At 62.1% G+C, this 115,343-nt stretch carries 101 protein-coding genes and 3 pseudogenes (2 of these 104 cut by a window edge); 62 read left to right on the top strand and 42 right to left on the bottom strand.

Going from position 1 to position 115,343, the window contains the following annotated elements:
- Nucleotides 1–26, top strand: partial view of a tripartite tricarboxylate transporter TctB family protein gene (locus H1B27_RS00270; RefSeq protein ID WP_246515072.1) — the 3' portion only. Its footprint begins 472 nt before the window's first position; the window shows 26 of its 498 coding nt (coding positions 473–498); its start codon lies off the left edge, out of view; it ends in the stop codon at nucleotides 24–26.
- A 16-nt stretch (nucleotides 27–42) separates the two neighbouring features.
- Here H1B27_RS00270 and H1B27_RS00275 read toward each other — a convergent pair whose 3' ends face one another.
- Nucleotides 43–216 carry a hypothetical protein gene (locus H1B27_RS00275; RefSeq protein ID WP_197964722.1) on the bottom strand — a complete coding sequence of 58 codons (174 nt, stop codon included), beginning with the start codon at nucleotides 214–216 and terminating at the stop codon, nucleotides 43–45.
- On the opposite strand from H1B27_RS00275, the gene H1B27_RS39885 reads away from it, so the two are divergent.
- From H1B27_RS39885 to H1B27_RS00320, 9 genes are all read left to right on the top strand, one after another.
- Nucleotides 149–1,537: a tripartite tricarboxylate transporter permease gene (locus H1B27_RS39885; protein WP_311976905.1), complete on the top strand. Its 1,389-nt coding sequence runs from the start codon at nucleotides 149–151 to the stop codon at nucleotides 1,535–1,537. The genes H1B27_RS00275 and H1B27_RS39885 overlap by 68 nt on opposite strands.
- Before the next feature lie 74 nt (nucleotides 1,538–1,611).
- A complete protein-coding gene (gene pimA, locus H1B27_RS00285) occupies nucleotides 1,612–3,264 on the top strand; it encodes a dicarboxylate--CoA ligase PimA (protein WP_197964534.1) in 1,653 nt (550 codons plus the stop codon).
- A gap of 15 nt (nucleotides 3,265–3,279) precedes the next feature.
- Nucleotides 3,280–4,464, top strand: coding sequence for an acetyl-CoA C-acyltransferase (locus tag H1B27_RS00290; protein ID WP_197964535.1), 1,185 nt, complete (start codon nucleotides 3,280–3,282; stop codon nucleotides 4,462–4,464).
- Between the two features lie 98 nt (nucleotides 4,465–4,562).
- On the top strand, nucleotides 4,563–6,659 hold the full coding sequence (locus H1B27_RS00295; RefSeq protein ID WP_197964536.1) for a 3-hydroxyacyl-CoA dehydrogenase NAD-binding domain-containing protein: 2,097 nt from the start codon (nucleotides 4,563–4,565) through the stop codon (nucleotides 6,657–6,659).
- A 219-nt stretch (nucleotides 6,660–6,878) separates the two neighbouring features.
- Nucleotides 6,879–7,955 (top strand): ABC transporter substrate-binding protein, encoded by a 1,077-nt coding sequence (locus H1B27_RS00300; protein WP_197964537.1) that lies wholly within the window; start codon nucleotides 6,879–6,881, stop codon nucleotides 7,953–7,955.
- 75 nt (nucleotides 7,956–8,030) lie between these two features.
- Nucleotides 8,031–8,861: an ABC transporter ATP-binding protein gene (locus tag H1B27_RS00305; protein ID WP_197964538.1), complete on the top strand. Its 831-nt coding sequence runs from the start codon at nucleotides 8,031–8,033 to the stop codon at nucleotides 8,859–8,861.
- Nucleotides 8,858–9,652, top strand: a complete 795-nt coding sequence (locus H1B27_RS00310) for an ABC transporter permease (protein WP_197964539.1) — start codon at nucleotides 8,858–8,860, stop codon at nucleotides 9,650–9,652. The genes H1B27_RS00305 and H1B27_RS00310 overlap by 4 nt, the downstream gene beginning before the upstream one ends.
- Before the next feature lie 114 nt (nucleotides 9,653–9,766).
- Complete coding sequence (gene pimC / locus H1B27_RS00315; protein ID WP_197964540.1) at nucleotides 9,767–10,951, top strand: pimeloyl-CoA dehydrogenase large subunit; 1,185 nt, start codon at nucleotides 9,767–9,769, stop codon at nucleotides 10,949–10,951.
- 154 nt (nucleotides 10,952–11,105) lie between these two features.
- Nucleotides 11,106–12,248, top strand: a complete 1,143-nt coding sequence (locus H1B27_RS00320) for an acyl-CoA dehydrogenase family protein (protein ID WP_197964541.1) — start codon at nucleotides 11,106–11,108, stop codon at nucleotides 12,246–12,248.
- 424 nt (nucleotides 12,249–12,672) lie between these two features.
- Here the strand turns inward: H1B27_RS00320 and H1B27_RS00325 are convergent, their stop codons facing one another.
- On the bottom strand, nucleotides 12,673–14,043 hold the full coding sequence (locus H1B27_RS00325) for a tyrosine-type recombinase/integrase (RefSeq protein WP_197964542.1): 1,371 nt from the start codon (nucleotides 14,041–14,043) through the stop codon (nucleotides 12,673–12,675).
- A 727-nt stretch (nucleotides 14,044–14,770) separates the two neighbouring features.
- Here H1B27_RS00325 and H1B27_RS41155 point away from each other — a divergent pair.
- Nucleotides 14,771–14,863: a filamentous haemagglutinin family protein gene (locus H1B27_RS41155; protein WP_197964702.1), complete on the top strand. Its 93-nt coding sequence runs from the start codon at nucleotides 14,771–14,773 to the stop codon at nucleotides 14,861–14,863.
- Between the two features lie 308 nt (nucleotides 14,864–15,171).
- Here H1B27_RS41155 and H1B27_RS00335 read toward each other — a convergent pair whose 3' ends face one another.
- Nucleotides 15,172–16,095: an AEC family transporter gene (locus H1B27_RS00335; RefSeq protein ID WP_197964543.1), complete on the bottom strand. Its 924-nt coding sequence runs from the start codon at nucleotides 16,093–16,095 to the stop codon at nucleotides 15,172–15,174.
- Nucleotides 16,095–17,264, bottom strand: a complete 1,170-nt coding sequence (locus tag H1B27_RS00340; protein ID WP_197964544.1) for an aminotransferase-like domain-containing protein — start codon at nucleotides 17,262–17,264, stop codon at nucleotides 16,095–16,097. Before H1B27_RS00340 ends, H1B27_RS00335 begins: the two co-directional genes overlap by 1 nt.
- An 84-nt stretch (nucleotides 17,265–17,348) precedes the next feature.
- On the opposite strand from H1B27_RS00340, the gene H1B27_RS00345 reads away from it, so the two are divergent.
- Nucleotides 17,349–18,245 carry a LysR family transcriptional regulator gene (locus H1B27_RS00345; protein WP_197964545.1) on the top strand — a complete coding sequence of 299 codons (897 nt, stop codon included), beginning with the start codon at nucleotides 17,349–17,351 and terminating at the stop codon, nucleotides 18,243–18,245.
- A 56-nt stretch (nucleotides 18,246–18,301) separates the two neighbouring features.
- On the opposite strand, the gene H1B27_RS00350 is transcribed toward H1B27_RS00345, so the two are convergent.
- Both H1B27_RS00350 and hutI read right to left on the bottom strand, forming a co-directional pair.
- Nucleotides 18,302–19,192, bottom strand: coding sequence for an MBL fold metallo-hydrolase (locus tag H1B27_RS00350; protein ID WP_197964546.1), 891 nt, complete (start codon nucleotides 19,190–19,192; stop codon nucleotides 18,302–18,304).
- Entirely contained in the window at nucleotides 19,189–20,514 is a 1,326-nt protein-coding gene (gene hutI / locus H1B27_RS00355; protein WP_197964547.1) for an imidazolonepropionase, read from the bottom strand. The genes H1B27_RS00350 and hutI overlap by 4 nt, the downstream gene beginning before the upstream one ends.
- Nucleotides 20,515–20,917: 403 nt before the next feature.
- On the opposite strand from hutI, the gene H1B27_RS00360 reads away from it, so the two are divergent.
- From H1B27_RS00360 to H1B27_RS00385, 6 genes are read left to right on the top strand one after another with little or no spacing between them, the layout of a single operon-like run.
- A complete protein-coding gene (locus H1B27_RS00360) occupies nucleotides 20,918–21,619 on the top strand; it encodes a TetR family transcriptional regulator (protein ID WP_197964548.1) in 702 nt (233 codons plus the stop codon).
- Nucleotides 21,616–22,383 carry an ABC transporter ATP-binding protein gene (locus tag H1B27_RS00365; protein WP_197964703.1) on the top strand — a complete coding sequence of 256 codons (768 nt, stop codon included), beginning with the start codon at nucleotides 21,616–21,618 and terminating at the stop codon, nucleotides 22,381–22,383. The genes H1B27_RS00360 and H1B27_RS00365 overlap by 4 nt, the downstream gene beginning before the upstream one ends.
- Nucleotides 22,380–23,090 (top strand): ABC transporter ATP-binding protein, encoded by a 711-nt coding sequence (locus H1B27_RS00370; protein WP_197964549.1) that lies wholly within the window; start codon nucleotides 22,380–22,382, stop codon nucleotides 23,088–23,090. Before H1B27_RS00365 ends, H1B27_RS00370 begins: the two co-directional genes overlap by 4 nt.
- Entirely contained in the window at nucleotides 23,087–23,947 is an 861-nt protein-coding gene (locus H1B27_RS00375; RefSeq protein WP_197964550.1) for a branched-chain amino acid ABC transporter permease, read from the top strand. Before H1B27_RS00370 ends, H1B27_RS00375 begins: the two co-directional genes overlap by 4 nt.
- A 5-nt stretch (nucleotides 23,948–23,952) precedes the next feature.
- Nucleotides 23,953–24,882, top strand: a complete 930-nt coding sequence (locus tag H1B27_RS00380; RefSeq protein ID WP_197964551.1) for a branched-chain amino acid ABC transporter permease — start codon at nucleotides 23,953–23,955, stop codon at nucleotides 24,880–24,882.
- 5 nt (nucleotides 24,883–24,887) lie between these two features.
- Nucleotides 24,888–26,111 (top strand): ABC transporter substrate-binding protein, encoded by a 1,224-nt coding sequence (locus H1B27_RS00385; protein ID WP_197964552.1) that lies wholly within the window; start codon nucleotides 24,888–24,890, stop codon nucleotides 26,109–26,111.
- A 537-nt stretch (nucleotides 26,112–26,648) separates the two neighbouring features.
- On the opposite strand, the gene H1B27_RS00390 is transcribed toward H1B27_RS00385, so the two are convergent.
- The gene (locus H1B27_RS00390) at nucleotides 26,649–27,587 is read right to left on the bottom strand and encodes a metal ABC transporter solute-binding protein, Zn/Mn family (RefSeq protein WP_197964553.1); all 939 of its coding nucleotides are present in this window, start codon (nucleotides 27,585–27,587) and stop codon (nucleotides 26,649–26,651) included.
- Between the two features lie 412 nt (nucleotides 27,588–27,999).
- Here H1B27_RS00390 and H1B27_RS00395 point away from each other — a divergent pair, with 412 nt between their 5' ends.
- Complete coding sequence (locus H1B27_RS00395) at nucleotides 28,000–30,273, top strand: TonB-dependent receptor (RefSeq protein ID WP_197964554.1); 2,274 nt, start codon at nucleotides 28,000–28,002, stop codon at nucleotides 30,271–30,273.
- Between the two features lie 2 nt (nucleotides 30,274–30,275).
- Complete coding sequence (locus H1B27_RS00400; protein WP_197964555.1) at nucleotides 30,276–31,718, top strand: PepSY domain-containing protein; 1,443 nt, start codon at nucleotides 30,276–30,278, stop codon at nucleotides 31,716–31,718.
- A 216-nt stretch (nucleotides 31,719–31,934) separates the two neighbouring features.
- Here the strand turns inward: H1B27_RS00400 and H1B27_RS00405 are convergent, their stop codons facing one another.
- The 4 genes from H1B27_RS00405 to H1B27_RS00420 form a co-directional block, all read right to left on the bottom strand.
- Entirely contained in the window at nucleotides 31,935–32,762 is an 828-nt protein-coding gene (locus H1B27_RS00405) for an energy transducer TonB family protein (RefSeq protein WP_197964556.1), read from the bottom strand.
- Nucleotides 32,759–33,220, bottom strand: coding sequence for a TonB system transport protein ExbD (gene exbD / locus H1B27_RS00410; protein WP_197964557.1), 462 nt, complete (start codon nucleotides 33,218–33,220; stop codon nucleotides 32,759–32,761). The genes H1B27_RS00405 and exbD overlap by 4 nt, the downstream gene beginning before the upstream one ends.
- Nucleotides 33,221–33,226: 6 nt before the next feature.
- The gene (gene exbB, locus H1B27_RS00415) at nucleotides 33,227–33,976 is read right to left on the bottom strand and encodes a tonB-system energizer ExbB (RefSeq protein ID WP_246515027.1); all 750 of its coding nucleotides are present in this window, start codon (nucleotides 33,974–33,976) and stop codon (nucleotides 33,227–33,229) included.
- A 102-nt stretch (nucleotides 33,977–34,078) separates the two neighbouring features.
- Nucleotides 34,079–36,190, bottom strand: a complete 2,112-nt coding sequence (locus tag H1B27_RS00420; RefSeq protein WP_197964558.1) for a TonB-dependent receptor — start codon at nucleotides 36,188–36,190, stop codon at nucleotides 34,079–34,081.
- A gap of 214 nt (nucleotides 36,191–36,404) precedes the next feature.
- Here H1B27_RS00420 and H1B27_RS00425 point away from each other — a divergent pair, with 214 nt between their 5' ends.
- A complete protein-coding gene (locus H1B27_RS00425) occupies nucleotides 36,405–36,734 on the top strand; it encodes a Fur family transcriptional regulator (protein ID WP_197964559.1) in 330 nt (109 codons plus the stop codon).
- A gap of 210 nt (nucleotides 36,735–36,944) precedes the next feature.
- Entirely contained in the window at nucleotides 36,945–37,208 is a 264-nt protein-coding gene (locus tag H1B27_RS00430) for a hypothetical protein (protein ID WP_197964560.1), read from the top strand.
- Between the two features lie 97 nt (nucleotides 37,209–37,305).
- On the opposite strand, the gene H1B27_RS00435 is transcribed toward H1B27_RS00430, so the two are convergent.
- Nucleotides 37,306–37,485 carry a hypothetical protein gene (locus tag H1B27_RS00435; RefSeq protein WP_197964561.1) on the bottom strand — a complete coding sequence of 60 codons (180 nt, stop codon included), beginning with the start codon at nucleotides 37,483–37,485 and terminating at the stop codon, nucleotides 37,306–37,308.
- 76 nt (nucleotides 37,486–37,561) lie between these two features.
- Here H1B27_RS00435 and H1B27_RS00440 point away from each other — a divergent pair, with 76 nt between their 5' ends.
- Both H1B27_RS00440 and H1B27_RS00445 read left to right on the top strand, forming a co-directional pair.
- On the top strand, nucleotides 37,562–38,068 hold the full coding sequence (locus tag H1B27_RS00440; RefSeq protein ID WP_197964562.1) for a Fur family transcriptional regulator: 507 nt from the start codon (nucleotides 37,562–37,564) through the stop codon (nucleotides 38,066–38,068).
- 104 nt (nucleotides 38,069–38,172) lie between these two features.
- Nucleotides 38,173–38,496, top strand: coding sequence for a hypothetical protein (locus tag H1B27_RS00445; protein WP_197964563.1), 324 nt, complete (start codon nucleotides 38,173–38,175; stop codon nucleotides 38,494–38,496).
- A gap of 22 nt (nucleotides 38,497–38,518) precedes the next feature.
- Here H1B27_RS00445 and mepA read toward each other — a convergent pair whose 3' ends face one another.
- Genes mepA through H1B27_RS00465 form a run of 4 tightly spaced genes read right to left on the bottom strand, consistent with a single transcriptional unit; the run spans nucleotide 38,519 to nucleotide 43,074 of the window.
- Entirely contained in the window at nucleotides 38,519–39,451 is a 933-nt protein-coding gene (mepA, locus tag H1B27_RS00450) for a penicillin-insensitive murein endopeptidase (protein ID WP_197964705.1), read from the bottom strand.
- 32 nt (nucleotides 39,452–39,483) lie between these two features.
- The gene (locus H1B27_RS00455; RefSeq protein WP_197964564.1) at nucleotides 39,484–40,962 is read right to left on the bottom strand and encodes a DUF3526 domain-containing protein; all 1,479 of its coding nucleotides are present in this window, start codon (nucleotides 40,960–40,962) and stop codon (nucleotides 39,484–39,486) included.
- A gap of 17 nt (nucleotides 40,963–40,979) precedes the next feature.
- Nucleotides 40,980–42,368 (bottom strand): ABC transporter permease subunit, encoded by a 1,389-nt coding sequence (locus tag H1B27_RS40940; RefSeq protein ID WP_197964565.1) that lies wholly within the window; start codon nucleotides 42,366–42,368, stop codon nucleotides 40,980–40,982.
- 1 nt (nucleotide 42,369) lies between these two features.
- Nucleotides 42,370–43,074, bottom strand: coding sequence for an ABC transporter ATP-binding protein (locus H1B27_RS00465; protein ID WP_197964566.1), 705 nt, complete (start codon nucleotides 43,072–43,074; stop codon nucleotides 42,370–42,372).
- 278 nt (nucleotides 43,075–43,352) lie between these two features.
- Here H1B27_RS00465 and H1B27_RS00470 point away from each other — a divergent pair, with 278 nt between their 5' ends.
- The 4 genes from H1B27_RS00470 (at nucleotide 43,353) to H1B27_RS00485 (ending at nucleotide 48,571) form a co-directional block, all read left to right on the top strand.
- On the top strand, nucleotides 43,353–45,689 hold the full coding sequence (locus H1B27_RS00470) for a TonB-dependent receptor (RefSeq protein WP_311976918.1): 2,337 nt from the start codon (nucleotides 43,353–43,355) through the stop codon (nucleotides 45,687–45,689).
- Between the two features lie 264 nt (nucleotides 45,690–45,953).
- Complete coding sequence (locus tag H1B27_RS00475) at nucleotides 45,954–47,180, top strand: CobW family GTP-binding protein (RefSeq protein ID WP_197964567.1); 1,227 nt, start codon at nucleotides 45,954–45,956, stop codon at nucleotides 47,178–47,180.
- Between the two features lie 11 nt (nucleotides 47,181–47,191).
- Entirely contained in the window at nucleotides 47,192–48,172 is a 981-nt protein-coding gene (locus H1B27_RS00480; protein ID WP_197964568.1) for a CobW family GTP-binding protein, read from the top strand.
- A gap of 105 nt (nucleotides 48,173–48,277) precedes the next feature.
- A complete protein-coding gene (locus H1B27_RS00485) occupies nucleotides 48,278–48,571 on the top strand; it encodes a nitrate reductase (protein ID WP_210343165.1) in 294 nt (97 codons plus the stop codon).
- A 1,010-nt stretch (nucleotides 48,572–49,581) separates the two neighbouring features.
- On the opposite strand, the gene H1B27_RS00490 is transcribed toward H1B27_RS00485, so the two are convergent.
- The 8 genes from H1B27_RS00490 to H1B27_RS00525 all read right to left on the bottom strand — a co-directional run bounded on the left by H1B27_RS00490 (nucleotide 49,582) and on the right by H1B27_RS00525 (nucleotide 60,576).
- The gene (locus tag H1B27_RS00490; protein WP_197964570.1) at nucleotides 49,582–50,253 is read right to left on the bottom strand and encodes a GntR family transcriptional regulator; all 672 of its coding nucleotides are present in this window, start codon (nucleotides 50,251–50,253) and stop codon (nucleotides 49,582–49,584) included.
- Between the two features lie 424 nt (nucleotides 50,254–50,677).
- Nucleotides 50,678–52,129 (bottom strand): type II and III secretion system protein family protein, encoded by a 1,452-nt coding sequence (locus H1B27_RS00495; protein ID WP_210343166.1) that lies wholly within the window; start codon nucleotides 52,127–52,129, stop codon nucleotides 50,678–50,680.
- 306 nt (nucleotides 52,130–52,435) lie between these two features.
- On the bottom strand, nucleotides 52,436–53,752 hold the full coding sequence (locus H1B27_RS00500) for an ATP-binding protein (protein WP_197964571.1): 1,317 nt from the start codon (nucleotides 53,750–53,752) through the stop codon (nucleotides 52,436–52,438).
- Nucleotides 53,749–54,462: a response regulator gene (locus H1B27_RS00505; RefSeq protein WP_197964572.1), complete on the bottom strand. Its 714-nt coding sequence runs from the start codon at nucleotides 54,460–54,462 to the stop codon at nucleotides 53,749–53,751. Before H1B27_RS00505 ends, H1B27_RS00500 begins: the two co-directional genes overlap by 4 nt.
- A gap of 91 nt (nucleotides 54,463–54,553) precedes the next feature.
- Nucleotides 54,554–56,515: a MacB family efflux pump subunit gene (locus H1B27_RS00510; RefSeq protein WP_197964573.1), complete on the bottom strand. Its 1,962-nt coding sequence runs from the start codon at nucleotides 56,513–56,515 to the stop codon at nucleotides 54,554–54,556.
- Nucleotide 56,516: 1 nt separating this feature from the next.
- A complete protein-coding gene (locus H1B27_RS00515) occupies nucleotides 56,517–57,749 on the bottom strand; it encodes an efflux RND transporter periplasmic adaptor subunit (protein WP_197964574.1) in 1,233 nt (410 codons plus the stop codon).
- On the bottom strand, nucleotides 57,746–59,305 hold the full coding sequence (locus H1B27_RS00520) for an efflux transporter outer membrane subunit (RefSeq protein WP_246515031.1): 1,560 nt from the start codon (nucleotides 59,303–59,305) through the stop codon (nucleotides 57,746–57,748). Before H1B27_RS00520 ends, H1B27_RS00515 begins: the two co-directional genes overlap by 4 nt.
- Nucleotides 59,306–60,207: 902 nt before the next feature.
- Nucleotides 60,208–60,576: a hypothetical protein gene (locus H1B27_RS00525; protein WP_061880508.1), complete on the bottom strand. Its 369-nt coding sequence runs from the start codon at nucleotides 60,574–60,576 to the stop codon at nucleotides 60,208–60,210.
- A gap of 293 nt (nucleotides 60,577–60,869) precedes the next feature.
- Between H1B27_RS00525 and bamA the strand changes: the two genes are divergently transcribed.
- Nucleotides 60,870–63,383, top strand: a complete 2,514-nt coding sequence (gene bamA / locus H1B27_RS00530; protein ID WP_197964575.1) for an outer membrane protein assembly factor BamA — start codon at nucleotides 60,870–60,872, stop codon at nucleotides 63,381–63,383.
- Nucleotides 63,384–63,505: 122 nt separating this feature from the next.
- On the opposite strand, the gene H1B27_RS00535 is transcribed toward bamA, so the two are convergent.
- From H1B27_RS00535 to H1B27_RS00545, 3 genes are all read right to left on the bottom strand, one after another.
- Nucleotides 63,506–64,042, bottom strand: coding sequence for a hypothetical protein (locus H1B27_RS00535; RefSeq protein ID WP_197964576.1), 537 nt, complete (start codon nucleotides 64,040–64,042; stop codon nucleotides 63,506–63,508).
- 13 nt (nucleotides 64,043–64,055) lie between these two features.
- Nucleotides 64,056–64,832 (bottom strand): hypothetical protein, encoded by a 777-nt coding sequence (locus H1B27_RS39895; RefSeq protein WP_246515033.1) that lies wholly within the window; start codon nucleotides 64,830–64,832, stop codon nucleotides 64,056–64,058.
- Nucleotides 64,833–65,421: 589 nt separating this feature from the next.
- A complete protein-coding gene (locus H1B27_RS00545; protein WP_311976907.1) occupies nucleotides 65,422–67,602 on the bottom strand; it encodes a hypothetical protein in 2,181 nt (726 codons plus the stop codon).
- A gap of 747 nt (nucleotides 67,603–68,349) precedes the next feature.
- On the opposite strand from H1B27_RS00545, the gene H1B27_RS00550 reads away from it, so the two are divergent.
- From H1B27_RS00550 to H1B27_RS00600, 11 genes are all read left to right on the top strand, one after another.
- A complete protein-coding gene (locus tag H1B27_RS00550) occupies nucleotides 68,350–69,048 on the top strand; it encodes an RNA polymerase sigma factor (protein WP_197964578.1) in 699 nt (232 codons plus the stop codon).
- Nucleotides 69,049–69,191: 143 nt separating this feature from the next.
- Nucleotides 69,192–70,016: a flagellin gene (locus H1B27_RS00555; RefSeq protein WP_061880515.1), complete on the top strand. Its 825-nt coding sequence runs from the start codon at nucleotides 69,192–69,194 to the stop codon at nucleotides 70,014–70,016.
- Nucleotides 70,017–70,078: 62 nt separating this feature from the next.
- Entirely contained in the window at nucleotides 70,079–71,752 is a 1,674-nt protein-coding gene (gene fliD / locus H1B27_RS00560) for a flagellar filament capping protein FliD (RefSeq protein WP_082822083.1), read from the top strand.
- A gap of 2 nt (nucleotides 71,753–71,754) precedes the next feature.
- Nucleotides 71,755–72,180: a flagellar export chaperone FliS gene (locus H1B27_RS00565; RefSeq protein ID WP_061880501.1), complete on the top strand. Its 426-nt coding sequence runs from the start codon at nucleotides 71,755–71,757 to the stop codon at nucleotides 72,178–72,180.
- Nucleotides 72,181–72,349: 169 nt separating this feature from the next.
- Nucleotides 72,350–72,622 carry a hypothetical protein gene (locus H1B27_RS00570; protein WP_197964579.1) on the top strand — a complete coding sequence of 91 codons (273 nt, stop codon included), beginning with the start codon at nucleotides 72,350–72,352 and terminating at the stop codon, nucleotides 72,620–72,622.
- A gap of 563 nt (nucleotides 72,623–73,185) precedes the next feature.
- Nucleotides 73,186–73,854, top strand: a complete 669-nt coding sequence (locus tag H1B27_RS00575) for a flagellar hook assembly protein FlgD (protein ID WP_197964580.1) — start codon at nucleotides 73,186–73,188, stop codon at nucleotides 73,852–73,854.
- Between the two features lie 31 nt (nucleotides 73,855–73,885).
- Complete coding sequence (gene flgE / locus H1B27_RS00580) at nucleotides 73,886–75,151, top strand: flagellar hook protein FlgE (RefSeq protein WP_197964581.1); 1,266 nt, start codon at nucleotides 73,886–73,888, stop codon at nucleotides 75,149–75,151.
- A gap of 3 nt (nucleotides 75,152–75,154) precedes the next feature.
- Entirely contained in the window at nucleotides 75,155–75,415 is a 261-nt protein-coding gene (locus tag H1B27_RS00585) for a hypothetical protein (RefSeq protein ID WP_061880498.1), read from the top strand.
- Nucleotides 75,416–75,430: 15 nt separating this feature from the next.
- Entirely contained in the window at nucleotides 75,431–75,889 is a 459-nt protein-coding gene (locus H1B27_RS00590; protein ID WP_376708961.1) for a flagellar protein FlgN, read from the top strand.
- 19 nt (nucleotides 75,890–75,908) lie between these two features.
- Complete coding sequence (gene flgK / locus H1B27_RS00595) at nucleotides 75,909–77,684, top strand: flagellar hook-associated protein FlgK (protein WP_197964583.1); 1,776 nt, start codon at nucleotides 75,909–75,911, stop codon at nucleotides 77,682–77,684.
- 12 nt (nucleotides 77,685–77,696) lie between these two features.
- On the top strand, nucleotides 77,697–78,608 hold the full coding sequence (locus H1B27_RS00600; protein WP_061880495.1) for a flagellin: 912 nt from the start codon (nucleotides 77,697–77,699) through the stop codon (nucleotides 78,606–78,608).
- Nucleotides 78,609–78,978: 370 nt separating this feature from the next.
- On the opposite strand, the pseudogene H1B27_RS41160 reads toward H1B27_RS00600, so the two are convergent.
- Nucleotides 78,979–79,467 (bottom strand): annotated as a pseudogene (locus tag H1B27_RS41160) (RidA family protein); the annotation flags it as partial.
- Nucleotides 79,468–79,759: 292 nt separating this feature from the next.
- Between H1B27_RS41160 and H1B27_RS00610 the strand changes: the two are divergent.
- The 4 genes from H1B27_RS00610 to H1B27_RS00625 all read left to right on the top strand — a co-directional run bounded on the left by H1B27_RS00610 (nucleotide 79,760) and on the right by H1B27_RS00625 (nucleotide 84,050).
- Nucleotides 79,760–80,800 (top strand): 2-keto-3-deoxygluconate permease, encoded by a 1,041-nt coding sequence (locus H1B27_RS00610; RefSeq protein ID WP_197964709.1) that lies wholly within the window; start codon nucleotides 79,760–79,762, stop codon nucleotides 80,798–80,800.
- Between the two features lie 56 nt (nucleotides 80,801–80,856).
- Nucleotides 80,857–82,137, top strand: a complete 1,281-nt coding sequence (locus tag H1B27_RS00615; RefSeq protein ID WP_311976908.1) for a four-carbon acid sugar kinase family protein — start codon at nucleotides 80,857–80,859, stop codon at nucleotides 82,135–82,137.
- Nucleotides 82,134–83,132 carry a 4-hydroxythreonine-4-phosphate dehydrogenase PdxA gene (gene pdxA / locus H1B27_RS00620; protein WP_061880492.1) on the top strand — a complete coding sequence of 333 codons (999 nt, stop codon included), beginning with the start codon at nucleotides 82,134–82,136 and terminating at the stop codon, nucleotides 83,130–83,132. Before H1B27_RS00615 ends, pdxA begins: the two co-directional genes overlap by 4 nt.
- A gap of 150 nt (nucleotides 83,133–83,282) precedes the next feature.
- Nucleotides 83,283–84,050, top strand: coding sequence for a DeoR/GlpR family DNA-binding transcription regulator (locus tag H1B27_RS00625; protein ID WP_197964585.1), 768 nt, complete (start codon nucleotides 83,283–83,285; stop codon nucleotides 84,048–84,050).
- 303 nt (nucleotides 84,051–84,353) lie between these two features.
- Here H1B27_RS00625 and H1B27_RS00630 read toward each other — a convergent pair whose 3' ends face one another.
- The 10 genes from H1B27_RS00630 to H1B27_RS00675 form a co-directional block, all read right to left on the bottom strand.
- Nucleotides 84,354–87,476: an efflux RND transporter permease subunit gene (locus H1B27_RS00630; RefSeq protein WP_197964586.1), complete on the bottom strand. Its 3,123-nt coding sequence runs from the start codon at nucleotides 87,474–87,476 to the stop codon at nucleotides 84,354–84,356.
- Nucleotides 87,473–88,714 carry an efflux RND transporter periplasmic adaptor subunit gene (locus H1B27_RS00635; RefSeq protein WP_197964587.1) on the bottom strand — a complete coding sequence of 414 codons (1,242 nt, stop codon included), beginning with the start codon at nucleotides 88,712–88,714 and terminating at the stop codon, nucleotides 87,473–87,475. Before H1B27_RS00635 ends, H1B27_RS00630 begins: the two co-directional genes overlap by 4 nt.
- A 54-nt stretch (nucleotides 88,715–88,768) precedes the next feature.
- Entirely contained in the window at nucleotides 88,769–89,194 is a 426-nt protein-coding gene (locus H1B27_RS39900; RefSeq protein ID WP_246515035.1) for a hypothetical protein, read from the bottom strand.
- A gap of 185 nt (nucleotides 89,195–89,379) precedes the next feature.
- A complete protein-coding gene (locus tag H1B27_RS00645; RefSeq protein ID WP_061880487.1) occupies nucleotides 89,380–89,937 on the bottom strand; it encodes an HdeD family acid-resistance protein in 558 nt (185 codons plus the stop codon).
- Between the two features lie 138 nt (nucleotides 89,938–90,075).
- Entirely contained in the window at nucleotides 90,076–90,555 is a 480-nt protein-coding gene (locus H1B27_RS00650) for a DUF992 domain-containing protein (protein WP_376708963.1), read from the bottom strand.
- Between the two features lie 6 nt (nucleotides 90,556–90,561).
- Nucleotides 90,562–91,155, bottom strand: a complete 594-nt coding sequence (locus tag H1B27_RS00655; protein ID WP_197964589.1) for a hypothetical protein — start codon at nucleotides 91,153–91,155, stop codon at nucleotides 90,562–90,564.
- Nucleotides 91,156–91,166: 11 nt separating this feature from the next.
- Nucleotides 91,167–92,288, bottom strand: coding sequence for an AI-2E family transporter (locus tag H1B27_RS00660; protein ID WP_197964590.1), 1,122 nt, complete (start codon nucleotides 92,286–92,288; stop codon nucleotides 91,167–91,169).
- 41 nt (nucleotides 92,289–92,329) lie between these two features.
- Nucleotides 92,330–92,572, bottom strand: a complete 243-nt coding sequence (locus H1B27_RS00665; protein WP_061880513.1) for a hypothetical protein — start codon at nucleotides 92,570–92,572, stop codon at nucleotides 92,330–92,332.
- 29 nt (nucleotides 92,573–92,601) lie between these two features.
- Entirely contained in the window at nucleotides 92,602–94,041 is a 1,440-nt protein-coding gene (locus H1B27_RS00670) for a basic amino acid/polyamine antiporter (protein ID WP_197964591.1), read from the bottom strand.
- Nucleotides 94,042–94,190: 149 nt separating this feature from the next.
- A complete protein-coding gene (locus H1B27_RS00675) occupies nucleotides 94,191–94,418 on the bottom strand; it encodes a DUF6894 family protein (RefSeq protein ID WP_197964724.1) in 228 nt (75 codons plus the stop codon).
- Between the two features lie 255 nt (nucleotides 94,419–94,673).
- Here H1B27_RS00675 and H1B27_RS00680 point away from each other — a divergent pair, with 255 nt between their 5' ends.
- Nucleotides 94,674–95,387, top strand: coding sequence for a Bax inhibitor-1/YccA family protein (locus H1B27_RS00680; protein WP_061880481.1), 714 nt, complete (start codon nucleotides 94,674–94,676; stop codon nucleotides 95,385–95,387).
- Nucleotides 95,388–95,406: 19 nt separating this feature from the next.
- Here H1B27_RS00680 and H1B27_RS00685 read toward each other — a convergent pair whose 3' ends face one another.
- Nucleotides 95,407–95,910, bottom strand: coding sequence for a DUF1269 domain-containing protein (locus H1B27_RS00685; protein ID WP_061880480.1), 504 nt, complete (start codon nucleotides 95,908–95,910; stop codon nucleotides 95,407–95,409).
- Nucleotides 95,911–96,264: 354 nt separating this feature from the next.
- Between H1B27_RS00685 and H1B27_RS00690 the strand changes: the two genes are divergently transcribed.
- From H1B27_RS00690 to H1B27_RS00725, 9 genes and pseudogenes are all read left to right on the top strand, one after another.
- Nucleotides 96,265–97,698: a basic amino acid/polyamine antiporter gene (locus tag H1B27_RS00690; RefSeq protein ID WP_197964592.1), complete on the top strand. Its 1,434-nt coding sequence runs from the start codon at nucleotides 96,265–96,267 to the stop codon at nucleotides 97,696–97,698.
- Between the two features lie 25 nt (nucleotides 97,699–97,723).
- Nucleotides 97,724–98,986, top strand: a complete 1,263-nt coding sequence (gene arcA / locus H1B27_RS00695; RefSeq protein WP_197964593.1) for an arginine deiminase — start codon at nucleotides 97,724–97,726, stop codon at nucleotides 98,984–98,986.
- 266 nt (nucleotides 98,987–99,252) lie between these two features.
- A complete protein-coding gene (locus tag H1B27_RS00700; RefSeq protein ID WP_061880477.1) occupies nucleotides 99,253–100,071 on the top strand; it encodes an outer membrane beta-barrel protein in 819 nt (272 codons plus the stop codon).
- Between the two features lie 777 nt (nucleotides 100,072–100,848).
- Nucleotides 100,849–101,844 (top strand): sensor histidine kinase, encoded by a 996-nt coding sequence (locus H1B27_RS00705; RefSeq protein WP_245312069.1) that lies wholly within the window; start codon nucleotides 100,849–100,851, stop codon nucleotides 101,842–101,844.
- 105 nt (nucleotides 101,845–101,949) lie between these two features.
- Entirely contained in the window at nucleotides 101,950–102,579 is a 630-nt protein-coding gene (locus H1B27_RS00710) for a response regulator (RefSeq protein WP_061880476.1), read from the top strand.
- Between the two features lie 163 nt (nucleotides 102,580–102,742).
- Nucleotides 102,743–103,378: a response regulator gene (locus H1B27_RS00715; RefSeq protein ID WP_197964594.1), complete on the top strand. Its 636-nt coding sequence runs from the start codon at nucleotides 102,743–102,745 to the stop codon at nucleotides 103,376–103,378.
- Nucleotides 103,379–103,566: 188 nt separating this feature from the next.
- On the top strand, nucleotides 103,567–103,830 hold the full coding sequence (locus H1B27_RS00720; RefSeq protein ID WP_061883626.1) for a PepSY domain-containing protein: 264 nt from the start codon (nucleotides 103,567–103,569) through the stop codon (nucleotides 103,828–103,830).
- A gap of 7 nt (nucleotides 103,831–103,837) precedes the next feature.
- A pseudogene (locus H1B27_RS39905) lies at nucleotides 103,838–104,023 on the top strand (amidohydrolase family protein); the annotation flags it as partial.
- 163 nt (nucleotides 104,024–104,186) lie between these two features.
- Nucleotides 104,187–104,675, top strand: a pseudogene (locus tag H1B27_RS00725) (helix-turn-helix domain-containing protein); the annotation flags it as partial.
- A 181-nt stretch (nucleotides 104,676–104,856) separates the two neighbouring features.
- On the opposite strand, the gene H1B27_RS00730 reads toward H1B27_RS00725, so the two are convergent.
- Nucleotides 104,857–105,372, bottom strand: coding sequence for a winged helix-turn-helix transcriptional regulator (locus H1B27_RS00730; protein ID WP_060735362.1), 516 nt, complete (start codon nucleotides 105,370–105,372; stop codon nucleotides 104,857–104,859).
- Nucleotides 105,373–105,613: 241 nt separating this feature from the next.
- Here H1B27_RS00730 and H1B27_RS00735 point away from each other — a divergent pair, with 241 nt between their 5' ends.
- Together H1B27_RS00735 and H1B27_RS00740 are read left to right on the top strand one after the other, a co-directional pair.
- Complete coding sequence (locus H1B27_RS00735; RefSeq protein WP_197964595.1) at nucleotides 105,614–106,246, top strand: 2-hydroxychromene-2-carboxylate isomerase; 633 nt, start codon at nucleotides 105,614–105,616, stop codon at nucleotides 106,244–106,246.
- Nucleotides 106,247–106,347: 101 nt separating this feature from the next.
- Nucleotides 106,348–107,547, top strand: a complete 1,200-nt coding sequence (locus H1B27_RS00740; RefSeq protein ID WP_061883624.1) for a CaiB/BaiF CoA transferase family protein — start codon at nucleotides 106,348–106,350, stop codon at nucleotides 107,545–107,547.
- Nucleotides 107,548–107,572: 25 nt separating this feature from the next.
- Here the strand turns inward: H1B27_RS00740 and H1B27_RS00745 are convergent, their stop codons facing one another.
- Nucleotides 107,573–108,250 carry a glutathione S-transferase family protein gene (locus H1B27_RS00745; RefSeq protein ID WP_197964596.1) on the bottom strand — a complete coding sequence of 226 codons (678 nt, stop codon included), beginning with the start codon at nucleotides 108,248–108,250 and terminating at the stop codon, nucleotides 107,573–107,575.
- 1 nt (nucleotide 108,251) lies between these two features.
- Nucleotides 108,252–108,995 (bottom strand): SDR family NAD(P)-dependent oxidoreductase, encoded by a 744-nt coding sequence (locus H1B27_RS00750; protein ID WP_197964597.1) that lies wholly within the window; start codon nucleotides 108,993–108,995, stop codon nucleotides 108,252–108,254.
- A 235-nt stretch (nucleotides 108,996–109,230) separates the two neighbouring features.
- On the opposite strand from H1B27_RS00750, the gene H1B27_RS00755 reads away from it, so the two are divergent.
- The 6 genes in view from H1B27_RS00755 to H1B27_RS00780 are tightly spaced (at most 22 nt apart) and all read left to right on the top strand, a layout consistent with a single transcriptional unit that may run on beyond the window.
- Nucleotides 109,231–110,835 (top strand): class I adenylate-forming enzyme family protein, encoded by a 1,605-nt coding sequence (locus H1B27_RS00755; RefSeq protein ID WP_061883621.1) that lies wholly within the window; start codon nucleotides 109,231–109,233, stop codon nucleotides 110,833–110,835.
- A gap of 18 nt (nucleotides 110,836–110,853) precedes the next feature.
- Nucleotides 110,854–111,591: an SDR family oxidoreductase gene (locus H1B27_RS00760; protein WP_061883620.1), complete on the top strand. Its 738-nt coding sequence runs from the start codon at nucleotides 110,854–110,856 to the stop codon at nucleotides 111,589–111,591.
- 14 nt (nucleotides 111,592–111,605) lie between these two features.
- Nucleotides 111,606–112,787: an acyl-CoA dehydrogenase family protein gene (locus H1B27_RS00765; protein ID WP_197964598.1), complete on the top strand. Its 1,182-nt coding sequence runs from the start codon at nucleotides 111,606–111,608 to the stop codon at nucleotides 112,785–112,787.
- A gap of 22 nt (nucleotides 112,788–112,809) precedes the next feature.
- Nucleotides 112,810–113,946 (top strand): acyl-CoA dehydrogenase family protein, encoded by a 1,137-nt coding sequence (locus H1B27_RS00770; RefSeq protein ID WP_197964599.1) that lies wholly within the window; start codon nucleotides 112,810–112,812, stop codon nucleotides 113,944–113,946.
- A gap of 14 nt (nucleotides 113,947–113,960) precedes the next feature.
- Nucleotides 113,961–115,148, top strand: coding sequence for an acetyl-CoA C-acyltransferase (locus H1B27_RS00775; RefSeq protein ID WP_197964600.1), 1,188 nt, complete (start codon nucleotides 113,961–113,963; stop codon nucleotides 115,146–115,148).
- Between the two features lie 22 nt (nucleotides 115,149–115,170).
- Nucleotides 115,171–115,343: the beginning of an NAD(P)H-dependent flavin oxidoreductase gene (locus H1B27_RS00780; protein WP_061883616.1), read on the top strand. The gene runs 841 nt beyond the window's last position; 173 of the gene's 1,014 nt are visible here — the first part of the coding sequence; it begins with the start codon at nucleotides 115,171–115,173; its stop codon lies beyond the right edge, outside the window.

Genomic DNA, 115,343 nt, shown 5'->3' on the forward strand with positions numbered 1-115,343 from the left:
TTCTCGCTGCGGTTCTCGGGAGCTGATGATGGATTTGCTTGGTCAAATGGTCGGCGGGTTTGCCGTCGCCTTGCAGCCGGTCAACATCGGCGCGGCATTGCTGGGCGCGTTGGTCGGCACCGCGACTGGCGTGTTGCCCGGTCTCGGCGTGCTCGGCGCGATGGCGATTCTGATGCCGATCACCATCCATTTCTCGGCGGTCACAGGTCTCATCATGCTGGCCGGCATCTACTACGGCGCAATGTATGGCGGCTCGACGACGGCAATCCTGCTCAGGATTCCAGGTGAAGGCGGCTCGATCGTCACCACGATCGATGGCTACGAGTTCGCGCGAAAGGGGAGAGCCGGTGCTGCGTTGATGATTTGTGCAGTCGGATCGTTCATCGCCGGCACGATCAGCATCGTCGGGCTGAGCTTTTTCACCACCATCCTCGCGGATGTGGCGTTGCGGTTCTCGTCGCCTGAATTTTGCCTGCTGGCGCTTCTCGGAGCTCTGACGCTGGTCCGGATCACGGGGAACGACCCGGCGCAGAACACGCTGATGCTGCTGGTCGGCGTTGCCTTGGCGACGATTGGTGTCGATGCGGTGAGTGGCGATACACGCTTCACGTTCGACACCAATTTCCTCGGATTAGGCTTCGATCTCGTGCCGATAACGCTTGGGCTGTACGGCCTGAGCGAGCTGTTTCATCTCCTCGCATCGCATACCGGATTCCCGCGTGCCGATACGGTACGCCTGCGTGACATGATTCCGACACGCTCCGAATGGTCGCGCGCGTGGCCTGCGATCGTCCGAGGGTCGGGCATCGGCTTTCTCATCGGACTACTGCCGGGGCCCGGCTCGCTCACATCGACATTCGCTTCATACGGTGTCGAGAAGGCGATCGCCCGCACCCATCGTGATGAGTTCGGCAAGGGCGCCGTGGAGGGCTTTGCCGGTCCGGAAGCGGCGAACAATGCGGTGGCGACCTCTGCGCTGGTACCTGTTCTCAGTCTGGGCATTCCGTTCACGCCAAACGTGGCGTTGATGCTGGGCGCGCTTATCGTACAAGGCATCCAACCTGGACCGCTGCTGCTGTCGCAACATCCCGACGTTGTATGGGGGCTCCTGGCCTCGATGTATATCGGAAACGTCGCGCTGCTCGCGTTGAACCTGCCGCTGGTCGGGTTATGGGTAAGGCTCCTGAGGGTACCGCAATATGCGCTGATCGGCTTCATTTTCGCCATCAGCTTTATTGGCGTCTACACGATGCGGAGCAGCTATTGGGACCTCTGCGTCCTGGTCGGCTTTGGGGCGATCGGTGCGATCCTGCGCCAGATCGGATTCGACCTTGCGCCGCTCGTGCTCGGATTGGTGATCGGCCCGATCTTCGAGAAAGCGCTTCGGGAGACGCTCTTTCTCAGCGGCGGCGATCTGTCGATCTTCGTGACCCGGCCGATCAGCGCGACATTGTCCGCACTGTGTGTCGTGGCGGTGGTTGGCCCAACCCTTGCCACGCTGTGGCGAAGAAGAGCCGCCGTTACAAAACAGGTGTAGCGCGACATTCCCATTCCATCACTCGGCATTTTTTCACTCGGCATTGCCGGGGTGACGCTCCACGGAGAACATCAGTGCAATATGCAGGCGAGAAATTCTATCCAGAGGGTGTCCGCTGGGACGAACCGATCGCAGTCGGTCTCGTGCCGGCGTTGCTGGAGGAATCGGCGCGCAAATTCGGCGATCGCGCGGCGATTGAATTTCGCGATCGTCAGATCAGCTATCGGGAGCTGAACGCAAAGGTCGCACAGGCTGCAGCCGCTTATCTGCGAGACGGCCTCGCGCGCGGCACCAGCATCGGGCTCTTTCTCGGCAACACGCCCGATCATCCGGTCAACTTCTTCGGTGCGCTCAAGGCCGGCGCACGCATTGTGCATCTCAGTCCGCTCGACGGCGAGATCACGCTGAAGCACAAGCTGACCGATAGCGGCGCCCGTGTGGTCGTGACCAGCAACCTGTCGTCGATTTTCCCCCGAGCGCTCGAATTGCTCGACGCCGGCATCATCGACCGCATCATCGTCTGCGAAGATGAGGCGTGGGGCGAGGCGGAGAATAAGCTGGCGTCCTACGACAAGCGGCCTGCGATCGTCACCTACGCCGAATTCAACGCGGAGGCTCGGCTTCCCGCGGCCTGGCCGGCCGTTGAACTGGATGACGTGGCGCTGCTGCAGTATACCGGGGGGACGACCGGCTTGCCTAAAGGCGCGATGCTTACGCATCGCAATCTGACCGCCGCGGTCTCGATCCGGGAAGTCTGGACGCGATCATTCCGGGCGAAGCGGAATGTTGCCGAGCGCGTCATCTGTGCGCTTCCACTGTTCCATATCTATGCCTTGACGCTCATCCTGATGAAGCGGCTGCGTTACGGCGATCTGATTTCCCTGCATCAGCGTTTCGATCTCGAGGGAATCATGCGGGATATCGAGGTCAAGCGTGCGACGGTGTTTCCGGGCGTGCCGACCATGTGGATCGCCATCACCAGCCTGCCTGATCTGGACCGCCGCGATCTGTCGTCGCTGGCCTATTGCAGTTCGGGCGGGGCGCCGCTTCCGGTCGAGGTCGGCGCGATCTTCGAGCGTAAGACCGGCCTCCGGCTGCGGAGCGGCTGGGGCATGACGGAAACCGCGTCGCCCGGCACGACGCATCCGTCGAACGGGCCGGACAAGCCCGGCTCGATCGGGCTGATGCTGCCCGGCATCGAGATCGACATCGTGGCGCATGACGACCCGCATCGCGTCTTGCCGGCTGGTGAGGTGGGCGAACTGCGCATCCGCGGGCCAAACGTAACGCGTGGCTATTGGAACCGGGACGAAGGGCGGTCCGAATGGTTCATCGGCGATCGCTTCCTCACCGGTGACATCGGCTACATGGATGCGGATGGTTGGTTCTATCTCGTCGATCGCAAGAAGGATCTCATCATCTCGGGTGGGTTCAACGTCTATCCGCAGCTGATCGAACAGGCGATCTACACCCACCCCGACGTCAAGGAGGTGCTGGTCGTCGGTATTCCCGATGAATATCGCGGAGAGGCTGCCAAGGCCTATATCACGCTCCGGCCGGACGCTGCGCGCTTCAGCATCGACCACCTGCGCGCCTTCCTGACCGGCAAGATCGGCAAGCACGAACTGCCGGCGGAGCTCGAGTTCATCGACGAACTGCCCCGCACCAATGTAGGCAAGCTGTCTCGGCAAGCGCTGCGCGATCAACTCTCATCTCGTCCTGCCTAAACTGGGAATCATTCTATGGCTGATGCTGTTATCGTATCCACTGCGCGTACCCCGATCGGGAAGGCCTATCGCGGCGCGCTCAACAACACCGACGGTGCCACCCTGCTCGGTGAGGCGATCAAGGCGGCAGTGGCGCGGGCCGAGGTCGATCCTGGCGACATCGAAGACGTTGTCATGGGAGCCGCGATGCAGCAGGGCACGACCGGCGGCAATATCGCTCGCAAGGCGCTGTTGCGCGCAGGTCTGCCGGTATCGGTGTCGGGCACGACGGTCGATCGCCTGTGTGCATCGGGACTGCAGGCCATCGCCATCGCCGCACGGTCGGTGATCCATGACGGTGTCCAGATCGCCGTCGGGGGTGGGGGCCAATCGATCAGCCTGGTGCAGAACGAGCACGCCAATACCTATCGTGCCGTCGATCCCGTGCTGATGGAGCTGAAGCCTGACGTCTATATGCCGATGCTCGACACCGCCGAGGTGGTTGCAAAACGTTATGCGATCTCGCGAGATCGTCAGGACGAATATTCCTTCGATAGCCAAATGCGGACCGCATCGGCCCAGACGAGCGGAAAGTTTGACGACGAGATCGTGCCGCTGTCGGTCACGATGTCGGTCAGCAACAAAGAGACAAAGGAAACCAGCCTGAAGGACGTCACGCTCGTTCAGGATGAGGGACCTCGTCCGGATACGACGCTGGAGGGGCTCGCCAAGCTGAGGCCTGTGCGCGACAGCGGCAGCATCACGGCCGGCAATGCCAGCCAGCTCTCGGACGGCGCGAGCGCGATGGTGATCATGAGCGACAAGGAAGCCGGCAAGCGTGGCTTGAAGCCGCTCGGCATTTTCCGGGGTTTCGTGTCGGCCGGCTGCGAGCCGGACGAAATGGGGATCGGTCCCATTTACGCCGTGCCGCGGCTCCTCGCGCGTCACGGTCTGCGCATCGACGACATCGACTTGTGGGAGCTGAACGAAGCCTTCGCCGTTCAGGTGCTTTACTGCCGGGACAAGCTCGGAATTGATCCTGCCAGGCTGAACGTCAATGGTGGCGCCATTTCCATGGGCCATCCTTACGGGATGAGTGGCGCGCGGCTGGCCGGTCATCTTCTCATCGAGGGACGTCGCCGCAAGATCAAATATGGCGTCGCCACCATGTGCGTTGGTGGCGGCATGGGAACCGCCGGCTTGTTCGAGATCATCCACTGATCCGAGCGCTGAGAAAATCGTGGCGGAGCGTGACCCGGTCGCCAGGACCGGGCTCCGATGCTTGCGCCTGTTGAGATTGTTCTGATGGGAGACTTGAATTGAGCGACGCCGTCAAACTCGCGCTGGTCGATTATTGCGCGTTGATTATCATCGATGCGCCACCGGTGAACGCTCTGAGCGTGGCCGTACGCCGCGGCATCTTCGAGAGCGTCCAGGCCGCGAATGCGGATGCCGCGGTTCGGACCATCGTGATGACCTGCGCTGGCCGCACCTTCATTGCCGGTGCGGATATCACCGAATTCGGCAAGCCGCCGCAGCCGCCGGCCCTCAATGAGGTGATCACGGCTATTGAAAGCTGCAGCAAGCCGGTGATCGCGGCGATCCACGGCACAGCGCTTGGCGGCGGCCTTGAGCTCGCGCTCGGCTGTCACTTCCGCGTTGCCGTCAAGGATGCCAAGCTCGGCTTGCCCGAGGTCAAACTCGGCCTGCTGCCGGGCGCGGGCGGAACGCAGCGCCTGCCGCGGGCGGTCGGCCCGGAGTTCGGCGTCAGGATGATCGTCACCGGGGAGCCGATCGGCGCGCCTGAAGCGCTCGATCATGGCCTCATCGACGAGATCGTCGAGAGCCAGGCGGACGGCGCGATCGCATTCGCGAGGAAGCTCGTGGCGGAACAGCGCCCGCTGCTGCTGCTACGCAACGATGATTCCAAGCTCGTGGCGGCCAAGGCGGATCGTTCGCTTTTTGCCGCCGCTGCTGCAGCGGCCACCAAGAAGAACCGTGGCCTGAATGCGCCGCTGGCCTGCGCGGAGGCGGTGAGCTGGACGCTGGATACGCCTTTTGACGAGGCGCTGAAGAAAGAGCGCGAGGCCTTTTTGAAGCTGGTCGCCGACGATCAGGCGAAGGCACAGCGCCATGCCTTCTTCGCTGAGCGGGAAGCGGTCAAGGTTCGAGACGTGGCGGACGGCGTGAAGCCGCGTCCGGTCGGGCGCGTCGCCATCATCGGCGCCGGCACCATGGGCGGTGGCATCGCTATGTCCTTCGCTAATGCGGGCATTCCGGTGACCCTGATCGAAACCGGGGAAGAACAACTGACACGCGGCCTCGGCACGATGCGGAAGAACTGGGACGCCACGGCGGCGCGCGGCGGCATCCCGGCGGATGAGCCGGCGAAGCGGATGGCGCTGATCGACGGCAAGGTCGGCCTCGAGAACGTCAGGGATGCCGACCTCGTCATCGAGGCCGTGTTCGAGACCATGGCGATCAAGAAAGCGGTCTTCACCGCCATCGACGCCAACGCTAGGCCCGGCGCGGTGCTGGCCACCAACACCTCCTATCTCGACATCAACGAGATCGCTGCGGTCACCCGCCGGCCGCAGGACGTGTTGGGCATGCATTTCTTCTCGCCGGCCAACATCATGAAGCTGTGCGAGGTCGTGCGCGCCAAACAAACCGCGCCCGATGCGCTGTTGACCGCAACGACGCTGGCCAAGCGCATCGGCAAGACGCCGGTCGTCGTCGGCGTCTGCCATGGCTTCGTGGGTAACCGTATGCTGGCCGTCCGCGGCCTGCAGGGAGAGGCCCTGCTCAAGAGCGGCGCGCTTCCGGAAGAGGTGGACGCGGTGCTTACGCGGTTCGGCTTTTCGATGGGGCCGTTCGCCATGGGCGATCTCGCAGGTCTCGATATCGGCTGGCGTTCGCGTCAGGACCGCGGCATTCGCTGGGACATTGCCGATGCCATCTGCGAGGCCGGCCGTCTTGGGCAGAAGACTTCGAAGGGCTATTATCGATACGAGCCGGGGTCGCGTGCGCCGATTCCGGACCCCAAGGTCGAACAATTGATCGACGCGACGTGTAAGCGCCTCGGTCTGACCCGTCGCACCATCGGCGATCAGGAAATTCTGGAGCGCATGATCTATCCGATGATCAATGAAGGCGCGCGCATCCTCGAAGAGAAGATCGCCGCGCGCCCGGGCGACATCGATGTGATCTGGCTGTACGGCTATGGTTGGCCGATCCATCGCGGCGGGCCAATGTTCTATGCGGATCTCGTTGGCCTCAGGACCATCGTCGAACGGCTCGAATTCTATGCGCGGAGCCTGAACGAGCCGGCCTTGAAGCCCACCGCGCTGCTCGGGCGCCTTGCGGACGAGGGCGCAACCTTTGCCTCGCTCAATACCGAGAAGACCCGCGGCTGACGCAACCCTTGCGGTAAGCGCTTGCGCCGCTCCATGTCCTGTCGGCGCGCGATGCTGCGCGAGCCGACACATTCGCAGCATTGCTGCGACTGCACAATATCTCCCTCCGCTATGGGCAAAGCTTAATCACTCGCAAGCAAGCATAGAGCTTGTACACGAGTGATATACCGATTACCGTCCTGCCAAGTGCCAATCATCCGCCCCCAAGGATTTAAGAACATGCATCAGCTTCTTGCGATCTTACTCACGCTTTGCACCCTCATCGCGGCTGAGCAAGCCGCGGCTGCTGAAAAGATCAATGTTCTACTGCCGCAGCGAAACGCCAATGAAGCGATTGCGCCTTTCATCGCGGCGAAATATCTCGGCTATCTCGATCAGGAGGGAATTGAGGCTTCCTACCTGCTCGCTGCGGGTTCGAACGAGGTGGCGATCCAGGTTGCGACCGGAAACGCACCGATCGGCTGGGCCAGCCCAGCGCAGGCGGTGATCGGTATGCAGGATGGCGACGCGCAGCTGGATCTGCGTTATTTTTCTGCAGTCGAATATCGCAATATCTGGTCGATTTCGGTGCCGGTCGACAGCCCTGTCAGTTCGGTGGCCGAACTGAAGGGCAAGCGCATCGGCGTGACAGCGCTGGGCAGCGCCGGCATGAATTACGGAAAGGCGTATCTGCGGGCGGCCGGTCTCAATCCCGATCGGGATGTCACCTTCATCCCCATCGGGGCGGGCGGTCAGGCGATCACCGCCATGAAGCAGAAGGTGGTGGACGCCATCGTGTTCTGGGAAACTGCGAACATCACGTTCGGCATCGCCGGATCGCCGGTCCGGCAGCTGCCGATCGAACAGAAGCTCACGACATTGCCCGACGTGTCGCTGCTGGCCAGGAACGAAACCATCAAGAAGAATCCCAAGCTCCTCGTCGGCTTCGCCCGCGCATTGGCGAAAGGCCTGGATTTCTGCCTCGCCAATCGTCCGGCCTGCGTATTGATGACCTGGAAAATCTATCCCGAGAGCAAGCCCGCGGAAGGCACTCCAGAGCAGAAGCTCGAGCGCGGTCTGAAAATGACGACGACGTGGGACGGCTGGACTGATGCCCAACTGGGCGACAGGCGCGGTGAATTCATCGAATCCCGTTGGAACGATCTCAGCGAATTCCTGCTGCAGGGCGGGCAGATCGCGAAGCCGGTACCCGCATCGCGTATGTTTACCAATGAGTTCGTCGGCGAGATCAACAATTACGACCGTGCAGCGATCATGAAGCAGGCGAAAGAGTTCGATCTGAAGTCGCTGCAGTGAACCGCGCTTCGAGCGCTGCTCCGGTCGAAACAACAGCGTGCAGACCATCAATCAGTGAACGAGATTCATTCATTTATGTTGACTTCGCCCCTTAGCGCGTCCGATGAGACGGTGCAGAGCCGCAGCCGGACGCTCATCACGATCGAGAACGTCGAAAAAAAGTTCGTCACGCATTCCGGTGACGTCGTGACGGCATTGGCCAGGGTCAGCCTCGACATCAGGGAAAACGAGTTCGTCTCGGTTGTCGGACCGAGCGGGTGCGGCAAGACGACGTTGCTTCGCATCCTCGCCGGCCTATCGTCGGTCACCTCGGGCGAAGTGAGATTCGATGGCGATCGCCTTCGCGGTCCCCGATCCGATGTCGGCATCGTCTTCCAACAGGCGCTGCTGCTGCCCTGGAATACGGTGCTCGACAATGTTCTACTGTCGCCTCACTTGAGGAATGATCGTTCCGAGAAGACGCGGCGCCGGGCGGAAGAACTGCTGACCTTCATGGGGCTCGCCGAGTTCGCCAGGAAGTATCCGTTCGAATTGTCCGGTGGCATGCAGCAGCGCGTTGCGATCTGCCGCGCGCTGATGCGCGAACCGAAAGTTCTGCTGATGGACGAGCCCTTCGGCGCGCTCGATGCCATGACGCGCGAATCGCTCAATGTCGAACTGATGCGTGTCTGCTCCGAGGAGAAGAAGACGGTTCTCTTCATCACGCACAGCATTCCCGAGGCAGTGCTGCTCGGAGACCGCGTGGTCGTCATGTCGCCCCGGCCCGGCCGAATCTCCGAGATCATCGACGTCGATATCGCGCGGCCGCGAAGCCTGAAGACAATGGCAAACAAGCGGTTCGGTGAAATCTGCGACCAGATCCGGACCATTTTCGGTTCTGAAGCTCCGATGGTGACCTCGCTATGAAGAACGCACGTCTGAATCTGATGTCCCCCAGCTATCAGGTGTTTGGCCTCGCGGTGGTTCTGCTCGCGGTCTGGGAAAGCATTTGTCGCTACGGGCACGTCTCGCCGTTGGTGCTGCCGGCACCGAGCGGCATTGTGGTTCGCTTGTACGTAATGTTCGCCGAAGGAGCGGTGTGGCCGCACCTCATGGTTACCCTGACCGAAGTTCTGATCGGGTTTGGTATCGGCATCGCGTCCGGGCTCGTGGTGGGGGCGCTGGTGTCGCTGGTGCCGGCGGTCGAGAAGCTCGTGTATCCCTATCTCGTGGCGTTGCAGACGGTCCCGAAAGTGGCGGTCGCGCCGCTTCTGGTCATCTGGTTCGGATACGGCCTGACCTCGAAAGTCGTCATCACTGCCTTGATCTGCTTCTTTCCGATCCTTGTGAGCGTGATCTCCGGTTTTCATGCCACCGATCGGGATCAATTGGACATGATGAAGGCATACGGGGCGACGACGCTGCAGACCTTGGTGCGCCTGCGGATTCCATCCGCGTTGGTGCTGATCTTCGCCGGTCTTGAGATCGCCTCAGTGCTGGCGGTGATTGGCACCATCGTCGGCGAGTTTGTCGGCGCGCAGGCGGGTCTCGGTTACCTGATCATGACCTATAATTTCAATCTGGACGTCACCGGCGTATTCGCCGTTCTGATCATCCTTTCGGCGATCGGTATGACGCTGCACAGCGTCACCCGCTTCGCGGGCCGGCGATACATCTTCTGGATCCGGCGGGAGCCAGTGGCGGTGATGCCGCACTAGGACTGTCATCGCGCACCGACAAGAGGCGCAGAGCCTCGCTCCCGCTTCGCCGGGATGGCGCAGGTGCGGCGATGCGGCCAAATATTCGTTTGCCTGATCTGGAGTCGTTTCACAATGGACTTGAGCTTTTCACCCGAGGAAGTCGCGTTTCGGGACGATGTGCGTGCCTTCTTCAGGGACAATGTCGATGCTGCGGTGCGCCAGAAGCTGTTCGAAACCCGGCACATCACAAAGGATGAGCAGGTGAGCTGGCAGCGAACGCTCCATAAAAAGGGCTGGGGCGTACCGCATTGGCCGGTGGAATATGGCGGCACCGGCTGGAGTGCGGTGAAGCAGTATATCTTCCTCGAGGAGCTGCAGAGATATCCCGCGCCGGCGCCGCTGCCGTTCGGCGTCAACATGGTCGGCCCCGTCATCTACACGTTCGGAAACGAAACCCAGAAGAAGTATTATCTGCCGCGCATCGCCAACATGGATGATTGGTGGTGCCAAGGCTTTTCCGAACCCGGGGCCGGCTCGGACCTGGCTTCACTGAAGACGTCGGCAAACAGGAAGGGCGACACCTATATCGTCAACGGCCAGAAGACGTGGACCACGCTGGCGCAGCATGCCGACTGGATCTTCTGCCTCTGCCGCACCGATCCGACCGCCAGGAAGCAGTCGGGCATTTCCTTCATCCTCATCGACATGAAGACGAAGGGCATTACGGTGCGCCCAATCCAGATGATTGATGGTGGGGTAGAGATCAACGAGGTCTTCTTCGATGACGTGGTGGTGCCTGTCGAGAACCTCGTCGGTGAGGAGAACAAGGGCTGGGATTACGCCAAATTCCTGCTCGGCCACGAACGTGTCAACATCGCCCGCGTCGGCATCTCCAAGGCGCGGATCGGCCGCATCAAGGAACTGGCGGCCCGGACCATGGCCGGCGGCAGACCACTGATCGAAGATCCACTGTTCCGGCAAAAGCTCGCCTCCACGGAGATCGAGCTGAAGGCGCTGGAGCTGACGCAGATGCGAGTGGTCGCTGCCGAGGGCAAGCATGGCAAGGGCAAGCCCGACCCGGCCTCGTCGATCCTGAAGATCAAGGGCTCGGAAATCCAGCAGACGTTGACCGAGTTGCTGCTTGAGGTCACCGGTCCGTTCGCGCTGCCATTCCTGCAAGACGATGCGCGCAACACAAATGACGACTGGGCGTCGCCGATTGCGCCGACCTATTTCAACTACCGCAAGGTGTCGATCTATGGCGGCTCCAACGAGATCCAGCGCAACATCATCGCGAAAGCGGTGTTGGGACTCTGATCTGCCGAAAGCACGTCATTGCTAGCACCGGAGCAACAAAGCAATTCCGAGGCCACGAGCAAGCCTGGATTGATTCGGCGCAAGAGCGCCTCGCAATGACGGCGACTTCAAACATTCACCACGCCGCGTCGCGCGCGATCCGAGAGAAAAGAGAATGGATTTTGATCTTTCCGAGGAGCAGCGCCTCCTCAAGGATAGCATCGACGGGCTGCTGAAATCGTCCTACGATTTCGACGCTCGCAAGAAATATCTCGCCGAGAGGGATGGCTACAGCAGAGCGATCTGGGACAAGTTCGCTGAACAGGGCCTGCTGGGCCTGCCATTCTCGGAGGACGACGGAGGCTTTGGCGCCGGTCCGGTCGAGACCATGATCGTGATGGAGGCGCTCGGCCGCAATCTGGTGATCGAGCCTTATCTCGACACGGTGGTGCTTGGCGGCGGATTCCTGCGCCGTGCGTCACGCGAGCAGCGCGCAGCCTATCTGCCGGGCATCATTGACGGGTCCAAGACCCTGGCCTTCGCCCAGCTGGAGCTCGACTCGCGCTACGATCTCGGCGATGTCGCCACATCGGCGAAGAAGAACGGCTCGGGCTATGTGCTCAACGGCGAGAAAGTTGTCGCCGGTCATGGTGACACCGCCGGCACCATTATCATCACCGCCCGCACCGCCGGCGGCCAGCGCGACGCCAAGGGCGTCGGCGTGTTCCTGGTGCCCGCCGATGCCAAGGGCGTCGATATCCGCGGCTACGAGACCCAGGACGGCAGCCGCGCCGCCGATATCAAGCTCGCCAATGTCGAGGTCGGCGCCGATGCGGTGATCGGCGATGTCGAGGACGGTCTGCTCATCGTCAACCAGGTGGTCGACGACGCCCGCATCGCGCTGTGCGCCGAGGCAGTCGGCGCGATGGAGGAGGCTGTCAAGATCTCTGTCGAATATATCAAGGAGCGCAAGCAGTTCGGTGTTGCCATCGGCTCGTTCCAGGCACTGCAGCACCGCGCCGCCGACATGTTCACCGCGCTGGAGACCGCGCGCAGCATGTCTTACCTGGCCTCGATGGCGTCGAACTTCACCGATCTCAACGAGCGCGCCAAGACGGTCGCAGCGGCCAAGGTGCAGATCGGCCGCTCCGCGCGCTTCGTAGGCCAGAGCGGTGTTCATCTACATGGTGGCATCGGGGTTACCATGGAATATCGCATCGGCCACTATTTTAAGCGGCTGACTATGATCGATCACCAGTTCGGCGATGCCGATTTTCACTTGGCCCGCATCGCTGCAACGGGCGGCATCATCCGGTGATTAATGCCGCGTGGCGCCTTGGCAGCCTCCGCAACGATCGCGAGGTCATCGACGAGCTCGCAACCCCGGCGGAAGTCGCCAGCGATCATCAGGCGCTTGAGTTCGGATCGAGTTCTTCGCGTGGGCGAGCAGGGCGGTGGCACGGTGCAGGTGAAGGTGGCCTTCTCCCGCAAGCCCCGTTCTCGTCTGGGACGCCGCAACGAATTCGCAACGAATTGGGTGAAACGACCGTGAACAGAACGCGACCAATGCGGTCCCCACATCAAGAAAGATCAATAACTTAGAAGATGCTCACTGCGTTCGGGACGCAATGGCCTGGTTAGGCGACAGCCTGAAAAAGCAATTGAGATGGTTGCATGTCCCCGCGACCACCGATTCTTGCGATATCGGCGCAGGCGACCCGGAAGTGTCGCCTTTAGGTGACTTAGGCAAGCGCTCCTCCCTTGATCGGCATCACCTTCTTGGGATCGAGCCAGTGGTCGATCCGATCAGCCCAATGCTGCATCAGCTTCGTGCGCGAGCCGATCAGCGCGAGCGGTCCGTGCCTTTTGTACAAACCTTCCACAGTCGAATTATCGAGATGCGCAAGCTGTAGCTCGACGACATCGCCATCCCACGCCTTGGCGTCCTTGATCTCTTCGTGGTGAGACAGGGTCGAGAAGGTTGTCCGGAATCCGTGGGCACAATGCTTGGTCTTGGTGTCAATGCCAAGCAGCCGCAAGCGCTTGTTGAGCGTGTTGTTCGATAACGGCGCGTCCTTCGAGCAAGAAAACGCGTAGCGGCGATGGCCGGTCAGCTCCTGGACGCTGCGCAGGATTGCGAGTGCTTGCCGTGACAAAGGTACGACATGGTCCCAGCCGGTCTTCATCTTGGCTGCTGGAATAGTCCAGCGTTCGGCATCCCAGTCGACCTCGCCCCACTCCATTTCATTGACCATGCCGGGGCGAGGAATGGTCAGCGCATCGAAGCGCAACGCAAGGCCAACAACGTCACCAAACCTCGCTCTCGTCCACGGTGCGGCGATGAGTGTGAAGACGCGCGTCACGTCACGTGGTTCGGTGACGCCTGGACGCGGCGTCGAAATGTTGGCAATCATCTGCCCATTCAGGTTACGGAACGGATTGTAGCCGTCGCCTTCGACGTCGGCATAGTCGCAGATTTGCTCACAGATGCTGCGCACGCGGTCTCGGGTTTCCAGCTTTCCCTCGGCTTCGTATGAACGCATGAAAGCGAGCACGTCCGGACGCTTGATGTCCTGCCTGCTGAGCTTGCCGAAGCGCGCCTTGACGTAGCCGACGCGCAGCTCGAGCACCTCGATCGTCTTGGGGGCGCGCGCCGCGACGATCCTGCCGCGTTTGACTTTCTCGACCTTCTTCTTCGCGAGCCATTCGTCGGCCCATTGCCCGAAAGACCGGGCGGCCGCCTGCCTGTGCTTGTCCAGCTGCTTCTCGGTGCTCGGATCTTTTCCTTCCTTAAGCTGCTCTTTGGCCTTGTCGCGCTCGCGCCGCGCGTCAGCAAGAGAGAACGAGCCATCACTGCCGTTGCCGTAAGGGCCAATGGAGTAGGTTTTCTGACGGCCGTGGAAGCGGTAGCTCATCCGCCAGAGCTTGGAAGCAGCGTGCCCGGGCCTGCTAGCGTCGGGCGTGACGAATAGATAGAGGCCGCCGCCGGTCACGTCGGAAATCTTGGCCGGGCTCCACGCGCCGCCGCCGAATTTTGGTCGGGCGGCGCGGCAGTCGACGTCGCTCCTGATCCGCTTGGGGGTTGCGTGCGCGCCGTCGTTCTTGCGAGCCATCTGCTCAATTCCATAGTTCGGAATAGCGGAAGTTGCCGTGAACGTCTGTTCTCCCGATACCAACAAAAATACCAACAAATCGCGCGGCTGGGGTCGGAATAAGAACAAACGGTGACGAACACCGACTTATGCAGAATAGCTTATTTTTCAAGGCGTTGGAGCACTGTGCGGACGGCTGCGGACGCTTGCGAACGGGCCCGAACAACCTAGTTGGTGCCCCTGGCCGGAACCGAACCGAGACGACGTAGGCGGCATTCGAATGGATGACGCCGACGGTCAGATCGTGACTTGAAGCGAATGTCGGTATCGGGGGGTGCGCCTCCAGGATTTGAACCTGCTCGGCGATCATTTCAGGTGGCGATGGATCGCGCACGAACGGCGGCTTTGGGCGGACTACTAGGGCGCGACGTTTCGAACTAAGCTGCTCTCCGGTAAGAAAGCAGGGCCTCCGAAATAGTGGGTCTAGCGCCGTAACGGACCCCCGCTACCACGGCTACGATTTCCCACGCCAGACTACGATCTTTTACGATATTGCACTCCTGACGGTAGCGGTCCGCGTCTCTGGCGCAAATGTTGCTACGATAAAGAGCGGTGAAGGTCGCCGGCCGGCGAGCGGGCGGATATTTCCGGTAGGGGCATCGGCACGATCATCGGTTTTGCTGGCGTGGTTCAGGGCGATGTCGACTTCGTTGCGCCTGACGGCACGGTGAATGCGTGAGACGCGGGCATCCGGGTTGCGGGCGATCTCAATCTCGCGGCGCTGCATGTCCTGAACGCCGCCAATATCGAAGTCGGCGGCCAGTCCAAAGGCTGCCGGTGATCGAGCCGCCCAATATCGGTGGACCGACGGAAGCCGGAAACACGGCCGGGGGCGCGGCCCAGCAGGCGGGGCCACCGCAGCCGCGGGCCAACGAACAACACTCGTCATTATCGTCGGATTCGGCGGCGGCGATGGCGAGGAAGAACGTGCCCGCAAACGCGAGCAGCGCTCACAAAACCCCGATAGTGCGGTGCAGATCGTCGGCGCGGGTGATCTTGGTCCAGGCGCGCTGCAACGACTGACGGTGGAAGAACGCAAGCGGGTCGTGCCGGCGAGTAGCGACGACGGACGTTCCCACTGAGCTGCCGTCACAACCGGGCATTCAGGAGCAACAACGCCGCAGGCACGGCAACGATGGCAACGACCGTCTGAAATGCAACGATGCCGGCCATCAATTCAGCGTCGCCACCAAGCTGCCGCGCCATCACGTAGGATGACGATGCCGTAGGCAACGCCTGGAACAGCACTGCGACGATGACCGCTTCGCGGTCGAGGTCGAGCCAGAAGCAGATCAAGGCCGTCGCGAGTGGCATCAAAATGAATTTAACGCCGGACGCGAAGATCGTAGGCTTCAGCCCGCGACCAAGTGTCTTCCAGTCGAGCGCCGCGCCGACGCAAAGCAGACCGAGCGGCAGTGACGCCTGCCCGAGCGCCTTGACGCAACCTTCAATGCCCGGCGGCAGACCGATATGCGTGACCTGCAACGCGATGCCGATGATACAACCGACCACCAGCGGATTCAGCGCAATGCCACGCAACACCCCGCGTAACGTTGGTTTGGCTGTTCCGTAATGCGCGAACACGATCACGCAAAGCACGTTAACCGTGGGCACCACCGCGGCATTGGCAACCGCCGCCAGCGGCACTGCATGTGTGCCGATCAGCCCCACTGCGGCGGTGATGCCGACGTAGTTGTTGAAGCGAATGCCGCCCTGGAACACGGAGGTGTATGCGGGGCCGTCTGTTGTCACGAAGCGACCGAACATCAGAAGAATCGCCGCGGCGAACACCGTCGAACCGATGAGTGCCGCCACAAGCCCCCAAATCGGGATACCGTCGAGATTTGCCGTGGCGAGGCCATGCACGAACAGCGCCGGCAGCAGCACGAAATAACTCAGCCGCTCTGCCTGCATCCAGAAGCTGTCGGCAAGAAACGCGCGACGCTTCATGGCGTGTCCGAGACCGATCAGCAGCACGATCGGAATCAACGCGAGGACAATCGGCCCGATCATCAGGTCCTCACTGCCGCAACGAGCCGCTGCGCCGCCAGAACGATATCCTGCTTGGCGAGGCCGGCAAAACACAGGCGTATGCGGTCGGCAAACATGCCGCTGCCGGCTTGCGCACAAAATGCAGAGCCCGGAGCGAACAGCACATTCTGCGCGACAGCGCGTTCGAAAAGATCGCTGTTTCTCCTGTCCACGGGCAGAACGGGAAAGAGGAACATGCCGCCCTCGACCTTGGGGACCATGAATCCCGCCTCGGTGAGCACGTCCACGAGCGCGTCGTGGCGTTCGGCATAAAGCGCGCGGACGCGGGCGACATGGTCGGTCAAACGGCCGAGCTGCAGGTAATGATAGGCCACGCGCTGGGCCAGCGAATTCGGCTGCAGGTCGCTGGCCTGACGCGCTTCCTGCATGGCCGCCGCGATGCTCTCCGGTGCAATCAGCCAGCCGACTCGCAATCCCGGTGACATGATCTTCGACAGGCTGCCGAGATAGATCACGGTCGCACCATCGACCTGTGGCGCAAGTTCCAGCAGGCTGGGCGGCGGCGATGCACGAAACCACAGCTCGCTATAGGGAGCGTCCTCGATCACCGGCACGTCGTGCTTTGCGCAGAGCGCGAGCAACCGCATTCGCTGCTCGAGGGTCAGCGTATCACCGGTCGGATTACCGAAGGTTGGGAGCGCATACAGCGCGCGCACATCCCCGGCGGTCGCGAGCGCGGCCTCGAGCCCTGAAAGATCGGTGTCGCCCGGCGCAATCTGGTAGCCGACAGATGTGACGCCAACGGCCGCGCATGTCGAAAGCACGGCGGGATAGACGGGCTCTGGCACCAGCATCTTGGTGCCGGGGGACGCAAAGGTCCGGATCGCGAGATCGATCCCCTGCTGGGCACCCGACGTCACGAGGAGACGCCGGCCCGGCGGCACCATCGCGACGGTCTCGGCTAGCAACCCGATCAGCGCGGGATCGCCGGCGCTGGAGCCATAGGTCCATGCCGAGAAATCCAGGCTGGCGCGGCTCGCCGCCTCGGCGAGGCCTTCAAGGTCATAGGCGTCCTTGGAGGGATGGCCGCTGGCGAGATTCAGCATTCCCGGCCGCGCTCCATACGGAAACAGCGCGCGCAGCGGATTGGTGGGAATGGCTGCGATGAAGGGATTGATCGAGACAGTCACGCGATGCCCGTGCTTTGTGATGACGACGGGACAATTCTCAATCAGAATGAAATGGAATGATCCAATAATCGGAGGTTATATCTCGTGAGCGACCCGTTCAAGGGAATCCCGCCGCTGGCGCTGCGCCTGCTGCCGCTGCTGGAGCAGTCCGGCAATTTTTCCGAGGCAGCACGTGCGCTGAACGTCAGCCAGCCGGCCGCCAGCAAGGCGATCGCGCGCGCCGAGGAGACATGCGGGCTCTCCCTCGTCATTCGTGGCCGGCGCCCAGCGGCTTTGACCGCCGAGGGCCGGATTCTCGCAGAGCACGCCATACGCCAGGACGAACTGGCGCAGCACACCGCGCGGCGCCTGCGCGACAGTCGGGCACATGGAAGCGGTCTCGTTCGCATTGGCTCTTTCGGCGCATCGGCGTCGACCCACATTCTTCCGGGCCTCGTCGCCGCCGTGGCACGACGACGGTCGGGCGTTCTCATCGAAATCACCGAGCGCACCGACCAGCCTGCCCTGCAGGCGCTACGTGACGGACTGGTGGATTTCGCCCTCGTCGTCGAGAACGACGATGCGGATCTCGACCTGATGCCGCTGGCGCGTGACCGCCTGGTGGCACTGATCCGCACGAAGGACCCGTTGGCACAGCGCGCCACGCTCGATGCGAAAGCCCTGTCCGCGCCTCCCTTCATTCTGTCAAAGGGTGGCAGCGAGCCGTTGATACGCGCATGGTTCGCGCGCAGCGGCCACGAACCGTCGATCCACCATTCGATCCAGCAGATCACGTCGATCCTTGCCATGGTTCGTGCCGGAATGGGCGTCGCCATCATCGCGGAGATGGCCGTTCCGGAGACCCATGCAGGGGTCGTCGTGGTACCGCTATCGCCGGGCTTTCCGCGCACCATCTGCCTCGCGCGCCGGGCCGGTGGCTTTGCTTCCCACGCCGCCGAAATCGTCTGGCATACGGCCGCCGAACGTGCGCTGGCGTCATAAGGTCGGCCGCGCAACGGTCCCCGTCGCACGGCGACGCTTCGAGCATGAGCGCGCGATTACGCGCCCTTGCCTCGCGGAATGGGCTTTTCGAATGCGACGTGTTCGCCGAAGCAGAGCACCCGATTATTCTGCTGCTTGACGAAGGTCGGGGTCAGACGAACCGATCCGCTGTCCGCCCAGATGGAATCCTTGCGCCCATTCACCCATGCGTCCGGCGGAAGCAAGGTCGAACCTCGCGTGGTGAGATCCCAGATACCATAGTGATGCGGCACGATCAGCCGCGCCTTGAGCCGCTCGGCAACTTCGTCGACCTGGGTATCGCTCAGCACATGCTGCGACCCGTCGATCGGCAGAAGGGCAACGTCGACCTCGCCGACCTTGTCCCAGACGCTCTGCGGTGGATTGGGACGATTGTCGCCCCAATGCAGGATGCGGAGTCCGCCGACCTCGATCAGCAACATGCAGTTGTCGAACGAGCGGCAGTTGTCCGGCGGATTGGTCTTCATCGGCGTAAGCCGACGCGTCATCTCCGCCCAGTCATAGGCGTTGTGGGTGCTGTCCGACACGTGCTTGTCGGCAATGCCGGTGATCTTCACGTCGGCGAACTGATACGTGCCGATCAGACGATCGAGAACGACGTTGCTACTGAGCTGATGCACTGCATCGTGATCGAAATGCGCATGCGTGGACAGCGCGATATCCACTTCGACCTTCGGGAACTCGTACAGATACCAGTTCCAGGTGCCCCATGGCGGATTGCGCCAAGGATCGATCATCATGGTGAGCCCCGCCGGCGATGTGATGCGGAACGCCGAGCCGCCGAAAAAGGCAAGCTCGACCTCGGCTTCACCGGCTGATGCAGGCAAGCCGTTCTGCAGATCGATCATGTGGTTGTGGTTCTCGGTCTGGCGCCACGCCCACAGGCCTTCGTCTATTCTGTCCTTCATCGCCGCTTCCGATCGTTGTTGGAGGTTGAGCCTTCCGCGTGAGCGCGTCCGTCCACGAGGATCTTTCCCTTCTTGATGACCCATCGGGCCGAGTTTGCGCCGAACCGGAACGCTAGCTGCCGATAATCCGGCACGTCGAACACGACGAGATCGGCCTGCTTGCCGGGCGCGATCGATCCGATCCGATCGTCGCGCCGAATTGCCTTGGCTGCGTTGAGCGTCACGCCGAGCAGTGCCTGCTCTGCCGTCAAACCGGACAACCGGCATGCGAAGCCCATGCTCATCTGCTGCGAGAGGTGCCAGCAGACCGGGCACAGATCCGTTGCGATAGCGACGTCGACACCGGAGCACACCAGACGCCGCCCATCAACGGGGCGCGGATGATTGACGGTCCAATCGAAGCCCGGGAAGAAAGCCACACTGGTGCCTGCATCCGCCAGAATGCGCAGGTCATCGTCGCTCAGCATGTTGCCGTGATCGACGGAGGCCGCGCGCATTTCGGCGGCAAGGCGCGCTCCCCCAATATTGATGCGCGCATCGGTATGCAACTTTGCGCCGAGACCAACATCGGCGGCAGCGGCCAGCACGCGACTGCATTCGGGCAGCGTGAACACGTCGGGATCGACATAGACATCGCAGAAATCGGCGAGGCGCTTTTCCGCGATTGCCGGAATTGTCTCGCGGATCATCGCATCGAGGTAACGATCGGCGCGCTCCGTCGGTCGTGCGTGAGCACCGAGATAGGTGCCGACGATCTCGATTCCGGTACGCTCGGCGATCCGTTTTGCAGCCAGAAGCGAGGCGATGTCGCTCGTGTGATCGAGACCGTAACCGGATTTCGTCTCGAGAGTCGTCGTTCCGCAGCTCAACATCGTGCGCGCGCGCGAGATCGACGCGTCGACGAGATCGTCGACCGAAAGACCCGCATTACGCGCCTTCGAGGCCGGCACTCCCCAGGTGACTCCGGCCGCCGTCAATCCGCGGTCATCCAGCCCTTCGGTGCGCTTGAAGTATTCATGCGAGCGATCGCCCGCGAAAATGAGATGCGTATGGCAATCGACAAGGCCCGGCGTCACGACTCCGCCATCGGCATCCACAACCTGCGTGACCTCGCCGTAGAACGGGGTCAGTTCCTTCGGCGTACCGATGGCAGCGATCGTGTCACCACACACGGCAACACAGGCATTCTCGATCACGCCGATCCCGTCGGCCTTCGTCGGGTCACATGCGACAACTTGGCGAGCGCCAACAATGATGAGTTCTGCGGGTGTATCGCTGAAAGATTGATCCGAATGCCGGATGCTCAACTTCGGGGTGAGCAATGAACGTCCCCAATTCCTGGATGTTGCAATCATGCGCGACCGACAATCGGTCAGCACGAGGTGTCTTGCTTACATCCCGCCGCACGTCGCGCGCAAACCCGTGGAGATCTCCTGTCCGCGCGTTGAATCAAGCTTAGCTGAGCAGCGCACCGAGTAATCGAGCGGCATCTGCCGTGCGGCGCATCCGCATTCTAAGGTAATAACGACCAATGTCTACTTAGATGAACAAATGTTAGACGGCGCGAAAGCGCTGCAGGCGATGCCGAATATAATAGTTTCCAAGATTTTGCGCTTCCGATCAACTTCGCGAATGCTTGTGCGCAAAACTCCCGCGTAAAAAACAAGCAAGCACGCCTGCTTTTTTTGCTCTCCTCCGCCGACGGCTCTGTGGCAGGTTTCAGGCATGAAAAGCGCTGCCTCCCTCACAGAAGCACCGGAAGCCACCGACGGCCGCGAAGTCAAAGGTGCGATCATGCGTGCGCGGTTGCGCGCGGCGACCGAACAACTGATTGCCGAAGTCGGCGTCGACGCCGCATCCGCGGCGGCAATTGCGTTACGCTGCGGCGTCTCGCGCGGCGCGATGCTGCATCACTATCCGACCCGCAATGAACTCATCATCGACACGGCGGCGCACTTCTGGCAGCGGGCGCGCGACATTGTCGCCGGCCTCGCCGACGATGTGGGCAATGGCCGCACGGATGTCGCGACCTTCGTCGGACGCCTCTATGAGGAGGTCTTCCGCGCCAACGCGCTGGTCACGATGCTCGATCTCATGGTGTCGGGCCGATCGGAGACCAAGATCGGCGAAGCCGTCAACGGCATCCTGAGCGACCTGTTCACCTCCTACGAGGATCTGGGCGCGCAGGCGTTTGAGGCGTCCGGCCTGCCTCGGGAGCGCATTCACGTCATCATCACCCTGATCGTGTCGACGTTGCGCGGACTGCGCATCCAGGACAACATTCATCCGGACGAAGCGCGCGTTCGCGCCGTCCTAGCGACATTGGTCGAGGCCGTGGAAGCGCTGCTGCAGAAAGGCGATCGCACTGCCCCCCGGCGCGTCAGCAAGAAGCCAAAGGCGGCAACGACGCGGAGCCGCAAGCGATGACGCCACGCCTCATGGCCGATGGCCTCACCAAGCGTTTCAGCGGAACGACGGTCGTCGACAACGTCTCCTTCTATGTCGATCCCGGTCAGATCGTCGGCCTCACCGGTCCGAACGGCGCGGGAAAGACCACCTTGTTCAATCTCCTGTCCGGCGTCCTCAAGCCCGATGCCGGCACGCTGACCGTGAACGGCGTGGATGCGACCAACCTGCCGCCCTACCGCCTCGCACGACTGGGACTTGTCCGCACCTTCCAGCTGGCGCGCGAACTCGATCGGCTGAGCGTTCTGGAGAACGTGCAACTGGCTGCCCGCAACAATGTCGGCGAGTCCCTGACGGGCGCGCTGTTCCGACCCGCCGCCACGCGTCAGGCCGAACAGGCGATCACGCAGCGGGCGCGCGAGGTTCTTTCACTTGTTTCCCTGTCCGCCCATGAGTCCAAGCCTGCCGCCGCGCTCTCCGGTGGACAGAAAAAGCTGCTTGAACTGGCGCGTTGCCTGATGGCGGAAGCCGACATCATCCTGCTCGACGAGATCGCCGCAGGCGTCGCACCCCATCTTGTCGAGGAGATTGCCGTGCTTATCCGGCGCCTCAATCGCGAGCACGGCAAGACCTTCGTGATCATCGAGCACAATATCGGCTTCATCCGCAACCTCGCCTCGCGCGTCGTCGTCATGGCCTCGGGCAAGGTTCTAGCGGAGGGCAGTTTCGATCACGTCGCGGCCGACCCTGCCGTCGTCGCTTCTTATCTGGGGCAGGCTGCATGACGCTTCTCGTCCTGAAAGACCTTCGCGCGGGTTATGGCGCCAGCGATATCGTTCACGGCGTCAACCTGGAGCTCGTCCCCGGCAAGATGATCGCTCTCGTCGGCCCGAACGGCGCCGGCAAGTCGACACTGCTCAAGTCGATCGCTGGCGTGGCGAACGTGACCGGTGGCGTTCTCGAACTCGACGGCAAGAACCTGATCCCGCTGCAGCCCTCTGGTCGCGCACAAGCGGGCGCCGTGTTCATGCCGCAGGAACGCAATGTGTTTCGCACGCTGTCCGTATCCGAGAATCTCGCGGTCAGCGCATGGGGCTGCCGGGACATCGCAGCGCGCCGCGACGAGGTGCTGACGCTGCTTCCGACCATTCGCGACTACCTGCGCAAACGGGCCGGCGGACTCTCGGGCGGTCAACGCCAGATGGTGGGTCTGGGCATGGCGCTGATGTCGCGCCCCCGTGTGCTGTTGGTGGATGAACCGACCGCTGGCCTCTCTCCGCTTCTCGTCGGCGAGATGCTCGATACGCTCAGGCAACTCGCCGCATCGGCCAATCTTGGAATCCTGATCGTCGAGCAAAACGCACGCGCGGCACTGCAGCGTGCCGATCGCGCGCTGGTTCTCGTCGATGGACGGGTCGTGCGCCAGGGCGATGCTGCGGCGCTGGCCGACGAACCCGACTTTGGCGCGCTCTTTTTCGGCGAAGCCGCATGATACAGATGATCATCAATACGCTGGCGAGCGCAGCCATCGTCGCGCCCGCCGCCGTGGCATTCACGCTGGTCTTTACCCTGTTCCGCTATGCAAACTTCGCGGTCGGGGGCTTTGTCACCGTTGGCGCCTTCGCCGCCTGGACCATCAACGTCCCCCTCGGATGTCCGCTCTGGGTCGCCGGCCTTGGCGCGATGGTCGTTTGCGCGAGCGCCTTCGCGCTCAGCGACCGCCTGGTGTTTCGCGCCTTGCGCGGTCGCAGCGGCGGCACGCTGCTGCTGGTCTCGATCGCACTCTCGTTCGTTCTCGAAAACATCATGCGTTTCATCTATGGCGCGCAGATGAAGGGGTTCGATCTGCCATTGACCGGGCCCATCACGATCTGGGACGTGCGAATCACGCGGGAGACCGTGGCGGTCGTATCGGTCTCGCTGCTGGCTATCCTGGTGGTCGGTGCGATCCTCATTCTGACGCCGATCGGTCGCGCGCTCAGGGCCGTGGCGGACAATCCATCTCTCGCCAGCGTTCGCGGCCTGCCGGTGCCATCCGTCGAGGTGTTCGGCATTGCCGTGGCCGGCGCGATGCTCGGGCTGTCCGGCACGCTGGTCGGCGTGGACCTCTCGATCGATCCCAATCTGAACTGGGCCGTTACCATTCCGATCATCGCCGCAGCCATTGTCGGCGGCTTGGGCTCGCCCATTGGCGCGGCTGCCGGCGCCATCCTGATCGGCGCCGCGGAAGAACTCACCGTTGCGTTCCTGGCGCCGACCTACAAGGGCGCGGTCGGCTTCGCGGTGATCGCGCTCGTCCTGATCCTGCGGCCACAGGGCCTGCTGGGTGACAAGGTAGACCGGAAGTAATCGCCATGGACAGCTATCTCGTCGCCATTCTCACCGTCGCGGGGATCTATTTGATCCTCGCTCTGGCTCTCAATCTTCAGTTCGGCCTCACCGGCCTGATCAATTTCGGCGTCGTCGGCTTTTATGGTCTCGGCGCCTATGCCAGCGGCATCGCCACCGAAACCTTTCATGCGCCATTCCTCGCAGGATTGCTGGCCGCGCTGATCATCGGGGCCATCGCCGGCGCATTGGTCGCGCTTCTCTCCTTGCGACTATCCGGCGACTTTCTCGCCATCGTGACCCTCGGCTTTGCCGAGACGATCCGTCTCGTCTTCAACAACGAAGACTGGCTGACCCACGGGCCGAGCGGATTCATCATAGTGACCCGGCCCGTCATTGCCGGATTGAGCCGCACGGCGACCTCCTGGATGGTCCTTGGCGTCATTCTTCTGGCGGCGCTGTTGGTGCTGTTGCTCATGATGCGCCTTGCCGACACGCCCTATGGCCGCGTCCTGCGCGCCGTTCGTGAGGACGATCTGGTCCCGGCAACGCTCGGCAAAAACATCTTCATGTATCGGCTGCAGGCCTTCGTCCTCGGCAGCGCCATCATGGCCGGTACGGGCTCGCTCTATGCGCACTACGTTCAGACCATCACGCCGGACAATTTTACCACGCCGGTGGCCATCCTGGTCTGGATGTCGGTGATCGTCGGTGGCGCCGGCAACATGAAGGGCACCGTATTGGGCGCACTGGCTGTCGTGTTCATCTACGAAGGAACCCGCTTCATCGGTCCCTGGCTGACCATGCTCGACGCCGAACAGATATCGGCGCTTCGCTTCATCATCATCGGCGTCGCGCTGATCCTGATGATCCGCTTTCGACCGGAGGGACTCTTGCCTGAGGCATATCAGCGGCCAGCAGAAGCCGCATCCCGTATCACCCCATCGAAAGGATAGCATCGATGAATATTACACGACGGCTGTTTGTAACGGGTTCGACGATTGCCCTTGCGACGCCTGCATTGCTCCGCCATGGACTGGCGCAATCCGGACCGATCAAGATCGGCAGCCTGACGCCCCTGACGGGCGGCGGCGCCCCCTACGGACCGGAGAAGGCCAAGGCGCATCGCGCTGTCGTGGACCTGGTGAATGCGAATGGCGGTGTTCTCGGCCGCAAGATCGAAGTGATCGCCGAAGACTCGCAGACCAACCCCGAAGCCGCCGTGCGCGCGGCGCGCAAGATGATCGACGCCGATCAGGTGTCGGCGATCATCGGAACATGGGCCTCGTCCGAGACCATCGGCATCATGCCGCTGTGCCAGGACGCCAATGTGGTCCAGCTCTTCAGCGGATCATCGGACAACCTCCCCGACGGCGACAAGAAGCGCCTCTGCTTCAACCTGCAGCCCCTCAACAAAGCGTGGTGCGTCGCATTGGCCGACCTCGCCGCCAAGCGCGGCTATCTCAAGGTTGGCTTCGCAGGCCCGAAGAACGACTTCGCGGCGTCGATGGGCGCCTCGTTCGGGAAATCCCTGCAAGCAGTCGGCGGCCAGATCGTCGGTGAGCCGCTGTATTACAACCCCACCCAGGTCTCATATCGTGCCGAGGCCGAGAAGCTGATCGCCAGCAAGGCGCCGGCGCTTTTCCTGGCAGGCTATGTCACCGACTTCACCGCCCTCTACCGCGAGCTCGTTCGCGGCGGCTACACTGGCAAGGTCTTTGCGCTGTCGTTCGCCGTCGGACCGGACTTCAAGAAGGCCGTCGGCTCTGCCGCCGAAGGCATACTGCACGGCTCGCCGGTGCCGCCCGTCGGCAAGGACAGCTACGACGCGTATCTGCGTCTTGTCGGTGTCAAGCCGAACGGCCAGATCCAGTTCCCCTATGGCTGCGCCGCATATGACGAGATCAACCTGCTCCTTCTCGGCATGGCGAGCGCCAAATCGACCGAAGCCCGCGCCTTGTCTGACAACATCATGAAGGTGGCCAATGGCCCCGGCGAGCGGGTCACCACCTTCGCGGAAGGCGCCAAGCTTCTCGCCGAAGGCAAGTCGATCAACTACGACGGCGCCAGCTCATCGGCGGACTTCCTGCCGAACGGCATGCTCAAGAGCCGCGATTTTGCGCTCTATGAGATCAAGGGTGGCGAGGATGTCTCGATCCTGACCACCACCAGCACCGCCGAGTAAGCTGAGGGGCGATACTATCAGCGATCGGTCATGGAGGCTTGTTCTCCATGACCACTAATCACAAGGCCTGGCACCTTGTCCGCTTTTTAGGGAAATCAATGCTGCCAGCATGTCTCTTAATCAGCGGGTCCCAGGTTCGAGCCCTGGTGCGCCCACCACTCTTAAGAGACTGGCCCGCAAGGGCTCATTTAAAATCTGCGGCAGATAAACCGGGGCTCGTGCGGCGCTTTTGATAGTCGTACGTCGCAAGCCGCACGGCAAGTCGGATGGGAGCGAAGCCCCCTTGGTAAAGACATCAGCCGTGATCGCATGGTCTTATTATCAATCGCGGTGGCCAAGTCTGCGCCTCTCTGCACGGCAAGGACAGTCCGTCCAGTCGTACTGCGGTAGAGACGAGTCGGCGCTCTGGTCACGAAGGTCCAAGCAGCGCTGGTGAAGGCGAGCGTCGGCAGAACAACGGTTACCGCTAGCGTATACTCTCATCATTGGTCGTTCCTCTCAAGTCAGCATTCGCGATCCGATCATAGGTGCGCTCGATCAGGGGACATCAGGCACGATGGCTTTCCGGATTGTCGAGGCGTTGTGCTTCATCATGTCGACATAGGTGGCCGCCGGCCCGTCCGGTCCGGACAGAGCATCGGAGTAGAGTTCTCCGGCCATCTTCGCACCTGTTTCCGTAGCAATGCGCTGGACAAGACGGGGATCGGTGATGTTCTCCACGAACACCGCGGAGACGTTATCCTGCTTGATTTGCCGGATGAGACTGGCGATGCCGGACGCCGACGCTTCAGTGTCTGTTGACAGGCCTTCTGGCGCCAGAAATGTCAAACCGTATTCGTGAGCGAAGTAGCCGAATGCCTCATGCGCTGTCATGACAACGCGTTTGTGTGGCGGGATTGATGCGATAGTCGCTCTGATTTCAGCATCAAGCGCGGTGAGACTCGCATCAAAGACTTTGGCATTTGTCTCGTACGTCTTGCAGCTGGACGGGTCGACCGAGCAGAACGCCTTTGCGATATTCTTGACGTAGACCCGCGCATTCGGAACCGCTTGCCAAGCATGGGGATCGTAATCGCCGTGATGATGGTGATGGCCGGGCTGCCCTTGGCTGTGCGCTTGCTCCCTGCTCCTGAGCAGCTGGATACCTTTTGTGAGCTCGACAACAGGGGCCTTTGTTCGGCTCGCCTCGATAAGGCGTCTCAAGAACCCTTCGAATTGAAGGCCGTTAACGAGCACGATGTCGGCGGCGGCAATGGTTCGGACGTCTCCAGGCCTGGGTTCGTAAACATGAGGATCGCCGTTCGCCCCCACCAGCGACCTGAGATCGATACGGTCTCCGCCGACATGACGTGCAAAGTCGCCAATAATGGAGAAGCTGGCGACCACATTGAGCTTCTTGGCGGATGCGGCGCCAGCAGCAAGCGGCGATAGGAAGACAAGTCCAGCAAGCGCGATCGTTCTTAACCTAGTAAACATGAGCTGGCCTATTATCGTTGTTCCAGTTGTCTGATGTTGGTGGCACCGGGCGGCTCTTCCTGGCGGTGATCAAGCACTGCAGTTACCGATGAAGCGGCCTTGCCGTAACCGTTTTGCTTGACGAATGTAATGTTATAACATTACACAGCTTCTGTGAAGCCTCGATGTGAGGTGAGAAGTGGTCGCGGGGGTAGGCGTGCGTCATCTGTTGGATCCGGTTTTTCTTTCGATTCTATTGAGAGCGGCAGACGTTCTGCCTCTTGGCTCTGCGCAAGCTCAGACGGCTTCGCCGCCACGCGACCAGGCGGCTAGCTGGGTGCCTCCTACCGCCAAGGCGCCGCAGCGGCGACAAACGGCGGGAGTGGCCGATCCGTCGGCTTCGCAACGAGCTCGGAGTTCCCGCACGCTGTGGATGAGCTTCGGTACGATTGTCTCCCCGCCGCGTCGCCGCGCGTTGCTCCGTTCAGTTGCATTCTCCTGTCTCGTGCTGTCGAGCGACGGCTGGGCACAGTCCGCGGGGCCGGTCCAGTCGCTCGACCCCGTGGTGGTGCAGCCGCCCGAGAGGCAGCCGAATGCCCGTAGCAATCGAAGCAGGGATGCAATGCGCGCTGTGCGCTCACGCCAGCAACGCAGCACGGCCATCGACGCACGGGCTCCGACTGCGAACCCGGCAGGTCCCGCATTCGCCGCACCGACGCTCAACCTCACCGGAGCAAGCACCGCCGGCAGCCGGCTCGGGCTGACGCGCCTACAGACGCCGGCCAGCGTGGAGGTGATTTCGGCTGAAACCATCGCCGAACGTGGCCAGCAGAACGTCCTGGACGCGGTGACGCAAAACGCCACCGGCTTCACGGCGAGCCCGGCGCCGGGCAACGGCGGCGTCTCGTTCAATACCCGCGGCTTCACGGGCCTTGCCTCGGTGATGACGCTCTATGACGGCACTCAGCTTTATATCGGCGCCGGCACGGTGACCTTTCCGTTCGACACGTGGTCGACCGAGCGCATCGAGGTGCTGCGAGGGCCTGCATCGGTGATGTATGGCGCGGGAGCGGTCGGCGGCGCCATCAACATCGTTTCGAAACTGCCGTCGTGGATTCCGCGCAACCAGGCCGAGATCTCGCTGGACAGCAACATGACACGGCGAATTGCCGTCGACAGCGGCGGTCCGATCAGCAAGGACGTCGCCTATCGCCTCACCGCCACCGGCAACATGTCGGACGGCTGGGTCGATCGTGACAACACCTCGAACGTCGCGCTTCATGCCGTGGTCCAGGTCAAACAGAACGAAGACGTCACCTGGACACTGTCCACGGACTACGGCGACCGCAACCCGTCGCGCTACTTCGGCACGCCGCTGATCAACGGCACGTTCCAGGAGTCGCTACGCTTCAAGAACTACAATGTCAGCGACAGCCACATCCGCTACCAGGACAGCTGGAATCAAGTGAAGACCGATTGGCAGGTCGCCGATGGAATTTCGATCCACAACACGCTGTACTACTTGAACTCCAAGCGGCACTGGAAGGACGTCGAAAGCTACGCCTACAATCCCGCTACCGGCCTCATCAACCGAACCAGCTATATCGAGATCTTTCACGACCAGCAGCAGGTCGGCAACCGCATGGACGCGAAATTCCGCGGGCATGTTCTTGGGATGGCCAACGAGTTCCTGACGGGCTTCGACGTCAACAGCATCAACTTCACCCACACCAACAATTCACCTTATGGCGGCTCGTCGTCCGTCAACCCCTACAGCTTCGATCCAGGGGTGTTCAACAGCCCGAACCCCACCATTCCCGGTTACGGCAGCGTGACCAATCAATACGCTCTGTTCGCTGAGAACCGGCTCTCGGTCACCGAGCAGCTATCCTTCATCGCTGGCGTTCGACAGGATGAACCGACGATCACGCGCACCGACTATGTCACGCCCGCGAACAGCTTCGAAAAATCGTTCTCCTCGACGACCTGGCGCGCCGGTGCGGTCTATACACCCGTCAAGGACCTCGCCTTCTATGGCCAGTATGCCACGGCGGTCGATCCGGTCGGGGGGCTGATCTCACTGTCGTCCGCCAACAAGAACTTCGACCTTGCCACCGGCAGACAGATCGAGATCGGCGTGAAGCAATCCTTCTGGGGCGGCCGCGGCGAATGGACCTTGGCCGGCTACGAGATCCTGAAGAACAATTTGCTGGCCCGCGATCCCAACATTCCCTCGCTGACGGTCCAGGTCGGCCAGCAATCATCGCGCGGCGTCGAAGCGTCGCTTGGTTTTCTGCTCGACTATGGCTGGCGGATCGATGCCAACACCGCGTTCCTGCGCGCAAGGTATGACGACTTCGTGCAGTCGGTCGGCGGCGTCGCGGTGAATTTTGCCGGCAATGTCCCGGTCAACGTCCCGCAGACCGTCTCCAACATCTGGGCGACCTGGGCCTTTGCGCCGAACTGGTCGGTCAATGCCGGCGTGCAGATCGTCGGCAAGACCTACGCGGACAATGCCAACACGATGACTCGCCCAGCCTACAACATCGTCAATGCCGGTGTGCAGTGGAAGCCCGATCTCAACACCACCGTGGCGTTCCGCGTGTACAATCTGTTCGATGAGGTCTACACCACGTCGGGCGGCACGACCCAGTGGCTGCTCGGCATGCCGCGCACGGCGCGAGTCGCAGTCAACGTGAAGTTCTGACCGTGTCGCGCGTGAAACGCACACTCCGGCGGTGGCTGTATATCGGCCACCGCTGGGTCGGAATCGTCACCTGCCTGTTCTTCGCCATGTGGTTCATCTCCGGCGTGGTGATGATGTACGTCGCGTTTCCAGGCCTTTCCGAAAAGGAGAGGCTGACCGCGCTCCCTGTTATTCAGTGGACGAAAGTGACGCTGTCGCCGGACGACGCGATGAAGGCGGCGGGCGCGACGCACTATCCGCGCGACCTCCGGTTGTCCATGCTGGCGGACGAACCCGTGTATCGGATCACCGGCTGGGACGGCAGGCGGCAGGCGATCTCCGCCGCCGACGGCCGCATCATTACGGGTGTTTCCGAACAGCAGGCGCTCGCGGTTGCGCAGCATCATCCCGCGAGCAGATCGCCGCACCTCGAAGAAATGGTCGACCGCGACCAATGGAGCGTAACGGCGCGTTACGATCCGCTGCGCCCGCTCTACCTCATCGGGCTCGGCGACGATGCCGGCACCAGGCTCTATGTGTCCTCGCGCTCCGGCGAGATCGCGCTCGACACCAACCACACCGAACGCGTCTGGAACTGGCTCGGCTCGATCCCGCACTGGATCTACCCAACCGTGCTGCGCAAGGATGGCCCGTTGTGGCGGCTCGTTGTACTCTGGATCTCCGGCATCTGCCTCATCGTCGGCGTCACCGGCATCTGGATCGGCATCCTGCGCGTGCGGCTGAAGCGGCGCTATGCGAACGGCCGGATCACGCCCTACCGTGGCTGGATGGCGTGGCACCACGTCACGGGCCTGATCGCGGGCGCCTTTGTGCTGACCTGGATGTTCTCCGGCTGGCTTTCGCTCAATCCCGGCGACTATTTCACGGGTCGCAACACGGGCCGCGAGGTGCTGCAACGCTATGCCGCCCATGATGCGCCGACAATTGCGACGAAGCTGCCGACGCCGCAATTCCCCGTGGTCGAAGCGCGCTTCGTCTGGCTCGATGGCAGCCCTATGATGATCGCTGCATCGCGTGACGGCACGCAGAGGCCGCTGGATGTGACGTCGGGCCAGACGACCGCAATTCCTCAGGATCGCCTCTGGACCGCCGCAGCGAAGCTGCTGCCGCAAGCCCGCGTGGCGGAACGGATGGTGCTCGAGGAATACGACTCTCACTGGTACGCGCATCATCACGACCGCGAGTTGCCGGTGCTGCGCGCCGTGTTTGATGACGACACGAAAACATGGTTTCACATCAGCCCTGTCACCGGCGACATCCTTGGCCGCACGGACAGCAGCCGTCGAACATATCGCTGGTTGTTCAACGCGCTGCACAGTTTGGATTTCCGCCTGCTGCTGATGTATCGCCCGGCCTGGGACATCGTGGTGTGGCTGTTGTCGATCCTCGGCACCATCGTCTCGATGAGCGGTGTCGTCGTCGGCTGGCGCTATCTGCGCAACTAACGCGAATTGGTCATTGAAATAGGGTTCGGGCCAGCGGGCTAAACCGCTCGCGCGGTAGGGGACGACGGCAGGCAGCTGGCGTCTCGTCCCATCGCTCGGCCATCAGTTGCGCTCGCAGCAGCTATCGGCCGCGGCAAGCGCGGCCAGCAAGGGTGCGCGGTTCGTTACTACGATGCAGTCCAGCACTGTCACCGCGATTCCGTCCATACCGTTCGGTTAGCTACGATCAAACCTGATCGGGACGGAAATCGTCAGCGTGTCTCCGCCGTGACCGCCAGGAGGCGCCGGCACCGGACTTGCGCGTCGCGCGAGGGCGACAGCCTCGCTGTCGAGAGCGCTGTCACCTGACGAGCGCAAAAGACGCGCCGACACGACACGGCCGCCCCGGTCGATCGTGAATATGACCGATGCAACCCCCTGGCCGGCGCCCGGGGGATAGCGCTTGTGTCGATTGAGATGCGCGGCAAGGGCGCTTTGCCAGCTTGCGGCAGATGCAGCCGGGGCGCGCGCTGCGCTAGGCGCCGGGGCGGCGAAGCTGTCCGCACGCTGTTGCGTCCTGACGCTGGGTGCAGTCGTCTGCGGGGCGGCGCGTTTCGACGCTGGCCTCTTGGGCTGTGGTTCAGGTGGTTTCGGCGGTGTCAGCACGGCATCCGCACGCTCCGTCTCCGGCAGCTTGGGAATTTCGACTTCGAGATTCCGGGGGACGGACGGCTCGATGGGTGGGGGCGTCTCTTTAGCTTCTTCCGGCGGCTTCTCCTGCGGGGCAGGAATTGGATCAGGCGGGATTTCCGTCACCTGCGGTCCGGGAGCGACGTCAGCCGTCGTCGGTTCCGGCGCCGCGGTGAGCGGCGCGAGCTCGATCATGATGGCCTCCGGCGGCCCGCCCGGCATCGCCGGCGGTGCCGGCCAGTTCATGCTGAGCCACACGCCCGCCGCATGCAGCACGACCACGGCAAGGCCTGCCGCAGTCCAGCGCAACGCCGAGGGCAGCGACACCTCGCCGCCGATCCTGCCGTCGGGGTCGCGCCAGTCGACCGCCGTCATGGCTGCGTCGCGGCGCCCGGGACCGGGATCGTCGCCTGCCCGGTATCTTCGAGCCCGACCAGCGCGATCTTGAGGTAACCCGCCTGCCGCAGCAGATTCATCACATTCATCAGCTCGCGATAGGCGACGACGCCATCGGCACGCAGGAACACGCGCTGCTCGCGGTCACGGCCGGTATGTTGATCCAGAATTGCCTGCAAGGCGCTGCGCGGCACGTCGTCGTTGCCGAGCGCCAGGCTCAGATCCTGCTTGACGGTGAGGAACAGCGGCTTGTCCGGGCGCGGCTGGGGCTGCGCATTGGACACCGGCAGATCGACTGCGACATCGACCGTCGACAGCGGTGCAGCCACCATGAAGATGATGAGCAGCACCAGGATCACATCGATGAAGGGCGTAACGTTGATCTCGCTCAGTTCATCAATGCCGCCGTCCTGCGGGTCCTTCAGTGATACGGCCATGGCAGCTCACTCCGCAGCGGCGCGGCCGCGCTCCAGCGCCACCACCGATGAGAGCAGCCCGCGGTCCTGCCGCTCCAGATCGCGCGAGATGTGCTGAATGATCTCGCCGGACGCATCCGACAACAGTGCCCGATAGCTGGCGAGCGCGCGAGCGAACACGTTGTAGATGACGACGGCCGGAATGGCCGCCACCAGTCCGAGTGCGGTCGCCAGCAGCGCCTCGGCAATGCCCGGCGCGACCACCGCAAGGTTGGTGGTCTTGGACTGCGAGATGCCGATGAACGAGTTCATGATGCCCCACACGGTGCCGAACAGGCCGACGAAGGGAGCAGTCGCTCCGATCGTCGCCAGCAATCCGGTGCCGCGGGCGATGTCGCGGCCGGCCCTGGCCTCGATGCGCGAAAGCGCAATCGCAAGTCGTTCCTTGATGCCGTCGGCCGACAGGTTCGCCGAGCGACGGCATTCGCGCTCGGCGGCTTCCATCAGATCGGCGATGACGCCCTTGCCGGTCCAGCCGGCCTCGATCTCCTCGCGCGCCGCTTCCAGATTTCCGGCGCGGACGAGTTTGCGCACGCAACTGCGTGCCCGCCGCCGGGCGGCCATCAATTCCAGGCCCTTGGCAAGCCAGACCGTCCAGGTCACCAGCGAGGCGAAAGCCAGCCCAATCATCACCGCCTTCACGACGATGTCGGCCTGCATGAACATTCCCCACGGCGACAAGTCGTGGGGCAGCGTGGCCGCAGCATCACCCAACATAACCCAAGTCCTTCCTCATCGCGCGAGCGATGTCCGCAGTGGCAATGACTGCCGGACATCGCTCGACCGGTCTTCGATCGTTTAACGGCAGATCCGAGCCGCTCAGAATTTCACGGAGGAGAACACCCGGATATTGCGCCCCGGCTGCAGAACCTCGTCCTTCTTGTACGATTGGTGGAAGCGGATGTCGTCGTCGAGCAGGTTCTCGCCCTTCAGGCCCAGGCTCACTTCCATCGGCAGGGATCCCGTCGGCACTGTGGTCGTGTAGCTCAGCTCCGCGTTGAGCAGATTGTATCCCGGGGTCGGCGTCTCGAACGCTCCGAGATTGTGTTGCGCGAAGGCATGCAGCAGATTGATCCGCGCGGTCCAGTTCGGATCCCGATAGAAGATTCCGCCGCCCAGCCGGTGAGGCGGGATCTTGGGAACGAAGCTGCCATCGGCGAACGTGGCGCGGACGAAGTCGTACTGTGCCTCGACGCCCCATACGCCGTTCCAGACCTTGGCGACGTCATGCTCGACCTGAAGCTCGCCGCCCACGAACTTGGCGTCGCGCTGCGAGTAGATGATCTGGTCGAACGTCGCGCCGGGCGTGCCGCAGGAGGCGAAGTCGTCGCCGCACCTGACGCCGGTGAAGTTCTTGAAGATGAAGTTGTCGAACTTCGTGTAGAAAACCGACGCATCGAACCTTGTGTCGCCGCGGCCGCGCTTCAGTCCGAGCTCGAGAGAATTGGCTTTCTCGAGCGTCATGGTGGGGTCGCCGATCTCGAACGTCCGCGGCGTATCGTGCGGTCCCTTGTAGAACAACTCGATCGGATCGGGAGCACGCTCGACATGCTGTCCCGTAACCCGGGCGACCATCTCATAGGGGAGGTCGTACAACAGTCCGGCGCTGGCGCTGACCGGCACGAAATTGCGGCTGACCGGGAACGTCGTCGGATCGTTGGGCGGCGGCAGAAACGAGGCCGGGAAGCGCGCGCCGGTGCCGTTGATGTCCGTGCGCTCGGCGCGGACGGCGCCTTGGGCGCGGAGCGCGGATGTGACCTGCAGTTCCTCGAACACGAAGGCCGCGACGTTCTGCGCGCGGGCAGGGGCCAGCAGCTGTTCTTCCGCGCCTCCGACCGACAGGTCGCGCCGGCCCCATTGCAGGCCGACGGCGCCTCTGAGTTCGCCCAGTGCGGTGTTGACGGGCAGATGCGAGACTTCCGCACGCGACTCGAATTCCCGGTTCCTGAACGTCGAGCCGACTTCGGCTGCGGCGCCCAGCCCGTCGATTTCCAGATGCTTGTAGGCGGTATAGCCCAGCCAATACTTAATCGTGTCGATTCCCCCTTCGCGAAGCCGCCACTCGCCGCGGCTGCTCCACTTCGATTGGCGGAGGTCGATATGGTTCTTCACCCGGGCGGACTCGATACCCGGAATGAAATAGGTCATCGCCATGCTCTGGTAGGACAGTCCGACGAAGCCATCCTTGAAAATGTAGGAACCGCCGACGCTTTGCCCCTGGGAAGAGTAGCTCGAGTTTTCCTGAACTCCGCCCGGAATGCGGTAGTCGCCGGCGCTTCGTTTGAACGCATCGAGGTGGAGCGCGAAGTTTCCGCCGCCCGCGTCGAGCAAGACGGCTCCATCCTTGCCGTTGCTGACGCTGTTCAGGCCGCCCCGCGCCTGAAACGCGATGCCGTTTGCCGGGACAAAGGTCGGAATACGCCCATTGTTGGCGCTCACGACCCCGCCGATGGCCTGCGAGCCATAGCGCAGAGTACCGGGTCCGCGAATGACCTCGATCTGGCCGCTCATGAGCGGATCGATCGTCACCGCATGGTCCTCGCCCAGGTTCGCCATGTCGCCGGAGCCGATGCCGTCTTCCTGCGTGCGGACGCGGAAGCCGCCGAGACCGCGGATCACCGGACGACTTGCGACCGGGGAGAACGATGTCGATGAAACGCCGGGTGTCGTGCTCAGGGTGTCGCCGAGAGACGCTGCCCCGCGGCTCAGGGCCTGCTGAGGGGTGACCACCGACACCGAGCTGAACGACGGCGCCACCGGTATCGATTGAGAGGTGGCCCACCAGGGGACATTGTCGGCGGTCGTCTGGCCCGATTGGGCGATCGGGCTGGGCGACGTGACCACGATCTCGTCGAGTTGGACCGTCTGGGCATGCACACCCGCCGACGAGGCAAGCGCACTCACCCCCAGAGCCCATCGATACAACCGCATGCCAGCCGCCTCTTATTGCGAGGTATTCGCAACAACGGAATTGCATGCCTGTTCCTGGATGTCAACTTATTGCAACTAAGTCGCATAAGCAGAAGTGACCTCTGGATGCAGCCTGATAGGGAATGTGGAAACTGCGGGAACTGCGGGAAATGGGGTAGGAAGGTCACGTGCTCGTCGCAGGCAAGCTGTGCCGGCGCCACCGGACAGGGCGCTGATGAAATCAAAGCTGAATGAAGAGTTTGAGCGGCTGTGCCGTGAGAAAGGCTTGCGCTTGACCGGGCCGCGCCGCGTCATTCTCGATGTGCTGGCGACGGCATCCGATCACCCGGATGCGATCGACGTGCACAGGCGCGCGATGTCGATCGATCCGAGCATCGCCATTGCGACCGTTTATCGCACCGTGCGACTGCTCCAGGATTCGGGGATTCTGGAAAGAGACGTCCCGGCCGGTCTTGTAGATTGCGCCGCTACGCCCGCTGACGGCGCCGAGCCCCGAGAGCGCCGCCGCGAAGCCTGCGAACGGGCGAGGGCGAACGCGTCCTGAAGCGGGATTGCGGCCGGCACCGAACTATGTTCGGTTACAGTCAGGACTGTCACCGAACACCGTCGCGCATGCTGGCGAACACCATTGACACAAGGAAAGGACGTCGAATGACCACTTGCAATCTTCCGCATCATGCCAATCACGATCACACGCACGGACCGCAATGCGGCCACGTCGCGATTCGGCATGGCGACCATGTGGACTATCTCCATGATGGTCATCTTCACCATCCGCACGCCGATCACGTCGACGAACATCGCATTGAGGTCAACGACAAGAACCCGGATCGTTGCACGCCCGGCCATCGCTGCTCCGGGCATGACGCCGCTCACGTTCACGGCCCCGGCTGCGGCCACGAAGCGGTCCCGCACGGCGATCACGTCGACTATCTCGTCGATGGCCATTTGCATCATCCTCACGACGGTCACTGCGATGATCATGGCGCCGTTGAGGTCGTTCGAAACTAGGACATGACTGCATTGGCCTCAAAACGGGAAGGGCGATGAAACCGCGCTTCCCCGTTTGGGTTTCGTGAACGCTCGGACCATCGCGAAAGTCGAGCGCAACGACCCTAAATCTCGGTGTAGTCTAGATTGGTGTGTTCTCCAGACCAGATCTTGTCCGCGTCGTAGACCCGCTCGCGCCGTCTGGACCTGAAGTTTACGCCGAGAACGACGACGCCGGCGTTCACGGCCTCGCAAACGCGTTTGTCAGGACCGCTGCGATCTTCCGCGATTTGAGGCTTGGTCATTGACACTCCAGGGTGTAATATTATAACAAACGTCCCGTTATAATGTTACATTGCCTGTCGTCAAGGCGAGATTTGAATGGCTCGTGATCCAAAGCAGAATCCCAGGGGCGGCCACGCAGATTTACATGCTCATGCGATCGACGCCGATGCCGTGCAGGGACGCGCGCGCGCTTATGCGGCATCGAAGGGAATCCCGTTCACCCAAATGCGTCAGCGCGTGCTGGCCTTGCTTGCCGCGTCCGGAAAACCCATGGCCGCCTACGAGATCGCCGAGAAGCTGAGCGATGCACGCAGGGTGCAGGCGGTTCAGGTCTACCGCGCGCTCGAATTCCTCCAAGAGGCTGGATGTGTCCATCGGCTGGCATCTCAGTCGTCATATTTTGCTTGCGATCACCAGCATGGGAGCGGCGAGACCGTGGTGTTCATGGTCTGCAGCCAATGCGGCGCGGTTCAGGAAGCGGCCTCGAATCTGGTCGCACGCGGCTTGCTCGGCGTGGCGAAGACGTCAGGTTTCAAGCCATTACATCCCATCGTCGAATTGGAGGGGGAGTGCGCGAGCTGCAATAGCCAGCCCGCACGTTAGACGTGGACCAATTAACGCGCTTGTAGCGGATAGCTGCAACGCCCCGGGCCTCTTGGCGCGTCGGCTTGAGAGGGGCAGTGATAGCCATGGGAGGTCAGTGTCTCGTGTCTCAGACCTTAAACAGAGACATTGATCCGGAAAAAGCCGACGAGAGATCAATTGCCCCACAAGCTCAGCTGGCGGCATCAGGCTGGGTCGTCGTCGTGACGATCACTGTCGATACGAAAACGGACGCTGTTTTCTTCGCCGTGGCCGCACAGTCAGCAGACGAGGCCGAGAAGGCAATACTTCGCTATCCAGGCATATTGCCCAGCGATGCTCGATCCGCTTTACGTCAGCTTTCTTCATCGGAAATATCCCATCTGAAGTTGAAGCCTGGAGGCACACGGCCTTATGACCGGCGAACTGGCTCGCCGGAATCATCCTAGGCGTACACTTCGCTCGCCTGCTCTAGGGAGCAACGAGGATCTGCCGGCAAGCAGCCGGGAGTTCAGCGAGCGTCCGCCCCCGTCGAGGCTTCACCAAGGCTGTTGGGAGCTTTGGACGCAGTACCGGCTCGCTGAACCAGTAGGTGAGATCGCCCGCGCTGCAGCCTTCATTATCTGATGGCGGCGGTTGTGGCTGGCACTCGCTGTTGCCCGCCGGGCATTTGATCCGGATATGGAAATGATAGTCGTGCCCGTACATCGGACGCACCTTGGAAAGCCAGCTTCGGTCGCCCTTGGCCTCGCGGCAGAGCGCCTTCTTGATCGCCGCGTTGACGAAAATGCGCTCGACCGCGGGCTCCTGTGCTGCCGCGCGGACCACGAGCAAATGGCTCGGAGTCCAGGCTTTCGCATCAACGTCGAGACGATCCGGCCGCACCATCATGACCGCCGACATTTCCTCGCGCTCTTTGCGGGACAGTTCCCGGTCCGGCATCGGCGTTAGCCAGATATCGGCGTCGAGCCCAACCTGGTGACTGGCGTGTCCGGTCAGCATGGGACCACCGCGCGGCTGCGAGAGATCGCCGACCAGCAATCCCGGCCAGCCGGCAACTGCGTGCACCGTGTCGGACAGTCGCTCCAACAGCGCGATCATGTCTGGATGTGCCCAATTGCGGTTGCGCGACAACCGCATGACCTGCCAGGTCCTGCCATTGATCGGAAGCGCCTGCGCGCCGGCAAGGCAACCCTTGGCATAGAAGCCGATAGAGCGAACGGCCAATGGCGCCGGCAACATCTTTCGCCCGAAAAGTTCCTTTGCGCCCAGATGAGGATCGTTGGGATTGGTCAGCGGCGGCAGCGGCTTGGAATCCAGCGTGCCCTTATCCTGAGCGTGTGCAGGATTTGTCCACAGGACGACAGCAGACAGCAGGATCATCAAGAGGGCTCGACCGTTCATCGATGGCGATATCCACCTAACTCTCGCTCCGCTCAAAATCCGGCCGAACCGCGGGACGAACGCGCAAGCGCGAGGCCGCCGATCGCGGATGCGAGCACCAGCATCAATGCAGTTCTCCACCAGACGATCCACCTGGTTTCGCTCGCCTGCATTTCAATCCAATGCCATCGAGGCAGGGATGACAGATCTTCCAGGGTCATGGCGCGGCTCTCCAGGATTCGAGGAGAGAAATACTGCCGCCATGTGTTGTGAAAGGCCTCTGTCTGGTCCTTGAAGGCGAGGAATCGCCGTGCGTCGGTGCCGGCAATGGAAGTCAGCGCTTCATTGACGAGGATCGCGGGCGACAGCAAGCTCAGGCGGTCGACCAATTTCTGCTGCTGCAGCAGTTGTTCGTCGAAGCGCTTCAGGACTGGCTCGACTTGCTCGTCGACTTTTTGCTTGGACAGAAAGAATGCACGCATGCGCGAGGGCACTTCGATGCGCTCATCCTTGACCAGCAGGGCTTCGGGATCGGAGGCATAGCGATAATCCGCGCTGTAGAGGTCCTCAAATTCTCGCAATGATTCCGCCGTTGCGACACGCGTGCGGCTCGCCAACTCCGTGCGGGAGGGGGCCGGGCTGATCAGACCCACGACAAGGTTCATTGTCACCGGCAGAATGAGCACAAAAAAAGTCCATGTTGCGACCATGATCAGCGCATTGGTCGAAGAGGAGAGACCGATGGCGTTGATAAGGGCCGCGACCGCGAACCAGAACAAGACATAAGCCGCGACGAGTGCCGACCACGACAGCATCAAAACCAATTGCTCGGTGCCCCGGGCCCCGGGATGGATCAAGAGAAGGACAATGAGCGGCAAGGGGATGACGACTGCCATCAGCGCAAGCGCGCGCACGATGATTTTCCCGCTCAACAATGTCGCCATGGAAAGCGGCTGCGAACACAGCATGCGCAAGGTGCCATGCTCGCGCTCTGCCGACAGCAGATTATAGCTCAGCGTGGTCACCAGCAGCGGCAGTACGAATACGATGACGAACGCAAGGTCGAAGTGCCCGCTAAGCAGATTCCAGGGGTTTTCGATCTCCGTGTCGTACATGAACTGGACTTTGCTCATGTAACTGATGCGATAATAATTGGGCATCATGTCGGACTGGCCGATCGCCAGGGCCGCGAGCGGTGCGTTGGCCATTGTGGCATAGCGCCCGGACAACGTGCCCGCCATGGCAGCGGGGTTCGCCGGATTGGAGAATGGTATCAGCGCCGTTTTCCCTGCGAGAACGGTTCGCAGTGTGCTGGCGTTCGCCGCTTGGGTTTCCTGTTCGTGTTTGAGAACCTGATCGACCATTCGGTCGCGGAGCGTTGCTTGCGACAGTCCCACGAACAGTCCGTAACCCACCATGAGCGCCAGCACGCAACACACCAACGGCAGCGTGCGATCGCGAACAAGGATGCGGGTTTCGTGCAAGACGATCAGCGAAAGGGTCGAGAGCGGACGAGGCTTGGCTTTGTTCATTCGACGTGCCTAGCGCATCAACGGCGGGAGAGCGCGTATTGCGCAAGTGCGGCGGACAAGCAGAACATGACGGCGAGCAGCGCCAGGCTCGTCCAATGATGGGAAAGGGCAAACGATACAGGCGGAGGTTCGTAATTGAACCGCGGTACTCTTGCCCACAGCTCGGGACCGGCCTTGTAGGTGAAATGCGCATTGTTCAGGCGATCGGCGTGTTCGATGAGATCTTCACTGACTATGTCCTGAATCTTCCGGCGTTGGAGTTCGGCAGCGGTTGAAAAGTCCCGATGCTGGGAAAAATCGGTTCCCGCCATGCCCATCGAGAAGCCGCGGAGTGCAACAACCGGAGCAACGAGGCCGACCCATTCCTGCGCGCGTTGTTGACGCTCGAAAGTGTCCCACAGCCTGCCGAAGTTTTCATCGAGCGCGCCGTACCCCGCCTCGTCGTCGACCTTCAGCGCCGCACCCCACTTGCTGAGCGGAATCGATGGATCCCAGGGCGTTTGCGTGCCGAAATGCGCGGACCACGCCTTGCGGCCCGCATCGGCCAGGTCGCGCGTGAGATGATTGTCGAAGTCGAGCCGGGAGGGTGTGGGATAGAGCAAATTTGTCGCCTCGGAGGCCGTGCGCGGCGCGATCAGCGTTGCTGCAACCCAGAAGCCCAGGAGCAAGACGAGCGCGGCCCGTGACGAACGCACGAGGGCGGACACCGCAAGCGTCAGAAACATGAAAATGCCGAGGTAGAAGCCATATCCTGCCACGAGCCAGGCGATCCGATAGACCACGTCGAAACGCTCCGCAGCGGGGAGGCGAGCCACGACGAGCACCGCGAAGGCAAGGCCGACCGGTGCAATCAGAAGACCGACGCAGCTCGCCAGTGCAGCCGCCTTGCCCAACAGAAGGCTTCGCGCGGGCACCCCTAGGCTGAGAAGCTGGCGCAACGTTCCACGTTCGCGCTCGCCGCTCACCGAGTTGAAGCCGATGACGATAATGAGCAGGGGAAGCAAGACCTGAAGAAGCCAGGCTGGCGATAACTCGCCGAAACGCTGCAAGCCGGTTGCATCCTGGGCAGGTCGGAACTTCACTTCGCTCTGGCGATGCGCCTGCAGCCACACGGTCGAGCCGACGAATGGCCCGATGCCCGGATCGAAGACGGAGAGCGGGGGTTCAGGCTTGAACACGTGCATGCCCTGTTCCGCCGCATCGTGCGGATGCCGATGTCCCTGGTGAAGCCAGGCGTCATAATCGAGGGCCTGCCCGGCCATGCGCTCGCTGTTGAGCTGCACCTGCCTGTTCCATCCGGCAGCAAGTGCGACCAGCATGAGGATGACGATGAGCCCGCCGGCCCAAAGCAGGCGCCCGTCGCGAGCCAATTCGCGCAGGTCTTTAGCGGCAATGATCGCGAACACGTCAGTTCTTCATATGCTTGAGGTACAGCGCCTGAAGATCGGCAAGGCTGACGTCCTCGCTCCGGAGATCTTCCACCAGCCTGCCTTGCTTCATGATGCCGATGCGGGTCCCGGTCTGCTTCGCATGGAAGAGGTCGTGCGTCGTCGTCAACACGGCCACGCCCTCATTGCTGGCCTTGACGAGAAGCTCCGAAAACTCATTGGCCGCGGACGGATCGAGTCCCGAAGTTGGCTCGTCGAGCAGGAGGGCTTTGGCATTCTTGGCCAGTGCGATGGCAATCCCCACTTTCTGACGCATGCCTTTCGAATAGGTCGCGACCCGCTCATCTGCTGCTTGGCGAGGCAGGTCTGCCGCCTGGAGCAATTCAAGCAACCGCTCGCGCGACAAACGCTCGCCCGTTGCGAGTGAGGAAAAGAACGCCAGGTTCTCCAAGCCCGAGAGCACGCCATAGAGCGTGATCTGTTCAGGAACGTACGCGAGCAATTTCTTGGTCTCCAGCGATTGGTTCATAACGTCGAGCTTGCCGATCTGCAGGCTGCCGGATGTGGGCTGGAGAAAATTCAGGAACAGATTGACCAGCGTCGTCTTGCCCGCGCCATTGGCCCCAAGCAGACAATAGATTTCGCCGGGTAAGACGCAGAGCGAGACATTGTCCAAAGCACGCTTGGCACCGAACTGCTTCGTCACTTCAATCGCATCGAGCATGAATTTTCGTAAACCTTCACTGCGCCACGTTGCCGAGCCGCTTTCACGCCCCGCAATTAGCAATTTTGAGCTCGTCAAACAGCGCCGCGCGATCAACGGAGGATCAAAGGGTTCTGCTGTCGTGACGTAGGACCGCGTCTTGACGAATGTAATATTATAACATTACATCGCTCTTGTGAAGCCATGACGTGGGGTACATGGCTGCCGCGGGGTAGGGGGCCAGTGTGCGTTACCTATTGTGTTCTGTTTCTCTGTCGAGTCTGTTGATAACGGTCGGCGTGCTGCCATTTGGGGCGGCCCATGGGCAATCCCAGGCGCCTTCGTCGGCGCCTGATCGGGCGGCGACTTCACTTCCGCCTGTCACTGTCGAGGCGCCGCAACGGCGACAAACCGCGAGATCGACGGCGGCTTCGAATTCCAAACGAGGCCGCGTGTCCCAGACAAGCAGAACTGCGCGCCCCTCGACCACCGTTGAGGCCTCGTCGCAATCGCAAGGGCAACAGCAGCTGCCGGCGACGCCACTCAACACCAATGTCGTTACGCCAAGTGCGAGTCGGCTCGGATTGACTCCGCGAGAAATTCCCGCCTCCGTCGAAGTCGTCGGCGCGCAAACGATCCGCGAGCAGGGCTACAATACCATGATCGACACGGTGAAGGGCGCGACCGGCGTGACCGCCGGCGATGCGCCGAGTGACGTGTCGTTCTCCATGCGGGGCTTCCAGAGCGACCAGGTCAACGTGACCTACAACGGCATCAATCTCGGTCCGACCAGCTTCACGTCGCTGAACGCGGAGACGTTCAATCTCGATCGCGTCGAATTTCTCAAAGGGCCGTCATCCCTGATGTCCGGGCAGGGTGCGGTTGGCGGCGCCATCAACTACGTCACCAAGATGCCGCATACCGGCCCGATCACGAATGAAGCATTCATCGGATTCGATTCGTTCGGCAGTATCCGAAGTGGGTACGGCTCTGGCGGCAGCACCAACATCAAAGGCCTCGACTATCGGTTCGACATAAGCGGCGCCAAGCAGAATGGGTTCATCGACGATACCTACGCGAAAAATCTGCACTTTTCCGGGCAACTGGATTATCGCCTGACTAACGCTTTCAAGGTTTTCGGTGCCGCCGAGTACAAGGACTACAACGCGCGCGTCTACGAAGGCACGCCCCTTGTTCCCATCGCCTTCAGTGGCCCCTTCGCAACCTCCGGCATCGTATCAGGGACGAAAGTGTCCAATTACAACGGCACGAACCTCGGCGCAGTCACCATCGACAGCCGGTCCCTGACGACGAACTACAACGTGCTCGACAACCACAAAACGATCAAGGAGTCATGGGCGCGGGGAGGCTTCGAGTGGAACCTGACGAACGATGTCACGCTCCGAAGTCAGGTTTATAACTACAATGCGAGCCGTGATTGGTACAACAACGAGGTGAGCGCCTTCAATGCCGCCACCAACCTGGTCGATCGTGAACGGTTCTTTGTTCATCACAACCAGAATCTGGTCGGCAACAACACGGATCTGACGTGGAATTCGTATCTGTTCGGCATGGAGAACCGGCTTGTCACTGCATTCGAATTCTATCATCTGGATTTTTCGCGACCCGGCGCAGCCAATTATCCCGCCGATCAGGTCACCCTGGTCGATCCCGTTCGTGGCTATTACGGACTGCTGTCGACTCAACGGCAGACGGCGACTATCGATAGCTTCGCAATCAACCTCGAAGACCGGCTGAAGATTACGCAGAATTTCGCTTTGATTGGCGGTCTTCGTTACAACCCCTTCGAACTCGATCGCACATCAACCGATGTCAGCGGCGTGAGCAAGGCCGGGTTTCCTTATTCTGCAAGCTTTCAGCCTGTGACAGGCCGTATTGGCTATACGTGGGAAGCGCTTCCAGGGCTGACGTTCTATAGTCAATACGCGACCGCGAGCGACCTGTCGGCGGGCAGCATTTTCTTACTCGAACCGACCCAGCCGTTGACCTTGACGTCGGCGCGAAGCTACGAGACCGGCGTCAAGAACCTGCTGTGGAATGGCCTCGCCGAATGGACCTTTTCGGCTTTCGATATCGAACGCAGCAATGTGTATTCGGCGCAAGCCGGTCAGACGCTCAATCTCGCCGGAAAGGTCAAATCACAGGGCGTGGAGTTCGCCGCGGCGGCGCGGCCGATCCCGGAGGTCAAGCTCTGGGGCAACGTTGCGTATCTCCATACGCGTTATGCCGACTACGACTTCGCAGGTGGATCATTCTCCGGCAACACACCGCCGAACATACCGGCTGTGATCGTGAACGGCGGGGCTTCCTATCGTTTTCTCAACCCGGGCTGGTTCCCGGTTGAACTCGGTGTGTCAGTCCGCCACGTCGGCGACCGCTTCAGCACCGATGCCAACACGGTGACCATGCTAGCCTACACAACGGCGGACGCCTTTGCGTTTGTCGACATTCCGAAGTCATCGATATTCCCGACTGTAACCGACACGCGCGTCACCTTTCGGGTGCGTAACTTCACCGACGCCAAGTACGCGGCATGGAGCAATCCCTTCTATCCAGACCAGATTCTGCTCGGAGCACCACGCAGCTACGAGGTCGGCGCGTCCTTCAGATTCTGATGCGCGGGGCTCGTTGCGGGCCCTTGTCCGCCGCTGATGAGCATCGCGGCGAGCACGCTCTGAGTTCATACGGGTCCGTCTGTGGCAGGCGCAGCTCGACGCGCAGCATCGGACCTTATCGCTGGTCCTGCCGCGATTGAAATTGCCCTCCTGCTCAGGCGCAGCAAAGGCAGCGACCACAACCAATCGTGATCGACTGCTGGGGCGGTTGCGTGCACAAATGTTATGTTATAACATTACGTATCGACGATTGATTGCGCAGCAATGAAGCTAGACCAGCCGATTCCGGTGACCATCCTCACGGGCTTCCTGGGCTCGGGGAAATCCACGCTGCTCAATGAGCTCCTGGCGAACGAGGCCTTCGCCGACACCGCCGTCATCATCAACGAGTTCGGCGATATATCCATCGACCATGACCTCGTTCGTGTGAACAAGCGCGAACTGATGGTCACAACGACGGGCTGCCTCTGCTGCACAGCTGCCAGCGACATCAGATCTTCCCTGTTCGACCTTTACGACGCCCTGGAGGGCAAGGCTGTCCCGCCCTTCAAGCGTGTGATCGTTGAGACGACCGGACTTGCCGATCCCGCTCCGATCATCAACCAGATCACATCGGGTGGCCTTCCGGCGGTCGGCTATCGGGACCATGTCGTGGCGAGATGTTTTCGATTGTCCGGCGTCGTCTGCACAGTCGACGTGACAATGATCGAAGAGACGATGGAGCGGCACTTCGAATGCATGAAGCAAGTGGCGTTTGCCGATCGTGTCGTCCTGACCAAGACGGATGTTGATGCGGAGGCCGCCGCGGCCCCCGCTCTCTCCCGCTTGTTGTCGAAGATGCGCCAGATCAACGCTGCCGCATCTGTCGTGGACCGCCACGGCAAAGAATTCGATCTGGCAGCCCTCTTTGCTTCACGCCGCTACGTTCCTTCCGAGCAGGGCGGCGATGTGGAGGGATGGTTGGCGCTGGAGGCAGCCTTGGCCCAGCAAGGGCAAGTCCACGGCAATTCCGCAGGTGTCAGCAGCCGCCATGCGGCGGCTGGCATCCAGAGTATGGCATTGCTCGAAAGCCGACCGGTCTCGCCACGAAATCTCGCAACATTCGTTGATCTGCTCAAGGCCGTAGGCGGTCCGCAATTGCTCCGCCTGAAGGGCATCGTCGCGCTGGATGACGATCCCGAGCGGCCACTCGTGGTGCATGGCGTTCAGCATGCGATCCAACAGTACCGGCTTGCGACCTGGCCGTCGGAGGATCGCCGCACCCGGATGGTCGTCATCGCTCATGGGCTCGATGAGGCGGTCGTGAGAACTCTGTTCACGGCGATAACGGGCGTCTCAACGCGCCAGAAGGCCGAATTGATACTGACCGCCGGAGCTGTGAGCGTTCTCGGCTTTGCGCTTGTCGGTGGGCTATTGCTGTTTCTCGGGCACGCCACTGCCGAGATACAACCTCAGCCTGCCATTCCAAACGCAGCGCGACTTCAACACTGAAAGGATCGAGCATGAACGATGTGTCGTTGCAAACCCCGGTCACGGTTCTCACCGGATATCTCGGCGCAGGGAAGACGACTTTGCTGAACCGTATCCTGACCGAGACCCACGGCAAGCGTTATGCGGTGATTGTGAACGAGTTCGGCGAGGTTGGAATCGACAATGATCTGATCGTCAATGCGGACGAAGAAATATTCGAGATGAACAATGGGTGCATCTGCTGCACGGTGAGAGGTGACCTGATCAGGATTCTCGAAGGACTCATGAAACGTCGTGGCAAGTTCGATGGGATCATCGTGGAGACCACCGGGCTTGCCGATCCGGCACCCGTGGCGCAGACCTTTCTCGTAGATGACGACGTTCGTCGCAACACGAAACTCGATGCCATCGTCACGGTCATCGACGCAAAGCACCTCCTGGGAGAGATCGACCAGGCGCACGAAGCGCAAGAGCAGATCGCATTCGCCGACGTCGTCTTGCTCAACAAGACCGACCTGGTCTCGGAGACTGACCTCAAACTCGTCGAGGCAAGGATTCGTTCGATCAATCCCTATGCGATGATCCATCGCACCGAACGTTGCGCGCTCGAGCTCGAGAAAGTGCTGGATAGGAATGCGTTCGATCTCAACAGGGTTCTTGAATTCGAACCTGGCTTCCTCAGTGAAGTTCACGACCATGAGCACGATAGCCACGTGAAGAGTCTGTCGTTGACGACCCAGACACCCCTCATTCCCGAGAAGTTTCTGGCCTGGATGCAGGAGACCGTTCGACAGTTCGGGACGGATATTCTGCGGCTGAAGGGCATTATCCAATTCCAGGACGATCCCGACCGCTTCGTCATTCAGGGAGTGCACATGTTGCTCGAAGGAGATCATCAACGCCCTTGGAAGCCTGATGAGCCCAGAACAAGCCGTCTGGTCTTCATCGGACGCGACCTGCCGGAGGACGTCTTGAAGGCAGGCTTTGAGCGGTGTCAGGGCTCAAGTCACTGATGCAGTCACGGGTGGATGTACTAGAATTACAGCATGGCAGCGGAGTACGCCCGCTGCCATGCCGAGGCCGACGGCCCCGCGCAAGATCCATTCGGACGCAAAAGCATGGCAAAGATTGCCTTACCTATGGCACGGCGGGTCCAAAGAGCCGGCTATCCTCAGGCAGTTCAGGAACTGAAGCTGCAAACGCAGAAGCTGTTGGGCTTGTCGGATGATGTAACTATCTCGGTTAGTGAGCTGAGCTGTCGAGAGCCAGGATGTCCCGACGTCGAAACCATCGTCGCGATCTTGAGAGATGGGGAAAAGCCAACAATTGCACGAGTCCACAAATCCATTCCCGAGGTCACTCTTGATGAACTGAAAGCAGCGTTTGATCTGCGGCGGCTGCCAACCCATTGATCGTGACGGCATTCTGCGCTTCGTCCAGGTACGCTCTGAAAATGGTCGAATGACGAGCTGATTTTGATAGCTTTCTTGTTCGCGGCGGAGCATTCAAGTGTTGATTGACGGCGCGCTCACGGAAGGTGGATTTGAAACCGAGTTTTGTTGCCTCAGGAGAGGCCGCAATCAAATCGCAACGAGTTGGGGAAACGACCGTACTCCGGCGAAGCCAACGGCCGAATCTGTCGTGGGAGCGGTTCAACGCGATCTTGAAGGTCTTCCCGATACCGATCGGGCATGTACACGCCTGGCGTCACCAAATGGCCTGATCAAGTTACTCGTCAGAGGAGCCGGATGCGGGAAAGCTGCACGTCCGGCTCTGTGAGGGGGGCGTCGAGCGATCGACGCCTCTACTCGACCATACTACGATCATCATGCCGGCGACGGATTGCGCCCGATCGGCGGCTTTTGGCGGACTATTAGGGCGTGGCGTGCCAAGTTAGGTTGCTCTCCAGTAAGAAAATGATGCCTCCGAAATAGTGGATTTCGCGATGTTGCGGACCGGTGACTCGAACCCCCGATATTTCGAAATATGCCATCTGCCAACCACAACGAACTTTGCAGTTGGATTTCTCATTGTAAGCCTTTGATCTCTAATGATCGGATTTTGGCTCAGTTGGCAAAAAAATCTTGTAAAATCAACGATCGTATCGTGTCTCTTAATCAGCGGGTCCCAGGTTCGAGCCCTGGTGCGCCCACCACCCTCAAGGGATTGGCCCGCAAGGGCTTTTTTTAATTCCTCGGCAGAACAGAACGGGTCTCGTGCGACGCTTTTGATGGTCGTACGCCGTGCGACGAGTCGGACAATTTGGGCGCGTGCCACCAGGCACAGCGATCGTCAATGGCGGGCCTTTGCGGTGACCGTCATCGCATCCGAAAAATCCGCGGAATCTTTAGTTGGCTGCCGCGAGCAAGTCTATGAATGTTTGAACGATACGGTGCATCGCGAAAGCGGTGTGTGCTGGGTTCTACCGCACCAGGGATGGCAATGCTTTTGCGGCACGCTTCTTTTTGTTAGTGCGGAGCTCGCGAGCCACTTTCGAAGAAGGCGCCACGTCAAGAAGAGTTTTTGTGGTGGCTCGTATGTGTCGAACCAGAATCTTGCAGGCCTTGTCGGCGTTACGCTCCTCGACTGCGGCACGATGCACGTGCCTCTTATCTACTTCGCCACGCATCTTCGAGTAGTTGGGCGATGGAAGTCGGTACCTTTCTGCGCGCTCAAACAGCATGCCCCCCAGGCGGAGCAGCCACAGGGATCCGCAGGGTTCGAACAAGGCTCCGTGATAATCAGCATGAAGGCTATGTCGCCTCTGATCGTTTCGGTGCGTTTCCTTCTCGTACTCCAGAAGCGCCGTGAGCGCATCGCTCACTTTCTTCTTCCAGGTGTCGTCGCCACGCGCAATGGCTCGGCGCAAAGCGAGACTCTCCAGATCGATGCGCGTCTGGGTCAGGTCAATCAGATCGTCCGCCGAAATAGATGCGACGCGATAGCCACGGTGGTCCTCCCAGTCCAACAGGCCTTCCGCAGCTAGCCGCGCGAGCGCTTCACGCACGGCGCTCAAGGATACGTTGTATTGGGCGGCAAGTTCAACACGTTTCGCTCTTCTGAAAATCACGTCGTCGGCAATCAGCAGATCCAAAGCTGCCCGGGTCAACCGTCCCAGCTTTGCTACCTGAACTTGACCGCAGCGGGTTTGGCGCTAACGCCGGTCAAGGACACAAGCGGAAATCAAATTGCGAACTGGCTCGCGGGCGGCGATAGCACATATGCTGGCACCTCTCTCGGGTCGCAATTTGTGAACGGCGGGCCTTACGCATTGCTGGCGGAACGATGCCGAGAATGATTAACAGCGTTCTCATTCGTACGGGGCTGATTCCGACGAGGGCGAGGCAGGCCGCACCAAAGCCCATGCGCAAGACCAAGAATTCAAAGAGCATTTCGCCAATCCTGATCCGTAAAGCCTCGGTCCGTTCCTATGCCCGAACAACGGCGGGATATCGCCGAGCATGTTTATGGAGGTTGCAGAGATTACCTGAACGTTGCCGGCGCGCGGCGGGAATGCATCAATCGGTGATGAAGCCGATATCACCGCGACGGGCTCCTGTTGATCCTGTTCGGCCATAAAGGCGATTGATGTTGCCGATGAGAGTGGCTTGCGGGTCGCTCGGCCCGACAAAGCCGTCGTCCGGCCGCGACAGTTCTCTCGGACTCACGGCGCGAACGAGGTAAGGCGTCACGAGGACGACGAGTTCGGTCTGGTTGTTGACGAAGTCCTGACTCCTGAAGAGCGCACCCAACAGCGGCACCTGCATCAGCCCGGGCATTCCATTCACGGCTCGCTTTGTCTGGTCTTGAATCAGGCCGGCGATTGCCATGGACCCGCCCGACGGGATCTCGAGCGTGCTCTCGGCTCGCCGCGTCTTGATGGATGGAACCGTCAGAGAGTTGGTCGTGTTGTCGCTCACCGCCTGGGACAAGGTGATCGAATTCTCGTTCGAGAGGTCCGACACCTCGGTCATCAAGTGCAAGCTGATGCGGCCTTCCGCCAGCACAACCGGCGTGAAGCTCAACGACATTCCGAACTTCTTGAAGCTGATTTGGGTCGTGCACACATGGGTTGTGGGGTCGCAAGAATACCCCGCCGGAACAGGAAACTCCCCACCGGAAACAAAGGTGGCGGCCTCTCCCGATATCGCCATCAGCGTAGGTTCCGCCAACGTGCGTACGATACCCGCCTTCTCCATTGCCCTCAACGTGGCCGTCGTTCCACCGGCTGACAGAGCCACGCTGTTGCCATCGACAAGATTCTTGCCGTAAGCTGTGAATGGATTCGAGTACGTCAGGCTCACAACCGATGTGCCTGAGCTGAGGCTCGTGCTGAGATCCACGCCAAGCTGCTTTACGATCTCGCGTGAAATCTCGGCGACCGTCACCTTCAACATGACCTGGTCGCGGCCCCGGACCGCGATCGAGTTGACGACCTTGTCGGCCGCTCCCGTGAGGCGTGCAGCAATATCGTTGGCCTGCTGGGCTTCGAGGGGTGTGGCGACGGTGCCGGTCAGGATTACGCCATCGCCGACGCCGTCGATCTGGATTTTGGCGGTGGGAAGCGCCTGCTTCAATGCGGCACGAACACCGTTCAGGTCGCGCTTGACGGCGATGTCGCAGGCGACGATCGACTGGCCGACAGTATCAAAGAACACGACGTTGGTTTGCCCAACAGCGGCGCCGATGATGTAGGCGCGCTGTGTCGATCGCAGCACCACGTTTGCTATCTTGGGATCCGCGACCAGCACGTCCTTTACATCACGTGGAAGGTCGATGACGATCGATTTACCTATGCCGAGGGACACAAACCGCGCATCGAACTGGCCGATCGGGTCTCCTTGTCTTGCGGATCTGCGGTCCGATGCGTCCGCTCCCGACGAGGGTCCAAAGGCAACAACTGCCAGAAAGAGGAGAACTGGAAGCCGGTGCCTGGAAGCACGCAACGATGGTCTGATGTCGCCCTGCATAACGATTATCCTTGACATCTCATCCTCGGAGGGCATCACGGGTTCCTCGCAGGAGCACGTGACGACCAACGCGGATTGAACGCTGCAGGTCAGGCGGTCAGGCGCCTCCAACTCAATTGAAACAAAATTGAAATCAGCGACATACGAGGAAAAAGAACGCTAACGTTCCCCTCGCGGCAGGCATCGAACCGATGACTCGTAATGCCAGCGTGGCTTTGCTTGACGCATCCGCTTCCGCACCAATACGCAACATAGCCAGGCTTCGCCTATTGCCATGGTTTCCGAAGGAGAGGGGCCACCTCTGCTTCAATCGTGGCTACGGCCCGCATTGGAAAGCAGCAGGCGGACGCGAAGACCCCTCGGTTCGTTGTCGAGCAGCAGCAGCGTTCCGTCATGCGCGGTCACGATCGCCTGCGTGATCGAGAGGCCGAGGCCAAATCCCGCCGTTTCGTCCATGGTGCGGGCTTCCTCTCCTCGCACGAAGGGTTCCAGCATCGCCGCCTTCCTCTCATCGGGTATTCCAGGGCCGTCGTCGACGACGTCGATGACGATCTGGTTGCCGGAGATCAGGAGCTCGACGCCGACTTCGGTTCCGAAGCGCGTGGCGTTTTCGACCAGGTTTGTGACCGCGCGGATGATCTCGTCCGGCCGGACGATGAACGCGGCTCTGTCCGGACCAAGATAGTGCACCGCGTAGCCGCTATCGGAGAACTGGTCGCAAACCATCTGGAGCAGCGCGGCAACGTCGACCAGTGTCGGTCTGGCAGCGCTTTCACTGCGCAGCAGCGAGAGCACCGACTCCAGCATCGACTGCATCTGATCGAGGTCGCGTACGGTCTGGGTGCGCTGTGCCGGATCCTCGATGTACTCCGAGCGCAGCCGCAGGCGCGTGATCGGGGTGCGCAGGTCGTGGCTGATGGCGGCCAGCATTCGAGTTCTATCGTTCATCAGTGCGGTAACGCGTTCGCGCATCCGGTTGAGCGCTCTCGCCGCGGATCGGATTTCCTCCGGACCGTTTTCAGGCAACGGCTCGGACGAGCGATTCAAGCTGAAGTCCTCCGCCGCGCGCGCGAAGGCCGACAGGGGTGAACTGAGCGCGCGGCCGGCCCAGATGCCGAGCAGCGTCACGCTTGCCACCAGGAACAGGAGCGTGCTCGTCCAGAGGCCGCTCACGAAGTCAGGCATCTTGAATGTCCCGATCGTCGCCTCGAGCACGTCGCCGTTTGCCAGATAGAACCAGAGGCGATTGTCTTCCGGTGTGGAACCGCGAATGAGATCGACCGGGCCTCCGATAGTCGAGGGGGTGGCCATGCGCGTCCGCTCCGGCAATGGAGCGGTGGAGGCGGAAACATCCCTTCTCAACTGCAGCTTCAGCGCCGGAAAGGTCCGGCTGGCGTTCTCGAGAACGACATCTCGCTCTCCCTGCGGCGTATTGACGATGATCCTCGCAATCAGCTCGAACTGCTTCAGGGGGCTGTCCGTCAGAACGTTCGGCCGGTTGAGCAGAAAATATCCGGCAATCAGCAAATGGATCAGGATCAGTGATCCTAGAACCAAGGCCGCGATCTGGCCGCTGATTCGCCTGAAGCTGAACAGCGCGACGATGTCGGCGGCGCGTCTCATGCTTCCTCCACCACCGGCGTGAAGATGTAGCCGCCGGTGCGGACGGTCTTGATCACGGACGTGTCTTGGGTGCGGTCGAGCTTGCGGCGCAACCGGCTGACCAGCACGTCGATGCTGCGGCCGAAGCTGCCGCCGGGCCGGCCGCGCGTCATGCTCAGGAGATTGTCGCGGGTGAGGATGCGTCCGGCCCGTTCGCAGAAAGCCTGCAGCAGATCGAACTCGGCGCTGGTCAGCGGCACCTGCGCGCCCTCGGGATCGCGCAACTCCCGCAAACGAAGATCGATGATCCAGCCCAGGAATTTCAGGCGTGTCGCCGCGCCGGCGGCGGCACGGCCGCTCGCCTGGCGGCGCAGCACAGCGTTGATCCTGGCGAGAAGCTCGCGCGGGTTGAACGGCTTCGGCAGATAGTCGTCAGCCCCCATCTCGAGACCGAGGATCCGGTCGAGATCCTCGCCCTTCGCGGTGAGGATGATGATCGGCGTCATGGATTCCATGCGCACGCGGCGGCAGAGGCTCAGACCGTCCTCGCCCGGCAGCATCAGGTCGAGCACGATCAGGTCCACCCGGTTTTGCGAGAGATGCCGGTCCATCTCCCTGCCGTTCGTGACCAGGTGGACCTCGAACGAATGCTCCCGCAGATAGCGCGCGATGAGGTCGCGGGTCTGCCGGTCATCCTCGACGATCAGGATGTTCTGGGTGCCGTTGGTCATGTTTGAGATCGCATCGGGGCTGCCGATCGTTGATCGATTTGCGGACGATTGTCTCGCCCGAAGAACTACGGTCATGTCTGCAATCCTACGGTCAGTCACGGCTCAACGCCACCACGGGGTCCAGGAAGGCGGCGCGGCGGGCGGGGAAGAAACCGAAGGCCACCCCGATCCCGGTCGAGGTCAGGAATGCCGCGCCGATCGAGAACAGCGAATAGCTGACCTGGAATCCGGGCATCGCCATGTTGACCAGCGTCCCGAGCAGGATCGCGACGAGGATGCCGGCGATGCCGCCGATGGACGAGATCAAGGTCGCCTCCACCAGGAACTGCTGGAGGATGTCGCTGCGTCTGGCGCCGACCGCCATGCGCACGCCGATCTCGTTGATTCGCTCGGAGACGGACACCAGCATGATGTTCATCACGCCGATGCCGCCGACGACCAGCGAGATCACCGCGATCGCCGCCACGAGGAACGCCAGGGTCTGCGTCGTGCTGGTGATGGTGCGGCGGATGTCGTCGGTATTGAGGATGACGAAATCCTTGACGTTGTGCCGCTGCGTCAGCAGCGTGGTGACCGCGTCCTGGGCCAGCGTGGTCGAAATCTCGTCGCTGATCCGGAGCAGGATGCTGCGAAGCGAGCGGTCGCCCGTGAACTGCGCCTGCACCGTGGTGTAGGGAAGATAGACCGAAAGGTTCTGGTTCGAGCCGAAGCCGCCCTGCTGCTGGGCGATGACGCCGACGATGCGACAGGGCACCTTGCCGAGCCAGATGACGCGGCCGATCCCCGAGGTCTGGTCGTCGGCGAAGAAGGTCTTGCGGGTGTTGTCGTCGATGACGGCTTGCCGCTCGATGTTGCGCACCGCGTCGGAGTCGAACAGGCGGCCTTTCGCCAGCTTGGCGCCCTTGACCTGGAAATAGCTCTCGCCGACACCGTTGACCAGCACGTTCGATTCGTTGCCGCGGTAGCGCACCGTCGTGCTGGTCGAGACCGTCGGTGTGACCCCGGCAATGAAGCTCTGCTGGCCGAGCGCGCGGGCATCGCCGAGGACGAGCGTCTTGATCTTGCCGGCGCGCGCGTCGCCAAAGTCCTTGCCCGGAAACACCTCGATCGTGTTGGTGCCGAGGCTCGAAATGTCCGACAGCACCTTGCGCTGTGAGGCGTTGCCCAGCGCAACAACGGAGGACACTGCCGCGATGCCGATGATGATTCCGAGCATGGTCAGGAAGGCGCGCAGCCGGTGCGCGGCCATCGCCACCAGCGCCATCCGCGTGGCTTCCCGCAGGCGCCGCAGCGCGCGGGGCCAGCCGGGGCCGCTATCCCAAGGGGCCCGAGCCGCCGCGACAGGCGGTGCCGATACGCCTGCGGTCTCGGTGCGGCGATCGGAAACGATCCTGCCGTCGCGCAGCTCGATGATGCGCTCGGCCCGCGCGGCGACGTCGGCATCGTGGGTAACGATGATGATCGTCCGTCCCTCGCCGTGCAGCTCCTTCAGGATCTTCAGGACCTCCTCGCCGCTGCGCCGGTCGAGCGCGCCGGTCGGCTCGTCCGCCAGGATGACTTCGGCGCCGTTGATCAGTGCCCGTGCGATCGAGACGCGCTGCTGCTGGCCGCCCGACAGCTGGTTCGGGCGGTGGCCGCGCCGGTCGTCCACACCAAGCCTTGCGAGCAGCTGCTCTGCGCGCGTGCGGCGCTCCCGCGCCTTCATCCCGGCATAGATCGCCGGGATCTCGACGTTCTCGGCGGCGGAGAGGTCGCCGAGCAAATGATAGCGCTGGAAGATGAAGCCGAAATGCTCGCGCCGCAGCGCCGCCAGCTCGTCTGCGTCGAGTTCGGAGGCGTTCTTGCCGGCGACACGATAGGTGCCGGAGGTCGGGCGATCGAGGCAGCCAAGAATGTTGAGCAGCGTCGATTTGCCGGATCCGGACGAGCCGATGATCGCCACCATCTCGCCAGGCTGGATACTCAGCGACAGATCGTCGAGCGCAACCACGCGCGTGTCACCGGCCGCAAATTCCCGCCTGACGTTCTCGAGGGCGATGATCGGATCGGCCATCTCAGGGACCTCCCGGCGGGCCGCCGGGCATGCTGGGCGATGCGGTCTGCTCGCTGGCTTCTCCGGTGACGACCCGGTCGCCCTCGTCGAGGCCGGACCTGATCTCGACCGTGGTGCGGTCATTGAGGCCGGTCTTGACCTCGCGCTCGCGCACGTCACCCGACGCATCGAGGGTGCGGACGGTGCTGCGGCCGTCGGATTTTCGCATCAGCGCGAGCGCGGGGATGACCTTCACGCGCTTGGCCTCACCGGTAATGATGTGCACCTCGGCGGTCATGTAGGTCCGCAGCGAAAGATCCCTGTTGGGGACGTTGAAGACGCCGATGTAGTAGATGGCGGTGCTGGTGGAGCTCGACGAACTCGAACTCGTGCTCGAGCTCGAGGTGGTGGTCGAAGAGAAGCTGGCGTCGCTCTTGATCGATTCGGGCGCCGGCTCGATCTGCTCCAGCCTGGCCTCGTAGCGATGGTCCTGGTCGCCGAGGATGGTGAAATACAGCGCCTGGCCCGGCCTGACCTTGACGATGTCGGCCTCGGAAATCTCCGCCCGCACCGTCATGGTTTCGAGCTGGCCGAGCACGACGATGGTCGGGGCGGACTGCACCGCGTTGACCGTCTGTCCCTCCTGCACCACGGTGGCGAGCACCGTGCCGTCGATGGGCGCGGTGATCCTGGTGTAGTCGAGGTTGACTCGCGCCGTCTCGACGCTGGCTTCGGCTCCCACGATCAGAGCTTCGAGCGCGGCAATCTGGGCGCGGGTCTGCCGCACCGTCGAATCCGCGCTGTCGAAATCGCTGCGCGAGGTGGCACGCTGCGCCAGTGTCGCCTGCTGTCGCGCGAGGTTGGCTTCCGCCAGCACCAACGCGGCTTCCTTCTCGAGTTTCTGAGCGCGGTAGTTCTTGAGCGAAGCTTCCGAACTGCGCAGATCGTTCTGCTTGGTGACGGGGTCGATCTGGGCGATGACGTCGCCGGCCTTGACCGAGTCGCCGACGCGGACATTGAGGGCGGTGATCCGGCCCGACACCTGCGCGCCGACGGCAGTCAGGCGTGCCGGCTTGAGCGTGCCGCTGGCGAGCACCTCCTCGCGCAGATCGCTGACGGTGACCGGCGCAGTGATATAGGACTGTGCCTTGCTCGAGGTCCCCGGAGAGCGCATGGCGGCCACCACCCCGGTTGCCACGACGGCAACCACCGCGGCGGCAATCTTCACGCGCTTGGCGGTGATGATATCAGTCACTTCGCCGTCTCCCGGAAGTGTGGTCCTGTATTGGTGTCCGCGATGATCGGCGTCGACGTATCGACCGGATCGGACCAGCCGCCACCGAGCGCCTTCGCGAGCGAAATGTAATCCTTGGCCGCGGACACCTTGCTCTGGATCAGCGAATCCTCAGCCGAGTAGAGCGAGCGTTCGGCGTCCAGCACGTCGATGAAGCTGGCGCTGCCGGTCTCGAACAGCGATCGCGACAGCCGGGCGGCCTCCCGGTAGTTCTTTGCTGCCTCGGCCAGCTTGACCCCGCGGACGCGCTCCTGCGAAATCGACACCAGCGCGTTCTCGACGTCTTCAAGGGCGGTGAGCAGGGTCGAATGGAACGTCGCGAACGCCTGGTCGCGTTGCGCCTCGGCGATCTTGACGGTCGCCAGGCGCTTGCCCGCGTCGAACACCGGCACCGTGACCGAGGGGCCCACCGACCAGCTCACGTTGGAATATTTTGCGAGATCGCCGGCGCGCAGCGCGGAGGTGCCGACCGAGCCGGTCAGCGACACCGCAGGATAGCGGTCGGCCTCGGCCGCGCCGATCTTGGCGGTTGCCTGGGCGAGCTTGCGCTCGGCGCTGGCGACGTCGGGGCGGCCCATGAGGAGATCGGCGGGCAAGCCCGTGGGCAACGGCATGCGCGGTGCAGGCACGGGCGCGGACCGTGCCATCAGCGAAGCGACGCTGTCGGGCGGTCGCCCGAGCAGGATGCCGAGCCGGTGAATGTCGGCCGCAAGCGCCGCCTGATAGGTCGGAACGTTCGCCTCCGTGCTCGCCGCTTGTGCAGTCGCCTTGGCGAGATCGACGGCGTTGCCGCTGCCGGCTTCGTATTTGCTGCGGGTGAGCTCTTCGGTGTCGCGCATCGAGACCGATGTTCGCTGCGCCAGCGCGATCCGCGCCTGGTAGCCGCGCGCCTCCACATAATAGGCGGCAACGTCGCCGATCAGCGTGACGAGGCTGTCGCGCAGATCCTCCTCGGCCGATTGCTGCCCACGCACCGCTGCCTCGATGCTCCGTTGCGTGCCGCCGAACAGGTCGAGCTCCCAGCTCGAATCGAAACTCGCCTGGTGCAGCTTGTAGGGTGCTGTGTCGACGACGGCCGAGGCGGAGCCCGCGCTGGTCTTGTTGTTGGTCACCGAGGCCGAGCCGCTGACGGAGGGAAACAGGCCGGCGCCGGTCTGTTGCACCGTTGCGCGCGCCTCGCGCACGACCGCCTTCGCCTTGGCGACATCGGGGTTGGCATCGACCGCCTGTTCGATCAGCCGGTTGAGCAGGGGGTCGCGCAGCCGCTGCCACCAGCGATCCAGCGTGCCGGCTTGTCGCCGGGACGTAGGTCGCGCGCTCCAATGCGACGGCATGTCCAGCCCGGGCGGCCCCGCATAATCCGGCCCGACGGCGCAGCCAACCAATGTAGCACCCAGCATCAGCGCGACGCAGGCCGATCCGGCGCGCGACAGGCCGGCGCGCAGTGGGGGCGGCGTCGGGTGATGGTTCTCCTCTGTGGATGGCGTGAGAACTGCGGCGAACAAGTGTGACGGCATCAAATCGGTTGAGATCCATGGGCCTTGCCGCGGGACGTGCGGTGCCCATGGCCTTCGGAAGGGTACGACGAACAGGGCCCACTAGCCGCGCGATCGTGGCCTTTCGGCAGCCGGAATATTGCTGGATGTAAACAGATGTTGCGGGGCATCTCGGGCCCCGCCGCACGGTGCCTGCCAGGCCGGACGTCGACCCTGTTTTGCCGCTGCGTCAAGCCCTCGTTGCGAAAATATTCCACTTTACCGAAATTCGGATTTGTCGTATGTGTCGTCCATCCCGGCTCATTCTTGAGGGGCGATCGTGAGGTCGTCATTGTCGCGAGCCGGGCTTGCGGTGGACGCGGCAGCGTCGGGCACGAAAGGTGCGGGCAGGGAGGGTAGTCCCCGGTGAGCCCGTGGCCGCGCGCGGACGAACGGCGCTGCTAGGCTTCGTCTCGCCTGTAAGTTTCCGGCTCCGTCGACAGGGCTGGGAAAACTGCGGCGAAATGGCGGGCCGCGCGTACGGCAAAACCGTGTGGTCCTGGCCGTCGTTGCTACGGTCAAGCTCTTGCGGAGGCGGCAGTCGCGTCAACCGGCGCGGAGGTCGGTGAATTTCGCGAGGGTGAGGGAGGCCAGAACGAACTCGGCTCCCGGGAGAGCGCGGCATAAGCCGTCCGACCATCGCGCAGGGAAGGCCGAGTGATTGGCACCACCTGTATGCTGCTGTGCGGTCTCTTTGCGCTCCATTTTCGCGCAGCGGACCGCGGGTGCGAGGTCAGCACCCGGTCTTCCCTGTGCCCTCTCGGCTCGAGAGGGTGAGCGACGAAGCAGAACTCGGGCGAATTCGGCCGCGAGAACGCGAAGATGTGTCTGGTCAGTGCGAGTTGAGAAGCGTTGCGCCGCGTCGGGGACAGAAAGGAGCCCACTCACCAGGAGATCGGGATTCGCTGCGCAAATCCACCCAGGTCCGAATCCGGGCTCAGGGGCTGACGGTCGAGCGGCCGGTTGTTGTTCTCGCGTGCGAACGACGTGCCGGGCGGCAAGGCGTAGTCGGTGAACTTGCGATCGCCGGGAAGCACTTCGGTCCCGCCATCCAGCCACGACCGCTTGCTTACATAGATGCGCGTATGCGGACCGGACTGGTAGGACCGATTGGGCCCGTGCGGACCATACTCATAGACGACATCATGCATTGCTTGCTGTCGATCGCGCTTGCGCGTGGCTGCGGCATGAGCGGTGAGGGTCGAGGTGAGGAGGACGACCAGCACCGTTCTGGTCATGACAAGCGCGTTCATCGGCAAATGCCCCGTGCGAATTCCTGATGCCGTCGCCTCTCGCACCGACTTCAGAGGCTGTAAAGAATTCAGGCGTTGCGGGATGTTGCTGCGCGCTTGCCTGGTCGGCCCGTACGAGACCGTCCGCACGTCGGCCGCTGGCCGCGGAAGGCTCACGCGGTCGTCAGGGCGCCGTATTCGCGCGACCGACCCGCCAATCAATTTCAACGACCGGAAACAGTACAGCAATCTCAAAGCCACATCGCGGCCACAGCCGTTTCGTTTCAGAGCAACAGGTGCTCTTGAGGTGTGGAATGTCGGTGTTGCGGGGCTTGCTGATCGCGGTGGCGATGAGTGGTGTATCGATTGCGAGTTCAATTCCCGTCGTGCTGTTGCCGCAACCGGCGGCTGCGCAGGGCGTGGAGACGATCGTAGTCGAGGGCAATCGCCGGGTGGAGGCCGAGACGGTCCGCTCGTATTTCAGGCCCGGCCCCGGCGGTCGCCTCGATCAATCCGCCCTCGATGACGGACTCAAGGCGTTGATCGGGACAGGCCTGTTCCAGGACGTGAAGATCAGTCAGTCCGGCGGCCGCCTCGTGGTCTCCGTGGTGGAAAATGCCGTGATCGGCCGCGTTGCCTTCGAGGGCAACAAGAAGATCAAGGACGAGCAACTCTCGGCCGAAGTCCAGTCCAAGGCGCGCGGCACCTTCTCCCGCGCCATGGTGCAGTCCGACACGCTGCGAATCGCCGAAATCTATCGCCGCTCCGGCCGCTACGACGTGCGCGTCACGCCCGAGGTCATCGAGCAGCCGAATAATCGCGTCGATCTCATCTTCACGGTCGAGGAGGGTGCCAAGACTCCGGTCAAGTCCGTCGAGTTCATCGGCAACAACGCCTTCTCGGCCTCGCGACTGCGCGACGTCATCAAGACCCATGAAAGCAATCTGCTCAGCTTTCTCGGCAGCAACGACATCTATGATCCCGACCGCGTCGAGGCCGACCGCGACCTGATCCGTCGCTTCTACCTCAAGAATGGTTTTGCCGACGTCCAGGTCGTCGCCGCGCTCACTGAATACGATCCCGAGAAAAAGGGCTTTCTCGTCACCTTCAAGATCGAGGAGGGGGCGCAGTACCGTGTCGGCGCAGTCGACTTCCGCTCCAGCATTCCGAACTTCGATCCATCCTCGCTGCGCGTCTATTCGCGAGTCCATGTCGGTTCGCTCTACAACGTCGAATCGGTCGAGAAGTCGACCGAAGACATGCAGATCGAGGCCTCGCGCCGCGGCTATGCCTTTGCCCTGGTCCGTCCCGGAGGCGACCGCAATTTCGAGGCGCGCACCGTCTCCGTCGTGTTCAATGTCGACGAAGGCCCGCGAACCTATATCGAGCGCATCACCCTGCGCGGCAATACCCGCACGCGCGATTACGTGATCCGCCGCGAATTCGATCTCTCGGAGGGGGACGCCTACAACCGCGCGCTGGTCGATCGCGCCGAGCGGCGCCTGAAGAACCTCGACTATTTCAAGAGCGTGAAGATCACGGCCGAGCCGGGCTCGTCGAGTGACCGCGTCATCCTGATCGTCGACATGGAAGAGAAATCGACCGGCGACTTCTCGATCTCGGGCGGCTACTCCACCACCGACGGCGCTCTGGCCGAAGTGTCGGTCTCCGAGCGCAACCTGCTCGGTCGCGGTCTGTACGGCAAGGTCTCGGTCAGCTACGGTCAATACTCCCGCGGAATATCGCTGTCCCTCGTCGAGCCTTATCTGCTCGACTACCGGCTGGCGCTCGGAATCGACACCTATTGGCGCCAGCAATTGTCGAACAGCTACACGAGCTACGGCGTGACGACGCTGGGCTTCTCTCCACGCCTGGGCTTTGCATTGCGCGAGGACCTCTCACTCCAGCTCCGCTATTCGCTCTATCAGCAGAGCATCACGCTCGCCAGCGCCTATAACAATTGCAACAACAACGCATCGAACGCGTCGCTGGCCTTCAATCCGACGCCGGCCTATATCAGGAGTGTTCTGGGCGGCGTGGACCCGACCAATTCCACGGATTCGGGCGTTTACGGATACGGCTGCTATGGCGACGGTGAGTCGAGCCTGCCGGTCCGGCGGGAACTGGCGAACGGCGCGACTTGGACGTCGGCGCTCGGCTACACGCTGAACTACAACACGCTCGACAACACCAAGAACCCCACGGACGGGTTGCTGGTCGACTTCAAGCAGGATTTCGCGGGTGTCGGCGGTGACGTCACCTATCTGAAGACGGCGTTGGATACCAAATACTACACGTCGCTCGTGTCCGACATCGTCAGTGTGATCCATCTCCAGGGCGGTCTCCTCAGCAAGCTCGGGAGCCAGGACCTGCGCATGCTGGATCACTTCCAGATGGGGCCGAACCTCGTGCGCGGCTTCGCGTCAAACGGTATCGGTCCGCGCGACATCACCTATTGGAGCCTGGGCTCGAGCGGCGATGCGCTCGGCGGCACGAAATACTGGGGCGCGTCGATGGAGTTGCAGATGCCGTTCTGGTTCCTGCCCAAGGAAGTTGGCCTGAAGGGCGCGGTCTACGCCGATGCCGGATCGCTCTGGGGCTACCAGGGGCCGACCTCATGGTCGGCCACCGGCGAAGTCAACACCAACGCGTGCCCGACCTGCGGATTGCAATATGACGACGGCAGTACGGTGCGATCGTCCGTCGGCGTCGGCCTGATCTGGGCCTCGCCGTTCGGGCCACTGCGCTTCGACTACGCCGTGCCGCTGACGAAGGGCAAATACGACACGGTTCAGGAGTTCAGGTTTGGGGGTGGCACTTCGTTCTAGTTGGGCGCCCACCGCTGTGCGCGGCTGCGGCCTTGCCGCGCGGGCGCGCCGGACGATCGCGATCGCGGCGCCGGAGCACCGCCAGTCGCTCTCCGCGCAGCTCCGCACCGCGCTGGCGGCCCTTAGTTCATCATCGCGAGCGCTGGACGCCGGTTTTCACTGGACTCCATGATGCCGGGGAGATCGGTGGCCTCGCCGGCGATCATGCCCGACATCTGCCAGAACAGGTACGCAAGGCGAGATAACACCATCCGCTCGCGGTCGGCAGCAACGGTGCCGTCCGGAATCGTCACGGTCTCCAGGCCGACCACCTTCTTGAAATCCGGCCAGATCATCATCGATTGCGCGATCACGGAATAGCAACGCGGATCGTCGTCGCTCTCGTCGGGCGCCGGTGGCAAGCCCGGATATTGCACCGGAGCGGCGTAGAACTTGTAGGTGCCATAGCCGAGCTGGAGCAGGAGCTTTTCGGGAACTGCGACATCGGCCGCAAAGGATATCAGCCGTGCTTCGTTCAGCATGTCAGGCTCGATCGCGCTGAGGTCCGATGCGCGGAGCGCCGAGCAGAAGGAGAGATCGCGATTGTGCTCGCGGAGCAGATTGGCCAGCGGCTGCTGTCGTTGCACGGTGTCGGTGAGCAGGATGATGGTCTTGATCATCGTGAGGTGTCCGTCAGGGGAGGAGGTGGCGAGCGGTCATGAGCGCTTCGTCGGAAGCGTGGGCAGCGAAGAAGTCGTTGGCGATGCGCTGTCCCGGCGCGATCTCCAGGATGCGGTAGCGCGCCTGGGCGGCGGCTTCGCGCGCGGCACCGACGTCGTCCTGCCAGGCGCAGAGCGACAGCTCGAGCCGGCTGTACCCGCCGCAATCGGCGGCATAGGCGCCGGTCACGGCCTCCACAGCCGCGGCCACCGCGCCGGCATCGCTGGCCGAGACGTTGCGCAGGATCACGGCGATGCCGTTGCCGGTCTCGGCTTTCGAGGTCATCACCATGAAGGCGTCGCGCGCGCCGGTGCGGCCGGCGCGACGGGCGGCGCGCACCATGCGCGCAAAGCCGGGATCGGGACCGAGCTCCAGCGTCGTCGTCTGCTGGTCATGCAGGATCGTGGCGCGCGAGGCGCCGAGGTCGCCTTTCAGTGCGTGATAGGATCGCGGCAGCCATACGGTGTCGAGCGGCACCTGCGACGACGTCAGGCTCCAGGCCTGATCGATCAGATAGCCCTCCCAGATCGCAGGATAGGACGCGGCGAGTTGCTGCCATGTGCGCAGCATCATCTCCGCAGCCTTGGTGCGGCCGAGATAGAGCGTGCGCGCCGACATCTCCCAGCGATTCCACTTGTGCAAGGCCACGTCGCAGCCGAGGAAGGACGGCAGCAGCGGCGCCTCGCGCACCACCGCGCCGGCTTCGACGAATAGCAGCGGCTCGCGATATTTGTTCCACATCCGCATCATGAACTTGGCCTTCTCGAAGGAGGATGCGGTCGCCGAGCTGGGTGTCGATCGGCTCGATGTGGCAGGCGAGGTCAAACCGTTCGAGCGAATGCCGGAGCGCGAAGGCCGCGGTTGCGTCGCAGCCGCGCGGGTAGCAGGAGACGATCCGCGGACGGACGGTGGGTGAATCGGCGGCGGCGAGGAATTTCGACCATCCGATCCCGCCCCACCACATTTCATGCGGGCCGTCCGCGCCGCAGGGGCCGACAGTGCCGAACTCGGTCAGCTTGGACTTGAGAAAGTCGAAGCCGGGGTTCTCGCTTCCGGGAATGACGACGGCGCAGGCGGGCGTCAGCGAGCGGCAGAACAGCTCGGCGGCCGCACCGCTTGGCGGCTCCTTGAGGATGATGACGCCGCTCCGCCGGCACTCGCTGAAATCGTCGCGCGGCGCGCCATACTGCTTGAACAGCCAGTCCAGGCGGTCGCGCTGGGTCCGGCCGAGCCTCACGCCGCCGGACTGCAACAGCCGATCAAGGTCTTCGTCCGTCAATTCCGTACCCCCCGGTCTCAGCCCTGGACTTCAACGGTCGAGGCGATGCGATCAGGCGGGCTATTTGGGATGGGCGCCAAGCGGCGTAATTGCCACGGAGTAGATCGCGATATCCTCGGTCATGGGGGCGACCGGGATCAGCAGGCAGCCATCCTCGCTTTGGGCGCGATAATGGTCGCCGTTCCGCTCTATCCCGGCGAAGACCAGGCTCTCAGCCGCGATGCCGACCACGCTCTGGCTTTCCGCGGCGTCGCGGACATCGGCGGCGCTCTGGATCGTCACGCCATGCAGCAGACCTTCGGCGGCGAATTTGGGCAGCGGCAGGACGATCGTGGCGATACCCATCGCACGCGAGACCGGAATACGGACGCGCAGCTCGCCGAGGCCGTTGCGGTGAAGCGTCACCGTCTCCAGCGTCGCTTCGCCGTTCCCGCGAAACAGTCCGACCTGGACCTGGCCGCAGGGCCTGTCCTCGAAGACGTCGGCCGGCAGGCGGTTGGCACCGAACAGCGTGTAGAGATAGGAGTGAGACGCCGACAGGCGCGCAAAGCAACCCGCAAGCCACATCGGCGGTGCCGATGTCGTGCAGGCGGCTGAGAGACCGCGGGCGGTGATCTGCCGACGGATGTAGTCGCCGTCGATCATTGGCGCCAGCGCATGGGTGCCGAGATTGACGTCATGCTTCAGTTCGCCCAGCAGCGCCAGCTCGTCCTCATCAGGCAGCAGCAGAAGCCGGGCCAAGGTCGCCGCGCACCACCGCGCGGCGACGTCGGGCGCGGCATAGGGGCTCAGACGAAAATCCACCGCGACCTGTTCGGCGCATTCCGCAAAGGCCAGCGTGCCGGCCTGGATGTCTGCCGCCAGCGTGATCTGGCTGGTGGGTCGCGGATTGATCTCCCGCAGCACCGTGCCGCCGTCATAGTCCCGGACCGAACCGTCGGCCGAACAGCAGACCTGCTCCAGCAGCGCAATGTTGCGGATCAGCATGCGCTTGACATGGGGCGTGACGACGAGGTCGGAGATGAAGCCCGTGGCGCTGTCCTCCTCGGCGACGTCGTCGAAGGCGTCATCGAGCGAGATCAGATAGGCGCCGTGGAGGCGTATGTCGAGGCCTTCCAGCTTGAAGATCCGACGCAGCGCCTTCTGCACGCTCCCGGAATAGCCGAGATCGGCGAGCACGAGATCGGTGCAGTCGTCGAAGCCAGGGATCACGTGGCGCAGATGGGAAAGCAACCTCGCGCGCAGGCCGGCCGCGAGCTCGCCGATCTCATCCGCTCCCATCAGCCCCGGCAGCGCCTCGGCAATCTCGAGGCCCGTCACGATGCCGTCGGGCGACTTCGCAAAGAACGCGGTGACCTTCGGCGGCAGGATCTTCATCATGTCGCGAAAGGTTGGAGCGTCGATCTTCAGGATCTTGCCCAGAAGATCGATGATCGGCTGCATCGTGTCGGCGGAGGCGATCAGGCTGACGCGGCGGTTGATCTCGACATAGGCCGAAGTCATGCCGTGCAACTGCTGCCAGATCCGGTGCGGCAGAAAGCCGTCGCGGCCGAGGAAGCCGAGGGCGACCTTTCGGCCGGGACCTGCGACCTCTTCGCAGCGCCGTGCAACAAAGGCATCGAATGCCTTCATCACCGGGCCGAGCACCGTCACTCCCAAATGGAAGGCCGGCGACCTCTCGGCGCTTCGCGCGACGACCATGCGCCGCAAAGTGCGTGCGCCGTGATCGAGCCGAGACGGCGCACCCGTGCACAACAGCTCGAACAGCGCGGTCTCGCGCTGAAACCTCGCCGCAAGCTGGGCGGTGGCCTGCGGATAGTAGCGCGGGCGAATGCCGTGGCGCTTCGCGGCCCTGATGTCGGCCTTTTCATTGTCGCCGACGTGAAAGGAGGCGCTGGCGTCGATGCTCTGCTCCGACAGATACGTCGCGAACAGCGACTCGCTCTTGCTGCTGCCGTGGTCGCAGGATGCGTAGAGAAAGTCCCAGCTCAGGCCGGGATGACAAGCCCGCAGCAATCGCGCCAGCCGGTCGGCATCCCAATAGGTGTCGGAGATGAATCCGACGCGGTGGCCCGCTCGCTTCATGTCCTGATATTGCCAAAGCATGTCCGGATTGGCGCGGCAGAGCTCGATCTCCGCCGCAAACTCCGATTCGACCAGATCTGTCAGGTCGCCGCGCGCCAGACCGAAGAGCCTGAACGGAAAATAGGAATAGATCTCGTCGATGTGCACTTCGCCCACGCCGCGTTTCTCCTTCGCGGTCCGGCGTGCACGCGCTTCGGCCTGGATACGATGCTGAACGAAACTCGTGGAAACATTCGGACAAGATCGTGAAATGCCCGAAAGCTCGTAAGTCCTTTCAAATACGCCATCCGGCGTCGCGCAGGCGCGAAGCAGAAATGTATCGAAAACATCGAATGACCAAGCAGAAACAATTTGCGTGCGGCGCTCCGTGCCACTCGTTGCGATCTTCATGCTGCAATTCCCCGTCACCAGGACGATTAACGTGCGCATGTGTCGAGTCAGGCGCCACGTATACGAAAAAAGTTCACGCGCGATTCGAAATCGCGTTCGTCGCGACTGACAGATTCAAAAAAATCGCTAGGTTCGAAAATGGTGATTCGGAAAAAATTGCCGGGTGCAGAAGTCGTCTCGCGTTCATTCACACTCGGAAACAATTGTCTCTTCATGCACCAGTCGCGTGTCGCGTCTGATCACCTAGTGCCGCGTAATGTCAGCGTTTTCTCTCGACGACATCTGCTCAGGATGAACGATCCGCCATGGCGCGAGACGATGTGATGATTGCAGGTACGACGCGCAAGATGATCGCGCGACCGGCAATTATTGCCCGATACTCGGCAAAAAATGACCAGGTAACATATTGAAAAACAAAGGAAATTCACCGCTTGGATTGCTGTCGTCCCGCGTTCAACGCTTGGAAGCCGTGTGGCATGGGCGCCGCGGGCATTGCGGGTTGGAGGTTGCGGGATGAGTTACGCTGCTGATGTCTGGGCTCCCGCCGAGGCCGAGATCGCGACGACGGTGCCGGCCGAAGAGACGGTGCCTATGATGCCGTCCGCGCCGCTCGCGCCGGGCGGGCAGCCTGATGCCGCCGATGTCGTCTACGACGAGGACAGCGAACTCCTGGACAAGCTCGCCACCGGCGACGAAGTCGCATTCCGCATGCTGGTCGAGCGTCACATCGATCGCGCCTATGCCATTGCGCTGCGCATCGTCGGCAACGCCGCGGACGCCGAGGACGTGGTGCAGGATTCTATGCTCAAGATCTGGAGCCATCGCGGACGCTGGCAGCACGGCCGCGCCAAATTCTCGACCTGGCTCTACCGTGTCATCTCCAACCGCTGCATCGATCTGCGTCGCAAGCCGCGCACCGAGAACGTCGAGGCCGTGCCGGAAGTCGCCGACAATCAGCCCGGCGCCGTCGAGCTCATCGAGCGCAACGAGCTGAACGACATGCTGGAGCTCGCGATGCAGCGCCTGCCCGAGCAGCAGCGCGTCGCGGTGATCCTGTCCTACCACGAAAACATGAGCAACGGCGAGATTGCCCAGGTGATGGATACAACCGTCGCCGCCGTCGAGTCGCTGCTCAAGCGCGGCCGCCAGCAGCTTCGCCAGCTCCTGCGCAAGCACGAGCGCGACATCCGCACCGCGTTTACCGACTGCTAACCATAAAAATCACCTCACGAAGATTTTCGCGCCTGATCTCCTCGCGCTCCGCCGTTTGAGCGAACGGACGGGGCTGCGGTCCGCGTCGTCGTAAGTCGATTCCCACGAAGCGGCACGCCGTGCCCATCAAACAGGAGCTTCAGATGCCCGCAATCAACACCAACACTGCCGCCAATGCGGCAGTCCGCTATCTCAACATCAACGCTGCGCAGGAGAGCAGCTCGCTCTCGAAGCTGTCGAGCGGATCGCGCATCACTTCGGCATCCGACGACGCCGCGGGCCTTGCGATCTCCACGCGCATCTCCTCGGACGTCACCACGCTTCAGCAGGCTGCGACCAACGCCTCGCAGGCGACTGCGATTCTCCAGACCGCCGACGGCGGCGCGTCGAACATCTCGGACATTCTCGCCCGCATGAAGTCGCTGGCGTCCGAATCCGCGTCGGGCACCGTGACCGACTCCAGTCGCGCCTATATCCAATCGGAATTCTCGCAGCTCAACGCCCAAATCGACTCGATCGCGACCGGCACCCGCTATTCCGGCCAGAGCTTGCTCGATGGATCCAGCGTGTTCTCGTCCGGTGTGTCCGTGCTGGTCGGCTCGGACGGCTCCGACACGATCGACATCCAGTTGACCAGCCTGACCGCGTCCTCTCTCGCTGTCTCCACGCTCGACGTCAGCACTCAGTCCGGCGCGACATCGGCGCTCGATGCCATCGATACTGCGATCGACACCGTTTCTGCCGCGCGCGCCTCGATCGGCGCTCAGGAATCGCGGTTCAACTTCTCGTCGGATTCGATCTCGACCCAGACGCAGAACCTCCAGGCGGCAAACTCCGCGATCGAGGACGTGGATATCGCGTCCGAGCAATCCAAGCTGTCTTCGGCCGAAGTGAAGACACAGGCTGCCGTGTCGGCGCTCGCCGCGGCGAACCAGATGCCCCAGTACTTGCTCCAGCTGCTGAACTGATGACGATCCAAGCGGGCCGGCATGAGGCCGGCCCGCTCACTACCAGGGAATAGGCAACCAAAGTGGCCAGCGTCAGCTCAACCAGCAGCGCAAGCTCGGGTGTCACCGTCACCACGAGCGGGTCGACCAATTCGAGCAGTATCGACTGGTCAGCGCTGATACAGTCCGCCGTGGACGCGAAGACCGCGCAGGCGGATACGATCTCGACCACGATCACGAACAACGAGGCCAAGATCTCTGCCTATCAGACGCTTCAGAGCGATCTGCAGACGCTGTATTCCGGCTTGTCGTCACTATCCACGGCGGTGGTCAATTCGCTCTCCACCAGCGCATTCGCGACGCGCGCGGCGAGCATCAGCTCGACCGGAGACGTGAGTGCCTCCTCGGCGCTTTCCATGACGATCAAGAACGGGGCGGCGATCGGCGACCATACATTGACGATCAGTCAGCTCGCGGCCGCACAGAAGGTGGTCGGCACCTCGCAATCGAGCCAGACCGACGAGCTCGGCTATTCCGGCACGTTCTCCATCGGTTTGGACGGCGGGGCTACGTCCGATATCACCATCACCAGCACGATGTCGCTTCAGGACGTCGTCGATGCCATCAATGCCCAGACCTCGGCGACCAACGTCCAGGCCTCAATCGTGCAGGTCTCCAGCACGTCCTTCCAGATGGTGCTGACAGGCACGGAGGATGCCGCCGACATCACTTATTCGAGCACGTCCGGCGACGATATCCTGAACAAGCTCGGCGTGACCAACAGCTCTGGCAGCTTCACCAACGTCATCCAGGAGGCGCAGTCGGCCGAATTCACGCTGGACGGCATCTCGATGACCCGCGACACCAACGACATCACCGACGTTCTGAGCGGGGTCACCTTCAGCCTGCTCCAGGCGACGCCGGACGGAACCTCGCTGAACATCAGTATCGAGACCGACACCAGCCAGATCCAATCGGCGCTGGAGATCTTCGTCACCAACTACAATGCCTTTCGCGACGAGGTCATCGCCCAGCAGGCGACCACGACCGACGGCACCGCAGACTCGAGTGCGGTCCTGTTCGGCGACGGAACCATGCGCAACATCATGGACGCGCTCCAGAACGCATTGAACAGTACCGTGGGCGGCATGACGATGGCCGATCTCGGTCTGTCCTTCAACGAGAAGAACGAGCTGGAGCTCGATACCAGCACGCTGTCGGAGATCCTGAGCACCAACCTGAGCGGCGTGACCAAGCTGCTGTCGGCGCAAACCACGACGTCGTCGAGCCAGCTCAGCGTCGTCAACACCGGGACGTCGCCGCAATCCTTCACCCTGGAGCTGACCGTCGATTCCGACGGCAACCTGTCCTCGGCCTCGGTCGGCGGCGACTCCTCGCTGTTTACGGTCAGCGGCACCACGATCATCGGTGCGTCCGGCTCGATCTATGCCGGCATGGCCTTCACCTATACCGGCTCGACTTCGCAGTCGATCGCGGTCAACTCGAGCACCGGGATTGCATCGCAGATCTACCAGCTTGCGAAGGACTATTCGTCATCGACTGGCGCGCTGCAAACGCAGATCACCAGTCTGACGACGCGCGACGAGGAGCTCCAGAAAAAGGTCGATGACATCAACAGCGCCGCGGCGACGCTGCAGTCGCAGCTGCAGACGCAATACGCGAAATACCAAGCCGCGATCGAGAGTGCGAACAGCACGCTCGATTATCTCAAGGCCCTGCTCAACTCGAGTGATTGACGATGCATAATCCGATGGCGTACATGGCCAACCAGGCCTATCGGGGAACGGCAACGACCGTGCCGCCGCTCAAGGCGGTCTCGATGCTGCTCGGCGGCACGATCATCTCTCTCCAGAGATCGCTCGCCGCCCAGGAGGCAAGGCGTTTCGAGGAAGGGCACGAGCACCTGATGAAGGCGACCGCGATCCTGCGTGGGCTCAGCCACAATCTCGATTTCGCCAAAGGCGGTGACGTGGCGGAGCGTCTGTTCCAGACCTACAACGCGATGATCCTGGCGAGCCACCGGGCCTTTGGCCGTCCGCACGCCCGGCAAAATTTCGGCCGCATCATCGCCGGGCTGACCGAACTGCGGGAGGCCTGGGAGTTCGTCGACACGACCGTGCGGAGCAGCAAGCCTGGACCGACCGATTCGGCCCGCAGGGGCTGAGCTGCCTGCTCCTCCGCGAGGCGGGGGAGGGCGGGCGCCGGAACGGTCGCCGTTTCCACGGCTTTCCGTAGTGCTGCGGGCATATTTGGCGCGCGATGCCGCTCAAATCCGGTTTTCGGAGCGCTTGCAATGCTCTATGACAGCCTGACCGAGGCGGGATCGGCGGGCGATGGACGTCACCGAGTTTGAGGAACTGATCGATCGGCTGGGCGAGGATCTCTCCCTCTGGCCCGACGATCGGCGCTTGCCCGCCGAAGAGCTGCTGTCGCGATCGTCCGCCGCGCAAGCCCTGCTGGAAGAGGCGCGCGCCCTGCGCCTCGCGCTCGCGGCACCGCCGGTGCGCGCGCCGGCAGGCCTCGCCGACCGCATTGTCGCTGCGGCCGCGAGAATGAATGATGACGCCGCCGAGCCGCGCACCGAAGGCGAGACGGCGGGGAGCTGAGCGGCTCTGCTCTGAATCGTCGCTTCCTTCACTTGGTCCCGCTTGGGGTAGGGCAATCGCATTTGGGAGTTTCTTCCCGCGGCCATCCTTCGAGACGCCCGCTTTGGGCGGGCTCTTCAGGATCAGGGCGGAGTGCGCGGCAGCAGTTTCAACGAGTACTGATGCTGATTAGCCTCATCCTGAGTCCCCAGCGCCGAAAGCGGGCGCTGCACACGGGACCATGAACCACCCGCCAGACGTCGTCAGACAGGTGGTTCATGGAGAGGAGGCGCGTAAGCGTCGTCTCGAAGGACGAGGCGTGCGCGCAGGCGGCCGCCACAAGTTATATGCGATTGCCCTGCCGCGAGCGGGGCGAGGCAGTGCACTGCCACCGCCGCGCCAAATCAACTCGAACTCACCGCTCGTTTAAGACGCACACGGCAGATTTTGCCGTGTCGAATGCCGTTCCCGCGCGCGTGAATCGCCGCCTGAATCCGCACGCCCACCCGTTTCATCAGCACACAGATTTCAAGCGCCGCGAGCCGACATCCGCTCGCCGGCAGCGAATGACGCCGGAGTCTCCGATGACCGTTTCCGCCGTGAGTTCTGCAACGACCGCGACCACCACGACATCGTCGTCGTCGAGCACGTCGTCCAACTCGACGCTGACATCCGACGATTTTCTGAGCATTCTGGTCAGCGAGCTGCAGAACCAGAATCCGCTGGATGCGACCTCGACCACCGACCTCGTCAATCAGCTCACCTCCTACGCCAATTTCACCTCGCAGCAGTCGATCAACTCCAACTTGTCGTCGCTCGCGAGTTCGTTCTCGAGCCTCGTGACGCTGAACTCGGTGAACTACATCGGCCACACTGTCGAGGCGAAGTCCGATACGGCGACCTTGAGCAACGGTTCGGCGACCTATGGCTACTCGCTGTCGTCGACCGCTTCGGACGTCTCGATCAGCATCTCGGATTCCTCCGGCAACGTCGTCTACACCGGCACCGGCACCGGCAACTCCGGCTCCAACAGCTTCACCTGGGACGGCAAGGACTCCAACGGCAACCAGCTCTCCGACGGCGGCAAGTACAGCATCTCGGTGACGGCGACGGATACCGCCGGCAACTCGGTGCTCAATTACACGACCGTCACCGGCACGGTGACCGGCATCGACACTTCGACGTCCACGCCCTCGCTCACGGTGAACGGCGTCGCGGTCAGCGCCGCTAACATCCTCGGCGTCACATCCTGATCTCAAGTCCTGATTTTCTCGGAGCTTCATCATGAGTCTCACCGGCGCATTGTCATCGGCGATCTCGGCGCTCAGCGCCCAGAGCCAGTCCCTGTCGATGATCAGCGACAACATCGCCAATTCCGACACGACGGCCTACAAGACGACGTCGGGAATGTTCGACGCGCTGGTGACGGCGGCGAGCAACACGACCTCCTACGCCTCGGGCGGCGTCACCGTCTCCGGTCGCGCCAACATCACCCAGCAGGGCCTGCTCGCCGCGACCTCCAACGCCACCGACGTCGCGATCCAGGGCTCGGGTTTCTTCGTGGTGACCGACGCCAAGTCGGGCGGCACGGCCGCCTACACCCGTAACGGCGCCTTCACCACCGACAATGCCGGCTATCTCCAGAACAACGGCTACTATCTCGAGGGATGGCGCACCGATGCCGATGGCAATGTCGTCGGCAGCGAGTCGGCGAGCAATCTGGAGGCCATCAACACCCAGGTCGCCTCAACCAGCGGCAGCGCGACCACAAAGACCACCATCGCGGCGAACCTGCCGTCGGATGCCGCGACCGGCGCCACCTACACCAGCTCGATGACGGTCTACGATTCGCTCGGCGCCTCGAATTCGATGCAGGTCACCTGGACCAAGACGGGCACCAACACCTGGAGCGCGAGCTTCGCCAATCCGACCTCGACCTCGGACACCACGACCGCAACAGGCACGGCCTCAGGCACGATCGACATCACCTTCAACAGCGACGGTTCGCTCGCCAGTACCAGCCCGAATCCGGCCACCGTCTCTATCACCGGCTGGACCGATGGTGCGGCGAACAGCACCATCACCATGAATCTCGGAACCGCCGGCAAGACCGACGGCCTCACGCAATATGCGTCGGGCGAAACCACGCCGTCGGTCAATGTCACCAGCATCGACTCGGACGGTCTGTCCTATGGCAATCTGTCGAGCGTCTCGATCGGTGATGACGGCCTCGTCAACGCGACCTATTCCAACGGCCAGACCATCGCGATCTACAAGATCGCGGTGGCGACCTTCGCCGATCCCAACGGGCTCGCCGCCTCCAGCAACGGCATCTATTCGGCGACCGTGACGTCGGGCAATGCCTCCTTGCAGGGCTCCGGCGAGAACGGAGCGGGCACGATTTACGGCAGCGAGCTGGAATCATCGACCACCGACACCTCCAGCCAGTTCTCGGACATGATCTCGGCGCAGCAGGCCTATTCCGCTGCGTCCCAAATCATCTCCACCGTCAACGAGATGTACGACACCCTGATCTCGGCGATGAGGTGAGCGATGCGCGGTGAGCAGGCGAACGCCGTTGGGGAGGCGCTGCTGCGCCGGCTCAAGCGGCTGATGGCACGGGCCGCAACCGTCAAGGGCGGCGACCGCAAGCAGTTGCTCGTGCTGCTCGACGACGTGGAAACGATACGGCGTGGCCTCGTGCGGGAAGCCGCGGAGATCGACGGTGAGATGAGGCAGACGGCTGCCAGGACGGCCGCGATCGGCGCTTACCTGCGAAACTCGCAAGGCGGCCGCGGCAAACGGAATAACTAGAAGAAGGCGATGACCATGACTGTAGCCCAAGCCACAAGGACGAGTGCCGTGAACGGCGATAACAGGATCAAGTCGCTGATCACGCTGATCGACACCCTGACTGCACTGATCGCGGAGGAGAACGCGGAGCTTGCCAAGGGCCTGCCGGCCTCGCGCCTGAAGCAGGTCGACGAGAAGAACAAGCTGGCGGAGATCTTCGAGCGAACCGTTGCCAAGTGCGCGGCAGGCACGACCAGCCTGACGGTGCGGGACCGGATCCTGCGCGAGCAGCTGCTGGAGCGGATCCTGAGGCTGCGGGCGGAGATGGACGAGAATCTGGTGCGTCTGCGCGCTGCGATCGAGGCCAGCAACCGCCGGATCGAGGCCGTCATGCAGGCGATCCGCGAGCAGATCGTCGCCGTTTCGCCCTACGGTGCATCCGGCCGCGTCGCTGCCGCCCGTGCAGTGTCCAGCGGCACCAGCCGCAGCGCCTGACGGAACGGGGGAGGCCGCCGTGTCGCTCGATATCGCTCGATCGGTCGCTTTCAGCGGGCTGTCTGCGACGTCCGTGCAGATCAGCGTGACGTCGTCAAACATCTCGAACGCCGACACGACGGGCTATACCAGGAAGTCCGCGACCCAGTCGAACAGCGTCACCAACGGCGTCGGCACCGGCGTCACGGTGACCGGCATCACCTCGACCGTCGACAAGCTGCTGTTGAAGTCGCTGGTCAGCGCGGATTCCGAGCTCGGCGCGGCCGACACCGCCAACACCTACCTGACGTCGCTCCAGCAGCTCTACGGTTCGATCAGCAGCAGCGATGATTCCTCGTCCGGGACCTCGCTCGCCAACAGCATCGCCTCGCTGGAATCGGCGCTGTCGTCGCTGGCGAGCACGCCCGGCAGCGCCTCGCTGCAATCCAACGTCGTCAGCGCGCTCGACGACGTCGCGAGCCAGTTGCGGGAGACCTCCAGCGGGATCCAGAAGCTCCGGTCCGACGCCGATCAGGACATCGCGTCCTCGATCGACGACGTCAACGCGGACCTGCAGCAGATCGCGGATCTGAATACCCAAATCAAGCAGACGGCCGCCTCCGGCCAGTCCACCGCCGACCTCGAGGACCAGCGCAACACCGCGCTCCAGGACCTCGCCTCGAAGATGAACATCAATTACTTCACCGCTTCGAACGGCGACATACAGATCTACACCAAATCAGGCCAGGCACTGGTCGACAGTTCCGCGCATACGATCAACTATACGGCTGCGTCCAGTGTGACGGCGTCAACGACGTACACCGCCGGCTTCTCGTCGAGCGGCTTCAGCGCGATCACCGTGAACGGGGTGGACATCACCTCCCAGATCACCGGGGGGGATATCGGCGCACTCATCACGCTCCGTGACGACACTCTGCCGGACGCGCAGTCCCAGCTCGACCAGCTCGCGCAGCAGCTTGCGTCCGTGATGAACAACGTCTCGAACAGCGCCTCTTCGGTGCCGGCGCCGACCAGCCTGACAGGGACGACGGCCGTCACCAGCAGTTCTGCCCTGTCCGCCTCTGGCTCGGTGCGTATCGCGGCCACCGACCAGAGCGGCAACCTGGTCTCCTACGCCGATCTCGACCTGTCATCCTATGCGACGGTCGGCGATCTCGTCACCGCCATCAACGGCATCTCCGGCTTGTCCGCCTCGATCGATTCGGATGGCCATCTCTCGATCACGGCGACCGGATCTGGCAACGGCGTCGCCATCAACGAGATGACGAGCTCGGTCGGAAGCTCCAGCGAGGGAATCTCCGAATATTTCGGCCTCAACGATCTGGTGACGGGAACGAGCGCTTCGGACATCGCAGTCAACAGCAAGATTCTGTCCGGCACGAACGAGCTCCAGCTGACGACGCTGGACTCGTCGTCGAGCCTGACTGTCGGAAGTTCGGTGCTGTCGTCCGGCTCCGCCACCGTGATCAATGCCTTCTACGATGCGTTGACGGCCTCGCAGACGTTTGCATCGACGGGCGGGCTTGCCGCCAGCACCGGGTCGCTCGCCGACTACGCCTCGGTCATCGTCTCCGACGTATCGAGCAAGGCTTCGCAGGCCTCCACGGATTACACCGCCAAGGAGACCGCGCAGTCGACCTATGCGAATTCCCTGTCGTCGCAGTCCGGCGTCAATCTGGACGAGGAATCGGCCAATCTGAGCACGCTCCAGAACAAATATTCGGCAGCGTCGGCGCTGATCCAGGCCATCAACTCCATGTATTCGGCGCTGCTCACCGCCGTGCAGTCGACGTAAGGGGGTACGATTATGGTCGCGATGCGTGTGGCCACCTTCGCCCAGTCGAACAGAATGATCGCCGACGCCATGCGCGTGGAGTCGGTCATGGCCACCAAGCAGATCCAGGAATCGACGGGCGTCGTCTCGACGGATTTCGGCGGCTATGGCGCGGACGCGCAGCACGTCATCAACCTTCAGGTCTCGGTGACGCGCGCGCAATCCTATATCGACGCGGCTACGCTCGCCGGCAGCAAGGTCCAGGTGATGTATTCAGCGGTCGGCTCGGTGACCGACATCCTCACGCAGCTGCGCTCCCAGCTCAGCGCCGCCTCGACCGGGAGCTCGATCGAGGTGAACTCGGCGATCAGCTCAGCCCAGCAGATGCTGGAGCAGATGGGCTCGCTGATGAACACACAGTATGACGGCCAATACGTGTTTGCCGGCGGCAAGACCGACACGGCTCCGGTCGATCTCACGAGCTTTTCGTCTGGTACTGGTTCGACCACGACTGCGGACACCAGCTACTACAATGGCGACAGCGAGATCGCCTCGGTACGGGTTGCCGCCAATGAAACCGTGTCCTACGGCGTCACCGCGGATAATTCGGCGTTCGAGGAGGTGATGCGCGTCCTGAAGTTTGTGGCCAACAGCACGACGCTGTCGTCTGCGGATATCACCAGCGCGCTGGATCTCGCCAGCACGGCGCTCGACGACACCGCCGCCGTGCAGGCAAAGCTGTCCGGCGCCGCGTCCTCGATCGAGACCGCGAGCGCTCGCCAGGCCGACTACAAGAGTTACGCGGAGACCTTGTCGAACGACCTGACCAGCGTCGACGTCGCCGCCATTACGGCGCAGCTTTCGACTTATGAGACGCAACTCACGGCGTCCTATTCTGCTCTCGGGAAGATATTGAGCCTGAATCTTGCGAGTTATCTGAAGTGAAACAAGGGCTGGGTTCGTTCGGTAATGGAGGGAGTCGCCGGGGCTTGACCGGATGGTGCCCTTCCAGGGTGACGACGAGATGGAGCGCGACGGTCGAGGCCAGCACCAGCGCGGCGATCTGCCCGCCGATGCCCTTGAGGTGGAGGAACGAGAACGGCTTCATCGTCTGGCCGAAGGATTTCATTCAATTGTTTCGCCCGAGGCTGTACAATCTTTGCGCGTTCAGCAAGTTTTACACACGAGGGGCGCTTACAATGCTTAGCCGACGAAGCTCTTTGCAGCTATCCTTCTTGGGTTTGTCAGTTGTTACTTTCGGTAGAGCGATCGCTCAGCAAGATAGCAACTTTGCTGGATTGCTGGCTGAAGTCGCTCAGGACCCTTCCTTCTCGCTTGCAAATGGTCGGTCGAAGGACGAGGGGTTGAGGCAGAGCGGTCCGAGTGTTGCCGACCTACGCGGAAATACTTCTCGCCCCCGGCGTTGGGTCTCGGACATTCGAGGCGTCGAACCCCATGTATTGGAATCGCCGAACACCAAGATGCGCTTGCTCTTTGCGAATGCTGCATCTGGAGAGAGGTGAACCAAAAGAATAGCGAGAAGGCCGATCAACCTAAACAGTCGCGTCACGTCGTATCCTCCGATGTTGCGTCTCCACGCGTGCTCAGTCGCTTCAACGCGGGGTAATGCCACGATTGCTTCCACCTCAAACAAAGCCGCATCGGCGGCCAGCCGGGAAACCTCTACGGTCGTGCTCGCAGGAGGGGCGGCGGTGTTGACAAAGGAGCCGCGTACCTCGCGCAAGATCGGCAATTGTGCCCGAATGTCGGTCAAATAGTGATTGACCTTGATAACGTCGGCAAAAGTTGCACCACCGGAGGCTTCGGTGGGTGTTGCCCCAAGTAAGCGTTTCGAGCATCTGCGCGATGAGCACCATGCCTAACCTCTCATGACCCGATTCCCTGGCATTCTCCCGCTAGCAAAATCAATCACGTCTGACGGGGCGAATGATCGGGTCAATTTGCGCAAAATGCGCAATAAATCTTGAATATTGCGCGGTATGAGCGTATACGGCCAGAGAATTGCTCGTTTTTATAGCAAAACGCGCAAAATGATGGGAAGTGTGCGGTGTGCGGTGTGCGGGAGGACAATAGAGATGCAGGTTCCAATTAAGCGGGCGATCGAGAGCGTGCCTGGCGGGATGATGGTGGTCCCTCTGTTGGTCGGGGCGCTTATTGCCACCTTCTTTCCCGATACCCCGAAGTTTTTTGGCTCCTTCACCGGCGCACTGTTCTCGGGAGCGCTGACGATTCTCGCCGTGTTCTACGTTTGCATGGGCGCGAGCATCGACTTCCGCGCGACCCCCTACATTGTGAAGAAGGGCGGCACCCTGCTGATCGTGAAGGTTGGCGCGGCCATTGTCCTCGGCCTGATCTTCGGCCGCATTTTGGGAGAGACGCCGGTCGCAGCTGGCATGTTCGCGGGTGTCTCGACGCTCGCGGTCGTCGCCGCCATGAACGACACCAATGGCGGTCTCTATATGGCGTTGATGGGCCAATATGGACGTCCGCGTGACGTCGGCGCATATACCGTCATGTCGCTGGAGAGCGGTCCATTCCTCACCATGATCACTTTGGGCGTCGCCGGCCTCTCGGCATTTCCATGGCAGACCCTCGTGGGCGCTATCCTGCCTCTGGTGGTGGGTATGATCATCGGCAATCTCGACAGAGAGATGCGCGACTTCCTGAGCCGCGCGGTACCTGTGATGATCCCGTTCTTCGCCTTCGCGCTCGGCGCCGGCCTCGATCTGTCGAAGGTTTGGCAGGCCGGCTTGCTCGGCCTCGGCATGGGAGTGGCCGTGGTGGTTGTGACCGGCATCCCGCTGTTCCTCGCCGATCGCATCACTGGCGGGAATGGTGTCGCGGGTGTTGCGGCGGCCTCGACGGCCGGTAATGCGGCGGCCGTCCCGGCGATTGTCGCCGCGGCGAATCCGGCCTATGCGGACGCGGCGCGGCCTGCGACTATCCTCGTCGCGGCGTGCGTCGTGGTTACCGCAATCCTCGTGCCGATCGTCACCGCCTGGACAGCCCGCGTTGTTGGTCGCGACGTCGAGGAGCCTGCGGAAGAGAACAACGTGGCTTCTGCCGGCAAGATGACCCCCGCGGCGCGCTCGGTTGTCACTGAGGCAAGTCACTGACACAAATTCACCGAAGCAGGTCGCTGAGGATGGCCCCTAAAGCGTTTTCGAGCGAAGTGGATGCCGGTTCGCGTCAGGAAAACGCATCAAGCCAAAGCTGGCTGATCGTCGCTGACGATCTCACCGGTGCCGCGGACTGTGCGATCGCCTTCGGCAGAAGGGGGCGTGCGGCTGCGGTGACGTGGGGTGAGATGACCGACGCATCGGGCTACCAGCTGCCCGTCCTGGCCTACGATGCCGCGAGTCGAGGCCTTTCGGCCGGGGCCGCTGCAGCCCGCCATGCCGATGTGCTGGCGCGCCTGTGCGAAGGCGGACGTATTCTCTTCAAGAAGCTTGACTCGACGCTGCGGGGGCAACCTGCAGCAGAGATTGCAGCCGCGCTTGCGCATCTCAAGTCACGGTCGGGTCCGGCCTTCGGCGTGTTCGCGCCGGCCTTTCCGGCCACCGGCCGCACCACCATCGACGGGCGTATCCTGGTCAAAGGCCACCCCCTCGAGGAGGCCGAGGTCTGGCGCCGCGACCACACCTACCCGAACGCCGATCTTGTCGACGTTCTCGCGACCGCGGGCGTCCGCGGTGAGAAGGTCAAGCTCGCTGCCGTCCGCGGTGGCGATCTCAAAGCCACGTTCGCGAGGCTCGCCCGGGAGGGCGACGTGGTCGCGGCCTGCGACGCCGAGACTGACCACGATCTGCGTTTGATCGCGGGGGCGAGCCTGCATGCATCGCCCGCAACCTTCTTCATCGGCAGCGCCGGCCTCGCGCACGCCTTGGCCGGCCTCGAAGCCAGCCATGCCATCGAGCCATTGCGCATTCCGACAAGCGCTTCCGGCACCCTGATCGTGGTGGGCTCGCTCGCCGGCGCATCTCGCGCCGCCGCGCGCGAGCTGGAGGCGACCGGCACCGTGGCGCATTTTCCGGTCGCGCCGGCGACGCTGCTGAACGATGGTGCCGGCCGGGCGGCGCTCGCCGCGGACGTGATGAAACGACTTGCCGGCGGCGGCGATACACTGGTTGAGATCATGATGGATGATCACCCCGACATGTCACTCGGCCCGCAGCTCGCCAAGGGGCTCGCCGACGCTCTTGAGGCCGTCGCACCCTCGATCGGCGCCTTCGCTGCGACCGGCGGCGAAACCGCCGCGGCAATGCTGTCGCGCTTCGGCGTCAACGGCATCCGTCTTGCCGACGAAATCGAGCCGGGCGTGTCGCTCGGCCTGACTCTTGGCCGATTGTCTGTTCCGATCGCCACCAAAGCGGGCGCGTTCGGTGACGAGACCAGCCTCATCCGCATCAGCGAGCGGCTTCGCGCCGTCCGAACCAGAGGAAGTTTCACATGACCCGTCCGACCATTGCGATCACCATGGGAGATCCGGCCGGTATCGGGCCCGAGGTGATCATGAAGGCGCTGGCGCAGCCGCAGGTGCAGGCGATCTGCAATGCGCTGATGATCGGCGACTCCAACCGTCTGCGCAAAGCCGGTCAGATCGTCGGCGTGCCGCTTGAGGTCGATGCGTTGAGCGACGCGAAGCAGGCGAATTTTGCGTCGAAGGCCGTGCAGTGCGTTGACCTGAAGCTTGTGCCGGACGATCTGCCGTTCGGCAAGGTGTCGGCGACGGCAGGTGAGGCGGCCTATCGCTATATCGAGAAAGCCGTGCAGGTGGTGCAGGCAGGGCTCGCGCAGGGCATCTGCACCGCGCCGCTTTCGAAGGAAGCGCTCCATGCGGCCGGCCACAAATATCCGGGCCATACCGAGCTCCTGGCGCATCTGACCGGCACGCCGGAAGTGTCGATGATGCTGGTGTCGCCGAAACTCCGCGTCATTCACGTGACCACGCATATCGGCCTGCTCGATGCGATCGAGAAGATCGAGCCCGGCCTCGTCGGGCGTGTCATCGCACGCGGACATGACGTGCTGGTGCGCGCCGGCGTCGCCAATCCGAAGATCGGCGTCTGCGCCATCAATCCGCATGCCGGCGAGAATGGGTTGTTCGGTCGCGGCGAGGAAGCCGCGAAGATCGCGCCGGCCGTGGAAGCCTGTCAGCGCAAGGGCTGGGACGTGCGCGGCCCCCTGCCTGCCGACACGCTGTTCTTCCTGGCCGGCCGCGGCGACTACGACATGGTGGTCGCGATGTATCACGATCAGGGCCATGGACCCATCAAGGTGCTGGGGCTGGAAGCCGGTGTGAACATCACTGTTGGTCTGCCGGTGATCCGCACCTCGGTCGATCACGGGACCGCCTTCGACATCGCAGGCAAAGGCATCGCCGACGAGCGCAGCCTGATCGAGGCGTTGCGGCAGGCGGTCGATCTTGCGCCGAAGCAGGCGGTTTGAGAGGGCTGCGCGGGCTCCTCAGGATGAGGAGCGAGATGCGCGTTAAACGCTGACATTGCGGGGCCGATGCATCGTGGTATCCATCGGCCGTGCCGCGAAGCCGATACGTCGAGTTCGGCTGACGGCAGTGAATCCGGGGGCTGAGGTTCGATGTCGATGCGCAGCAAGGAGCGTCACGCTCGTCTGTTGGAAGCACTGAACGCGGGAGAGATCGATGTCGATGATCTCGCGCGGCGCTTTGTCGTCTCCGCTTCCACCGTGCGGCGCGACCTGCAGCATCTTTCCAAGAACAATGCCGTGCGCCGCACCTATGGCGGCGCCATTCTCACCGCCCACGCGAACGAGACGACGCTCGAGCAGCGCCTCGCGGTTCAGGGCAAACAGAAGCAGGCGATCGCGCGCGCGGCGATCGATCTGATCGAGGATGGCGACACGCTGATTCTCGATGCCGGCTCGACGGTCGCAGCCTTCGGCCGACTGCTGCAGCACCGGCGGCTGCGCATCATCACCAACAATCTTGCGCTGCTACCCTTTCTCGCCAAGGCTCCAACCATAGAGCTTGTGGTGCTGGGCGGCGCGCTGCGCACCACCAGCATGAGCACCATGGGGCCGCTTGCCAATGAGGCGCTGCGGCGCATGACCGCGGACCACGCCGTCATGAGCGCCGACGGCGTGGTGAATGGCCGTGGCCTGTGCGAAGCGGATCTCGAACAGGTCGCACTGAAGTCGCTGATGATGCAGCAGTCGAAGGAAGTCATCGTTCTCGCCGACGCCAGCAAGCTCGGCCGCGCCGAACAGATGGCCTGGGCGCCGCTGCCGCCCCGCTGGACTCTGGTGACTGATGTCGGCGCATCTGAGGAGCAGTGCAAGCGTCTCGCCGATGCGGGAGCGCGCGTGATCGTTGCCAGCGTTCGCTGAGCCGGCATCGCAATTTTTGCGCGTGATCGGAGAAAAATATCGACCCGAGGCGGGGTTGCGATAAGCAATCGCTGAACTGGAGCGCAATGCGGTCAAGTTGAATCGCCATATGCTGGATAAGCCCAGTGGTGCGACCAGTAAGTTATTGATTTTTCTCAACCCAGGGCTGTCTCTTAATCAGCGGGTCCCAGGTTCGAGCCCTGGTGCGCCCACCATCTACACTCAAGCCCACGGCTCTGTGCGGCGAGGTCGCCAAGAGCTGTGGGTGCTTGGCCCGATCCATCCGAACTTTCGCCGGTCAACTCAATGGGCAGGCAATGGCTTGCTCTTCATCAGCTCCCGCAGACGCTGGAACGTCACGTAGAGCATCGGCACCAGGAAGATTCCGATCGAACTCGCCGCGACCATGCCCGCGAACACCGCTGTGCCGACGGCCCTGCGGCTGAGCGCCGCAGCGCCGGTTGCGATCACGAGCGGCAGGAGACCAAGGATGAAGGCGACGGAGGTCATCATGACCGCGCGGAAGCGCATATGGGCGCCCTGGACCGCGGCGTCGTCGAGCGCCACGCCTGCCTCGCGTTGCTCCTTGGCGAATTCGACGATCAGAATCCCGTTCTTGGCGGCGAGCGCAATCAGGACCACCAGCCCGATCTGGCCGTAGAGGTCGAGATTGAGGCCTGCGAGCTTGATGCCGACATAGGAGCCCAGGACACCGACGACGACGGACAGCAGCACCGGGATCGGGATCACCGTGCTCTCATAGAGCGCCACCAGGAACAGATAGGCAAACAGCACGGCAAGCATCAGCACGATGCCGGTCTGGCCAGTGGCCTGTTGCTCCTGAAAGGCAGTGCCGGTCCACGCAAAACTGTAACCCGTAGGCAGTATGGCATTCGAGACATCGGCCATTGCGGCCATCGCTGTGCCCGAGGAGACCCCGGGCGCTGGGCTGCCGTTTACCGTCACCGAGCGGTAGTTGTTGTAGCGGGTGATCACCTGCGGCCCGGTCACGATCCTGATCCCGGCCAGTGATCTGATCGGCACCATCTGCCCGGTACTGTTGCGCAGATAGATGCGCCAGATGTCCGAAATGTCGCTGCGATCGAACGCTTCGCCCTGGACGTTGACCTGCCAGGTGCGGCCAAACCGGTTGAAATTGTTGACGTAGATGCCGCCGAGCGTCGCCTGCAGGGCGGTGAAGATGTCGCTTATCCCCACACCGAGCGCCTGCGCTTTGCCGCGGTCGATATCGAGATGGATGGACGGATTGGTCGCTGTGAAGGTGGAAAAGACGCGCGCCAAACGTGGATCGGCGTTGGCGGCGCCGATCAGCGCGTTTGTGACGCTCGAGATCTCGGCCGGGGTCTGTCCTTCCAACGCCTGGAGCTGGTATTCGAACCCGCCGCCGGTGGAGAGGCCGATGATCGGTGGCAGGTTGAACGGCAGCACATTGGCCTGTCGGATCTGCGCGCCGGCCGCGAAGGTCCGCCGGATCAGTGCTTGCGCTGAATCCGTTGCCGCCTTGCGGTCGGCAAATGGCTTCAGGCGCGTCACGACGAGAGCACTGTTCGATTCCGATGCGCCGTCGAGCAGGGAAAAGCCGACGATGGCAAGAACGTGGTCCACAGCCGGCATCTGCTTCAGGATGTCTTCAACCTGCTGGGTGACCTCGCTCGTCCGCGCCACCGACGCGCCGTCCGGCAGTTGGACCGAGGTGAAGAAGGCGCCCTGATCTTCCTCGGGCAGGAAACCCGTCGGCGTAATCAGCGAGATGCCGAAGATGCCGGCGGCAAGGACCACGACGAGCAGCATGGAAAGGCCCGCGACGCGCACCAGGCGTCGGACGCCGCTGCTGTAGCGGTCACGAATCCAGTCGATGGAGGCGAGGACGCGACCCATGATGCCGCGCCTGGGCCCTGTGTGGCGCAGGAGCAGCGCGCACAGGGCGGGCGACAGGGTCAGCGCGTTCAACGCCGAAATTATCATCGCGGCGCTGATCGTCACCGCGAACTGGCGGAATAGCGTTCCGGAAACCCCTGGAATGAATGCGATAGGTACGAAGACCGACAGCAGCACCAGGGTGATCGCGATGATCGGCGCGGTGATCTGGGTCATGGCCTTCTTGCTGGCCTCGGTGGGGGAAAGATCCGGCTCCTCCTGCATGACCCGTTCGACGTTCTCGACGACGACGATTGCATCGTCCACAACAATGCCGATCGCGAGAACCATCGCGAGCAGGGACACCGTATTTGCGGAATAACCCAGCACCAGCAGGACGGCGAATGTGCCGATCAGGCTCACCGGAACCGCGATCGCCGGGATCACCGTGGCCCTGAGATTGCCGAGGAAGAGGTACACCACGATCACGACGAGCACGAAGGCCTCGCCCAGCGTCTGCAACACCTCCGCGATGGTGTCGCGCACGAAGCTCGTGGAATCGTATTGCACGAGGTAGCTCAGTCCGGTCGGGAAGTGCTGCGACAGCCGCTGCATCGTCGCCGCCACGGCTTGTGCGGTGGTCACCGCATTGGCGCCCGGCGCCAGATAGATCGCGACCGGGACGGCTGCGCGTCCGTCGATCCGCGCTTCGCTGTCGAGGTTTTGCGCGCCCATCTCGACACGGGCAACGTCCTTCACCAGTAGGGATGAGCCGTCCGGGTTGGCGCGCAGCACGATATTGGCAAATTGATCGACGGTCGCGAGCCTGCCCAGGGTCTGCACGTTGAACTGGAATTGCTGGTCGTCGCTGATCGGGCGCGCGCCGATGCGGCCGACCGGCGCCTGGACGCTTTGGGTGCGTATGGCGGCAATGACATCCGACGGCGTGAGTTTGAGGCTGGTGAGCCGCTGCGTGTCAAACCAGATCCGCATCGAGTAGTTCATCTTGGCGAACAGATTGGCCTGGCCGACCCCCGGGGTGCTCGCAATCGCATCGAGCACGTTGATGATGGCGTAGTTCGTGATGAACAGCGGATCCTGCTCGCCATTAGCGCTGTAGAGCACGAGGAATTGCAGGATCGACGAGGACCGCTTGCGGACCGTCACTCCCTGCTGCTGCACTTCGGTCGGCAATTGCGACAGCGCGCTCTGCACGCGGTTGTTGACATTGACGGTGTTGATGTCGGGGTTCGTGCTGAGCGCGAACGAAACCGTCAGTGTGTAGCTCCCGTCGCTGGCGCTGGTCGATTTCATGTAGAGCGCGCGGTCGACGCCGATGATCTGTGCCTCCAAGGGCTGGGCGACGCTGCTCTCGACGACTTCGGCGGATGCACCCGGGAACGTGCCTGAAACCGTGACTTGTGGCGGCACGATGTCCGGAAATTGCGCCACCGGGATCTGCATCAGCGCGAGCGCGCCGGCGATGGTGATGATGAAGGCGATCACCATCGCAAGCCGGGGACGATCGATGAAGACCGCAGAGATCATGGTTTGTCGTCCGCCCGGCCGGCTTTGCCGGAGGTGCTGGGAGGTGCCTGCGGAGCCGCACCATCCGCAGCCTTCATGCTCGACAGGATCAGGGAACTTGCCGGCCCCGGCGAAACGACCTGGCCGGGGCGAACCCGCTGCAGACCCTCGACGATGACCCTGTCGCCGGCCGCGAGCCCGGCGATGACCGCCGCAATGGTCGGAGTCGATTGCCCGAGCTGGATGCGGCGCTGCTCGGCCTTGTTGCCGGCACCGACAGCGAGGACATAATCGCCCTGCTGATCGGAGAGCACGGCAGAGCGCGGGATCGCCAGCACCTCGATCGGTTGGACGCCCTCCAGCACGACAGTAACGAACTCGCCGTCGGTCAGCTCGTGAACGGTGACGCCAGCCACGGAGGACGCCCGCAGGATAGGGTTGCCGATCTCGCCGCGCACGGTGATCGTGTCGGTGTTCTGGGCAATGGTGTTGTCCACGAAGTTCAGCCTGCCGGACTGGCCGTACATGCGGCCGTCGGGCAGTCGCAGCCTGATAACGACGGCTTCCAGGCCGCCTTGCGGCCCGTATCGCTCCCGCAACTCCAGTCCTTGGCGCAGCGGCACGGGAAAGGTGACGTACATCGGGTCCTGGCTGACGATGGTGGTCAGCACGCCCGAGCTTGGGCCGACGACGTTGCCTTCCGTCAAGGCTGTGCGTCCGATCTTGCCGGCGATCGGGGCGCTGATCGTGGTGTAGTCGAGGTTGATCCGGGAGGCCTGGACCTGGGCTTGCGCGGCCTGGACCTGGGCTTCGAGGCTGAGCTGGTTCGCGATGGCGGCGTCGAAGGTGGACTGTTGGCCGGCAGGACCTCCGAGCAGGGTCCGCGCACGTTCCGTCGTCTGTTTGGCATTCTCGAGTGTCGCCTGAAGCTGCGCAACCTGCGCCTCTTTCGATGCCAGATCCGCTTCGAACGGAGCACGCTCCAGCCGGTAGAGCTCATCGCCCTTGCTGATCTCGGCGCCTTCCTCGAACAAGCGCCGTTCCAGAAATGCGGTGACGCGAGCAACGACGTTGACCCGATTGATTGCTTCGATCCGCCCGAGAAATTCAGTGCTCTCGGTGATGGATCGCCTCGTCGCTTCCACGAAGCCGACCGCGGATGGGCCCGGCGCGGCGGGTTCGGTCCGGGCCAGCCCGTCGGCGATGATCGTCAGGAGCGTCGCCGCCAGCAGCCTGATCGAGACGCCAGCAAGGTTCATTGTCTGCTCCTTGCATCGGACTTGAGACCGAGCCGTTGCTTCACTCGCGCCTTGTTAGTCCCGCGGTGTTCGATCGCTGCGCACCGGCTCGCCGTAACCCTTGCGACGGCTATAGAACATCAGTGCGATCAGGCCGCAGCCGGACACCAGCATCAGGATTGCAGCCCCCACGAGGATGACGTCGCGGTAAAGCGGCATTGATGGCGTTTCCTGCCATACCGCCACGGAAAACCAGGTCGCCACAATGAGAAGCGCTGCGAGAACGGCTCCGAAAGGCCATAGGTTGGTGTGGCGCACGATCTCCTCCCTCTCGTCTGGTTGGGGTTGCGTCGCCTTCACAACCCATCGGCAGCCTGCCGATTGCGCAAGGCCTAGATCCACCGCCATCCGCAGCGACGACGACCCCGATGCCACCAGCAAACCCAGCGGCGCCTGCGAGGTCGCCGGCGGCCCCAGCCAGGATGAGGCGGTGGTCCCCATTGAGCTTGCGTCAGGAGATCCGATGGCCGGCCGGACCGGCCGAGCTCGGGTGCGATCGGCATCGCTTCCGCCGCCGCAATGAAGCGGACGCCGATGGCGCCGATCGCCGCGGCAGCTGCGGCATTTTGGGCAAGGCCTAGGAAGGCGCGGCGTGTCGGGGGGGACATCATCTTCCTCTCCTTATTTCACGCAGTCCGCCGCACGGACTGAAGCGCATAAAGCAGCCACGCGAGGCCGTGCGAGATCAGGTCGACGCCAAGCAGGAAGCCGAGGACCCACACGCTCATGGTGGGGAAGCTGAACAGGATCAGCGCGCCCGCGACCAACCCGAAGATGCCGGAGATCAGCATCATCCATCCGTTCTGGCGCCAATGGGCGAAGCTCAGCATGCATCGAATGACGCCTGAGGCGATCAGGACCGCGCCGAGGAAATAAGTGAGAATAAGAGCGCCCGAGGCGGGCTGGGTCAGCAGCACGAGCCCGAAGGCGACGTAGAGAGCGCCGAGGAGGATCTGCCACAGGAAGCCGCCCCATCCTTTGGTCCAGAAGGCGTGGGCGATCTCGAACGCACCAGCCGCAATCGCCGTTAGTCCGATCAACTTCACGCTGATGATGGTCGCGAACACCACATCGCTGAGAGCTGCGATACCGGCGGCGATCATGACAACGCCAAGGAGAGCGCAGACCCACAGGGGTGGAGGGCCCAGAGCTGCGATGCCGGACCGGCTGTCATAGACTGTCATGCCACGCTCCTGATCTACTAGTGATCGCCACCCCGAGGCGAGGGTAGCTTCCGAGCCGGAACGTCGACATCCGACGAAACCCTGAGCGACCGTGCGGGAATGTTCGCATGGCGTCGTGGAGGGATCCCCGCGAACGACCTACCGCCGGCCGCGTGGACCCAGAGCCAGGTTGGTCACGCCCGCCGCGAGATTGATTCCGATGGACCGCTCGATCGACAGCGGCTGCAACATCACGCTCCGACGCGAGCCGCCAATCAGGACGTTGGCGCCGAGGCCGGGGCCGAATGCGACGCTGCCGCTCGCACCCACATAATTTCCTCGCAGCGTAGCGGGGCCGATCCGCGAATTCTTGGCGAAGACGGCCCAGGAGAGGCTACCTGCCGAGGTCACACCCAGGTCAAGCCCAACGCGCCTTATGCGTCCCTCGTAGATGTATTGTCGAGGAGGTCTGCGTGCGTAGAAGAAAGTACAGCGCAGCGATTGTGCCGATCCGAGCACCAAGCCCACGCGTGGGGAGCTGAGGCACAACAGTCGGCCGACGCGGAATGCGTCGGCGCGGGCGGGCGAGGCGGCGGTGCAGAGCAACGCGCATGCGGCAACGGAGAGGCATCGTTTCATTGGCATTCAAGCCTCCATCTGGTTGTCCGTGGACGCGGAAGTTGGCTGACGGTCCTGGCGAAGCCAGAACGTGATGCCGAGGCCGATCAGCAGCACCGCACCCAGCAGGAAGAAGAAGACAGACTGCTTCAGCCAGGATATCGCCGGGACGGTCACGCCCATCGCAAGCCCGAGAAACGAGATTTGCAGCGACAGAAGACTGATGCCCGCGAGGAACGTACCGAGCGCGAGCAACATCAGCAGGACCAGGCCGGTTGCCGGTGTCGGAAGCAATTGCTGGACCCCCGACATCAGCATGATGTTCATCGTGACCAGGACGGCGATCCAGTGCAGCGCCTGGGTCCAGATCAATCGGAGCTGGGCCTCCCTGCCTTGCGTCTCCGGCCATTTCGTCACGACGCAGACCACGCCGATGGCGAGCGCCAGGAATTCCCAGTAGCCGACGAGAGGCTGGTGGGAGACGTTGGTATAGGCGACGCCCGCGACGGCGAGCACCAACGCCACCACATAAGGGAGTTGCTGCCACAGGAATTGGGCCATCCTGAATTGAGGCGGGGGAGGCTCCGTGCTCCCGTTCCGTTCTAGATCGGTCTCGCTCATGGGCCATCCATTCACGATCTGTTGCCGCTGAATGTCACTGTGGGGTCGTCGCCGAGATAGTCCTCGACGTAGAACCGGATGATTGCGACACGGCCGATCGCGACCAGGGGCATGGCCATCGCGATGCCCAGGACGCCGAACAGCGCGCCAAGCATGACGATCGCGACCAGCGTCCAGGCAGGGGGGATCTCGACCGCCTGGCGTTGGATCAACGGACCGATCACATAGCCTTCGATCGACTGGATGATTGTGTAGATGAGAACTGCCCAGATCAGCAGCGATCCGCCGAGTGGCATTGCGACCAGCGCGATCGGAAGCGCCGCCACGATCGGTCCGAGGTATGGGATGAAGTTCGACAAGCCTGCCTGCAGTCCGAGCACAAGAGGTCCGGGCAGTCCGACCAGATAGAGTGCGACCCAGACGCATAGCGTCATGAGAGTGATCCGGATGAACTGTCCGATCAGCCACAACCGCATTACGCTGCCCATCTCGTCCATGACCGCTCTTGTTCGCGCGCGGTAGGGTCGCTTCACCAACATGACCAGGCTCTCGCGATGGCTGGTCGGATCGAACGCGAAGAGGATTCCGAGGAACACGATGACCAGCGCGCCGGTTAGCAGACTCGATGCTCCACCGAGCAGGAATTGAGCGTGGCTAAGAAAACGTCCCTGATCCGAGAACAGCCATTGCGCAAAGTCGCGGCCCCATTCCGGGCCGAGCAGGTCGACGCCGTATGACAGGAGGTGCTCCTGCAGGACGTCGATCTGGCTGTCCATGACCTTCAGCAGGAGACGCGTCTGCTCCGGTAGCTTGCCCGCACCCCATACCAGTCCAAATGTCGACAGAGCGGAGAACAGCAGGAGGACCAGCGTCAGCCGCCAAACGCGCGCGAGCGGAAGGACTGGGGCCAGCGCCCTTGCGCAGGCATCCAGAAATGCCCCGAACAGCACGCCTGCAAAGATGAGCAGGAGACTGGACACTGTCTGCCACGCCAGAAACAGGAAAACACAGGCAGCGAGCAGGCTGAGCCCGGTCGCGAGAACGCCGCGCCCGGCGTGCTCCGCCAGGCCGGCGGAATCGTCGTGAGGAAGGAGTTCGCGAAGCCGTTCCGGCCCTATCCTGGAATCGCTCATGGATCGGTCCAATCGCGAGGGTGGATGATCGTTCGCGGCGCCTAGGTGCGGACGCGTCGGCTGCCAAAGTGCGGATGCTTTCCGCCGCGATGACGCCAGTAGCGGTGCTTGGTCGGGTTCGTGTTGGTGTTGGGCGCCACGCTCTTCGGCGCCGATACATCGGTGTCCTTCGGCGCCACCCCGCTCTTGTCAGCCGACTGGGCCAGCAACAGGGTTGGAGATGCGGAAACCGCTACTAACCCGCCGCCCAGGATCAGGACGCCGAAGATAGCTCGAATGCTCATATTCGCCTCCATGCAGCCAAGGAAAGGGCTCAAACCGAGATGGCTCCCGTGGAAAGTGCGTAGACGCCGGCACAAGCGGCGACCGTGATCGCCGCAAAGAGGATCGCCTCGAACGGCCTGAACGGTGTTTCCTTGCGTTCGCGCTTGGCGAGAAGGAACAGCAGCGTGCCGGGTGCATAGAGGATCGACGACAGCAAGAGAAATTTCAGCCCGCCTGCGTAGATCATCCCGGCCGCGTAGAACGTCGCGACGGCCGAGCGGATCCAGTCGCCAAGGCGGGCGCGCTCGCCAGCGCGGTAGCACTCGCCGGTCCAGGCGAGCTTGAGACCGTAGGCCGCAACAAACAAATACGGGATCAGCGTCATCGCACTCGTCATCTTCAACGCGAGCGTGAATGCATATTCCGCAAACCAGGTGACGAGGAGGAAGGTCTGGATGACGCAGTTGGTGAGCCAGAGCGCTCCCGTAGGGACCTTGTGCGCGTTCACTGTCGCGAGAAAGGAGGGCATGGTGCGCTGGACCGCGGCGGAATGCAGCACCTCAGCCGCCAGCAGTGACCAGGACAGGTAGTTGCCGAGGACCGAGATCAGGAGTGCCACGCTGATGAACACGCCGCCCCAGCCGCCGACCATCGCTTCCATGACGCCGGCCATCGATGGAGTCGGCAAATCCGCCAGTTCCCGTCGTGGCAGCACGCCATAGGACAGCAGTGTCACGAGGACGAGCAGGCTGAGCACCGCCAGAAAGCCGGCAACGGTCGCGAATCCAACATCGCTGCGGCTGCGGGCATAGCGGGAATAGACACTGGCGCCTTCGATCCCGACGAACACGAATACGGTCAGCAGCATCGTGCCGCGAACCTGGGTGAGCACATTTGAATGCTCCGGCTGCTCCGCTCCCGCGAAGTTCAGGGAGAAAAGCCTGCCGTCGAAGGCGATGGCGGCGGCTGCAATGAACAGCAGGATGGGAACGATCTTGGCGTAGGTCGCGATCGTATTGAGCGCGGCGGCGTTCTTGATGCCGCGCAGCAGCAGAACGTGCACTCCCCACAGCAGGACGGACGCCGAAGCGATCGCCACCGCAGTTGAGCCGTCACCGAAGACAGGGAAAAACTGTCCGAGTGTCGCCTTGATCAAGACGAGACAGGCGACATCTGCAAGACAGCATCCGATCCAGTATCCCACGGCCGAAGCAAAGCCGATATACTCGCCAAACCCGGCCCTGGCGTAGGCATAGATGCCGGCATCGAGGTCCGGTTTGCGGTGTGACAAGGTCTGGAACACGAAGGCCAGCATCAGCATGCCGGTGCCTGCGATCATCCAGGCAATGATCGCTCCCAAAGCGCCAGTGGTGCGCCCGAACTGCGCCGGCAATGCGAAGATGCCGGAGCCGACCATCGATCCGATCACGAGCGCGATTAGCGCATTGCGCGAAAGTTTTTGATCGACATCGTTCGCTGATGAAGCCATGGCAAGATGGCCTTCCAATCCGCGATCGGCGGGCACTGATGCCGGCCAACCCGGCGAAGACCTTAGAGGCGGCTTTCCCCCTCGGACATCAGGGATTCTCTGTAGGGAGTAGGGGCAGGAAATCGCCAGGCAGATCGGCGCGGCGCCGGTCAGGCCCCTGCCGTAGGGTCGGTTGCGCCTTCGCAAGCACTGGGTGATGGCCGCCCGGGAACGGCTGCCAGCAGCACGACGCCGGAACGGCAGAATTCACCGGCCTTCGCGAGTTCGGCCGCAATGCGTTGGGCATGCAGAACCGCGGCATCCTGATCGGCGTATTCGCATCCGGTCCCATCGGGAGTGAGACCGTATTTGTCGACGATGTGGAAATAGAAGCGCATGTCAGCCGATTAGGCCGCGCCGCGATCATCTCCTAGTGACAAACGCGTAAGGCTCCCCCTCCAAAAGGAGGAGGGGTGAGCGGCGGTTCCAGGTTGCCCATTTGTAATGAGCGGGATGGTCGCTGCGGATCGCCGGAATATTGCAGGGGCAACAGGGTGGTTTCCCCGCCGCCGTTCGGGTGATTGTCCGATGCCGTCCTCTGAGCCCGAGCGATAGCGTAGGCGCTGTCAGCAAGCTCTGAGAGGAGACGAGCAATGTCACATTATGATCAGAACCTGGCGGCATCGAGTGCGGGCGGCGGTGGCACAATCGCGGTGGACGCCGGACTGCGCGACTACATGCTGCGCATCTATAACTACATGGCCGCCGGCGTCGGCCTGACCGCTGTTGTCGCGTGGCTGACCTATCAGCTGACGGGTCCGGCCTTGCTGGAGAGCCCGTTGATGTGGGTCTTCATCCTGGCGCCGCTTGCACTGGTCTTCTTCATCAGTTCGCGCATCAATACGCTGTCGGTATCAACGGCACGGCTTCTGTTCTTCATCTATGCCGCCCTGGTAGGCGTCTCGCTCTCGACGTTGTTCCACATCTACACCAGTGCGTCGATCACACGCGTCTTCTTCATCGCGGCCGCGACCTTCGGGGCGCTCAGCGTGTTCGGCTACACCACGCGGCGCGACCTATCCGGTCTCGGCACCTTCTTGTTCATGGGCTTGATCGGCGTCATCATTGCCAGTCTGGTCAACCTCTTCCTGCAGTCTTCCGGGCTGGACTGGCTGATCTCGGTCGTGGGCGTCGGTGTCTTTGCCGGACTCACGGCCTATGACACGCAGCGGATCAAGGCGATGTACGACAACAGGGATGATGAAACTTCGGCTGGCCGCAAGTCCGTGATTTCGGCGCTGTCCCTCTATCTCAACTTCATCAACCTGTTCATGATGCTGCTGCGCCTCGCCGGCGGCCGGCGCTGAGCGGGCCAAGGGCAGCCGTTCAGGCCGCCGGCTGCTTCGCCGCGCTTGCGAGCGCGTCGCGCAGCGCTTGTTCCTTGGTATCATCCAGGGACGTCTTGAGCACGGTCCCCCCGGCCTCCTTGATCTCCTTCAGCACCTTGTCCGCCGTCATGTTCTTGACCAGGACGAACAAGGCGGCGTTGCCGGTGTTGAGCGACGCAGACAATTCCTTCATGAAAGCGTCGTCGATGCCGAAATCGGAGAGGGCGCCGCCGAGCGCGCCCGATGCCGCGCCGACCGCGACACCGAGGATCGGATTGAGGAAGATAACGCCGATCAGCAGTCCCCAGAAACTTCCGGTCATCGCGCCGATCGCTGTCGTGTTGACGAGTTGGTTGAGTTTGATGCCGCCGGAATCGGTTTTCACGGCGATCACTGCGTCGCTGATTGTGATCAGATATTCTTTCTGCAGCCTGAGCAGCCGTTGACGCACTTCTTCGGCCTTCGCCTCGGATGGATACACGATCGCTACTAGATCGGACATGCAAGCCTCCTGCTGGGTCGAGTTCCGCCGGCCAAGCCTGGTCGGTCCGGCGCGACACGCTGAAAGATTAGCTGCCGCCCCCCTGGCACGGCATCGGAGAAAACCCTAAGGCCCTGGGGATGAATGTTCCTGATGCGCGACGCTGCCGCCCCCTGGGGCAATTACGGCGGCATCGTATCGAAAGCCGAAGTTTCGGCTGCGTCTCATTGTGAGCGCTCGCTCGTTGGCGAGGAGAATCCCGATCTTTGACTAGGTAATCACCCGATATTCCAGGCCCGGCGCAAGGCGCATGGTGCAAACGGTGGGCAAGTCGATCGACCGGGATGCAACGCACGCCCGTCGCGAGGTCCTCACATGACTGCGAACCCGTCAATCCAGAAGCTCTCGCTGTTCGCATTGACCGCGATGGTGGTCGGCTCGATGGTCGGCTCGGGTATCTTCTCGCTGCCGAGAACCTTTGGTATCGCCACCGGACCGTTCGGAGCCATCTTCGCCTGGTGCATCGCGGGCGGCGGCATGTACACCCTCGCGCGGGTGTTCCAGGCGCTGGCGGAACGAAAGCCCGAGCTCGATGCCGGCGTCTATGCCTATGCGAAGGAGGGGTTTGGCGACTATCCCGGTTTCCTGTCGGCATTCGGATACTGGATAGGCAGCTGTATCGGCAACGTCTCCTATTGGGTGCTGATCAAGTCGACGCTGGGTGCTTTCTTCCCGGTCTTCGGGGACGGTAACACGGTGATCGCGATCGTCGTCGCCTCGATCGGAATCTGGCTGTTTCATTTCATGATTCTGCGCGGTGTGCAGCAGGCGGCCGCGATCAACACGATCGTGACGATCGCAAAGATCGTGCCGATACTCGTCTTCATCGTCATCCTGATCATAGGGTTCAAGGCGGACCTGTTTCGAACGAACTTCTGGGGCGGAGAGGGCATGCCGGACAAGAGTTTGTTCGAGCAGATTCGTGCGACCATGTTGGTCACCGTATTTGTCTTTCTCGGCATCGAGGGTGCCAGCGTCTATTCGCGCTACGCCAAGGAACGTGCGCACGTCGGCGCTGCGACCATTCTGGGATTTACGATCGTGACGAGCCTGATGGTGCTCGTGACCATGCTGCCGTATGCCGTGCTTCACCGCGCCGAGATTGCCGACATGCGGCAGCCTTCGATGGCGACGGTGCTGGAGGCGGTCGTCGGACATTGGGGCGCGATCTTCGTCAGCGTCGGGCTTCTGGTTTCGGTGTTGGGGGCCTATCTCGCATGGTCGCTGATCTGCGCCGAGGTGCTATCCGCCGCCGGGCGGACCAGGGACATGCCGGCCCTGTTCGGCACGGAAAATGCGAACAAGGTGCCGGCTGCCGCGCTTTGGCTCACCAATGGGATCGTTCAGCTCTTCGTCATCAGCACCTATTGGTCGCAGGATGCGTTCGCGTTGATGCTCAATCTGACGAGCGTGATGTCGCTCATTCCGTTCTTCCTCGTCGCGGCCTATGGACTTCTGCTCGTCAGGCGTGGCGAGACCTACGGTAAGGAAAGCAGCGACAGAACGCGCGACATGGTCTTCGCCGGCATTGCCGTCGTCTACACGCTATTCCTGATCTACTCCGCCGGAATGAAGTTCCTGCTGCTGTCCTTGATCCTCTATGCGCCCGGTACCGCGCTCTATTTCTGGGCGCGTCTGGAACAGAAGGCGCGGGTCTTTACGGCCGTCGAGTGGGTCATCTTCATCGCCGCTGCCGTCGGCGCTGCCGTCGGAATCCACGGATTGGCGACTGGCTACATCACCATCTAGGCAAGGCATCCCGGGGAGAACTCCCATGGCAAAGCAGGCGTCGGACAGCTCGGTTTCCTTCGGGGTCCATTCGGAGGTCGGTCAACTCCGGAAGGTGATGGTCTGCTCCCCCGGCCGCGCCCATCAGCGCCTCACGCCGTCCAATTGCGACACCCTGCTGTTCGACGACGTGCTGTGGGTCGAGAACGCCAAGCGCGATCACTTCGACTTCGTGCAGAAGATGCGCGACCGCGGCATCGAAGTCGTCGAGATGCACAATCTGCTGGCGGAGACCGTCGCGATCCCCGAGGCCAGGAAGTGGATTCTCGACAACCAGGTCGTTCCCGATCAGGTCGGCCTCGGCCTCGTCGATGAGCTGCGGGGCTACCTTGAAAGCCTCAAGCCGCGCGATCTGGCTGAAACGCTGATCGGGGGCGTTTCGACCCATGACTTCCCGGACGCCCATGGCGGCGAGATGCTCAAGCTCGTCCGCGAGGCCGCCGGCATGACCGAGTATCTGCTGCCGCCGCTTCCCAATACGTTGTATACGCGGGACACGACCTGCTGGATCTACGGCGGGGTCACGCTGAACTCGCTCTACTGGCCGGCGCGACACGAGGAGCCGATCCTCGCGACAGCCATCTACATGTTCCATCCGGATTTCGCCGGCAAGGTCAAAGTCTGGTGGGGCGACCCGACGCGGGACCACGGCCTTGCGACGCTGGAGGGCGGCGACGTGATGCCGATCGGCAAGGGCAACGTGCTGATCGGGTTGAGCGAGCGCACCTCGCGACAGGCGATCAGCCAGGTCGCCGCGGCTTTGTTCGAGAAGAAGGCGGCGGAGCGTGTGATTGTGGCTGCGATGCCGAAGCTCCGTGCGGCGATGCATCTCGATACCGTCTTCACGTTCGCTGACAGGGATTGCGTTCTGCTGTATCCCGACATCGTCAACAACATCGCGGCCTTTTCATACCGGCCGGCCGACAATTCGGCCGGCCTCGAGCTGCGCAGGGATGAAAAGCCTTTCGTGGATGTCGTGGCTGAAGCCCTTGGCCTGAAGAAGATGCGTGTCATCGAGACCGGGGGCAACGCCTACATGCGGGAACGAACGCAGTGGGACAGCGGCGCCAATCTGGTTTGCGCCTCCCCAGGCGTGGTGTTCGCCTATGACCGCAATACCTACACCAACACCTTGCTTCGCAAGGAAGGGATCGAGGTGATCACCATCGTCGGGGCGGAGCTCGGGCGGGGCCGGGGAGGCGGTCATTGCATGACCTGTCCGATTATCAGGGACGCGGCGGACTACTAGACCGTGCGGATCGACCGGGTTCGGTCGTGAAGCCGGCGTTTATGGGCGGAGCGCCACTCCGGCCCCCTTGTACCTGCGCGGTCGATCGCAAGCGCAGCGTTGGCTCCACGCGTTTGTTCCGCGGCGGCGAGGGAGAACCTTTCGGCAATTTACGAAATGGCGATCGATCGATTCAATCACTGATTTTGAATCATACCACTAACACGCCACAATCGTCGCCCAGGCTGAGGCGATTCCTGGTGCACGCAAAGCCATCGAGGAACATCATGCGCGGATCGAGAGCTCTTTTGGTGGTCCTGGGATTGTTGGGAACCGGCACTGCTTGGGCGGCGGACGTCGATCTCACCGAACTGAAGGCGAGCAGCCCTGTCCCGTATTATTCCGCTCCGTCCTGGAGCGTGGTCGGCTCCGTCACGCCGAATTTCACGGATAATGCCTTGTTCAGCCGGGACAACCGCAGGTCGGATTTCTTCTACGAGCCCGACGTCAGCGTCAGGCTGGATGGGAACCTCACAGATGACCTGTCGTACCGGCTCTATGCACGCGCACAATATGACGCCTTTTCGAGAGAGAAAGACGGCAATGCCGCAGTGGCGCGGATGGGAGCGCGCCTGACGGAGAATTGGGAGGGCTGGCGCTTCTCCGCCATCTACGAGCACCGATACGATTTCGACGGCATCTATCGCGACCTCGCTTTCACCTCAGACGACGTGATGGGCTCGGTGGCGCGCGACTTCCGCGTCAACAATGTGACGCTCTCACCGCTCTTGCTCCTGACCTACCGATTTTCCGACCTTGCGGAAGCTCGCCGCTGGCGCTTCGATGCCTTGCTCGGCATAGAAGTCAAACTCGATCCAAAATGGTCGATCGTGAGCACGCCGTTGTTCGAAGCCTTCTGGTTCACCGACGGGCTGAACAGGGGTCGGCAAGATCAAATCTACTCCGCGGATATTGGCCTGAAGTATAGTTTTGCCAGCAACGTTTCGCTAACAACCACTGTGCTGTACGAGGCACGAGAATCGAACGTCATGGTGCGGCGCTACAGGGATCTCAGGATCGGTCCCCGTCTCGACTTCGCCTTTTGAGAGGTCTGCAAGATGATGTTGAGACGTGCTTGGGTGCTGATCGGAGTTGTTGTCGGTTTGACCGCCGCATCCGCCGCAGCCGCGGACCCGCGCGACTCTGTGGACCGAAGCCAACGTCTGGATACGGATGCACTCAGGGACGATGCCGGCACTCAACGGCTGCGGATGCCGTCTCATCCGCTGGTGATCGCCCCGCCGCAAGAGGGAGCTCCAAACGCGACGAAAAGAAAGAAGAACAAGCCGAACACGAGCGGCGACGTGAGCCGCTAACACACCGCGACTCAGCATGGTGCGATCCCCTCGACGCCATCATGAAAGCTGTTTGCTGCGCTTGAGTATCTATTGCACCTTATTTGAATTGCAGCGGGATAATCTGGCAAAAAACCGCTCATCCGATCCGCCCGATGCGTCTCACCGATGCAAGATTTTATTCCGTCAGAAACACTACCTGGTGGTGTGAGCAACCTGACGGTGTATACTCCGCCTACCCCAAGGGCGCGTCGCCTGATCCATTGATACCTCGCCGGCGGGGCAAGGAGACTCCTGATGTTCGGCCTCAATATATTGAGCTTCAATATGTTGAGCTTCAATATCGGGCGTCACCAGTGAATAGTGGTGCGTACCGTGAAGCTACATAGCTCGCCCGCCCGTGAGTCGAGTGGAACCAGTGCTAGAAGGTGGTTGCGACTTGGCTCGGAAGAAACCAGCGAACGCCGGTACTGGGTGTTCTCACCCGATCTTCTTTTTGTAGCCCGTCCTTCGTTTCGAGGGCACTTCGTGTACGAGGGAATTAATCCGGCATTCGAGCTTCGTCTCGGCATCTCGTCTGAAGATGTCCGGGAGATGGAGATCTCCAATTGCCTCAACAGGCACGACGCCAAAGCCGTCAGCGAAGCTCTCCGCGCGTGCCGCGCAGAAGGAACAGAGGTCAGGATTCGCCATTCCCTTGCGTTTGGCGGCGAGCGCCAGAACATGGAAACTACCGTTGTTCCGATCATGGATGCCGTAGCCGATGGTGCGGTCCGCTTGATCGGCAGCCATCGTATCGTGGGCAAAGGATCTTTCCATAACGCTGCTGGACGCTCGCTTGCGCAGGAGAGCGTCAACTTGCTGTCCATTCAGGAGGATATCCAGCAAAGGATTGCGTCTGATCTGCACGACTCGACTTGTCAGCATCTGATTGCCGCAAGTCTTGGCATGATGCGATTCCGACAGAGCATGGGCGACCCGGTCGGGGCCGAGCGCCTTTGCGATGAGATCGACGCGTCGATCGACGCGGCGCTCAGGGAGATCCGCGCTTTTGCCTACCTGCTGCACCCGCAAAATCTGACAGACGACGGGCTCAAGGCCACGATCGAGCGCTATGCCGATGGATTCGCGACGCGCACGTCCTTGCGGATCACGACGAGGATCGTGGCTGGCGTCGACCGATTGCCCTACGAAAACCAGCGCTCATTGCTTCGGGTCGTTCAAGAAGCGCTCACGAACGTATTCCGCCATGCAAAGGCGACGCAAGTGAGCATCGTCATCGAGGGGACCGGCAGCCATTTTCGGCTAACCGTCAGCGACAATGGGCGTGGGCTTCAGGTTGGCCCCACGAACCAGCCGATATCGACCGGCGTTGGAATTCCGGCCATGAGAGCAAGACTTGAGCAGATCGGAGGTTCACTGGAGATCCGCTCGGGTCCGCATCATTCCGGTACCGTTCTGTGCGCAGTCTTTCCGCATGCCTCGGTCACGAGAGAAGCCGGCGAAGGGACCCCACTGTCATGAGGGCCCCCGCAGGCACGCATTGAGAAGAAAAGCACTGATCACCGGCGGCAAGCGGAAACGAGTTCGTTTCGACCCAGCCGCCGAGTAGCGACTGGAGTGCTCGCCATGAAGCGTATTCTCATAGCAGACGATCACGAAGCGGTACGGTCGGGCTTGCGTGCGGTGCTAAGGCAACGAGCGGATTGGGAAGTAGTCGCCGAGGCGAGCGACGGCAGCAAGGCGCTGACAGCGGCGATCGAGAGTCGACCTCACGTGGCAATCGTCGATTTTTCCATGCCGCGAATGACCGGACTGGAGGTCGCGCGGCGAATCAGGGAATACCCGCTGCAAACCGAGGTTCTGATTTTCACGGTCCACAACTCCGGTCTGCTCGCCCAACAAGCATTCGAGGCAGGCGCGCGCGCTTTCCTGGCGAAATCGGACGCAAGCAGATTGCTGATGACGGCCGTCGATGCCCTTCTGGCGCACAAGCAGTTCTGTACCGAAAAATGTCGAAACGAACTGAACGGCGGATCAGGCAGCAATGCAGACCGGCATCCGGGCCTCACTCCGCGCGAGCAGGTCGTCGTTAAGCTGGTTGCAGAAGGCTACAGCAACAAGGGCATCAGTGCGATCCTCAACCTCAGCGTCAAGACCACTGAAGCTCATCGCGCCGCCGCGATGCGCAAGCTGGACGTGAGCTCGACCGCGGGGCTGGTACGATACGCCGTCCGCGCGCAGCTGGTCGAGGCATGACAATGCCTTTCTGGGGTGGGGTGGGCCGAGGCGGCGTCGGTAAAATCGCTCGGCCATCTGGGGGTTTTATAGGATGATGCTTCAGCCCGTGATCTGTATGATCGCTCGACTGTTCTGCTGCCGATGATCTCCGCCGATTGCGGTCGGATAGGAGAACGATGTCGTGAAACGCATCTTGATTGCGGATGATCATGAAATCGTGCGTTCAGGGCTGCGCGCGATTGTCGATACGCGCTCCGACTGGATCGTTGTCGGTGAAGCAACGAATGGTGAGCAGGCCGTCGCATTGGCTCTGGAGACAAAGCCGGACGTCGTGATCGTCGACTATTCGATGCCCCTCATGAACGGGCTAGAGGTCAGTCGCCGAGTGAAGTCACTTCGCTTGCGCAGCGAAGTTCTGATTCTGACGATGCATGAAAACGAAGAGCTGCTGACCGAAGCCATTCTGGCCGGTGTCCGAGGCTTCTTGTTCAAATCGGATGCGAGGAAACACCTGCTGTCCGCCGTCGAAGCGCTGCTGGATCGAAGGCCCTATTTCACGAGCGTGCTGCTGGAGAAACTGCTCCACGACTACCAGCTCAACAAGCTGAACAAGTCGGATATGCTGCTCACCTCGCGCGAGCAGAGCGTAGTCCAACTGATAGCGGAAGGACATACCAACAGGTCCATAAGCTCCATTTTGCAGTTGAGCGTGAAGACCGTCGAGACCCATCGCGCTTCCGCGATGCGCAAGCTGGGAATGTCCTCGACCGCTGAACTGGTCCGTTACGCCATCCGCAAGAAATTGGTAGCGCCCTGAGAGACATCTCCGGCTAAAAGATATTTCGCCAGATGTGTGAGCCGAGAGATCATCGACTGTCTTCAACTCGGGGGCGCACGCTGCCGCCGATGTCGGTATTTACCCCTAAGCGCCCCAGGCGGAATTTGGGAGTGACTCGATTCCGCAATGCTGCGAGACTTGTCAGCACACGCAGCAAGGAGGCCGGCATGAGTAGGAGTGCACCTGTTGTTTTCGCAGTCGTTCTGTCGGCTGTTGCCGCAAACGTCGCGCTTGCTGACCGACCGGGGCCTGACTGGATGCCGATCCAGCAAGTCATCGAGAAGGTCCTTAAGTCGGGCTTTGCGCTGGTCAGCAAGATCGAAGCGGATGACGGTCGCTGGGAAGGCGAAGGCATCAAGGATGGTCAGAAGATGAAGTTTCTCGCCGACCCAAAGACAGGCGAGATCATATCTACCAGGCCTGACCGCTAGATAGGCGCTGGCTCTATCCGGCAAGCGCAATCCCTATCCGGGAAAGATTGGCGTTGTGGAGCACGGCGCTCTGGCCGATCTGCTTCTGGTCGAAGGAAATCCACTGGAGAATATCAATCCCGTCGGCGACCCCACGAAGTTCATCGTTATCATGAAGGACGGAACGATCTACAAGAATGCGTTAGCACAATAGCACGCCTATTCTATGTAGCGGTGCGCTTCGAACTTACATGAAGACTAGAGTATTACCCTTAACTGTCACTCGGGCCATGTCTCGGCGAGGCGCCATAAATGTACACACAATCAAAAACAAATGTCCGCAACTTGATCGATGAGGACGTGGATGACGGCTCGCGCTTCGCGACACATTGCTACGCCTGCTGTCGTTGCTGGACACCCCGAACGATATCCCCGTTCTCGCCCCCATGGTCGAACGGGAATTGCTCTATCGTCTCCTGCAAGGTCCGCAGGGACGGCTGATGCGTCAGATCGCCGAGCCCGAGGGTCCACTGGGTCGCATCCGACGGGCCGTTCAGTGGATCAGGGACAACCACAACACTCAATTGCGCATCGAGGCCTTATGCGACGCGAGCGGCATGAGCCGGGCAAGCCTGCATCGTCACTTCTTGGCTATGACCGGCCTCAGCCCTCTCCAATATCAAAAACAACTCCGGTTGCAGGAGGCGCGCCAACTTTTGCTTGCGGGCGAGCATACTGCGTCCGACGTGGCGTTCGCGGTCGGCTATGAGCGCGCGTCCCAATTTAGCCGAGAGTACGTTCGGCAATTCGGCGCGCCGCCGGCGCGCGACGCTCGCCAGATACGGCAGGCGATCGCCATTCCAGCGATGACGTATAGTGCCTTCAAGACATTGGCGCGAAAAGCGGTCCACACGCGCGGCCTTCGCCAAGCGTCCGCAGGGAGCCGGGATTGCCGACGTTGCCTGCGACTTGGACAAGAGTTTTCACGAGAAGCGGCGCCAATGAACTCGCCTGCGGCCATTGCGCGGGAAACGCGGCTTGGCGCTCTTACGCCGCTTTCTTGCGGGGCTTCGGCTTTGCTTTTTTGTCGAGCAGGACTCTCTCCGGAGCCGGGCGCGCGCCTGGACCAGGGTGGACATGAACTTCCTTGGCCGAAAGCGGTTCGCCGCATTCCGAGCACACCATGACGGGGTCGAACATCTTGCCGCACTTGCGGTGCTCGTGCAGCAAGGGGCGTCCGCGTTCGTCGACCATGTGGGTGTCGCCCCAATGTACGAGCGCCATCATGATCGGATAGAGGTCGAGGCCCTTTTGCGTCAGGATATACTCGTGGCGTTTAGGCGACTCCTGGTAAGGAATGCGGCGCAGGACGCCCAGCCGAACCAGCTTTTTCAGTCGCTCTGCGAGCAGATGGCGGGTGATTCCAAGCGCTGACTGAAACCCCTCGAAACGGCGCGTGCGCAGGAAGCATTCGCGGAGAATCAGAAGAGTCCAGCGGTCACCAATCACACCGATGGTGCGAGCCATCGAACATGGCTCTTCCTCAAGTTCATCCCATTTCATTCCTGCTCTCCGGTCGACCGGCGCCTGTTCCGCTCGAATCAGGGGAGTGGCAGACGCCACTCCTACCATTCTAGATAGGCACTAAAGTGGATACAATACCTTGCCGGTCGTTTCAAACCAACGGAATTCAAAGTAGATTTGACAGTTCAATTTTAGAACTATAGAAGGAGGGGCAGGCTGCGTTCGGCCTACAAGATCACGCCAGGCCTAACAAACATCGCGCTCTGCGGGAGGAGCTGACATGTCCCTGAAAGTTGAATTCCTGTTCGATTTCGGCAGCCCGAACGCTTACCTCGCGGAACTAGCCCTTCCCGGAATCGAACGGCGCACCGGCGTGAAATTCGAGTATGTCCCGATCCTGCTCGGCGGCATCTTCAAGGCAACGGGCAACATGTCTCCGTTCGAGTCGCTTCATGGCATCAAGAACAAACCCGAATACCAGGCGCTGGAGACGCAACGCTTCATTCGCCGGCATAACGTGACGAAATTCCGCTCCAATCCGTTCTTTCCGGTCAATACGCTGATGTTGATGCGCAGCGCCGTCGCGGCGCAGTTCGAAGGCGTGTTCGAACCCTATTTCCGCGCGGCCTACCACCACATGTGGGAGGAGCCGAAGAAGATGGATGACCTCGAAACCTTCCGAGCAGCGTTCATCTCCTCAGGCGTCGATATCGATCGGTTGCTTGCACGTGCGCAGCAGGACGACGTCAAGAAGGGGCTGATCGATCGCACCACCGACGCGGTCAACCGCGGCGCATTCGGCTCGCCGACCTTCTTCGTTGGAGATGAGATGTTCTTCGGGAAGGACCAGCTTCGCGATGTGGAGGAGTCGATCGTCGAGCAGATCGGCCAACCCGTTTCGAAGACGGCCTGAGGCCAGAACCTGGAGCCTTTGCAGAGCCGGGTAGACGTCCGCGCGCCTGCGTGACGAAAGCTCAGTCGGCCTTATAACAAAACCAATTCAGGGAGAATGTCATGCCCGGCCCCCTCAACGGCGTTCGTGTCCTCGATTTGACAGGCGTGGTGTCGGGTCCTTTCGCGACCATGTTCCTGGCGGATCAGGGCGCGGACGTCCTGAAAATCGAGCCGATCGGCGGCGACATTACCCGACGCAGCCGCGCTACCATCGACAAGGATGGCGAGTTTTCGGCACTGTTCATTTCGTCAAATCGCGGCAAGCGCTCGCTGTCGATTGATGTCAAAAGCGCGGCCGGCCGTGAGGTTCTGGCCAAATTGGTCGCGAAGGCGGATGTGCTGGTGCAGAATTTCCGGCCCGGCACCATGGAGCGCCTCGGTCTCGGCGTCGAAGAGTTGCGCCAGCGCCATCCGCGCCTGATCTATGTCTCGATCAGCGGTGTTGGCGACAGCGGACCCTATGTGAAGAAACGTGTTTACGACCCGATCATTCAGGGCCTGTCGGGCTTTGCCGATATCCAGTCGCAGCCGGTCACGAACCGTCCGCAGATGATCCGGACTATCGTCTGCGACAAGACCACCGCCGTGTTCACCGCCCAGGCGGTCGCGGCAGCCCTCTACGCGCGCGAGAAGACAGGGCAGGGTGATCACATCCAGGTCGCCATGCTGGACGCGATGATCTCGTATTTGTGGCCGGAAGGCATGATGCAATACACGGTGGTGGGTGCCGAGGCCACTGCTGCCGATCCCAACGATCGGCCCGATCTCGTGTTCAAGACCAGCGACGGCTACATCACCGCTGGTACCATTTCCGACTCCGAATGGCAGGGTTTTTGCCAGGCCTCCGGCGACTCCGAGCTGGCCAAGGATCCCCGGTTTGCGACGCCATCGGCGCGCTCGGTCAACGCCACGGCGCGCATCAACAAGATGGCGGAGTATATCAGCCAGCACACCACCGCAGAATGGCTGGAGCGTCTGGACGCCGCCGATGTTCCTTGCTCACCGATCCTGCGGCGGGGCGAGATCATCCACAATGAACAGGTGGTCGCGCGCGATATCATCGCGGAGTTCGATCAGCCGAAAGTCGGACGGGTGCGGCAACCGAAGCCGGCAGCGCGTTTTGCGATCAACGAGGCCGCGATCGGTGGGCCTGCTCCCAGGGTGGGCGAGCACTCCCGCGACGTGTTGTACGAGCTGGGCTACGACGACGGCGCCATCGACAAGATGGTCGCCGAGCGCAGCGTGCGTGTCGCGGTCTGACCGCGAAACCCGTTGGCGACGTATTCTAGACCTTCACCGGCGCCGGCGTGATCGGTGCCATCGGAACATTCGCCGCAACGGCTCGCTGAAAGGCTTCTCGTTTCCGGATGCGCTCGAGATAGGGTTGAGCGTTGTCGCAAATGCCGACGCCATAGGCGATGGCCCACTCCAGGCACGTCGTGAGCAGGATGTCTGCGCTGGTAAACCGTTCGCCCATCAGGAATTGCCGGCCGTCTGCAAGTGCGACTTCGACATGCCGTAGCTGCTGGCGGAAATACTCGCCGGCTTGCGCAACCACCTCGGGCGCAATGCCGTAGATCGGTCCGAGCGCGTCGGCCCGATGGCGGCGCATCACGTAAAGGCTGGTGGAATCCAGCTCCGTGACGATAAAGAAGCACCATTCCAGCCATGCCGCATACTCGCGGGTAGCTTCCGGAATCAGCGATCGTCCCGCCGTGGAATACATTCGCGACAAATAGGCAACGATCGCTGCGCTCTCCCCGATGCAGAAGTCGCCGTCCTGAAGCAGCGGGATCTTCTGGCGCGGATTGAGCTTCGAGTATTCCGCGGTCTTGGTTTCGCCGGTTCGCGGGCCAATGGGCCTTGTCTTGTAGGCCAAGCCCAGTTCGTGCATGGCCCAGTGCGGACGAATGGTGCGACTCGTGCCAACGCCCCACAGGGTCAGGTCTGGTGTCGCATTCATATTACCATTTCTCCACGGACGGACGGAGATCGAGCTCGTGGGTCCAGCCATCTTTGCTTTGCTGGTGGGTGAACCAATAAGCTTCGGCGATGGAAGACGTCTTGGTCAGGCTATCGGGCGGAATGTCGCTTGCTTCGATGCCCTTCGCTGCCTTCATGCGTTGGTGAATCGCCTCGCTATCCACGCCAGCGTCGATCAGGAGATGCACGACGTGGATGTTCTTCGGTCCAAGCTCGCGTGCCATCGCCTGGGCCACTGCACGAAGGCCGAACTTCGCTGATGAAAATGCTGAAAACCCGGGGCCGCCACGCACGCTTGCCGTCGCGCCGGTGAAAAAGATGGTGCCGCGTCCGCGCGACAGCATCACGCGGGCGGCCTCACGTCCAACCAGGAAACCACCATAACAGGCGAGTTCCCAAGCCTTGAAGAACAACTTCTCCGTGGTGTCGAGCAGAGGCTTGTTGACGTTCGAGCCCGCATTGTAGAGGCAGACCTCGACAGGCCCGTGCTCTTTCTCGACTCGCGCGAAAATGCCTTGGACTTCTGTTTCCTGACGCGCATCCACGCTGAATGCGTGAACGTCATGCGCCGCAGCCCTCAGCTCGGCCACGAGTCCCTGCGATTTGGACGCATCGCGCCTGCAGATGCAGACCGTATAGCCGCCTTGGGCAAAACGCCGGGCGACCGCCGCGCCAATGGCATCGCCTGCGCCAACAAGTATCGCTACACCGCGGCCCGCCGCCATCCTCGATCCTCCCTTTAAGTTCTTATTTGATACTATAACCTAGCTGCCGGATGATGCGTTGTAAACGGAGGTTTTTAAGAGCCACGCAGAAAACGACGCTCACAGATGGATTGTCTATTCGACTCCGGAAAAGGTTGACGACGATTTACTGATTGACGAGTTCTAAAAAAGAACTATAAGTAGAAACCAATTGTGCCGTATTGCAACGTCGGCATGGTCGGTCGGGAGGTCAGTCGTGGCGGAGCTTTCAGAGACGATCAGTGTAGACGAGATTGCTGTCGGCTTGCCGAGCCGAATCCATGAAGTCACGGCAGGGCCGGTTGCCAGGGCACCCGGCCGGGTTGCGCTGGTCGAGGACGGGGCTTCCTGGAGCTATCGAGATCTGGAGCAGCGCGTTGGCGACATCGCCACCATGCTCTCATCGCTGGGGATCAGGGCCGGCGATCGGATGATTATTGTCAGCGAGAACTGTATTGCACTTGCCGCTTTGCTGCTGGCGGCGAGCCGGCTCGACGCCTGGGCGATTGTCGCCAACCCGCGCTTGTCGGCGCGCGAACTGGACCAGATCCGCGATCATAGCGGCGCCCGACGGATGTTCTTCACGTCCGGCATTTCGAAGGAGGCCGCTGCTCATGCCTCCCGCTACGGCGCCGACAATCGGCGAATTGGCCCGCTGCCGGAAATTGGTGTTGGCCCGCTCAACGAAAGCGCGACCGTCCGGCCGGTGGAGACCGATCCAGCAAAGCAGGTCGCGGTTTTGATCTACACGTCAGGGACGACGGGGACTCCCAAGGGCGTGATGCTCTCGCATGACAACCTGCTGATCAGTGCAAAGACCACCGCGTATTTCCGCAGGATGAACGAGAAGGACAAAATCTATCTTGTGTTGCCGATCTCGCATATCGTCGGCATTTCGCTCCTGATCATGACGCTGATGGTCGGCGGCACGGTGCGGATGGTCAGCAAATACGATCCGGCGGCGACCGCAAAGGCGATCGCGGAGGAGGGCGTCACCATCCTCAATGGCGTGCCTGCCACCTATCAGCGCCTGCTGGAGTACAAGAGCGTATCAGGCGTGGAACAGCTCGCCCGAGGCTCGTTGCGCTTGATTGCCGTCGCCGGCGCGCCGCTGGATTTGAACCTGAAGTTGCGTGTGGAAAAAGAGTTCGGGCTTCCGTTGCTCAACGGCTACGGGATCACCGAATGCTCGCCGGGAATATCAGGCGTACGTTTCGATAGGCCACGCTCGGATCAGGCTGTTGGCACGCTGCTGCCTGGCGTGGAAGCGCGGGTGCGAACCATCGAAGGATTTCCGACTGTATCGGGTGAAGTCGGCGAGCTGCATGTTCGCGGGCGCAACGTGATGCTGGGCTACTATCGTGCCCCGGAGCTTACCGCGAAGGTGATTGACAGCGAGGGCTGGTTCAATACCGGCGATCTCGCGCGTTTCGACGGCGAGTGTCTGTACATTGTCGGCCGCACCAAGGAAATGATCATCCGTTCCGGCTTCAACGTCTATCCCGCGGAGGTCGAAGCGGTCCTCAGTTCACACCAGGACGTCGTGCAATCCGCCGTGGTCGGTCGTGCCGCAGACGGCAATGAGGAGATCGTCGCCTTTGTGCAATTGCTGCCGGGATCTCGCACGACGCCCGAGGTCCTGATGAGCTTTGTCCGGTCTCAGCTTACTTCTTACAAGCGGCCGTCCGAAATCGTCATACTTGATGCCTTGCCGGCGACCTCGACCGGAAAGATACTCAAGCACAAGCTCGCGGAGTCCTTGCGCGAAGGTGGCGCAATCTCTCCTGTGCAGGCGCCCGAATTTCGCAGGCAACAGATCTAACTTTACTGGGAGGACATCTTGCAAAAGAGAAACGCAACCGCGGCCGTGATAGGCGCGGGTGACTTCATCGGCGGCGAGATCGCCAAGAAATTCGCAGCAGAAGGCTTCACGGTCTTCGCCGGCCGCCGTAACGGCGACAAGCTGGCTCCGCTCGTCAGGGATATCGAGGCTGCCGGCGGAGAGATCCACGCCCGTTCGCTCGATGCTCGCAAGGAAGACGAGATCGTCTCCTTTCTCAACGATGCAGACAGGCATGCGCCGCTGGAAGTCTGCATCTTCAACATCGGGGCGAACGTGAACTTCCCGATTCTGGAAACCACAGAACGGGTCTTCCGCAAGGTCTGGGAAATGGCCTGCTATTCCGGCTTTCTGGCCGGTCGCGAGGCCGCCCGCCTCATGCTGCCGCGCGGGGGTGGCAACATCTTCTTCACCGGTGCGACCGCCTCGCTCCGCGGTGGCAGCGGTTATGCAGCTTTCGCAAGCGCCAAGTTCGGCCTTCGTGCGGTCGCGCAGGCCATGGCCCGCGAGCTTGGCCCGAAAAATATTCACGTCGCGCATCTCATCATCGATTCCGGCGTGGACACCGAGTGGGTTCGGCAGCGCCGGTTGGAGGCTCTCGGGCCCACCGCGCTGGATGATCCGGACGCCTTGATGCCTCCGTCCTCCGTCGCAACATCCTATTGGCAGCTCTACGAGCAGCCGAAAAGCGCGTGGACGTTCGAGATGGAGATCCGCCCCTTCGGCGAGAAGTGGTAGCGGAGCCTGGAACGATGGAGCTCAAGCTTTCCCCCGAGGATGCCGCGTTTCGCGACGAGGTGCGCACTTTCATTGCTGAGAACTATCCGCCGGAAATGCGCGTTCCCAATCCGGAGACCGACCTGACCAAGGAGCAGTCGCTGCTGTGGCACCGGATCCTCCACAAGAAGGGTTGGATCGCCCCGCTCTGGCCGAAGGAGTACGGCGGCCCGGGCTGGTCCGTCACGCAGCGCTTCATCTTCGAGCAGGAAACCTCTCGCGCCGGCACGCTGCCGCCGCTCGCCTTCAGCGTCACCATGGTCGGGCCGGTGATCTACACGTTCGGCAACGAGGCGCAGAAGAAGAAGTTTCTGCCGCGGATTCTGTCCGGCGAGGATTGGTGGTGCCAAGGCTATTCGGAGCCGGGCTCCGGCTCGGACCTTGCGACCGTCAGGACCAAGGCGGTGCGTGACGGCGACCACTACATCGTCAACGGTCACAAGACCTGGACCACGCTGGCGCAGCACGCCGACTGGATCTTCTGCCTCGTGCGCACCGATCCGAGCGCGAAGCCGCAATCCGGCATCTCCTTCCTGCTCATCGACATGAAGTCGCCCGGCGTCACGGTGCGGCCGATCATCACGATCGACGGCAGCCATGAGGTCAACGACGTCTTCCTCGAAAACGTCCGCGTGCCCGTCGAGAATCTGGTCGGCGAGGAGAACAAGGGTTGGACCTACGCCAAGTTCCTGCTCGGCAACGAGCGCACCAGCATGGCCGGCATTGGCCGGTCCACCCGCTATATCGGCAGGTTGAGGCAGATCGTGAAGGCCGAGATCCCGACTGAGGATCCCGCGCATCTCGAATTTCTGCGGGACATTGCCCGCATCGAGCTCGACGTGCTGGCGCTGGAGGCGACGGAGCTGCGTGTCGTCGCCCAGATGGCGCGCGGCATAGATCCGGGACCTGCGGCCTCACTGTTCAAGATTCGCGGCACCGAGATATTTCAGAATATTACCGAGCTTACCCACCGCGCGATCGGCAACTACGGGCTTGCCATCCGCGAGCATCCGGTGAGCGCCAACCGCTTCATGCCCGGCCCCGATTACGGCCATACCGCGTCGGAGAAATATCTGAACGCGCGCAAGCTCAGCATCTACGGCGGATCCAACGAGATCCAGCGAAACATCATCGCCAAGGCCGTGCTCGGGCTCTAGCCAAGCGGATCGGGAGGATCGGATGGATATTCAGTTCACGGAAGAGCAGGAATTGCTGCGATCCAGCGTCCAGCGCCTGCTGCGCGACCAATACGATTTCGAGGCGCGGCGCAAGATCGTAGCCAGCGAGGAAGGCTTCAGCCGCAAGCAATGGGACGCTTTCGCCGAGTTCGGCCTGCTGGCTGCGCCGTTCTCCGAGGGCGCTGGCGGTCTCGGCGGCGGTCCGCTGTCGACCATGATCCTGATGCATGAGTTCGGCCGTCACCTCGTGGTCGAGCCGTTCGTCGAGACGGTGGTGCTGGCCGGCGGATTGATCGAGCACGTGGGCACGCCGGAGCAGCAGCAAAGCTTCATCCCTGAGATCATCGACGGCTCGAAAATCTGGACGCTGGCCTGGACGGAGAAGGCATCGCGCTTCGATCTTGCCAATGTCACCACGAGAGCGCGGCGCGAAGGGAGCGACTACGTCCTGACAGGCGCAAAGACCGTGGTGATCGCAGCGCCTTGGGCGGACTATCTGATCGTCTCGGCCCGGACCTCCGGCGATGACCGTGAACGCAGCGGCGTCAGCCTGTTCGTGGTCGATCGGCGCGCGACCGGCGTCGATCTCCAGAGCTTCAAGACTGTCGACGGCCGCCGGGCTGCTGAAGTCAGCCTGCGCGATGTCCGCGGCCAATTGCTGGGCGTGGAAGGCGAGGGCGTTGCCGCGCTGGAAGCCTGCCGCGACCGTGCCATCGGCGCGCTCTGCGCGGAAGCCGTCGGCGCCATCGGCGAGCTGAACTCGGCGACGCTGGAATATTCCAAGACGCGCAAGCAGTTCGGCACCACGATCGGCTCGTTCCAGGTGTTGCAGCATCGCATGGTCGACATGTTCATCGCCCATCAGGAGGCGCTCTCCCTGATGCAGCATCTCAGCCTCAGCCTCAGCCTCAGCGACAGCGATGCCGGCCTGTCGCGGCTCGCCTCCGGTGCCAAGTCGAAGATCGGCTATGCGGGCAAGTTCGTCGCCGACCAGGCGGTGCAGCTTCACGGCGGCATGGGAATGACCGACGAGCTCAACGTCGGGCATTATTTTAAGCGAATCTCCTCCATCAACATCCAGTTCGGCGATCCCGCGTTCCATGTGCTGCGTTACGCGCAGCTGGATGCGGCCGCATAAGCAGCGAGGCAGGCATGACCACTGAAGCAGTCATCGTTTCCACCGCCCGAACGGCCGTCGGCAAAGCGTATCGCGGCGCGCTCAACAACACGGACGGCCCCACCATGGCCGGGCACGTGATGGCCGAAGCCGTGAAGCGCGCCGGCATCGCGCCCGGAGAAGTAGAAGACGTGGTCATGGGCTGCGCGATGCAGCAAGGCACCATGATGATGAACGTGGCGCGCAAGGGCGCGATCCGCGCCGGCCTGCCCATCACGGTGGCCGGCACAACGATCGACCGGCAATGCGCGTCCGGCCTGCAGGCCATCGCGGTCGCCGCGCGCTCGGTGATGCTCGACGGGGTCGAGGTCGCGATCGGCGGAGGCATCGAGTCGATCAGCCTCGTGCAGAACGAGCACATGAACAAGTTTCACGCCGTCGACGACGAGCTGATGGCGATGAAGCCCGAGATGTACATGTCGATGCTCGATACCGCCGAGGTCGTTGCCGAGCGCTACAAGATCGGCCGCGACAAGCAGGACGAATACAGCCTCGAGTGCCAACGCCGCGTTGGCGCTGCGTTACAGGCCGGCCGCTTCAACGACGAGATCGTGCCGTTCACGACCAGGATGGCGCTGTTCAACAAGGACACCAAGGAGGTCACCTACGAGCAGGTGACGCTCACCAAGGACGAGGGGCCGCGTCCGGAGACCACGGCGGAGGGCCTCGCCAAGATCAAACCGGTGTTCGAGGGCAAGACCATCAGCGCGGGAAATGCCAGCCAGCTTTCGGATGGCGCCTCGGCTTGTGTGATCATGAGCGACAAGATTGCGGCCAGGAAGGGACTGAAACCGCTCGGCATCTTCCGCGGCTTTGTCGCCGCCGGCGTCGAACCGGACGAGATGGGCGTCGGCCCGGTCGCCGCGATCCCGCGCCTGCTCACGCGCCATAACCTCAAGATCGACGACATCGATCTGTGGGAGCTGAATGAGGCTTACGCGGTTCAGGTGATCTACTGCCGCGACAAGCTTGGCATCGACCCGGACAAGCTCAACGTCAATGGCGGCTCGATCGCGATCGGTCATCCCTACGGCATGACCGGGTCTCGGCTCACCGGCCATCTCCTGATTGAGGGCCGGCGGCGCAAGGCGAAGTACGGCGTGGTGACCATGTGCATCGGTGGCGGCATGGGCGCGGCCGGCCTGTTTGAAATCATCCACTGAGCGGCAACGCGGGAGATTATTCGTGAAGACAGCGATCACTGAACTGTTCGGCATCGAGCATCCGATCATCCAGGGCGGCATGCATTATGTCGGCTTCGCCGAAATGGCGTCGGCCGTCTCCAACGCGGGCGGGCTCGGCTTGATCACGGGCCTGACGCAGAGAACGCCGGAGCTGCTGGCCAAGGAGATCGCGCG

The sequence above is a fragment of the Bradyrhizobium diversitatis genome (genome assembly GCF_016031635.1).
Lineage (GTDB): Bacteria > Pseudomonadota > Alphaproteobacteria > Rhizobiales > Xanthobacteraceae > Bradyrhizobium > Bradyrhizobium diversitatis.

Excerpts from the sequence above, each read along its gene's own strand:
- H1B27_RS00275 (WP_197964722.1), bottom strand. The coding sequence starts at position 216 with ATGATGAGACCTGTGACCGCCGAGAAATGGATGGTGATCGGCATCAGA.
- H1B27_RS00290 (WP_197964535.1), top strand. The coding sequence starts at position 3,280 with ATGGCTGATGCTGTTATCGTATCCACTGCGCGTACCCCGATCGGGAAG.
- H1B27_RS00300 (WP_197964537.1), top strand. The coding sequence starts at position 6,879 with ATGCATCAGCTTCTTGCGATCTTACTCACGCTTTGCACCCTCATCGCG.
- H1B27_RS00305 (WP_197964538.1), top strand. The coding sequence starts at position 8,031 with ATGTTGACTTCGCCCCTTAGCGCGTCCGATGAGACGGTGCAGAGCCGC.
- H1B27_RS00310 (WP_197964539.1), top strand. The coding sequence starts at position 8,858 with ATGAAGAACGCACGTCTGAATCTGATGTCCCCCAGCTATCAGGTGTTT.
- pimC (WP_197964540.1), top strand. The coding sequence starts at position 9,767 with ATGGACTTGAGCTTTTCACCCGAGGAAGTCGCGTTTCGGGACGATGTG.
- H1B27_RS00320 (WP_197964541.1), top strand. The coding sequence starts at position 11,106 with ATGGATTTTGATCTTTCCGAGGAGCAGCGCCTCCTCAAGGATAGCATC.
- H1B27_RS00325 (WP_197964542.1), bottom strand. The coding sequence starts at position 14,043 with ATGGCTCGCAAGAACGACGGCGCGCACGCAACCCCCAAGCGGATCAGG.
- H1B27_RS00335 (WP_197964543.1), bottom strand. The coding sequence starts at position 16,095 with ATGATCGGGCCGATTGTCCTCGCGTTGATTCCGATCGTGCTGCTGATC.
- H1B27_RS00350 (WP_197964546.1), bottom strand. The coding sequence starts at position 19,192 with ATGAAGGACAGAATAGACGAAGGCCTGTGGGCGTGGCGCCAGACCGAG.
- H1B27_RS00360 (WP_197964548.1), top strand. The coding sequence starts at position 20,918 with ATGAAAAGCGCTGCCTCCCTCACAGAAGCACCGGAAGCCACCGACGGC.
- H1B27_RS00365 (WP_197964703.1), top strand. The coding sequence starts at position 21,616 with ATGACGCCACGCCTCATGGCCGATGGCCTCACCAAGCGTTTCAGCGGA.
- H1B27_RS00370 (WP_197964549.1), top strand. The coding sequence starts at position 22,380 with ATGACGCTTCTCGTCCTGAAAGACCTTCGCGCGGGTTATGGCGCCAGC.
- H1B27_RS00375 (WP_197964550.1), top strand. The coding sequence starts at position 23,087 with ATGATACAGATGATCATCAATACGCTGGCGAGCGCAGCCATCGTCGCG.
- H1B27_RS00380 (WP_197964551.1), top strand. The coding sequence starts at position 23,953 with ATGGACAGCTATCTCGTCGCCATTCTCACCGTCGCGGGGATCTATTTG.
- H1B27_RS00385 (WP_197964552.1), top strand. The coding sequence starts at position 24,888 with ATGAATATTACACGACGGCTGTTTGTAACGGGTTCGACGATTGCCCTT.
- H1B27_RS00390 (WP_197964553.1), bottom strand. The coding sequence starts at position 27,587 with ATGTTTACTAGGTTAAGAACGATCGCGCTTGCTGGACTTGTCTTCCTA.
- H1B27_RS00395 (WP_197964554.1), top strand. The coding sequence starts at position 28,000 with ATGAGCTTCGGTACGATTGTCTCCCCGCCGCGTCGCCGCGCGTTGCTC.
- H1B27_RS00405 (WP_197964556.1), bottom strand. The coding sequence starts at position 32,762 with ATGACGGCGGTCGACTGGCGCGACCCCGACGGCAGGATCGGCGGCGAG.
- exbD (WP_197964557.1), bottom strand. The coding sequence starts at position 33,220 with ATGGCCGTATCACTGAAGGACCCGCAGGACGGCGGCATTGATGAACTG.
- exbB (WP_246515027.1), bottom strand. The coding sequence starts at position 33,976 with ATGTTGGGTGATGCTGCGGCCACGCTGCCCCACGACTTGTCGCCGTGG.
- H1B27_RS00420 (WP_197964558.1), bottom strand. The coding sequence starts at position 36,190 with ATGCGGTTGTATCGATGGGCTCTGGGGGTGAGTGCGCTTGCCTCGTCG.
- H1B27_RS00425 (WP_197964559.1), top strand. The coding sequence starts at position 36,405 with ATGAAATCAAAGCTGAATGAAGAGTTTGAGCGGCTGTGCCGTGAGAAA.
- H1B27_RS00430 (WP_197964560.1), top strand. The coding sequence starts at position 36,945 with ATGATGGTCATCTTCACCATCCGCACGCCGATCACGTCGACGAACATC.
- H1B27_RS00435 (WP_197964561.1), bottom strand. The coding sequence starts at position 37,485 with ATGACCAAGCCTCAAATCGCGGAAGATCGCAGCGGTCCTGACAAACGC.
- H1B27_RS00440 (WP_197964562.1), top strand. The coding sequence starts at position 37,562 with ATGGCTCGTGATCCAAAGCAGAATCCCAGGGGCGGCCACGCAGATTTA.
- mepA (WP_197964705.1), bottom strand. The coding sequence starts at position 39,451 with ATGAACGGTCGAGCCCTCTTGATGATCCTGCTGTCTGCTGTCGTCCTG.
- H1B27_RS00455 (WP_197964564.1), bottom strand. The coding sequence starts at position 40,962 with ATGAACAAAGCCAAGCCTCGTCCGCTCTCGACCCTTTCGCTGATCGTC.
- H1B27_RS00465 (WP_197964566.1), bottom strand. The coding sequence starts at position 43,074 with ATGCTCGATGCGATTGAAGTGACGAAGCAGTTCGGTGCCAAGCGTGCT.
- H1B27_RS00475 (WP_197964567.1), top strand. The coding sequence starts at position 45,954 with ATGAAGCTAGACCAGCCGATTCCGGTGACCATCCTCACGGGCTTCCTG.
- H1B27_RS00480 (WP_197964568.1), top strand. The coding sequence starts at position 47,192 with ATGAACGATGTGTCGTTGCAAACCCCGGTCACGGTTCTCACCGGATAT.
- H1B27_RS00485 (WP_210343165.1), top strand. The coding sequence starts at position 48,278 with ATGGCAAAGATTGCCTTACCTATGGCACGGCGGGTCCAAAGAGCCGGC.
- H1B27_RS00495 (WP_210343166.1), bottom strand. The coding sequence starts at position 52,129 with ATGCAGGGCGACATCAGACCATCGTTGCGTGCTTCCAGGCACCGGCTT.
- H1B27_RS00500 (WP_197964571.1), bottom strand. The coding sequence starts at position 53,752 with ATGAGACGCGCCGCCGACATCGTCGCGCTGTTCAGCTTCAGGCGAATC.
- H1B27_RS00505 (WP_197964572.1), bottom strand. The coding sequence starts at position 54,462 with ATGACCAACGGCACCCAGAACATCCTGATCGTCGAGGATGACCGGCAG.
- H1B27_RS00510 (WP_197964573.1), bottom strand. The coding sequence starts at position 56,515 with ATGGCCGATCCGATCATCGCCCTCGAGAACGTCAGGCGGGAATTTGCG.
- H1B27_RS00520 (WP_246515031.1), bottom strand. The coding sequence starts at position 59,305 with ATGCCGTCACACTTGTTCGCCGCAGTTCTCACGCCATCCACAGAGGAG.
- H1B27_RS00525 (WP_061880508.1), bottom strand. The coding sequence starts at position 60,576 with ATGAACGCGCTTGTCATGACCAGAACGGTGCTGGTCGTCCTCCTCACC.
- bamA (WP_197964575.1), top strand. The coding sequence starts at position 60,870 with ATGTCGGTGTTGCGGGGCTTGCTGATCGCGGTGGCGATGAGTGGTGTA.
- H1B27_RS00535 (WP_197964576.1), bottom strand. The coding sequence starts at position 64,042 with ATGATCAAGACCATCATCCTGCTCACCGACACCGTGCAACGACAGCAG.
- H1B27_RS39895 (WP_246515033.1), bottom strand. The coding sequence starts at position 64,832 with ATGATGCGGATGTGGAACAAATATCGCGAGCCGCTGCTATTCGTCGAA.
- H1B27_RS00550 (WP_197964578.1), top strand. The coding sequence starts at position 68,350 with ATGAGTTACGCTGCTGATGTCTGGGCTCCCGCCGAGGCCGAGATCGCG.
- H1B27_RS00555 (WP_061880515.1), top strand. The coding sequence starts at position 69,192 with ATGCCCGCAATCAACACCAACACTGCCGCCAATGCGGCAGTCCGCTAT.
- H1B27_RS00565 (WP_061880501.1), top strand. The coding sequence starts at position 71,755 with ATGCATAATCCGATGGCGTACATGGCCAACCAGGCCTATCGGGGAACG.
- H1B27_RS00570 (WP_197964579.1), top strand. The coding sequence starts at position 72,350 with ATGGACGTCACCGAGTTTGAGGAACTGATCGATCGGCTGGGCGAGGAT.
- H1B27_RS00575 (WP_197964580.1), top strand. The coding sequence starts at position 73,186 with ATGACCGTTTCCGCCGTGAGTTCTGCAACGACCGCGACCACCACGACA.
- flgE (WP_197964581.1), top strand. The coding sequence starts at position 73,886 with ATGAGTCTCACCGGCGCATTGTCATCGGCGATCTCGGCGCTCAGCGCC.
- H1B27_RS00585 (WP_061880498.1), top strand. The coding sequence starts at position 75,155 with ATGCGCGGTGAGCAGGCGAACGCCGTTGGGGAGGCGCTGCTGCGCCGG.
- H1B27_RS00590 (WP_376708961.1), top strand. The coding sequence starts at position 75,431 with ATGACTGTAGCCCAAGCCACAAGGACGAGTGCCGTGAACGGCGATAAC.
- H1B27_RS00600 (WP_061880495.1), top strand. The coding sequence starts at position 77,697 with ATGGTCGCGATGCGTGTGGCCACCTTCGCCCAGTCGAACAGAATGATC.
- H1B27_RS00610 (WP_197964709.1), top strand. The coding sequence starts at position 79,760 with ATGCAGGTTCCAATTAAGCGGGCGATCGAGAGCGTGCCTGGCGGGATG.
- pdxA (WP_061880492.1), top strand. The coding sequence starts at position 82,134 with ATGACCCGTCCGACCATTGCGATCACCATGGGAGATCCGGCCGGTATC.
- H1B27_RS00625 (WP_197964585.1), top strand. The coding sequence starts at position 83,283 with ATGTCGATGCGCAGCAAGGAGCGTCACGCTCGTCTGTTGGAAGCACTG.
- H1B27_RS00630 (WP_197964586.1), bottom strand. The coding sequence starts at position 87,476 with ATGATCTCTGCGGTCTTCATCGATCGTCCCCGGCTTGCGATGGTGATC.
- H1B27_RS00635 (WP_197964587.1), bottom strand. The coding sequence starts at position 88,714 with ATGAACCTTGCTGGCGTCTCGATCAGGCTGCTGGCGGCGACGCTCCTG.
- H1B27_RS39900 (WP_246515035.1), bottom strand. The coding sequence starts at position 89,194 with ATGGGGACCACCGCCTCATCCTGGCTGGGGCCGCCGGCGACCTCGCAG.
- H1B27_RS00645 (WP_061880487.1), bottom strand. The coding sequence starts at position 89,937 with ATGACAGTCTATGACAGCCGGTCCGGCATCGCAGCTCTGGGCCCTCCA.
- H1B27_RS00650 (WP_376708963.1), bottom strand. The coding sequence starts at position 90,555 with ATGAAACGATGCCTCTCCGTTGCCGCATGCGCGTTGCTCTGCACCGCC.
- H1B27_RS00655 (WP_197964589.1), bottom strand. The coding sequence starts at position 91,155 with ATGAGCGAGACCGATCTAGAACGGAACGGGAGCACGGAGCCTCCCCCG.
- H1B27_RS00660 (WP_197964590.1), bottom strand. The coding sequence starts at position 92,288 with ATGAGCGATTCCAGGATAGGGCCGGAACGGCTTCGCGAACTCCTTCCT.
- H1B27_RS00665 (WP_061880513.1), bottom strand. The coding sequence starts at position 92,572 with ATGAGCATTCGAGCTATCTTCGGCGTCCTGATCCTGGGCGGCGGGTTA.
- H1B27_RS00670 (WP_197964591.1), bottom strand. The coding sequence starts at position 94,041 with ATGGCTTCATCAGCGAACGATGTCGATCAAAAACTTTCGCGCAATGCG.
- H1B27_RS00675 (WP_197964724.1), bottom strand. The coding sequence starts at position 94,418 with ATGCGCTTCTATTTCCACATCGTCGACAAATACGGTCTCACTCCCGAT.
- H1B27_RS00680 (WP_061880481.1), top strand. The coding sequence starts at position 94,674 with ATGTCACATTATGATCAGAACCTGGCGGCATCGAGTGCGGGCGGCGGT.
- H1B27_RS00685 (WP_061880480.1), bottom strand. The coding sequence starts at position 95,910 with ATGTCCGATCTAGTAGCGATCGTGTATCCATCCGAGGCGAAGGCCGAA.
- H1B27_RS00690 (WP_197964592.1), top strand. The coding sequence starts at position 96,265 with ATGACTGCGAACCCGTCAATCCAGAAGCTCTCGCTGTTCGCATTGACC.
- arcA (WP_197964593.1), top strand. The coding sequence starts at position 97,724 with ATGGCAAAGCAGGCGTCGGACAGCTCGGTTTCCTTCGGGGTCCATTCG.
- H1B27_RS00700 (WP_061880477.1), top strand. The coding sequence starts at position 99,253 with ATGCGCGGATCGAGAGCTCTTTTGGTGGTCCTGGGATTGTTGGGAACC.
- H1B27_RS00710 (WP_061880476.1), top strand. The coding sequence starts at position 101,950 with ATGAAGCGTATTCTCATAGCAGACGATCACGAAGCGGTACGGTCGGGC.
- H1B27_RS00720 (WP_061883626.1), top strand. The coding sequence starts at position 103,567 with ATGAGTAGGAGTGCACCTGTTGTTTTCGCAGTCGTTCTGTCGGCTGTT.
- H1B27_RS00730 (WP_060735362.1), bottom strand. The coding sequence starts at position 105,372 with ATGAAATGGGATGAACTTGAGGAAGAGCCATGTTCGATGGCTCGCACC.
- H1B27_RS00735 (WP_197964595.1), top strand. The coding sequence starts at position 105,614 with ATGTCCCTGAAAGTTGAATTCCTGTTCGATTTCGGCAGCCCGAACGCT.
- H1B27_RS00740 (WP_061883624.1), top strand. The coding sequence starts at position 106,348 with ATGCCCGGCCCCCTCAACGGCGTTCGTGTCCTCGATTTGACAGGCGTG.
- H1B27_RS00745 (WP_197964596.1), bottom strand. The coding sequence starts at position 108,250 with ATGAATGCGACACCAGACCTGACCCTGTGGGGCGTTGGCACGAGTCGC.
- H1B27_RS00750 (WP_197964597.1), bottom strand. The coding sequence starts at position 108,995 with ATGGCGGCGGGCCGCGGTGTAGCGATACTTGTTGGCGCAGGCGATGCC.
- H1B27_RS00765 (WP_197964598.1), top strand. The coding sequence starts at position 111,606 with ATGGAGCTCAAGCTTTCCCCCGAGGATGCCGCGTTTCGCGACGAGGTG.
- H1B27_RS00770 (WP_197964599.1), top strand. The coding sequence starts at position 112,810 with ATGGATATTCAGTTCACGGAAGAGCAGGAATTGCTGCGATCCAGCGTC.
- H1B27_RS00775 (WP_197964600.1), top strand. The coding sequence starts at position 113,961 with ATGACCACTGAAGCAGTCATCGTTTCCACCGCCCGAACGGCCGTCGGC.